This is a genomic window from Neobacillus bataviensis (genome assembly GCF_019969725.1).
On the sequence record NZ_JAHXYW010000001.1, the window covers coordinates 1 to 115,343 of the forward strand.

119 protein-coding genes, 4 pseudogenes and 1 riboswitch (1 of these 124 running past the window's edge) are annotated in these 115,343 nt (G+C 37.3%); of the genes and pseudogenes, 46 read left to right on the forward strand and 77 right to left on the reverse strand.

The features are described from left to right. Positions 1-510 precede the first annotated feature (510 nt). Both LC455_RS00005 and LC455_RS00010 read left to right on the forward strand, forming a co-directional pair. Positions 511-1,068 (forward strand): hypothetical protein, encoded by a 558-nt coding sequence (locus LC455_RS00005; protein WP_223587526.1) that lies wholly within the window; start codon positions 511-513, stop codon positions 1,066-1,068. Positions 1,069-1,260: 192 nt separating this feature from the next. After that, positions 1,261-1,710 carry a hypothetical protein gene (locus tag LC455_RS00010; protein ID WP_223587527.1) on the forward strand — a complete coding sequence of 150 codons (450 nt, stop codon included), beginning with the start codon at positions 1,261-1,263 and terminating at the stop codon, positions 1,708-1,710. 190 nt (positions 1,711-1,900) lie between these two features. On the opposite strand, the gene LC455_RS00015 is transcribed toward LC455_RS00010, so the two are convergent. The 3 genes and pseudogenes from LC455_RS00015 to LC455_RS00025 all read right to left on the reverse strand — a co-directional run bounded on the left by LC455_RS00015 (position 1,901) and on the right by LC455_RS00025 (position 4,534). Continuing rightward, positions 1,901-2,119: a hypothetical protein gene (locus LC455_RS00015; protein WP_223587528.1), complete on the reverse strand. Its 219-nt coding sequence runs from the start codon at positions 2,117-2,119 to the stop codon at positions 1,901-1,903. Positions 2,120-2,365: 246 nt separating this feature from the next. Next, a complete protein-coding gene (locus LC455_RS00020) occupies positions 2,366-3,625 on the reverse strand; it encodes an Nramp family divalent metal transporter (RefSeq protein ID WP_223587529.1) in 1,260 nt (419 codons plus the stop codon). Between the two features lie 452 nt (positions 3,626-4,077). Continuing rightward, positions 4,078-4,534: pseudogene (locus LC455_RS00025) on the reverse strand (DUF3231 family protein). Between the two features lie 332 nt (positions 4,535-4,866). Here LC455_RS00025 and LC455_RS00030 point away from each other — a divergent pair. After that, a complete protein-coding gene (locus tag LC455_RS00030) occupies positions 4,867-5,241 on the forward strand; it encodes a CBO0543 family protein (RefSeq protein WP_317851402.1) in 375 nt (124 codons plus the stop codon). Positions 5,242-5,573: 332 nt separating this feature from the next. Here the strand turns inward: LC455_RS00030 and LC455_RS00035 are convergent, their stop codons facing one another. From LC455_RS00035 to LC455_RS00045, 3 genes are all read right to left on the reverse strand, one after another. Next, the gene (locus tag LC455_RS00035; RefSeq protein ID WP_223587531.1) at positions 5,574-6,773 is read right to left on the reverse strand and encodes a GTP-binding protein; all 1,200 of its coding nucleotides are present in this window, start codon (positions 6,771-6,773) and stop codon (positions 5,574-5,576) included. A gap of 119 nt (positions 6,774-6,892) precedes the next feature. Continuing rightward, on the reverse strand, positions 6,893-7,042 hold the full coding sequence (gene rpmG, locus LC455_RS00040; RefSeq protein ID WP_168243666.1) for a 50S ribosomal protein L33: 150 nt from the start codon (positions 7,040-7,042) through the stop codon (positions 6,893-6,895). A gap of 202 nt (positions 7,043-7,244) precedes the next feature. Beyond that, positions 7,245-8,177: a metal ABC transporter substrate-binding protein gene (locus LC455_RS00045; protein WP_223587532.1), complete on the reverse strand. Its 933-nt coding sequence runs from the start codon at positions 8,175-8,177 to the stop codon at positions 7,245-7,247. A gap of 227 nt (positions 8,178-8,404) precedes the next feature. Between LC455_RS00045 and LC455_RS00050 the strand changes: the two genes are divergently transcribed. Beyond that, complete coding sequence (locus LC455_RS00050) at positions 8,405-9,406, forward strand: permease (protein ID WP_223587533.1); 1,002 nt, start codon at positions 8,405-8,407, stop codon at positions 9,404-9,406. Between the two features lie 15 nt (positions 9,407-9,421). After that, positions 9,422-10,348 carry a TIGR03943 family putative permease subunit gene (locus LC455_RS00055; protein WP_223588618.1) on the forward strand — a complete coding sequence of 309 codons (927 nt, stop codon included), beginning with the start codon at positions 9,422-9,424 and terminating at the stop codon, positions 10,346-10,348. Between the two features lie 679 nt (positions 10,349-11,027). Here LC455_RS00055 and LC455_RS00060 read toward each other — a convergent pair. Beyond that, complete coding sequence (locus LC455_RS00060; RefSeq protein WP_223587534.1) at positions 11,028-11,720, reverse strand: Na-translocating system protein MpsC family protein; 693 nt, start codon at positions 11,718-11,720, stop codon at positions 11,028-11,030. A gap of 446 nt (positions 11,721-12,166) precedes the next feature. On the opposite strand from LC455_RS00060, the gene spo0A reads away from it, so the two are divergent. Beyond that, entirely contained in the window at positions 12,167-12,955 is a 789-nt protein-coding gene (gene spo0A, locus LC455_RS00065; RefSeq protein ID WP_223587535.1) for a sporulation transcription factor Spo0A, read from the forward strand. 146 nt (positions 12,956-13,101) lie between these two features. On the opposite strand, the gene LC455_RS00070 is transcribed toward spo0A, so the two are convergent. Further along, a complete protein-coding gene (locus tag LC455_RS00070; protein WP_223587536.1) occupies positions 13,102-13,941 on the reverse strand; it encodes a DUF2935 domain-containing protein in 840 nt (279 codons plus the stop codon). A gap of 259 nt (positions 13,942-14,200) precedes the next feature. On the opposite strand from LC455_RS00070, the pseudogene LC455_RS00075 reads away from it, so the two are divergent. Continuing rightward, positions 14,201-14,750: pseudogene (locus tag LC455_RS00075) on the forward strand (NADPH-dependent FMN reductase). A 131-nt stretch (positions 14,751-14,881) separates the two neighbouring features. Here the strand turns inward: LC455_RS00075 and LC455_RS00080 are convergent. The 4 genes from LC455_RS00080 to LC455_RS00095 all read right to left on the reverse strand — a co-directional run bounded on the left by LC455_RS00080 (position 14,882) and on the right by LC455_RS00095 (position 17,234). Beyond that, complete coding sequence (locus tag LC455_RS00080; protein ID WP_223587537.1) at positions 14,882-15,238, reverse strand: VOC family protein; 357 nt, start codon at positions 15,236-15,238, stop codon at positions 14,882-14,884. Positions 15,239-15,338: 100 nt separating this feature from the next. Continuing rightward, positions 15,339-15,836 carry a GNAT family N-acetyltransferase gene (locus tag LC455_RS00085; RefSeq protein ID WP_223587538.1) on the reverse strand — a complete coding sequence of 166 codons (498 nt, stop codon included), beginning with the start codon at positions 15,834-15,836 and terminating at the stop codon, positions 15,339-15,341. Positions 15,837-16,015: 179 nt separating this feature from the next. Continuing rightward, positions 16,016-16,609 carry a dienelactone hydrolase family protein gene (locus tag LC455_RS00090; protein ID WP_223587539.1) on the reverse strand — a complete coding sequence of 198 codons (594 nt, stop codon included), beginning with the start codon at positions 16,607-16,609 and terminating at the stop codon, positions 16,016-16,018. Further along, entirely contained in the window at positions 16,581-17,234 is a 654-nt protein-coding gene (locus LC455_RS00095) for an FMN-binding negative transcriptional regulator (protein ID WP_223587540.1), read from the reverse strand. The genes LC455_RS00090 and LC455_RS00095 overlap by 29 nt, the downstream gene beginning before the upstream one ends. 199 nt (positions 17,235-17,433) lie before the next feature. On the opposite strand from LC455_RS00095, the gene LC455_RS00100 reads away from it, so the two are divergent. The 3 genes from LC455_RS00100 to LC455_RS00110 all read left to right on the forward strand — a co-directional run bounded on the left by LC455_RS00100 (position 17,434) and on the right by LC455_RS00110 (position 19,651). After that, complete coding sequence (locus LC455_RS00100; RefSeq protein WP_223587541.1) at positions 17,434-18,078, forward strand: YczE/YyaS/YitT family protein; 645 nt, start codon at positions 17,434-17,436, stop codon at positions 18,076-18,078. 254 nt (positions 18,079-18,332) lie between these two features. Continuing rightward, the gene (locus LC455_RS00105; protein WP_223587542.1) at positions 18,333-18,524 is read left to right on the forward strand and encodes a DUF2187 family protein; all 192 of its coding nucleotides are present in this window, start codon (positions 18,333-18,335) and stop codon (positions 18,522-18,524) included. 452 nt (positions 18,525-18,976) lie between these two features. Continuing rightward, positions 18,977-19,651, forward strand: coding sequence for a TerC family protein (locus LC455_RS00110; protein WP_223587543.1), 675 nt, complete (start codon positions 18,977-18,979; stop codon positions 19,649-19,651). A gap of 139 nt (positions 19,652-19,790) precedes the next feature. On the opposite strand, the gene LC455_RS00115 is transcribed toward LC455_RS00110, so the two are convergent. The 9 genes from LC455_RS00115 to LC455_RS00160 form a co-directional block, all read right to left on the reverse strand. After that, a complete protein-coding gene (locus LC455_RS00115; RefSeq protein WP_223587544.1) occupies positions 19,791-20,570 on the reverse strand; it encodes an NAD-dependent epimerase/dehydratase family protein in 780 nt (259 codons plus the stop codon). A 403-nt stretch (positions 20,571-20,973) separates the two neighbouring features. Beyond that, entirely contained in the window at positions 20,974-21,972 is a 999-nt protein-coding gene (locus LC455_RS00120) for an HAAS signaling domain-containing protein (protein WP_223588619.1), read from the reverse strand. After that, complete coding sequence (locus LC455_RS00125) at positions 21,959-22,306, reverse strand: PadR family transcriptional regulator (protein ID WP_223587545.1); 348 nt, start codon at positions 22,304-22,306, stop codon at positions 21,959-21,961. Before LC455_RS00125 ends, LC455_RS00120 begins: the two co-directional genes overlap by 14 nt. 440 nt (positions 22,307-22,746) lie before the next feature. Next, on the reverse strand, positions 22,747-23,016 hold the full coding sequence (locus LC455_RS00135; protein WP_223587546.1) for a hypothetical protein: 270 nt from the start codon (positions 23,014-23,016) through the stop codon (positions 22,747-22,749). A 92-nt stretch (positions 23,017-23,108) separates the two neighbouring features. After that, positions 23,109-23,405: a hypothetical protein gene (locus tag LC455_RS00140; protein WP_223587547.1), complete on the reverse strand. Its 297-nt coding sequence runs from the start codon at positions 23,403-23,405 to the stop codon at positions 23,109-23,111. Between the two features lie 375 nt (positions 23,406-23,780). Then, on the reverse strand, positions 23,781-23,966 hold the full coding sequence (locus LC455_RS00145; RefSeq protein ID WP_223587548.1) for a DUF2187 family protein: 186 nt from the start codon (positions 23,964-23,966) through the stop codon (positions 23,781-23,783). A gap of 361 nt (positions 23,967-24,327) precedes the next feature. Next, positions 24,328-24,729: a hypothetical protein gene (locus LC455_RS00150; protein WP_223587549.1), complete on the reverse strand. Its 402-nt coding sequence runs from the start codon at positions 24,727-24,729 to the stop codon at positions 24,328-24,330. Positions 24,730-24,803: 74 nt separating this feature from the next. After that, positions 24,804-25,151, reverse strand: a complete 348-nt coding sequence (locus tag LC455_RS00155; protein WP_223587550.1) for a short-chain dehydrogenase — start codon at positions 25,149-25,151, stop codon at positions 24,804-24,806. 278 nt (positions 25,152-25,429) lie between these two features. Beyond that, entirely contained in the window at positions 25,430-26,110 is a 681-nt protein-coding gene (locus tag LC455_RS00160; RefSeq protein WP_223587551.1) for a galactosyltransferase-related protein, read from the reverse strand. Between the two features lie 263 nt (positions 26,111-26,373). On the opposite strand from LC455_RS00160, the gene LC455_RS00165 reads away from it, so the two are divergent. Further along, positions 26,374-26,922 (forward strand): DUF3231 family protein, encoded by a 549-nt coding sequence (locus tag LC455_RS00165; RefSeq protein ID WP_223587552.1) that lies wholly within the window; start codon positions 26,374-26,376, stop codon positions 26,920-26,922. A 556-nt stretch (positions 26,923-27,478) separates the two neighbouring features. Here LC455_RS00165 and LC455_RS00170 read toward each other — a convergent pair. From LC455_RS00170 to LC455_RS00185, 4 genes are all read right to left on the reverse strand, one after another. Next, complete coding sequence (locus LC455_RS00170) at positions 27,479-27,907, reverse strand: hypothetical protein (RefSeq protein WP_223587553.1); 429 nt, start codon at positions 27,905-27,907, stop codon at positions 27,479-27,481. Between the two features lie 326 nt (positions 27,908-28,233). Continuing rightward, a complete protein-coding gene (locus tag LC455_RS00175; RefSeq protein ID WP_223587554.1) occupies positions 28,234-28,839 on the reverse strand; it encodes a dihydrofolate reductase family protein in 606 nt (201 codons plus the stop codon). A 548-nt stretch (positions 28,840-29,387) separates the two neighbouring features. Further along, the gene (locus tag LC455_RS00180; protein ID WP_223587555.1) at positions 29,388-30,398 is read right to left on the reverse strand and encodes a DUF3231 family protein; all 1,011 of its coding nucleotides are present in this window, start codon (positions 30,396-30,398) and stop codon (positions 29,388-29,390) included. Between the two features lie 119 nt (positions 30,399-30,517). Beyond that, positions 30,518-31,129 carry a LysE family translocator gene (locus tag LC455_RS00185; protein WP_223587556.1) on the reverse strand — a complete coding sequence of 204 codons (612 nt, stop codon included), beginning with the start codon at positions 31,127-31,129 and terminating at the stop codon, positions 30,518-30,520. Between the two features lie 442 nt (positions 31,130-31,571). On the opposite strand from LC455_RS00185, the gene LC455_RS00190 reads away from it, so the two are divergent. From LC455_RS00190 to LC455_RS00205, 4 genes are all read left to right on the forward strand, one after another. Beyond that, positions 31,572-31,682 (forward strand): YjcZ family sporulation protein, encoded by a 111-nt coding sequence (locus LC455_RS00190; protein ID WP_223587557.1) that lies wholly within the window; start codon positions 31,572-31,574, stop codon positions 31,680-31,682. A gap of 33 nt (positions 31,683-31,715) precedes the next feature. Continuing rightward, a complete protein-coding gene (locus LC455_RS00195; protein WP_223587558.1) occupies positions 31,716-31,856 on the forward strand; it encodes a YjcZ family sporulation protein in 141 nt (46 codons plus the stop codon). Positions 31,857-32,162: 306 nt separating this feature from the next. Beyond that, positions 32,163-32,525: a VOC family protein gene (locus LC455_RS00200; RefSeq protein ID WP_223588622.1), complete on the forward strand. Its 363-nt coding sequence runs from the start codon at positions 32,163-32,165 to the stop codon at positions 32,523-32,525. A 727-nt stretch (positions 32,526-33,252) separates the two neighbouring features. Continuing rightward, positions 33,253-33,831: a DUF6241 domain-containing protein gene (locus tag LC455_RS00205; RefSeq protein ID WP_223587559.1), complete on the forward strand. Its 579-nt coding sequence runs from the start codon at positions 33,253-33,255 to the stop codon at positions 33,829-33,831. A 313-nt stretch (positions 33,832-34,144) separates the two neighbouring features. Here LC455_RS00205 and LC455_RS00210 read toward each other — a convergent pair whose 3' ends face one another. Together LC455_RS00210 and LC455_RS00215 are read right to left on the reverse strand one after the other, a co-directional pair. Then, on the reverse strand, positions 34,145-34,603 hold the full coding sequence (locus tag LC455_RS00210) for a GNAT family N-acetyltransferase (RefSeq protein ID WP_223587560.1): 459 nt from the start codon (positions 34,601-34,603) through the stop codon (positions 34,145-34,147). Positions 34,604-34,805: 202 nt separating this feature from the next. Next, positions 34,806-35,156: a VOC family protein gene (locus LC455_RS00215; RefSeq protein ID WP_223587561.1), complete on the reverse strand. Its 351-nt coding sequence runs from the start codon at positions 35,154-35,156 to the stop codon at positions 34,806-34,808. A gap of 195 nt (positions 35,157-35,351) precedes the next feature. Further along, a riboswitch (SAM riboswitch) is annotated at positions 35,352-35,451 on the forward strand. Between the two features lie 81 nt (positions 35,452-35,532). Between LC455_RS00215 and LC455_RS00220 the strand changes: the two genes are divergently transcribed. Together LC455_RS00220 and LC455_RS00225 are read left to right on the forward strand one after the other, a co-directional pair. Continuing rightward, a complete protein-coding gene (locus LC455_RS00220; RefSeq protein WP_223587562.1) occupies positions 35,533-36,660 on the forward strand; it encodes a 5-methyltetrahydropteroyltriglutamate--homocysteine S-methyltransferase in 1,128 nt (375 codons plus the stop codon). A 204-nt stretch (positions 36,661-36,864) separates the two neighbouring features. Then, a complete protein-coding gene (locus LC455_RS00225; RefSeq protein WP_223587563.1) occupies positions 36,865-38,064 on the forward strand; it encodes an LGFP repeat-containing protein in 1,200 nt (399 codons plus the stop codon). Between the two features lie 113 nt (positions 38,065-38,177). Here the strand turns inward: LC455_RS00225 and LC455_RS00230 are convergent, their stop codons facing one another. Both LC455_RS00230 and LC455_RS00235 read right to left on the reverse strand, forming a co-directional pair. Further along, a complete protein-coding gene (locus tag LC455_RS00230) occupies positions 38,178-39,794 on the reverse strand; it encodes an ABC1 kinase family protein (RefSeq protein ID WP_223587564.1) in 1,617 nt (538 codons plus the stop codon). A 278-nt stretch (positions 39,795-40,072) separates the two neighbouring features. After that, positions 40,073-40,663, reverse strand: coding sequence for a molybdopterin-dependent oxidoreductase (locus LC455_RS00235; protein WP_223588624.1), 591 nt, complete (start codon positions 40,661-40,663; stop codon positions 40,073-40,075). A gap of 305 nt (positions 40,664-40,968) precedes the next feature. On the opposite strand from LC455_RS00235, the gene LC455_RS00240 reads away from it, so the two are divergent. Beyond that, positions 40,969-41,733, forward strand: a complete 765-nt coding sequence (locus tag LC455_RS00240) for a hypothetical protein (protein ID WP_223587565.1) — start codon at positions 40,969-40,971, stop codon at positions 41,731-41,733. A 16-nt stretch (positions 41,734-41,749) separates the two neighbouring features. Beyond that, entirely contained in the window at positions 41,750-42,205 is a 456-nt protein-coding gene (locus LC455_RS00245) for a hypothetical protein (RefSeq protein WP_223587566.1), read from the forward strand. Between the two features lie 158 nt (positions 42,206-42,363). Here the strand turns inward: LC455_RS00245 and LC455_RS00250 are convergent, their stop codons facing one another. The 4 genes from LC455_RS00250 to LC455_RS31235 all read right to left on the reverse strand — a co-directional run bounded on the left by LC455_RS00250 (position 42,364) and on the right by LC455_RS31235 (position 47,336). Next, positions 42,364-43,791: an aldehyde dehydrogenase family protein gene (locus LC455_RS00250; protein WP_223587567.1), complete on the reverse strand. Its 1,428-nt coding sequence runs from the start codon at positions 43,789-43,791 to the stop codon at positions 42,364-42,366. A 16-nt stretch (positions 43,792-43,807) separates the two neighbouring features. After that, a complete protein-coding gene (locus tag LC455_RS00255) occupies positions 43,808-45,439 on the reverse strand; it encodes an acetolactate synthase large subunit (protein WP_223587568.1) in 1,632 nt (543 codons plus the stop codon). A 2-nt stretch (positions 45,440-45,441) separates the two neighbouring features. After that, positions 45,442-47,034: an FMN-binding glutamate synthase family protein gene (locus tag LC455_RS00260; RefSeq protein ID WP_223587569.1), complete on the reverse strand. Its 1,593-nt coding sequence runs from the start codon at positions 47,032-47,034 to the stop codon at positions 45,442-45,444. Positions 47,035-47,213: 179 nt separating this feature from the next. Then, a complete protein-coding gene (locus LC455_RS31235; protein WP_263297638.1) occupies positions 47,214-47,336 on the reverse strand; it encodes a hypothetical protein in 123 nt (40 codons plus the stop codon). 215 nt (positions 47,337-47,551) lie between these two features. On the opposite strand from LC455_RS31235, the gene LC455_RS00265 reads away from it, so the two are divergent. Continuing rightward, on the forward strand, positions 47,552-48,202 hold the full coding sequence (locus LC455_RS00265) for a DsbA family oxidoreductase (protein ID WP_223588626.1): 651 nt from the start codon (positions 47,552-47,554) through the stop codon (positions 48,200-48,202). A 283-nt stretch (positions 48,203-48,485) separates the two neighbouring features. Here the strand turns inward: LC455_RS00265 and LC455_RS00270 are convergent, their stop codons facing one another. The 6 genes from LC455_RS00270 to LC455_RS00290 all read right to left on the reverse strand — a co-directional run bounded on the left by LC455_RS00270 (position 48,486) and on the right by LC455_RS00290 (position 53,599). After that, entirely contained in the window at positions 48,486-49,400 is a 915-nt protein-coding gene (locus LC455_RS00270; RefSeq protein ID WP_223587570.1) for a VOC family protein, read from the reverse strand. Positions 49,401-49,649: 249 nt separating this feature from the next. Beyond that, a complete protein-coding gene (locus tag LC455_RS31240; protein ID WP_263297639.1) occupies positions 49,650-49,778 on the reverse strand; it encodes a hypothetical protein in 129 nt (42 codons plus the stop codon). Positions 49,779-49,820: 42 nt separating this feature from the next. Then, on the reverse strand, positions 49,821-50,831 hold the full coding sequence (locus tag LC455_RS00275; protein ID WP_223587571.1) for a DUF3231 family protein: 1,011 nt from the start codon (positions 50,829-50,831) through the stop codon (positions 49,821-49,823). Between the two features lie 155 nt (positions 50,832-50,986). Continuing rightward, a complete protein-coding gene (locus tag LC455_RS00280; protein WP_223587572.1) occupies positions 50,987-51,652 on the reverse strand; it encodes an aquaporin in 666 nt (221 codons plus the stop codon). A 210-nt stretch (positions 51,653-51,862) separates the two neighbouring features. Next, positions 51,863-52,909 (reverse strand): ADP-ribosylglycohydrolase family protein, encoded by a 1,047-nt coding sequence (locus LC455_RS00285; protein WP_223587573.1) that lies wholly within the window; start codon positions 52,907-52,909, stop codon positions 51,863-51,865. Positions 52,910-53,158: 249 nt separating this feature from the next. After that, positions 53,159-53,599 (reverse strand): cell wall hydrolase, encoded by a 441-nt coding sequence (locus LC455_RS00290; protein ID WP_223587574.1) that lies wholly within the window; start codon positions 53,597-53,599, stop codon positions 53,159-53,161. A 157-nt stretch (positions 53,600-53,756) separates the two neighbouring features. On the opposite strand from LC455_RS00290, the gene LC455_RS00295 reads away from it, so the two are divergent. The 4 genes from LC455_RS00295 to LC455_RS00310 all read left to right on the forward strand — a co-directional run bounded on the left by LC455_RS00295 (position 53,757) and on the right by LC455_RS00310 (position 56,868). Next, the gene (locus tag LC455_RS00295) at positions 53,757-54,383 is read left to right on the forward strand and encodes a fumarylacetoacetate hydrolase family protein (RefSeq protein ID WP_223587575.1); all 627 of its coding nucleotides are present in this window, start codon (positions 53,757-53,759) and stop codon (positions 54,381-54,383) included. 143 nt (positions 54,384-54,526) lie between these two features. Further along, complete coding sequence (locus tag LC455_RS00300; RefSeq protein WP_223587576.1) at positions 54,527-55,678, forward strand: SLC13 family permease; 1,152 nt, start codon at positions 54,527-54,529, stop codon at positions 55,676-55,678. Between the two features lie 166 nt (positions 55,679-55,844). Continuing rightward, positions 55,845-56,705 carry an SPFH domain-containing protein gene (locus LC455_RS00305; protein WP_223587577.1) on the forward strand — a complete coding sequence of 287 codons (861 nt, stop codon included), beginning with the start codon at positions 55,845-55,847 and terminating at the stop codon, positions 56,703-56,705. 13 nt (positions 56,706-56,718) lie between these two features. Continuing rightward, positions 56,719-56,868: an Arc family DNA-binding protein gene (locus LC455_RS00310; RefSeq protein ID WP_223587578.1), complete on the forward strand. Its 150-nt coding sequence runs from the start codon at positions 56,719-56,721 to the stop codon at positions 56,866-56,868. A 69-nt stretch (positions 56,869-56,937) separates the two neighbouring features. On the opposite strand, the gene LC455_RS00315 is transcribed toward LC455_RS00310, so the two are convergent. From LC455_RS00315 to LC455_RS00325, 3 genes are read right to left on the reverse strand one after another with little or no spacing between them, the layout of a single operon-like run. Beyond that, entirely contained in the window at positions 56,938-57,147 is a 210-nt protein-coding gene (locus tag LC455_RS00315; RefSeq protein ID WP_317851403.1) for a helix-turn-helix domain-containing protein, read from the reverse strand. Next, positions 57,113-57,193 (reverse strand): hypothetical protein, encoded by an 81-nt coding sequence (locus LC455_RS31615; RefSeq protein WP_223588630.1) that lies wholly within the window; start codon positions 57,191-57,193, stop codon positions 57,113-57,115. Before LC455_RS31615 ends, LC455_RS00315 begins: the two co-directional genes overlap by 35 nt. Further along, positions 57,184-57,372 (reverse strand): hypothetical protein, encoded by a 189-nt coding sequence (locus LC455_RS00325; protein WP_223588724.1) that lies wholly within the window; start codon positions 57,370-57,372, stop codon positions 57,184-57,186. The genes LC455_RS31615 and LC455_RS00325 overlap by 10 nt, the downstream gene beginning before the upstream one ends. A gap of 275 nt (positions 57,373-57,647) precedes the next feature. On the opposite strand from LC455_RS00325, the gene infC reads away from it, so the two are divergent. Continuing rightward, positions 57,648-58,124, forward strand: coding sequence for a translation initiation factor IF-3 (gene infC, locus LC455_RS00330; RefSeq protein WP_223587579.1), 477 nt, complete (start codon positions 57,648-57,650; stop codon positions 58,122-58,124). A gap of 45 nt (positions 58,125-58,169) precedes the next feature. Here the strand turns inward: infC and LC455_RS00335 are convergent, their stop codons facing one another. The 8 genes from LC455_RS00335 to LC455_RS00370 form a co-directional block, all read right to left on the reverse strand. After that, on the reverse strand, positions 58,170-59,450 hold the full coding sequence (locus tag LC455_RS00335) for a glycosyl hydrolase family 18 protein (protein ID WP_223587580.1): 1,281 nt from the start codon (positions 59,448-59,450) through the stop codon (positions 58,170-58,172). A gap of 178 nt (positions 59,451-59,628) precedes the next feature. Next, positions 59,629-60,354, reverse strand: coding sequence for an aspartate/glutamate racemase family protein (locus LC455_RS00340; RefSeq protein WP_223587581.1), 726 nt, complete (start codon positions 60,352-60,354; stop codon positions 59,629-59,631). A gap of 62 nt (positions 60,355-60,416) precedes the next feature. Then, positions 60,417-61,997 (reverse strand): ROK family protein, encoded by a 1,581-nt coding sequence (locus tag LC455_RS00345; protein WP_223587582.1) that lies wholly within the window; start codon positions 61,995-61,997, stop codon positions 60,417-60,419. Beyond that, entirely contained in the window at positions 61,997-63,091 is a 1,095-nt protein-coding gene (locus LC455_RS00350) for a DUF917 domain-containing protein (protein WP_223587583.1), read from the reverse strand. Before LC455_RS00350 ends, LC455_RS00345 begins: the two co-directional genes overlap by 1 nt. Before the next feature lie 32 nt (positions 63,092-63,123). Further along, on the reverse strand, positions 63,124-64,440 hold the full coding sequence (locus LC455_RS00355; RefSeq protein WP_223587584.1) for a purine-cytosine permease family protein: 1,317 nt from the start codon (positions 64,438-64,440) through the stop codon (positions 63,124-63,126). A 15-nt stretch (positions 64,441-64,455) separates the two neighbouring features. Next, complete coding sequence (locus LC455_RS00360) at positions 64,456-66,036, reverse strand: hydantoinase/oxoprolinase N-terminal domain-containing protein (RefSeq protein WP_223587585.1); 1,581 nt, start codon at positions 66,034-66,036, stop codon at positions 64,456-64,458. Next, positions 66,017-67,123 (reverse strand): DUF917 domain-containing protein, encoded by a 1,107-nt coding sequence (locus LC455_RS00365; RefSeq protein WP_223587586.1) that lies wholly within the window; start codon positions 67,121-67,123, stop codon positions 66,017-66,019. The genes LC455_RS00360 and LC455_RS00365 overlap by 20 nt, the downstream gene beginning before the upstream one ends. A 204-nt stretch (positions 67,124-67,327) precedes the next feature. Then, entirely contained in the window at positions 67,328-69,025 is a 1,698-nt protein-coding gene (locus LC455_RS00370) for a sigma-54 interaction domain-containing protein (RefSeq protein ID WP_223587587.1), read from the reverse strand. Between the two features lie 357 nt (positions 69,026-69,382). On the opposite strand from LC455_RS00370, the gene LC455_RS00375 reads away from it, so the two are divergent. After that, positions 69,383-70,624, forward strand: a complete 1,242-nt coding sequence (locus LC455_RS00375; RefSeq protein ID WP_223587588.1) for an LOG family protein — start codon at positions 69,383-69,385, stop codon at positions 70,622-70,624. 73 nt (positions 70,625-70,697) lie between these two features. On the opposite strand, the gene LC455_RS00380 is transcribed toward LC455_RS00375, so the two are convergent. Then, positions 70,698-71,888, reverse strand: a complete 1,191-nt coding sequence (locus tag LC455_RS00380; protein ID WP_223587589.1) for an iron-containing alcohol dehydrogenase — start codon at positions 71,886-71,888, stop codon at positions 70,698-70,700. A gap of 199 nt (positions 71,889-72,087) precedes the next feature. Between LC455_RS00380 and LC455_RS00385 the strand changes: the two genes are divergently transcribed. Next, positions 72,088-72,462, forward strand: coding sequence for a hypothetical protein (locus LC455_RS00385; RefSeq protein WP_223587590.1), 375 nt, complete (start codon positions 72,088-72,090; stop codon positions 72,460-72,462). Positions 72,463-72,535: 73 nt separating this feature from the next. On the opposite strand, the gene LC455_RS00390 is transcribed toward LC455_RS00385, so the two are convergent. From LC455_RS00390 to helD, 7 genes are all read right to left on the reverse strand, one after another. Next, positions 72,536-73,552, reverse strand: a complete 1,017-nt coding sequence (locus tag LC455_RS00390) for a pirin family protein (protein WP_223587591.1) — start codon at positions 73,550-73,552, stop codon at positions 72,536-72,538. Between the two features lie 30 nt (positions 73,553-73,582). Next, positions 73,583-73,900, reverse strand: coding sequence for an IDEAL domain-containing protein (locus LC455_RS00395; RefSeq protein ID WP_223587592.1), 318 nt, complete (start codon positions 73,898-73,900; stop codon positions 73,583-73,585). A 75-nt stretch (positions 73,901-73,975) separates the two neighbouring features. Next, a complete protein-coding gene (locus tag LC455_RS00400) occupies positions 73,976-74,389 on the reverse strand; it encodes an RrF2 family transcriptional regulator (RefSeq protein ID WP_223587593.1) in 414 nt (137 codons plus the stop codon). Positions 74,390-74,500: 111 nt separating this feature from the next. Further along, positions 74,501-74,635: a BA3454 family stress response protein gene (locus tag LC455_RS00405; protein WP_223587594.1), complete on the reverse strand. Its 135-nt coding sequence runs from the start codon at positions 74,633-74,635 to the stop codon at positions 74,501-74,503. Between the two features lie 28 nt (positions 74,636-74,663). Then, a complete protein-coding gene (gene spxA, locus LC455_RS00410) occupies positions 74,664-75,059 on the reverse strand; it encodes a transcriptional regulator SpxA (protein ID WP_223587595.1) in 396 nt (131 codons plus the stop codon). 450 nt (positions 75,060-75,509) lie between these two features. Beyond that, the gene (locus LC455_RS00415) at positions 75,510-79,667 is read right to left on the reverse strand and encodes a S8 family serine peptidase (RefSeq protein ID WP_223587596.1); all 4,158 of its coding nucleotides are present in this window, start codon (positions 79,665-79,667) and stop codon (positions 75,510-75,512) included. Between the two features lie 323 nt (positions 79,668-79,990). Further along, the gene (gene helD, locus LC455_RS00420; RefSeq protein ID WP_223587597.1) at positions 79,991-82,315 is read right to left on the reverse strand and encodes an RNA polymerase recycling motor HelD; all 2,325 of its coding nucleotides are present in this window, start codon (positions 82,313-82,315) and stop codon (positions 79,991-79,993) included. Positions 82,316-82,506: 191 nt separating this feature from the next. Between helD and LC455_RS00425 the strand changes: the two genes are divergently transcribed. The 6 genes from LC455_RS00425 (at position 82,507) to LC455_RS00450 (ending at position 87,165) form a co-directional block, all read left to right on the forward strand. Further along, positions 82,507-83,013, forward strand: a complete 507-nt coding sequence (locus LC455_RS00425; RefSeq protein ID WP_223587598.1) for a CotY/CotZ family spore coat protein — start codon at positions 82,507-82,509, stop codon at positions 83,011-83,013. Positions 83,014-83,283: 270 nt separating this feature from the next. After that, complete coding sequence (locus LC455_RS00430; RefSeq protein ID WP_223587599.1) at positions 83,284-84,012, forward strand: amino acid ABC transporter ATP-binding protein; 729 nt, start codon at positions 83,284-83,286, stop codon at positions 84,010-84,012. 15 nt (positions 84,013-84,027) lie between these two features. Next, the gene (locus LC455_RS00435) at positions 84,028-84,834 is read left to right on the forward strand and encodes a transporter substrate-binding domain-containing protein (RefSeq protein ID WP_223587600.1); all 807 of its coding nucleotides are present in this window, start codon (positions 84,028-84,030) and stop codon (positions 84,832-84,834) included. 116 nt (positions 84,835-84,950) lie between these two features. Beyond that, the gene (locus LC455_RS00440) at positions 84,951-85,589 is read left to right on the forward strand and encodes an amino acid ABC transporter permease (RefSeq protein ID WP_223587601.1); all 639 of its coding nucleotides are present in this window, start codon (positions 84,951-84,953) and stop codon (positions 85,587-85,589) included. A gap of 12 nt (positions 85,590-85,601) precedes the next feature. Continuing rightward, positions 85,602-86,264, forward strand: a complete 663-nt coding sequence (locus LC455_RS00445) for an amino acid ABC transporter permease (RefSeq protein WP_223587602.1) — start codon at positions 85,602-85,604, stop codon at positions 86,262-86,264. Positions 86,265-86,385: 121 nt separating this feature from the next. Further along, positions 86,386-87,165, forward strand: a complete 780-nt coding sequence (locus LC455_RS00450; protein ID WP_223587603.1) for a DUF3891 family protein — start codon at positions 86,386-86,388, stop codon at positions 87,163-87,165. A gap of 11 nt (positions 87,166-87,176) precedes the next feature. Here the strand turns inward: LC455_RS00450 and LC455_RS00455 are convergent, their stop codons facing one another. Further along, positions 87,177-87,803, reverse strand: coding sequence for a DNA-3-methyladenine glycosylase (locus LC455_RS00455; RefSeq protein WP_223588632.1), 627 nt, complete (start codon positions 87,801-87,803; stop codon positions 87,177-87,179). A gap of 187 nt (positions 87,804-87,990) precedes the next feature. Here LC455_RS00455 and LC455_RS00460 point away from each other — a divergent pair, with 187 nt between their 5' ends. The 5 genes from LC455_RS00460 to LC455_RS00480 all read left to right on the forward strand — a co-directional run bounded on the left by LC455_RS00460 (position 87,991) and on the right by LC455_RS00480 (position 91,595). Further along, entirely contained in the window at positions 87,991-88,863 is an 873-nt protein-coding gene (locus tag LC455_RS00460) for a nuclease-related domain-containing protein (RefSeq protein ID WP_223587604.1), read from the forward strand. Positions 88,864-89,347: 484 nt separating this feature from the next. Then, on the forward strand, positions 89,348-89,578 hold the full coding sequence (gene acpP / locus LC455_RS00465) for an acyl carrier protein (protein ID WP_223587605.1): 231 nt from the start codon (positions 89,348-89,350) through the stop codon (positions 89,576-89,578). 166 nt (positions 89,579-89,744) lie between these two features. Beyond that, a complete protein-coding gene (locus LC455_RS00470) occupies positions 89,745-89,891 on the forward strand; it encodes a hypothetical protein (RefSeq protein WP_223587606.1) in 147 nt (48 codons plus the stop codon). A gap of 113 nt (positions 89,892-90,004) precedes the next feature. After that, positions 90,005-90,673 (forward strand): ribose-5-phosphate isomerase RpiA, encoded by a 669-nt coding sequence (gene rpiA / locus LC455_RS00475; RefSeq protein ID WP_263297640.1) that lies wholly within the window; start codon positions 90,005-90,007, stop codon positions 90,671-90,673. Between the two features lie 103 nt (positions 90,674-90,776). Further along, positions 90,777-91,595, forward strand: coding sequence for an EcsC family protein (locus LC455_RS00480; RefSeq protein ID WP_223587608.1), 819 nt, complete (start codon positions 90,777-90,779; stop codon positions 91,593-91,595). Between the two features lie 45 nt (positions 91,596-91,640). Here the strand turns inward: LC455_RS00480 and LC455_RS00485 are convergent, their stop codons facing one another. From LC455_RS00485 to LC455_RS00495, 3 genes and pseudogenes are all read right to left on the reverse strand, one after another. After that, positions 91,641-91,817 carry a hypothetical protein gene (locus LC455_RS00485; protein ID WP_223587609.1) on the reverse strand — a complete coding sequence of 59 codons (177 nt, stop codon included), beginning with the start codon at positions 91,815-91,817 and terminating at the stop codon, positions 91,641-91,643. Between the two features lie 237 nt (positions 91,818-92,054). Continuing rightward, positions 92,055-92,174: pseudogene (locus LC455_RS00490) on the reverse strand (MBL fold metallo-hydrolase); the annotation flags it as partial. 15 nt (positions 92,175-92,189) lie between these two features. Further along, positions 92,190-92,822 (reverse strand): hypothetical protein, encoded by a 633-nt coding sequence (locus tag LC455_RS00495; RefSeq protein ID WP_223587610.1) that lies wholly within the window; start codon positions 92,820-92,822, stop codon positions 92,190-92,192. 195 nt (positions 92,823-93,017) lie between these two features. Between LC455_RS00495 and LC455_RS00500 the strand changes: the two genes are divergently transcribed. Further along, positions 93,018-94,391 (forward strand): dipeptidase, encoded by a 1,374-nt coding sequence (locus LC455_RS00500; RefSeq protein WP_223587611.1) that lies wholly within the window; start codon positions 93,018-93,020, stop codon positions 94,389-94,391. A gap of 92 nt (positions 94,392-94,483) precedes the next feature. Here LC455_RS00500 and LC455_RS00505 read toward each other — a convergent pair whose 3' ends face one another. From LC455_RS00505 to LC455_RS00515, 3 genes are all read right to left on the reverse strand, one after another. Next, positions 94,484-95,119: an FMN-dependent NADH-azoreductase gene (locus LC455_RS00505; RefSeq protein WP_223587612.1), complete on the reverse strand. Its 636-nt coding sequence runs from the start codon at positions 95,117-95,119 to the stop codon at positions 94,484-94,486. Between the two features lie 88 nt (positions 95,120-95,207). Beyond that, a complete protein-coding gene (locus tag LC455_RS00510) occupies positions 95,208-95,654 on the reverse strand; it encodes a MarR family winged helix-turn-helix transcriptional regulator (RefSeq protein ID WP_223587613.1) in 447 nt (148 codons plus the stop codon). Between the two features lie 118 nt (positions 95,655-95,772). Then, positions 95,773-96,717, reverse strand: coding sequence for a Gfo/Idh/MocA family protein (locus LC455_RS00515; RefSeq protein WP_223587614.1), 945 nt, complete (start codon positions 96,715-96,717; stop codon positions 95,773-95,775). A gap of 170 nt (positions 96,718-96,887) precedes the next feature. On the opposite strand from LC455_RS00515, the gene LC455_RS00520 reads away from it, so the two are divergent. Both LC455_RS00520 and LC455_RS00525 read left to right on the forward strand, forming a co-directional pair. Beyond that, a complete protein-coding gene (locus tag LC455_RS00520) occupies positions 96,888-97,346 on the forward strand; it encodes a BclA C-terminal domain-containing protein (protein ID WP_223587615.1) in 459 nt (152 codons plus the stop codon). A 144-nt stretch (positions 97,347-97,490) separates the two neighbouring features. Beyond that, the gene (locus LC455_RS00525; RefSeq protein WP_263297642.1) at positions 97,491-98,441 is read left to right on the forward strand and encodes an LCP family protein; all 951 of its coding nucleotides are present in this window, start codon (positions 97,491-97,493) and stop codon (positions 98,439-98,441) included. Between the two features lie 57 nt (positions 98,442-98,498). Here the strand turns inward: LC455_RS00525 and LC455_RS00530 are convergent, their stop codons facing one another. From LC455_RS00530 to LC455_RS00550, 6 genes are all read right to left on the reverse strand, one after another. Continuing rightward, on the reverse strand, positions 98,499-99,053 hold the full coding sequence (locus LC455_RS00530) for a DUF4865 family protein (protein WP_223587617.1): 555 nt from the start codon (positions 99,051-99,053) through the stop codon (positions 98,499-98,501). A 119-nt stretch (positions 99,054-99,172) separates the two neighbouring features. Then, the gene (gene pssA, locus LC455_RS00535; RefSeq protein WP_223587618.1) at positions 99,173-99,664 is read right to left on the reverse strand and encodes a CDP-diacylglycerol--serine O-phosphatidyltransferase; all 492 of its coding nucleotides are present in this window, start codon (positions 99,662-99,664) and stop codon (positions 99,173-99,175) included. Positions 99,665-99,762: 98 nt separating this feature from the next. Then, positions 99,763-99,894 (reverse strand): hypothetical protein, encoded by a 132-nt coding sequence (locus LC455_RS31245; protein ID WP_263297643.1) that lies wholly within the window; start codon positions 99,892-99,894, stop codon positions 99,763-99,765. A gap of 94 nt (positions 99,895-99,988) precedes the next feature. Beyond that, positions 99,989-100,201 carry a DUF1540 domain-containing protein gene (locus tag LC455_RS00540; RefSeq protein WP_223587619.1) on the reverse strand — a complete coding sequence of 71 codons (213 nt, stop codon included), beginning with the start codon at positions 100,199-100,201 and terminating at the stop codon, positions 99,989-99,991. A gap of 127 nt (positions 100,202-100,328) precedes the next feature. Then, a complete protein-coding gene (gene glnA / locus LC455_RS00545; protein WP_223587620.1) occupies positions 100,329-101,693 on the reverse strand; it encodes a type I glutamate--ammonia ligase in 1,365 nt (454 codons plus the stop codon). 302 nt (positions 101,694-101,995) lie between these two features. Further along, positions 101,996-103,036 (reverse strand): NAD(P)-dependent alcohol dehydrogenase, encoded by a 1,041-nt coding sequence (locus LC455_RS00550; protein ID WP_223587621.1) that lies wholly within the window; start codon positions 103,034-103,036, stop codon positions 101,996-101,998. A 219-nt stretch (positions 103,037-103,255) separates the two neighbouring features. On the opposite strand from LC455_RS00550, the gene LC455_RS00555 reads away from it, so the two are divergent. The 3 genes from LC455_RS00555 (at position 103,256) to LC455_RS00565 (ending at position 106,000) form a co-directional block, all read left to right on the forward strand. Beyond that, entirely contained in the window at positions 103,256-103,672 is a 417-nt protein-coding gene (locus LC455_RS00555) for a MerR family transcriptional regulator (protein ID WP_223587622.1), read from the forward strand. Between the two features lie 323 nt (positions 103,673-103,995). After that, positions 103,996-105,165 carry an MFS transporter gene (locus LC455_RS00560; RefSeq protein WP_223587623.1) on the forward strand — a complete coding sequence of 390 codons (1,170 nt, stop codon included), beginning with the start codon at positions 103,996-103,998 and terminating at the stop codon, positions 105,163-105,165. A gap of 127 nt (positions 105,166-105,292) precedes the next feature. Beyond that, positions 105,293-106,000: an SDR family oxidoreductase gene (locus tag LC455_RS00565; protein WP_223587624.1), complete on the forward strand. Its 708-nt coding sequence runs from the start codon at positions 105,293-105,295 to the stop codon at positions 105,998-106,000. A gap of 350 nt (positions 106,001-106,350) precedes the next feature. Here the strand turns inward: LC455_RS00565 and LC455_RS00570 are convergent, their stop codons facing one another. From LC455_RS00570 to LC455_RS00580, 3 genes are all read right to left on the reverse strand, one after another. Beyond that, positions 106,351-106,737 carry a DUF192 domain-containing protein gene (locus LC455_RS00570; RefSeq protein WP_223587625.1) on the reverse strand — a complete coding sequence of 129 codons (387 nt, stop codon included), beginning with the start codon at positions 106,735-106,737 and terminating at the stop codon, positions 106,351-106,353. Between the two features lie 303 nt (positions 106,738-107,040). Beyond that, on the reverse strand, positions 107,041-107,202 hold the full coding sequence (locus tag LC455_RS00575) for a DUF3934 domain-containing protein (RefSeq protein ID WP_223587626.1): 162 nt from the start codon (positions 107,200-107,202) through the stop codon (positions 107,041-107,043). Between the two features lie 189 nt (positions 107,203-107,391). Beyond that, a complete protein-coding gene (locus LC455_RS00580; RefSeq protein WP_223587627.1) occupies positions 107,392-108,303 on the reverse strand; it encodes a DMT family transporter in 912 nt (303 codons plus the stop codon). 149 nt (positions 108,304-108,452) lie between these two features. Here LC455_RS00580 and LC455_RS00585 point away from each other — a divergent pair, with 149 nt between their 5' ends. Next, the gene (locus LC455_RS00585) at positions 108,453-109,826 is read left to right on the forward strand and encodes an aminotransferase-like domain-containing protein (RefSeq protein WP_223587628.1); all 1,374 of its coding nucleotides are present in this window, start codon (positions 108,453-108,455) and stop codon (positions 109,824-109,826) included. 82 nt (positions 109,827-109,908) lie between these two features. Here LC455_RS00585 and LC455_RS00590 read toward each other — a convergent pair whose 3' ends face one another. Further along, positions 109,909-110,925, reverse strand: a complete 1,017-nt coding sequence (locus LC455_RS00590; RefSeq protein ID WP_223587629.1) for a DUF3231 family protein — start codon at positions 110,923-110,925, stop codon at positions 109,909-109,911. A gap of 120 nt (positions 110,926-111,045) precedes the next feature. Between LC455_RS00590 and LC455_RS00595 the strand changes: the two are divergent. Further along, positions 111,046-111,873 (forward strand): annotated as a pseudogene (locus tag LC455_RS00595) (manganese catalase family protein). A 221-nt stretch (positions 111,874-112,094) separates the two neighbouring features. On the opposite strand, the gene LC455_RS00600 reads toward LC455_RS00595, so the two are convergent. Together LC455_RS00600 and LC455_RS00605 are read right to left on the reverse strand one after the other, a co-directional pair. After that, complete coding sequence (locus tag LC455_RS00600; protein ID WP_223587630.1) at positions 112,095-112,430, reverse strand: hypothetical protein; 336 nt, start codon at positions 112,428-112,430, stop codon at positions 112,095-112,097. A gap of 241 nt (positions 112,431-112,671) precedes the next feature. Continuing rightward, positions 112,672-115,343, reverse strand: partial view of a DUF4132 domain-containing protein gene (locus LC455_RS00605; protein WP_223587631.1) — the 3' portion only. The gene runs 2,245 nt beyond the window's last position; only the last 2,672 of its 4,917 coding nucleotides appear in the window; the start codon falls outside the window, past its right edge — the gene reads right to left on this strand; it ends in the stop codon at positions 112,672-112,674.

A 115,343-nucleotide genomic window follows, 5' to 3' on the forward strand; every position in this document is an offset into this window, starting at 1 on the left:
ATTCCTCATGCACAAAACGTTCCGTAAACAAATTTAATTAAACCATTTATACCTTTAGTCCATCGGAAAACTCTATTAAGTTTTATATCCAGATTATATTTTATGCAATTTTGGCTTATCCCCTCTTAAACTCCTCCTTTGTACCTAAAGGCAATAAAAATAGCGGGGTATAAACAAGTTTGCATAAAAACTTGCATATATCCAGCATTTTGTAATCGATCATAAATTAACAATCGCACCCGTTAGTATAAGTACAATTTTTCACAAATTTTCTTTAAGTCCACAGCATTAGCGGTGGTTTTTTATTTTTACCAATGGTTTTGGATATTAACCCAACGATGCCATTGTCAGGAATTGTAGGAGAGCTGTCTCCTTTTAGGTGTCCCGTATCAGAATGAAACAGGATAACATATTGTCGATAAGAAAATATTTACACTCATAATTTCTCATGATAAATTCTTAATAAGGAACGATTTATACCTTAATAAAAGGTGAGAGAGGAGCGGTTTTATGTTAAAGAAAAAATTAATCGCTGTTATTGGGGGGATGGCTTTAAGCCTTAGTATAGTCGGTACGGCTTTGGCAGCACCCAATTCCGACAATAGTAGTGAGACCAATAAACAATTGACACAAGTGCGACAAGCCACGGAGAAGTACCACGACTTTAAGGTGGCACTACAAAATGGTTATATCAATACTGAAGAAGTTGCAGTTAGTCCTGAAGGTGTAATGGGCATTCACTTTGTAAATCCAGCGTTGATGTTTGATGGTGGAGTTCTGAATCAAAACCAACCAGAAGTTCTCCTTTATAATCCGAGCAATGATGGCGGATACAAATTAGTGGGTGTGGAATATTATGTTCCTGCTTTTATGACAAATGAGCATCCAGCCTTATTTGGCCACCCATTTGATGGCAGTATGCTGAATCATGATCTAGACCCAACCAAATTAACTGGCGCAGAAATACAAAATCCACTTAATAGACACTATGATTTACATGTATGGTTATGGCATGCCAATCCAGCAGGAATATTTGCTCCCTGGAATCCATCTATTAAGATAAAATAGGGAACACAAGCCTAACGTGATAACCGTTAGGCTTGTGTTATAAGGAACTTTTTTTCATTCTTATTATATGAATTCTAATTTAGGAAAAACATACTTTATTTTGTAACGGAAATGTAATAATTTTAAAACAATTTCCATTAGAAACTAATGACATAATACAAAATGCCTAGAGCATAAATTTAGAAGGGGATTATGTTCCCATTTTTAATTTATGGAGGTGGTGTGTTTTGGCTAGGTTCAGTTTTATTTGTTGATTTTCTACTCATGCCTGTAATTTCAAGTCTTGAACCAAAATATCAAAGTGCAGTAATGAAGCCGTTAGGCAAACGTGCAAGTGGTGTAATGATTACTGTAAGCACTTTAACGATTTTATCGGGAATTGGTATTGGATTTAAAATTGGAATTTTTGATAGACTTTCAACAACTTATGGCACATATTATATTACTTCTTTATGTATTGCTATTGTACTTTGGTTTTGGGGATTATTTGTATTAACTCCGACAGAAAAAAAATTAAGACAGTATAAAGAAGGAACTCCAGAATTTTCAAAACAATTAGCTAAACTTAAAATGTTAATCATGACTGAATTAATTGGTATGCTAGTTTTATTTGTGTTTATGGTGCTTATGCGTTTTGCTTAATAATTTAAATTTGAATAAAACAAAAAAGAAAAGGTTGCGGAATACCATTTCTTTTTTGTTTGTTGCTATTTTGTACAAACATAGGAGAAATTGCCAAATGATTTCAATCTCAAGAAGAAAAAGCCGCCAAATTGGCAGCTAGATCTTCCACTCTTGCACCAGTAAGCTAAATAAGCATTTTAAGAAGCCATTAAAACTCCCCAGCGTCTGTTTCTCTTCTAATTGGAAAACTTTCCTTTGCAACATCCTCAAGATGGAGTGTTCCGTGAATACCATTAACTTTTTTCTTATCCACCATTTTTGAGTAAAATCTTTCGTAGAAATCAGTGTCGTCAAGGTTTGGGAAATCACTTGTAAATGCAATGTCATTACCATTTGAAAAAAAAATATCAAATAGTTCAATATCCACTTCATAAATTTAAAACGTACTGTTAATTGCACCGTCAATTACCTGAACATTTTTCTTCATAACATTCTCCTTTTTAAAGCTAATTCCATTTTAATTCACCTTTAAAAAAGTGATTTCCTTCTTAAACTAAACTGCCCCGTTAGCTGAATAAGAAAAAGCCACCAAGAATTTTTGGCAGCTGAATCGTCAACTCTTGACCCTTTGCTTAAAAAGAAACTTAGAATAAATAGGAGGTTAAAACGTTCTTTAGTCAATAAAAGTATGATATAACAAAAATAAATTAAGACTTATAATAAGTACGGCAATTATCCACGCGCAGATCGAAGTTACTAAATGGTTTACAAGTTTCCCCATTAGTTTTTTGTTACTTGTAAACATAATTAAAGGTATTAAAGCAAATGCAATTCCAAAAGAGAGAACGACTTGACTTAAAACAAGAGCTTTAGAAGGATTAATTCCCATTAGAATTATTCCTAACGGCGGTATCATTGTTATAAATCGTCTCAAATAAATAGGTATGCGTCGTTTAATAAAGCCTTGCATAATGATGTCACCTGACATAGTACCAACTGAAGAACTTGATAATCCTGCGGATAACAATCCAATTCCAAAACATATTGCCACAAAGGGTCCAAGTATTTTTCCAAATTCATTAAAAGCAAATTCTAAATCACTTACATTAAGTCCGTTCTTATTAAATAATGCCGCTGAGACGATTAACATACTCGCGTTTATCCCACCTGCAATAATCATCGCAATAATGACATCTACAAACTCATATTTAAAAATCTTTTTCCGTTCTTCTTCAGTTTCTCCGACAATTCTATTTTGTGTTAAGGCAGAATGCAGATAAATGGCATGTGGCATCACTGTTGCTCCCAGCATCCCAGCCCCTAATAAAACGCTATCAACATTCTGAAATTTGAGCGTGAAAAGACCAGAAAGAATTGCCGTTGCATCTGGTGCTGCATAGATAACTTGAACCCCAAAAACTATTACAACAATAAAAATCATAGCTGTAATAACAGCTTCTAACAGACGCATTCCTCGCCTTTGAATCTCCAAAATGACGAATGAACCAATGGCTGCAATAATAGCAGCGAAAACAAGTGGGATATCAAAGAGTAAATAGATTCCAAGCGATGCACCAATAAATTCTGCCAGATCTGTTGCCATAACGACAAGTTCAGCTTGTATCCATAAAAGTATTGAAGTCTTCTTTGAAAACTTTTCTCGGCAAACTTCAGGGAGGTTTTTACCTGTTGCAATCCCTAACTTGGCAGACATCGTTTGAATCAAAACAGCCATTAAATTAGAAACTAAAATGACCCATAATAATGTGTATCCATACTTAGACCCTGCCGAAATGTTTGTTGCATAATTACCTGGATCGATATATGCCACAGCAGCAATAAAGGCAGGACCTAAAAAAGGCAGCAATCTTTTAATTCCATTAGAATCTCCTTTTATAGGAGAATTAGAAGTTCTATTCAAAGAGTTAGACAATTTTTGGGTCCAACCTCCTTCTTTTATCCGAACTTATAGTTTATTTTTGGTAAACTTTTTTTCGCTAATGCTTTTTAGGGGTCTCAGGTTGTAAACCATGAAGTTATTGGGCTTTCTAAAAGATTAGATACCAACAATAATAAATACAGTATTTAAAGATATCGGAGTAGTATTTTTTCCAAATTTTTTTCGTTATCGGCACCACTATTTTAGTTTGCTTTCTTTTTAACAGGCTATGCTATTTGAGATTCTTCTTCAACAAACCTGCCCCGTTAGCATAACAAGCAAAAAAGACCGCCGCAGCGATCCATCTTGAACTCTTGCACCTGTTACTTTAAGTACATTCCTTCACAACTGTAAATTAAATTGATATGTTGCTTTTACGAATTAGCAATCCATGATTGTCGGGTAGGCATAATAAAAAACACGGTTAGAAATAACTGTGCCCAAAATTAACAATCACCATGTTTATTTAGATGCAGTGGAGGTGGGACAAGCCATCCTTTTTCTCTATTTAAACGAAGCACTTTTGCTCCAAGGGCTACCTTTTGGTTATGAAATTGAACGTACATCATAGCAACGTCTTCCCTGATGGATTTACCGATTACTTGGCTGCAAGTTACTAATCCAGCAGCAATAATAGCGGAAAGTGTAGCTGCAATTGCTGGATCTGGAATTCTTGCACCTACTGGAATCTCCTCCAAACATGCATCTGGGGGCTCTGGTGCAGCAGGTGGTAAGCCCACACCGTTTTCTTTTATAAACTCTTCAACCTGTTTTTTTCTTGCTGGCAAGTTTCAATTGCCTCTACTAATAACTTCTTTAAATCTTCATCACCTGCGTGGTTGATCATCGTTTGGTTTGATAACCTGCACTCAGACTATTTCCGACTAGTTGAGAAGCCCAAATATCAAAGACTTCCCCGTAATGTAAAGGCTCTTCCTTTGGATTTCCAGAAAGTACTCATATACGAGCTGCATTTATTACCAAATTTAAGGGTGTGCACTAATAAATGTATATTTTTATAATAGTATCTAAACCTAAAGTAATGCTATTGGATTGAAGCGGGTGATCATATGGCAAATAAAGACAGCATCATCTCGATGCAGGATAAAAATTATTATACGACCGAAGAATTAATTGACCACAAGATAGATATTTGGCAAGAACATGTTCTTTTTTCTGGCTAATGGTGGTTTGGGGTTGCCCTCTCAATTATCCCGTGGAATTAGAAAAAAAAAATTACAGATCGAATAATGTATGTCGGCTTTTATATAATGGCAATTTCAACCCTGCTTGATATTTTAGGAGACCAAATAGGTATTTGGCATTATCGGTTTCATGTAATCCTGACACTTCCTACCTATTTCCCATGGGATGTTACGCTCATGCCTGTATCGGTAATGATTCTCTTGCAATTCTTCCCAAAAATAAATCCATGGTTTAAAGCAATATTTTTCGCACTTTTAACTTCCTATATAGCAGAACCATTTTTTGACTGGCTGGGCATTTATGAGCCAAATGCCTGGCATTATAGTTATTCTGTCCCGATTCAGATTCTTCTTTTTATGAGTGCATTTTGGCTTACCCAACGGACTAAGTTTTCTCCATTGTAATAAAGGAACATGGATAATTTTTTCATTGGAAATACTCCTTTCTTGTAGCGAAGAGAGGAGTATTATTTTACAGGGAACTACCCTTATTCAATAAACTGCCCAGATAATTTAAGCACAACATTTCACAATCTTTCTTGTGCGAAAGGAAAAGGCGACCTCCGTCTTGAAGAATCGCCCCCGTTACTTTAAGTACAATTCTTTACAAAATTACTTTTTCTCACATAGAAAAGGACGAAGTGCTTCTGCATTACCCCTGCGTGGAATAAGTAAAAATATTATCACTAGATACCCTTAATTGTCAGGTCATTTGTTGGAAGAGCTAAATTTATATCTTATACTGCTGTCGTAATAGACCATACAAAAGGATCATTCATTTCATTCCAATTTTGTTTCATCTCCTCATCAGTCAACAAACATCTGTCTAAAGAGGCTTTTACAAGTTTTTTATCCATGTCGATTCCAATTAGGACAAGTTCATTTTTCCGATCTCCATACTTTTCATCCCAATCATTTCTTAATTCAGGATTTTCTTCAAAATACTGAGTTTGCTGTTCAGTAGGTAAAGAAGCAATCCAGTAAGAAACGGGCTCTAATTGTATCGATGGACCAGCTTGCGAGAATAATAAAGCTAAGTCATTTCTAGTTGCACACCATACAATTCCCTTTGCCCTCACTATCACTTCAGGCATTTCCTCTACCCAATGATTAAATCTTTCAGAATGAAATGGAACCGAGCTTCTATAAACAAAGGAGCTTATCCCATACTCTTCCGTTTCAGGGGTATGCTCAGGTGCCTCTAATTCTTTTAACCATCCTGCCGATTGGCTTGCAGTTTCAAAATTAAATAAGCCTGTATTTAATACCTCTTTAAGTGGAAGTTTTCCCTTAACGGTACGATGGAATTTTGCTTCAGGCTGGAGCTTTCTTAAAAATACCTCTAGTTGTCTTAATTGCTCCTCTTCTAGTAAATCACATTTATTTAGGACTAACACATCACAAAACTCAATTTGGTCTATTAATAAGTCCGCAACAGATCGATCGTCAGCTTCACCTAATGCCTGATTTCTTTCTAATAGAAGGTCGCCAGACGCAAAATCGTGCCAAAACCTATTTGCATCTACCACCGTGACCATGGTATCTAGCCGACAATACTTGGTCAGGTCAATCCCCAATTCTTCATCAATATAAGAAAATGTTTGAGCAACTGGGACTGGCTCGCTAATACCAGTTGATTCAATCACAATGTAATCAATGTTTCCTTTTTGGACGAGCCGTTCCACTTCCTTTAAAAGATCTTCTCTTAAAGTACAACAAATACATCCATTCGTTAGTTCTACCAGTTTTTCCTCCGTCCTATTAAGCCCGCCTCCTTGTTTAACCAATTCGGCATCTACATTAATTTCGCTCATGTCATTGACGATAACCGCAACTCTTAATCCCTCACGGTTTTGAAGAATATAATTTAATAATGTTGTCTTACCTGCACCTAAATAGCCACTTAAAACGGTTACTGGAATTTTACTCTCTTTCATTTTATCCTTCCTTTCCTTTTTTTAAATCAAAATCATTACGATTTAAATATTATACTTATCCATGAATCATTGGAACATTGTTAATGTCCGCAGATTTAACCATCAACTCTGCAAAATATCTACTTCGTTTCTCTATGTATTGTATAACGCTTCAATCTAGGAGAATATTTTCTTAATTCAAGCCTTTCAGGATTATTTCTTTTGTTCTTAGTAGTGATGTAATTTCGATCCCCTGTTTCTGTACATTGCAAAGTTATTTTTACTCTCATATACTTTCCTCCTTTTAATAAATCGAAATCATTACGATTTGAATTTTACATTAGCTCTTTATATTTTGTCAATCTCGATATGTAAATTATGTTATTTGAAGCATTGTCACTTTAAAAAATTGACAATTTTAGTTTGAAGTCCAACTAAACGCTGCCCTTTTAGATCCAAAAGAAAAAGCACTAAAAAGGCAGCGTGAACTAATTAATCTAAAATCGATAATTTCAACGCATCCAGATTTTTTTTCATAACACCAAAATAGTCTAATCCTTGTTGTTGCTCTTCTTTCGTTAATCCTTCTAACGGATTTAATACTTCCGTTTTAGCACCTATTTCTTTTGCTAACGTTTCCGCCACTTTTGAAGATGTCATTTCCTCAAAATAAACAACCTTCATATTTTTCTTCTTTGTTAATTCCGTTAATTCAGCTAATTTCCCTAATGTGGGTTCAACATCTGGCGATAATCCTGCGATAGCAATTTGAGTCAATCCATATTGTTTTGCCAAGTATCCAAATGCAGCATGTTGTGTAACAAATTCTTTCTTCTTGGCTTTATCAATAGTCTCTTTATATAAGTGATCCAAATCTGCTAACTCAGAATTTAAAGCCGTTGCATTTTTTTGAAATTGGTCTTTATTACTAGGATCTGCCTGTTCCAAAGCCTTAGCAATTGTGTTAACTTCTTGCTGAGCTAACACTGGAGAAAGCCAGACATGTGGATCTTTAGAAGCAGTATGCTCCTCCCCTTCCTCGGATTCCAGTGCATCCATCAATTTAATCCCACTGGAAGCTTCAACAACCTTTAATTTAGAATCATTAATACTTTTCAATACCTTTTCAGTCCAAAGTTCAAAGTATTGGCTATTGTAAATAAAAACATCTGCGTCTTGAATTTTTGCCATATCCTTTGCTGTCGGTTCCCAATCATGTGGTTCTACACCATTTGGTATTAAAAGTTCCACGTTTGCTGAGTCGCCTGCCACCTTTTTTGCAAAATAGTACATTGGATAAAAAGTAGTGACAATTTGCAGTTTTTTAGATCCTTCACTTGTTTTTTCACTTTTCGTTGAAGCTGTGTTTGAGCAACCACTTACCATTAATAGAAAAATAACTAATGGGACTAACAGTCTTTTCATGTTCATTTACCTCCAAAATTATCTTTAATTAGGAATTATTACGATTTAAAGTGAATAATTATTTTGTAGTATTGAAGATTCTTAGTAATGTACAAATCGTAATTATTACGAATTAAATCTTATAACGATTATTTATTTATGTCAATCATCAAATTTTAATGAAATGAATTAAGTATAAGTGCATATCCATATGATAGGCTTGATAGATTTGAGGAGGTAGACTTGTAATGACCTTTATAAATAAGATGGTAAAAGATAGCCTCGTTTTACTATTATTTTGTTTATTCCTTTTTCTATTTCTTTTTGCGGAAGAATTAAAAAACATTTCTTTTTTTACTAGAATCCCTAGTACGTTTTTTAATGTAAATACCATTTTTCTTAGTATTATTTTAGAAGCCATTCCATTTATTTTACTTGGTGTATTTGTATCAGCCATTATCCAATCATTTGTTTCCGAAAATGTAATCCGAAGGTTTTTGCCCCGTAATGCCTATTTAGCCCTGATACCTGCTGCATTACTTGGGATAATCTTTCCTATATGTGAGTGTGCCATCGTTCCTGTCGTTCGCAGGTTAATAAAAAAAGGCATGCCTTCACATGTAGGTGTTGTCTTTATGCTTAGTGCTCCAATCTTAAATCCTGTCGTTTATGCGTCTACTTATTTTGCATTTAAAAGCACACCTTATGTCGCCAATGCAAGGATGTTTATAGGATTTATAAGTTCCATTCTTATTGGCTTAATCATTTACAGACGTTTTAAAGGTGAAAATATTCTTAAAGTGCAGAAGGAAGACCATCATCACCACCACCACCACCAAAGAGGAAATAAACTATTAGAAACTCTCTATCATGCAAGTGATGAATTATTTGATACAGGGAAGTATTTGTTCATAGGTGCATTTCTTGCCAGTTTATTTCAAGCCTTCTTGGACAGAAATGTTCTCTTATCAATAGGGACAAGCACAACTTTTGCACCTATGGCTATGATGGGACTAGGATACGTCCTTTCTGTATGCTCTTCAGCAGATGCCTTTGTCGCTTCTTCATTTGGTTCCACTTTTACAGAAGGTTCCATCCTTGCATTTCTTGTTTTCGGTCCTATGATTGATATAAAAAACACCTTCATGTTATTCGGTTATTTTAAGAAAAAGTTTGTCATTTATCTACTATTGGTAACTCCTCTTGTCGTCTATTTTTCCGTATCTATTTTTCAACTGATTTTTTTATAAAAGGGGTGTCCTATGATGAGGCCTAATAAAGTCCAGGATTTTTCTTTTCATTATCTTATTAGGGGAATTATTTTGATTGGATTTATGCTACTTTTATTTAAATTACTTCTAACGAATAATATATCTCTTTTAATTGCACCAAAAATGATTCGATTTATTTATTTTACTCTCTTTATATGCCTTATTCTTGGAGTTCTTTTGATTATTAGAGGAACTTCAGGGAAGGATCATTCTTATCAATGTGATTGTGACGGGGATCATACCTATCCTTCCTCTTTCGTGAAAAGTGTGTTTCTTTATTTATTGTTTATTATTCCTATAACCACAGGATTTCTTTTCTCGAACAATGTTTTGGGCAGCTCTGTTGCAATGAATCGAACAATTAAATTGGGAGCCGCCTCTCAACCGCCTCAACAAAATAAAACTTTAAATACCATTTCAAAGGTACAATCATCATCTAATACCAATAAATCTAATACATCAACTAACACACAAAGTGTACTTGATAATCAACCTGAGCCTTTAACTCAAAAAGAATATGATGCATTAAAGAATAAAATATTAAAAGCTAATATCATTAATATTGACGATAGCCAGTATGTAAACATAATGAACATTATACAAGATAATCTAAATGCGATGATTGGAAAAACGGTAACCACAAAAGGATTTGTGTATCGGGAAAAAGAATTTATGCAAAACCAGATAATTGTTGCTCGATTTGGAATCACATGTTGTGTTGCCGATGCCTCTGTATATGGAATGATGGCAAAAGGAGAGGTAGCTGCATTGCCGAAGGATAAATGGGTTCAAGTAACAGGAAAAATTGAGCAAACCCAATTCAATGGGGAGACAATTCCCGTTATAAAAATTAACCAGCTTTCAAAAATTATTGCTCCTCAGCAGCCCTATGTGTTTGATTTAGGTATTAAAATTGAGTAGTCCTTTGCAAATTGTCATAGGAGACACTTTTCAGTAATAGTGTTTACTTGGGTTGGTTCAGCATCATTGGCATTTGTGCAGCTATTGTAGCCGCATTATCCTACTGTCGTGCTAATATGCTCTCAAAAGCACGATTAGTAATTGATATACTAAAAGGCGCCTTCTTATTCAAGAAAAGCGCCCTATAAATGGAATAACCCCTTAACTCCTAACAGCAAGTTTAGTTATTTTTAATCCCATTGGTATTCTAAAACCACGCCTTTTGTTTTATAAGGGGTACAAACAACATTACTTCTTCTAATATTTCTTTACCTCTTTTACATTACAACATAGATAAGCGATGAATCTTGATTTGTATTTTTAACTAAACCAAAACGTAATTCAGATCCGAAATAATTCATTTTTCTCCCCCTTTAAAAATATTTAACTCCATTATAATTTAAATCCTTCTTCCACTCCCGTTCGTCGAAAAAGAAAATGTTGCCGTAATAACAGCCCTGATCTTCAACTCCTGCATCCGTTAGCACACCAAGAAACTTAATTTGTTCTACGGTTAGATAAGGCAGAATCTTACTATCAGTTCCTTTCCACCTATTATATAAATAAAAAAGCCAAGATGAGTATGAATTCTCATCTTGGCTTGTCTTTAGCTCAAATATTGTCTAACTCACTTCCGCCTTTATGAAGTTGGTGATAGGATTAGCGCGATAGCACTCTTATCCAAGTTAAAATCCCAATCCACAAAAATATCATTTACTTTTGTTTTAAGAATAGTTTCAAATTGATTGCTATTATGTAATAATCTTTTCTCAAGATTTCGTTTTGCCAACTTCAATGTTTCGGAATTTCCTAATCGAATTAATTCTCTTTCGATGGGAACCAAAATTTCTTTTCGAATTACGACTAATGTTCTTGGGTTTAATTGAATGGAATGAATTTCTTCTGGCTCCTTTTCGACTTGAATACTGATTCTTTTTATTTCTGAGTGAATATTTTCTTTTCCTTCATAGTTTTCATCATTTAAATGATTAGTTTCGTTTGAAGAACCAAAACAAACAAAAATACCACTTTTATTATCAATTCCCCAATCGTAATAAAATTCACTGATTTCCATGCCAGTCAATATTTTAATATAGGCCTTAAACTCAGGAATAAGTGTTTTCATCAACATATCTCTCGTCCTTAATACCATGGCTTCTTGACCTTGGGTTAATAAGACACTTTCAGAGGGTGTGATAAAGTTTCGTAAATAAACAGTCACGGAAGATTGATAATTTGAAACAAAAACCGATTCAGGACCTTTTCCAAAGTATTCTCGAAGTGTTCTTCCGATGTAGCTTGCTAACTCCAAATTCACCTGATTTTTTTCCAAAGAAAATTCATCCTTTTAAAAGATAAAAGCTTTCTTTATTTTAACCCTTTTTTATTTTAAATATTTTCTCATATTATCATCGACCTTTACTTAATTTGTCCCAATAAATCGATATAGTATGCGTTTAAAACTGAATATATTAGTTATTGCGATATCTTCGAATAGGTTAAAATAACCCAATTTTTCTAGAAATAGACTGAAAAGATTGAAAAGTTAATTGTTTGAATATAAAATAATCAATGGATAGAAGAAAAAATGCTTTTATCTAAATGGATTGCATCTAATTATCTAATTACATATGTGTTTTTTACTATATAAAAAAAGGGCATATTGATGGTAATGAACTAGACAACATAGATTGAGCTAGACATAAGTCAAGGTGGGGATAATGATTCCTATCTTGACTTTTTTTTTTTTCCGATAAATAAAGAGGGAGAATCTTAAAAATGATAAAGATTGCAATTGTGGATGATAACATTCAATTTACGGAGTTACTTAAAAAATACTTATCTAGTCTTGATGATATGGAAGTAATGGGAGTTGCCTACAATGGCATAGACGGATTGGGGTTATTAAAAAGGGAACAACCAGACCTAGTTATATTAGATTTAATTATGCCTTATTCCGATGGACTCTTTTTATTAAAAAAACTTGATAAAGAAAAAATCGATACAAATGTTTTAATACTAACTTCTATCGGAAACGAGGATATCATAAAAAAAGCCAGCGAATTCGGGGCACGCTACTTTTTGTTAAAACCTGTTGAATTATCCCATTTATCCAATACAATTAGAAATATTTGCCCAAAACAGAAAGGGTCGTCCTTTGTATATACAAACACAGAGAAAAAAGAGTTACTCCATAATAAAAGAGGTCAAAATATAGAAAATCGAATAACAAATGTATTACGTTTGATGGGGATTCCAGCAAATCTAAAAGGATACTTTTATTTGAGAGAGGCTATTCAAATGGTATTCAGTAACTTTGAGATATTGATGGGATGGGGAGGTATAACAAAAGTAATATATCCCACCATTGCAAGTAAATATCATACCACCCCCAGCCGAGTTGAAAGAGGAATTCGACACTCAATTGAAGTTGGATGGAATCGTTCAAGTAATGAGGTACTAGAGTTGTTATTTGGTAACACACTAAACACATTTAAAGTCAAACCCACAAATGGCAAATTTATCGCTATGATTACCAATTATTTGAGAATACAACAGGATTGTTAAGGTAACACGAAAAAACTGTCTTCTTCAAAGACAAGCCACCTCCTAAAAAAGAAAGCCCGATATTAAGTTTTCTTTTAGGAGGTGGTCTTCTTCAGTTGCCTGCCCGTGCCTTATAACGGTATGAGTTTCTTTTGTCGTTATCTAGGTTATTGGGTACCGCCTGTAAGATGCGCATCAAACATATCAATGATTTCTAGGAACCTATCAGCTTCCCGGAAAACATGGTCTGCTAATAGAGGATGAATAATGCTCTTTATTTTACATTGCTCAATTAAATCACGGGCTGTTTTCTTGAAGTCCCTAAGAGATGCGACCGAAACCCTATTTTGATCAAGGAATTGATCTAAAAGAGGAATTGTTTGTGATTGTGGCTTCATAGATTCTAAATCCCTTGCTTGATACAGCAATTGATCAAAATCATTGCTGAAATTCTGTGCTACGTCAACTAGTTTCCTTTCTGATGGATCAAGGAGATGACCAATAAATTTGGCATGGTCTGCCATAATCCTTAAGAAGAAGACATTTTCTTTAATAATTGCATCTGGAAGTGCTTTTAATTTTCCTTCATTTAATTCAATTAATCGTTTTCTAAAATAATTTGCTTCCCTACTTGTATGGTCAACTAATAGCGGGAAATTATTTGCCCCTGGTAATTTGCATGTGAGAATTAGTTCTAATACCTTCCGTTTAAATACGAAAATATTAGTTGCAGCTTGTTGGACCTCTGAATTAAATCTTCTTATTTGTTCTGGATCCGTTTGATTATTAAAAGAATGTGCAGTTTGTTCGATGTGTTCAAATAATCGATAAAATTGATTAGCCTCTTGAATGAGTTGAGTATCCTCTGCTCTAAAACCTAATCGAAGAAATAAAGAATGCTCTTTCATAATCCTAGCCCAAAAACGTATTTCATTTAAAGAGCGCTCAACAAACATTCCAGATGTAACACCGGTATCAGCATGCAAAGGTGTATCTTCCCCGTTCATACTATAACCTCCCCTAAATACTTCCTTTGTTCTATTCATATTTACATGGTCATTTGAATATGCCTTAAAGCAAAATCTGCCTATAGCTATTGTTAAAAATATCCATTTTCCATATATCTTTAAATGCCAAAACAAATATCGTGTGAATTAGAATAAGTCGTTTAAAAGGATGAAATGGGGAAACGATATCAATAGAATGTTAAAACTTGGGGCTGGGTAGATGGGTTTACTAAGCAAATCACATTAGGAGGAAGAAGTTATGACAAATGAAAAACTAAAAATAGGAATTATATTGGGAATAACACGTTAAGGTCGTGTTAGCCCACAAGTTGGAGATTGGGTAAAGGGGGGAGCAGATAAACGTGGAGATGCAGAATATGAAATTATAGATATTGCAGAATTTAATTTACCTTTTGTTTTTACAACTGCGGGCAATGAACCAGGATTGAAAGCATGGTCGGATAAGCTAGCTAATTTAGACGGTTTTGTTTTTATTGTAGCGGAATATAACCACAGTATTACAGGGGCCTTGAAAAACGCCTTAGATTCTGCTCGTGATGAATGGAATAACAAAGCAGCTGGTATTGTAAGTTATGGCTCCACTGGGGGGAGCTAGCGCTGCTGAACATCTCCGTGGAATTTGTGGAGAATTACTAATTGCAGATGTTAGGGTACATCCAACATTATCTTTATTCACCGATTTTGAAAACGGAACAACATTTAAACCACAAGAACTACACTTAAATAATGTAAATGCGATGCTTGACCAAGTGATTGCATCGAGTGGTGCATTAAAAACGTTAAGATAAAACAATTTTTATGAATTGTAAAATACGAAAATAAACACCGATTTTGTTGAAAAAGTCGGTGTTTCTGATTTATTTAGTTTTTTTCCTCTAGTTCTTTCGAAAACAACCCGATACTCGAATAAGATGTTCATTCATGATGATTTCTCCCATAGTTCAATCCATCTTCCTTCAGGATCAGCTATCCAAATAAATGTTCCATACTCGCTTTTCTCAGGTTGTTTTAAAAGTGGTATTCCAATGTTATTGAAATGCTCCATCCAAGCTTCGATATTTTCTACTTGAAAATTTAGCATCACAGATTGATCTTCTGGAAAATAATCACTATCTTCTTTAAATAAAGAAAAGATGGTTTCGTTGTCAACATCTGGCTTGATGATCGTACCATTCCACTCTCCCATCGATAAACCAAAAGTTTCTTTATACCAATTATTTAATGAAACAACGTCTTTTGTTCTCCAAAAAACCCCACCGAAACCTTTAATTTTCATGGTCTTGTCCTCCAATTATATCGTTAAACGCTTCTTCCCTTTAGCCACCCATTCCCTTATTAGGATCAGGTTTGCCCATTATAACTTTACAGTAATTAAATTAAGAAACCTCGAAATACTGGTAAATTACCTTTATCCCATCCTCGATGTCTTCTTTTTCGATTACATCTATTCCTTTTGATTCATAGATATTTTTCCAGAATTTTATTGCTTTGATGTTAGTTACCATCTGACCAACCGCATACCTTCCTGGAAACATTTCGAATAACATATCACAAGCCAGCCTTCCAAACCCTTTTCTTCTGTATTTATTTATTATAAAGAAGGAATTAATAATATATTCGGCACGCTCTGGATTTGTAAATGGTCCACTTTGCAACAAAATAAATCCTATTAGTTTCTTATCAAACAAAAGAAAAAACGGTGTAAGTCCCACTTTTTCAAAAAACCAATCCAAAACATCAAATTCAAACAAACCGTTTTCAGGATTTAAATCAATTAGAGGATTAAATTCTGATAGATCGTGTAAGAATAATGTTAGTAAGTTTTTTAATACTTCTTTTCTATCAGAATCAACCCTTTCAATCAGTAATTTCATTCATTTCTCCACCTTTAGGCTAAAAATCTTAGAAACATTCACACATTTAAATTCTACTTCAATTACAATAACTCCTTTTTCACTAACCTGACCGATAGTACAAAAAGAAAAAAGGTTCGCCGCAGCAACCCTTTCTTAAACTCTCGCATCCGTAAATTGATAACAACCATATTTATAAATCAATGTTTCTTTAAGAAGTTTAGCATTTCATTGAAAGCGTTTTGGGATGATTTTTTATTATATTTTGTAGCGTATGGGTCACTAAATCCGTGTTGTCCAAAGTATTTATATATCTCTATATTCTTTTTATCTAAATTTGAAATTAACTCATCCACACTAAAGGAGTGTTCCTCTTGAGGAAAGAATAAAATTGTAGGACATAGTGGTACTATCTGCGTGAAATTCCTAATTCTCGAACCATAGTATCCCACAACCCCATCAAGGCACTCTTCCTCACTACACAACCAAGCAACAGTTGCCCCAACACTAAATCCAATAATATATATTTTTTGGTATTTATTTTTAACACCTAATAATAAATTCTTTATTTTATGTACAGCATCAGAGAACCCTACATTCTCCATAAAATTGAGATAGGCATTCTCCTCTTCAGAATAATCAAATGGTTGTTCTCGATCTAATAAGTTCGGACAGATCACATCAAAATCCTGTTTGGATAATAAATCACAAAAATTCTTTATATGTTGATTAATACCATAGATTTCGTGTATCACAATTAACAAATTACCTGATTTTTTCAGTATCTGAATCATTTTTATCCCCTCTTAAAAATCTCTTTTCCATCAGTCCCGCCATTTGTTTTGAATTTGGATTTCCTTCATTTCGTAATTTATTAATAATGTTAATATAATCCCTTTCATTTCGGTTCTGACTTAATTTATAGGCAGCCTGAATTTCTCCCACCTTAATCTTAAATCCAACTATCCCTTTCAGTTCACTATCTAAGAGCTGAGGTGAAAGTTTATCCCATAAAACTGGATTTTCACGATTTTCTTCATATTTTTCCAGCATGATTGTTAATTCTTCGATTAATTCGTCTCTTTCTAAAATGATTGCTTTACCATATACATGGACGGCTTGATAATTCCAAGTTGGAACCTCTTCATGCCCATACCAAGAAGAAGAAATGTAAGCGTTTGGTCCTTGAAACATTACCAGCACATCTTCACAGGTTTCAAATGTTCTCCACTGAGGATTACCATAAGCCATATGCCCAGTAAGATAGTAATCATCACCTTTCTGAATTAATCTCAAAGGCAAGTGAGTGGCAATTGGTTTCCCTTGTATTGTTGTTACTATCGTGCCAAAAGAGTTTTTTTGAACAAAATCCCAAATTTCCTCAACATCTGTCACCTTAAAATATTTAGGAATATACATCTTAATCCACCTTTCAAAAATTTATATAAAATCATTTTTTCGTTTAAAAAAGAGAAACCTTTTTCCCTTTCTCGGTTAGAATTTTCTTCATACTTAGCACAGATTATTGTTGCAAATGCAATAATAATAGTATATGTTAACTTTAACCTAACTTTGTTGCATTTGCAACAAAAATATAATGTTAAAGGGGTCGAATAAAGTGAAATATGTTATTTATGTAGTAGGAATTTTCATATTAACTCTTGGTATTTCTTTCACCATACAATCAAACCTTGGAACTTCACCTTTTGATGCGCTTTTGGTGGGACTGTCCCAAAATGTGGGGCTTACAGTGGGGAGCTGGGAAATCATCTTAGCATTTATATTGATCGGTTGTAATTCATTTTTAAAGAGACAAAGACCTGAAGTTTTGGGGTCGTTAACAGCCATTATAACCGGTATTGGTATTGATATGTGGCTGTTTTTATTGACCAATTTGATAACACCTAAACTATGGTACAGCAAAGTTGTTTGTTTTGGAATCGGCATAGTTGTTATAGGGTTGGGAACGGCAACCTATTTGCACACAAACTTTGCACCGATTCCCATTGACCGCTTAACATTAATCATACAAGAATTAACTAGAACCAATATATTTTTTTCAAGAACATTGATTTACCTTGTATTCTTGATCATGGCTTTGTTTTTAAATGGACCCATTGGTGTTGGAACTTTATTAACCGTTTGTTTAGGGGGGCTAATACTGAATTTCTTCATGCCAGTTACTAAAAAAGTTTTAGACCGCGTATTAACACCCTCAAGTATATCAACAGATAATGTTAAAGATAAAAACCATTCAATATAGGATGGTTTTTGGTTATTAAACTGCTTCGTCTTTTACTATCATTAATTTTTGGATCATTAAACATATGAACCCTTGTTAATGTAATTAGCTTAAGCAGGGTTCTTATTCGTGGGTGGTATATAAAAAGATTACCTTCTCAACTACTCATATTAATAATAGATTAGAATGTTTTAACCATTTTCTCTCTTCATTACAATAAAGGGTTGTAATATTAGAGAATTTTCTGTAAATTATAGTTAAAAAGGGTGAGCTTCATGAATATTGCAGAGGTAAATGATCAAATTAGATCTAAAAAAGGAATTATCGGGAATGTGGAAAAAGTTTATGAAAACTCCGTAATGATTAAAATACATATAAATCCTACGGATATTTTTTATGAAAATAATGTAACCGTTATCAATCATAAAAACTACGAAGTTATTAAAAAAGCAGCATTACAATTCTAAAAAAACCTGGACATTAGTTTAAATAAATTGAAGTGCCAAAAAGTATTAAATATAAAAGCCTCTATCGTTGATAATTACTATTATCAACGATAGAGGCTTCTCTTATTGAACTAAACCCCGTTAGCTAAATAAGAAAAAGCCACCAAAATGGCAGCTGGAAACTTTTAATCTAGCACTCGTTACTTTAAGTAAATAATTTTACAATCTTTTTTAAAAGTTAGCTTAAGGATTTAATTTTCTTTAAAGGAGTTGCATCGGTTCCTTTAAAACTTTTGCAACTTTTGAAAGTGAAATTTATGAACTTATTCGAAATGAAAAACCATTAGTTGGCATATTGTATTATCTAGGCAGCTCTTTTTTCGGCATCATTATGATTTATATTGCAGTAACATTTTTTCATACTTTTTCAAAAAAAAATAAATTAGTTTGTGGAATTTTGGAGGTTTTGGATTTTGGGTGATATTATAAAGGTATTTTTTATGAATAGTATTAACGATCTTGACAACCTTCTTATTATCTCAGCTGTTATCCGAAAATATGGGTATAAGATTGGAGATTTGTTAATTTACATTATTCTCAGTATAACCTTAAGCCGAACCATATATGTAATGGTTATTCATTCGTTAGCGGAATTACCGGGTTTGAGATTCATTACAGGAGTAATTATTCTATTTATTGCAATTCGGTTGGTATGGTCTATTGAAAATGATAACAAGGCAAGAACGATTCCAAGTATATCGATTTTCCGAATGATATTGATTGTGCTTGCTACAGATTTTTCAGTTTGTTTAGATAGTGTAATAATCACAGCGGAACTATCATCAACCCCCCTTTTTATAATAACAGGTATATTCTTAAGTGTATCGGCTGTTTTTTTCTTATATAATTCGTTTTCGGAGATTTTAGGAAACACATCTTGGATTCAAGTAATTGCAAGTGGATTAATAGCCCATATTGCTATTTTAAGCATAGTTAAAGACCCCATAACAAGAATACCAGTACTCTTTATTGAAAAATTTTTTGAAATACACATTAACAGTTGGATAAATATTTTTGCATTAGACATAGCCATTATTGTGATTATAATCGGGGTTATAAGGAGATTCCAAAATCGAACTATCCTTTAGGGAGATTGAAAGCTTGGTATGAACACCAAGCTTTTTAAGCTAATATAAATTTTGATCAATCTTACATATAAAGTAAAAAAGTGTTTTAGGTTCATCGAACTGCAGCCAGATATTACATACTGGCTGCTGTTTCGTTTCTTCATTGAAGATTTTCTTCATGATGACCCTTCTTTAATACATCAAGTGCATTTTCCTTTGAAACAAAGCCGAGCTCTTTCCAGGTTGATTCAGTTGACCATGGTTTTCCTGGATTGTCAGAAACACCATAATACGTTCCATATTTGACTGTGGATTCGAGGGCTAAATCAAACAACTGGACGGTATCTTTATGGGATAATAGAGTCCGGTGCAATCGCTTCTTTTCCATGACTGTCTTCTTTTCGTCTTTTGGCACACTGCCAATTCGTATATTGATGACAGATAGCGGATGATCAGGGTTACGAGCTAAGATATGTCCAATATTTTCTGAGGCCAGCTTCAGCACCCCATAAAGACTATTGGAGAATGGATAATCCCCGGTTGTGATTTCCCTCCCTAATTTTGAAATGCCTTCAGCTTCGTAGTAATCCGTTGTATGATTGCTGCTGGCAAAAATTACTTTTGGAATCTCTAATTGGAGTGCCGCATGCATGATGTAGAAAGAGGACATTAAGTGAATCTCAGTCATCTTATGAAATTCGGCTACATTTTTTAACTCATTTTTGGTTTTAATGTTGAGTAAATTGATAAGTACATCTGAATCCTTTGGAATGCTTTTTAGTAACTGTTCAAAATCCGTGGCATCGACCTGAATAAAATTCTTTTGTTCATTAGGTTTTATTTTATCAAGGATGACAATGTCATATTTAGTCCGTAATCCATTTCGTAAAATGGTTCCAATGGTTCCAGCCCCACCGATTATGGCAACTTTCTTCTTCATTTTGCTCCTCCATATTCATCAGAGATGCTTTAACGTCTCTTTCTTTCATTAATTAAACCAATAAAAAGAAAAAGAACTAAAAGGACCTGAAGACATATCTCTACAATACTGCATACTTTACCTGCAATAGCTAATCTTTTTTCTTGTTGGTTTGAACCTTTCAATCTCATTCAAACTTTTAGAGGAAATTACAATACCAATTTTTTCTCTTATTGATTATTATTCTTCTCACCTTCAAAACTTTCCTTATTCAGGTATCCTGCTTCGTTAGCTTAACAAGCAAAAATGACCGCCGCAGCGATCCATCTTGAAATTTTGCACCCGTAAGTTCAACAAGAAAAAGCTGACAATCATTAATTGATCATCCGCTCCAGCACCAGTTATTTTAATAAGCAAATACACATTAACGAATTCTTGCCTTGCGGAAGCCATCAAATACACTGATGGCCGCCGATAATATAAAGAAGAAAATTCCACCGCCAACGATCCTCGTTGTAAATTGATTAGGTGTTATAGTAAATAAATCTGTCATATACGTAATAAAATCTTTGCTTAGTACATTTGGATTTATTAATATGACAATAAATACAATGGTTGCAATTAGTTGAAGGACAGTATTGCATATTGCCATTTTTTTTGTCCATTGTCCCTTTATTAATTTGTAAAGGGATAATGCTATTTCGAATCCGATCACAATAACGACGATTGGCCAATACCGTAGTAAAACCTCTTGATTTAAGGATGGAGTAACGAAATCCAATCCGTCTCTACCTCCTTCATATACACCTACAAGATGATTCGCATAAAAATAAAGTGTTGCCCATATTGCAGTCCACATTAAACCTCCAAATACTTCGAACTTGGAAATGGCTTTTTTCTTAGGGATATTAGGGATATTTTTCAAATCATCAGGAGTCCATTTTTTAAGGCTTGCTGTTAGTGGCTGCTCATCTTTTCCTTTATCTGTTCTTTCTAAAATAGCAAACACTATAGTTAGCCAAAAGATTACTTGGATCCCTACTTCAATGATTCTCCATATTCCTTCGCCCAAAAGTCTCAAAACAACATTTATTACCGCTTCTTCAGCGCCATATCCGATAAAATATTCGGCAATCATCGAGATTAATGAAATGACAGCGGCAATCGGTAAAATCATTTTCAACAGCGTCATATATACATCAAAATAGCGAGGACCAATAAGATGCATGGGCCGATCTCGATAACCACTAGCCAAAGTAACTGGACTCCCTAATTTTTCAAGAACTATCTTTACATCTTTTTCACTGTAATCATCAGGCAGCATATCCTCTATAGATGACCGTAACTCGAGTGCAATATCCTCACGATTTTTTTCAGGAAGCCTCCGAGTAACTTCCTGAATATAAACATCAATTAGATTCATCATCTTCCTCCCCCTTTAATAAGCTATAAAGTTCTTTTGAATTCTTCATCCATTCCTTTTTTAACAGCAAAAATATCTCTAACCCATATTCACTTAAAACATAGTACTTACGGGGTCTACTCTCAGATGTATCCCAACTACTCGACACTAACTCCTGTTTCTCTAATCTGCGAAGCAATGGATATAAGGTACTTTGATCAATGGCAATACCTGATCCTTCCAATAATTGGACAAGTGAATATCCATATTGAGGGGTTCGTAACTGACTTAAAACCGCTAATGTCAACGTTCCTCTCCTTAGCTCTGTCGTTAAAGAATTCAATAAATTACTCATTCACCCACCTCATTTTTATTACTATATGTCATACAGTATTTAATTTATGCTATGCGTCATACACTATTGTTGTGACAAAATCAATTGAAATTAATAACTAATATAAAATATTAATAAGGTTAATAAGTAAGGAACATAAAAAAAAACACAAATTAGATGTGTCTAAAATGTGATTTCTCTTTTGTTTTTTATTCAACTAACTTGCTACGTTACTTCAATAAGGAAAAGCCGCCAGTATTCACTTATTAAGCTAAACTGCCCCGTTAATGTAATAAAAAAGATAGTATGAAAGATTTTTGGTTTATTATTTTTAAGAAACTCTATTATGTCGTTACCGAAAAACAGTAATTGTTTTCACCCAGGAATGAGATAATAGACCCCATTCAAAATGTTTATCGATAAAGAAATAATGCCATAAGTTGAACTTTGATAAAGGTTGTTTATTTTGCTGTAGAAGAGACAGGAGATTGTTGTTTTTCCCAATCAGTTGGTCCTTCCATTGGCAGAAGAAATTTTCTCCAAGATTCTCCGCTTTGTTTATCGAATAAAATGATGTTGTTTTGGCTTGAGATTAACTCATATCTAAATTTGTCACTCTGATTTACTAATTCCTTTTGTTTTGATTTTAAAGATTGTGAAATAATCCAAGCACTTAAAACAACACATAGACCCAAAAAGATAACAGAAAAAGACATTAGGCTTTTATTCATATTTACCCCCTTATTTTTCCTTGAACTTATTCCACAACATCAACAATTAATCTCTTTCAAAATGCAATACCCTTATTGAAACAAAGCCCCCGTTAATGAAAGAATGGTGCTAATAAGAGCAATATTAATGAACCAGAAATCAGAGACATACAGACTTTTTTAGGAAGTTTTACCTTCCCTCCCCCTTTGTAAAATCCAGAAAATTGAAGTTTATTTCTATACAATACAAAAAGCAAGTTAAGGATTGCTAAGCCTACTAACCAACCTCCGAAGGTATTATCTACATTTATTCTCAAACTAGCATAGATTAATTTCACAAAACCTCCTATTAATCCACCAAAAATGAAAAGTATCGCAGTAATACGAACTAATTCTAATATTAATCTCAACAGAAACCATTCCTTTCAGAAAAAAGGTGCAATAAATAACACATTATCTACACCAATTTCTTAAACTAAGCTGTCATGTTAGTACAACAAGAAAAAATAGTCTGCCGAGACAGGCTTCCTGTACCTTTTACTTACTAAACACTAGTAGAAAGAAAATAATACATAGATGATAATATAATTAAAACCGCCAATAATCCAAAAAGAAGACGTTTCATATAAATACCTCCTTTTATTACATAATCGACCTGCCCTCTCGAAAAGTATTCTATGCCGTATTTTATAACTCCTTCTTAATCTAACCTGCTTCTTAGTTTAAGAATAAAAAAGGACTGCCGAAAACAGTCCTTTTTGTTGCCCAATTCAAAGTATATTTTTTTATAAAGGTGCTTTAGTAATTTTATAATTTTTATGATTGACTATGGTTGTAATTGGTTCGTCTTTTTCTTTATTGTGTCCGTACTTAACAATAACAGAATTTTCTCTAACAACTGTAACAATTCCTTCATGGCTTTTCCCGTCACGCTTAAATAAAATATTGTCCCCGATTTTAGCTGTTGCCATTTTATCACCTCGAACTTATTATTTTCAGCAAAGAAAAAAAAATGCAGGATCAATTAATATACAAGCTGTAGTAATTTCGAAAAATAGAAGGCTGCCTGAGCAACCCTTTGTTAACTGCTATCTTTTTGATAGCATAACCATTCTCTGTTTCAATATAGGTAGTCCCTAGAATATATTCATCATCTTCTCACCTAAAATACCGTTTCATTTAACTTCTCACTCTAGTCATTTCCATAATAATACCATTACTTCTTCATCTAACCTGCCCCATTAGTGCAAAAAAAAAAGGGATCGCCGCAGCATCCCATTCTTACTCTTGCACCCAGTTTTGTTAAATAACAACCTTAAGAACAGCAGGTCACTAGTATTTAACAAATGTCGTTACACTTCGTTTTGAGGCAATAGTACGTCTAGAAAGCTCTTCTTTCCATTTCTTTGAGTCTAATTGGTATTCACCATATTGATCCTTGTAAGTTTTTTTCAGGAGATTAATCGTTCTAGCCTCTTCTGGATGATTATGTGATAAGGGGTAACCATGACGTCCTTCTTCAAAAATATATTGTTCTACGACATCCCCTATTTCCATAAACGAATCCAAATATGTAATAAATTCGATGTTACCTCCTCCAAGTTCATAAACATAAGGAAGTGTAAACGGTAAACTTTCCTTATACGCTTCGCCATTTAAAAATGCATAATTATTTTCACTTGAATGATGTTCAGGAATTGGCTTTAATGTAGCAATAAAAAAATGAGATGTCATTGCAAAAATTCCTTTCAGTAAAAAGCAATATTTTACTAAGCACCCGATAGCTTAAGTACATTCCTTCAAAAGGATTATATTCCAAAGTGTATCATGTATTTATTTTCCTCTTTAGCCTTTATTATTTTAGAAGCTAACTGATTAAGTTCAGTCAAATTTTTATATATCGTTGAAGATGTACTCACATCATAAAACATTAATAAAGATTCAGGTGGAATAATTGTAATTCCCCAGTAAGCTAACCCAAACTCTGGGCGTTCAAGTGAATGAAAGTAGGTTCTCATACTAGATAAATGCTCACTTAATTGAATAATAATTTCATCATCAACAGAAATACAATTATATTTTTGTGGTTCATAACCAATATTTCTTTTCACATTTTCAATATTATCAATTATTCCAAATTCATGAACAGGCATCATTATCGACCTCCTGATACACATAGTATAATGCTTATAACACTAAATTGGTCTTTAGTCTAATAATAAAAGCCGCCAATATGGCAGCTGGACCTTGAACTCTTGCACCCGTTAATTTAAGTACAATTCTTCACAAACTTACTTTAACAGAAAAAGGGCTGCGGTAGCAGCTCAATATTACCGTAACCTGTTGCAGGGATATTTGCTTTTCACACCATTGAAATAATTCCTCACTTTTAAGCACGAGATCGAGCACCAGCTAAAATAGAAAAGAAACTTAATTAGCGTTCTCTAATTATTTTTAACATTTCCTCTTTGTTTCCATTGGCGAACATGTACCGAGCAACTAGTGCATCGTTTCCACTACTATCTGGATTATACGCTGGTGGATGCCAAAGATGAAATACTTTAGCGTCGTAGTTCACAAATTTTCCGCACAGGGTATTCACTGACCATGCAAATGCATCATCTTCTCCTCCCCAGCCGACAAAACGTTCATCAAAACCACCGACTTTTTCAAATTTCCTTTTAGGAATAAGATTTACTTTACCGGCAAATCCATCGTACATCCAATTAACTTTCTGGCACTCTTCTAATTTTACATTTAGAGGCCAGCCCGGTTTATTTCTTATGACTCTTTCTGTAATTTCCATTGGAAGATCATATACTTCCGTAAATGGAATTACCCATGCTGCATCACGCAATAATTTTATTGATTCTAGAATAATGTGAGGGTCGAACACAGTATCAGCATCAACAATTAGAAGAATATCTCTTGTTGCTTCTCTTGCAGCAAGATTTACTGCCTTGCCTTTATTAAATCGACTACCTTTTGTTGTGCCAACAATCAATTCGGCGCTAGGCATTGTTGTTTGAAAGAATTTTTTTACCCATAAAAATGCATCAAGCCGAGGACCGAAATCATTTTGAAAAGGTATTATTATTGAAACATTCTCAAACATATAACTTCACCTTCCTAGGTAAAAGTACATTCCTTGTTATATTCATATTCCTTATCATATTCATTTGAAAAAACTTCGATATGGCAAAACGCATGTCCAAGATAATATTTCTTCAATGACTCATTTCAAATCTTGACCTCTTAAGTGGCACAAGTAAGTACCCTTCACTCCACAATAGGTTCGAACTGCGTAAAAAGATCAAAGTTTAATTTCCATTAAAATGGTTATCATGGTAATAAAAATAATAATAAGGATGTTAGGTAATGCAAAATATTTTTGAGGCAGCTTTCGATTACCTAAAAACAACATATGACTTTGAGCCAAAACCTCGTCCCCATATAGGCGAAGCGATGGGATGCTGGCTTTATTACACTGCCCTAGCAGAAGAAGTCCCTGTTCTTGAAGCTTCTTTAAACACAACAACTGATGATGATTTAATAACATTGATAAAAAAATCAAAAAATCTTGGAGAACATCAAAAGAATATCCTCAAAAATTTTATGATTAATGAAGGGATACCCTTGTCTCAAGAATCTGAATCTAAACCGAAATCTGACCCAAACAGTGTACCTTTAGGTGCGAAAATGACTGATGAGGAAATCGCCAATTTTATTTCTGTAAAAATTGCCACTAATATCATTATGTGTGCTACAAACATGAGTCAAAGTATTCGTAATGATATTGGTCTAATGTGGGCAAGATTCCAAGCAGAAAAAATGATATTTGGTATGGAAGTTAAAATTGCTATGCGTAAAAGGGGTTGGATTAAAGTTCCACCTTATTTTTATACACCTGGGGCACCGAGCAATTAATTACGGTGCCTTTTTCGATTCCTATTAATTGCACAATATCCCTCTTGAGCGGCATAAAAGCTGCTTTAATGAACACCTGAAATTTTTAAAAATCGAAACTTTGTAATTGGTTAATACCCAAAAACTTCCTTTTGATGTGTTACCGTTTTCAATGATATTTTAAATAACGGCTCTCAATCAGAAACAGGGGGCATCATTGTATTGGTTATTGGAAGCAAAGTAATTTTCGAATCAGAAATTTATGTTATTCATTGGATTTACGATAGTGGATATTGCGAAGTAAAAAAAGATAATGATATAAAGTTAGTTAAACTCTCCGACCTAACACCACTGGAATAAACATCAATCAGATTTCTGATTTGGGAGTCAATTAGCACTCGTGCATCGAGTGCTTTTATATTTGCATAAATATATTTTAGAGTCAGGGGACATCTAAGCCATATGATGCACCTTTTCTTCTTCAACTGTCCTGCCCCAATAGTCGAATGAGAAAAGGCTGCCGCAGCAGCCAATCTTCTTTAATTCAAGCACCCCTTAGCTCAAGAAGAAGCAAGTATTACAAAATTGTTCTTATATTATTTTTATAAATATCCACTTTGTTTGCTATAAAATTCAATGATTGAGTTTTTCCATTTATTTCAAGACCAATATTTATTGATAAAGGTAATTGAATTTTTGTAACAACTTCTTCTAAGGCATAGTATTCGTCTTTATTTTTATTATAAAAAACAACTGAACTAATAATTACTTCATCATCTTCAATATCAAGACTGCACATCATTGGAAACTTTTCACCATCATTTGTTGCTAATTCCCCTGATACTATTGAACCATTTAGATCTTCTGTGAAATTATTTGTTTCTGATGGTCTTACCCACGTTTCGTTTTGTTCTACATTTTCCTCTTCATCAATTGCCCATTCCCAAATCGTACTTTCTTTAAAGTCTTCTATGGTTAATTCATCGACTGGTTTACTTTTACTCATAATTACTATCTCCTTTATTGCCCGTCTAACGGATAAATTCCATTTAGTGACATATAAATCCTTCTTCAAGTAACCTGCCCCGTTAGCTGAACAAGCAAAAAGACCTCCGCAGCGATCTCATCTTTAACAAATGCACCCCTTTAGCTGAAGAACTAATATTATAAAGTGTTTAGTTATAATAAAATAATTACACCAATCTTCACCCCAAGTATCCGTTACAATTCTTCCATCTGGCAGGGCCTATCGTAAATTAATTAATTTTTTCCATAGTTTATTAGTTTGAACTAGAAGCATTTCAAAATGTCTAATATTCGTCCGTCGGCATCCTACTCCATGTTGCGGAAAATCGGTTTTCCCGCAGCCTCGTAGCGCAAAAGAACCGAACCGCTCCGGAACGTTCTGGATTCAAGCAATTGCAGGGCCGTCGGTATCGTTCCAGAATCGAAAAACCGTTTTCCCTTTCCGAGCAATACCGGAAACTGCCAGATGTTCATGCGGTCAATCAGCTCGTGACGCAGCAATGTCTGGATTAGGTCGCTGCTGCCGGCGACGTGCACCTCTCCATACCTCTCCTTCAGCAATGGCACACTTGTGGTCACATCCGCATCGAGAAGCTTTGAGTTGTTCCAATCGACGCTCGTTAATGTGCGGGATACGACATATTTAGGTTTCTCGTTCAACAGCTTGGTGAACGGGTTGCTGGCCGGAGCCTGCTGCCAGTACGGCGCGAAGATCTCGTACGTTTTTCGACCGAGCAACAGCGCATCGAGACTCGCATAATCAGCCGCGATCAGTTGTCCGGACTCTGCATCGACATACGGTGCCTGCCACCCGCCATAGCCGAAACCGCCCTCGAGATCTTCATCGAGCCCTCCCGGAGCTTGAATAACGCCATCCAACGTCATGAACATATGTACAATCAGTTTTCCCATGTTCCTTTTCATCCTTTCTAAATAATTACTTTAGGAAAATTAAAAAACCTTATTTAGTATTACAATTTCAACAAACAAAGTATAAATTCCTTGTTCAACTAATGCTGCTCCGTTACTTGAAAAAAGAAAAAGCGATCCCTCGTTATTGAAGAATCGCCCCGGATATTTTAAATGAAAACCTTCAAAATAATTAGCTGACCAAACGCCACTCAGAATCTCTTTCGAGCTGTTAAATTAGCCATTATTAAAAAGGCAAACACAAAATGTGCTCGCCTTTTTATAACAATGTGGAAATAGATATAATACTTCGGGATACTTAATGCTTATGTGACAGGTTGCATTCTTAACATTGAAGTCTTTCTTAATAGCAAAGAGTCTCTTAAATAATTCAACCTTTGGTTTATGTTATCCAATAAGAATGCTGCCTTAATTAATAATGTAATTAAAGCTGAAAATAAGCAAATAAGTTTTTTCAAAATATATCCTCCCACATTGAAGTTTAGTGTTAAAAAATAACACCAGTCTTATTATTCGCTTTAAAATAAAATTTAATGATTATTATTAATAATTTGAACCCGGTCCTCCATTTGTGGTGGTTCTTCAAACCATCCTTGTTTAATCTTAATTTTAATTCCTTCATCCGCGTAGAAATAAATATCCTTTGCAATTAATGCAGTTTTTAAAGAAATGTCATTTCTTAAAGTAAAAAAAGTCCCAAAACTACTCCCAACCATACAAAACCCGTTTAGAAGGAAAACACAATGCATCATGAGTTTTTCAGAAAATGGGGGAATGGTTGAAGTTGTTACCGTACTTCCCGAAGTAGCGGAAAACTGAACATTGCTATCTAAAAGAATTTCTTGAAAAGTTTTAATTTGCTTCTTACAAAGTTCTATTCCTTTTACAAAGAATTCTTTAACCTCTTTTGTCTTTGAACATTGAGCAAATCCTGTAATAAGCTGCAATCCAACATTATTTGACTCCACTGCGTGATGAAGTATACCCAGTTCTAGGTCATTCAAAGCCCTCTTAGGATCAAATAGGTTCAATCCACTCATATAACTTTTACTTTTAATAAACTCAGTTGACTTTGGCATGGTCGATTTTGGAGGAAGAGAAAGAATCCCTTTTTCTAGCAAATATTGAGTGGCTAACATATAAATTCTTTGAGTGGTAGAAGTAAGTCCCTCATAAAGCCTCATCACTTGGTTGTTGTAAGCCATATTCATATTCATGGTGTACATTCCCATACTAACTTCTTTTAAAATACGAACAAACATAATATCAAATCCATTGTCATACAACTTTGGTGCTTCTAAGTTCACATCTTCTTTTGTAAATCCAACAGGCTTCACCATTCCTTGGTCTAGAAATATCTTTTCCATCTCTAAAACATAAGAATTCAGTGATTCCCACAAACCGCCCGTAATATTTTTAGCCCGTGGGTCATCTGCCTTTTCAAAGAAATATTCTAACATCCTGAGAATCAGTGTTTTTTCTTGATAAGTTAACCAAAGTGTTCCCACTTCTGATGCACTTAAAGGATTTGTTAGGGCCAATAGAATTAACCTCCAAGCTTTTTTTTTATTTTTCACGACCAATTTACTTATTATGTAAAAAGAAGGAAATTAATACATGTGTAACGACGCCATGCAAACCATTCTTCTTCAACTTCCAGTTAGTGCAATAACCCCCAAAAGGAATATATTCCAAATAAAAAAATGATAAGACCTGATAATCGGTTAATCCATATTAAGGTTTGTTTTTTTAGAGCTTCCTTGAAAAGCCCTACAACAAAACAGAGTATAAGCCACCAAATTCCTGAACCAATAAATACACCCAAAACCAAAGTGACCACTGATCCTTCATTAACTTGAGTGAGTCCTAATCCGGAAAAGATGCCAATAAAAGATAATATCGTCATAGGGTTTGTCAAAGTAAGGAGAAAAACTGAGGCATAATCCCCAAGTAAATGCTGACGTTGGACTCGTGCAGGGATTTCTGATGCTTTAGATATTGCTGTTTTTATTCCTAAATAACAGAGGAATACTCCCCCTGCTAAATGAAACCAAAACTGGTATCCTATAAAAAAATTTGTAATAAAGGTCAAACCAAGCCCTGCAATAAGTCCATAAACGGCATCCGCACTTGCTGCCCCAACTCCCGACACAATTCCATATATTCTCCCCTGACTTAATGTTCTTTTAATTACCAGGACACCAATAGGTCCTACAGGTGCAGCAATAGAAAAACCAATAACTAAACCTTTCAAAAACACAAGAATCTCCATAGGTGGCTATCCTTCCAAATAAAATTTCTAAAATTTATTATAGTGTAATAATATGTTACGCTATCCTGCTTTGAAGCACAAAAAAAGCTGTCTTCAATTGCAGCTGGATCTTTAACATAAGCACCCGTTCAATAAAAAATAACTCATTTATAATATTCAATCAACCAACAATCCTGATATTCCCCCTCTTGGAGTCCATGATACGGGAGTATCTTAACTTTTTGTGTAAATCCTCCAAATCCATCTTAAACTAATATGCTTCGTTTGTAGACAAGAAAAAGGGCTGCCGAAGCACCCCAATCTCGATAAGTCTTTTTTTCACTATATCATGCAGTTTCTTGTAATGAATTTTAGAGATTGGGCTTTTGTTTTTCACAAAAGCCCTGACACCTTTTAAATTTAGTCATATTTTGTAAGGAATAGATGTAAAGGAGGTTATTAAATGGACGGTGTTGGAGCTGGTGGAGGTTTCGCATTAATCGTTGTATTGTTTATCCTTCTTATTATTATAGGAGCGTCCTTTATGGGCGGAGGATTCGGCGGCTTTTATTAATTAACTAATAATCATTAAAAGGAGGGGAAATTTATGTTCGGATATGGAGGATTCGGCGGCTGTGGCTGTGGTGGCTTCGGTTACGGTGGCGGCTTTGGTTATGGCGGAGGTTTTGCCTTAATCGTTGTCTTGTTCATTTTATTAATTATCATTGGAGCAACTATCTTTTATTAAGAAGAAGCATCCAACCTATTTTTTTCAAATAAAAAAGCCCTTTTTTTTAGGGCTTTTTTATCTGGCTTTCATGCACTGAACACAACACATAACACCTTTTTTGTTGAATCTGAACCAATAAATAATAGTACAGTAAGAAAAAAGACCGCCGCAGCGATCGCTTTCTTTTTCTCTAGCACATGTTCCTTGAAATAGAAATTTCTCGCATAAATAAATTGAATTTTTTCTATTAGAACAGTCAAGTATAGACTATTATATAAAAGTACGATACATATTATTTACCGTTTGGAGGAACGCATTGTGAAAATGGAGCATGTGGGGATTATGGTCAATGACATGGACGAGTCTTTAGAGTTCTATCAAAAGATCCTCGGTTTAGAATTAAGAAATAGAGAGTGGTTAAATGACACTGTTGAGCTTGCCTTTTTATTTTTTCCTGAGCAGCCGAGTGTAGAGGTTGAACTTGTCTACGGCGGCCCGGTTGAAAACGAAGGAATAGTTAACCACTTGGCCTTTACTGTTGAAAACATTGAAGCTGAACTCGTACGTTTTAAAAAAGCAGGCGTCAAATTAGTAGATGAAGAACCTCGAAGCATTTTAAATAATACTGTTAAAATTGCCTTTTTCCAAGGTCCAAATGGTGAGAAGCTAGAACTCGTAGAAAGATAAGTGTATATAGCAAAGTGAGTGGCTCGCCGCTCTCCTTTTTTGGAAAAAAATGTTTATTTACCTATATTATATAGGAGAAATAGAGGGGAAATTTTAAAAAGTGTCCCTCTTTCCCCTATTAGTCGTCTTTAGTTAAACTTTTTAATAACTTGTGGTGTTTATGCAGTTTATGGATAATATAGCTGAATTGGAATACTGAGAATACTTGAATGTAGTTGGCTAGGTCGCTTAAGCCAATGACATTAAGCATGATAGCTGTAACTACTATGGTAATCCAAAACTCTAGTGACCTTATATAGCCTAGCACAGAATCTCCCCTTTCCGTAATTTATACTAGAATCCTCTGAAAAAAATTTCAGTCCATTGCGGGTAAAGTTCTATTATTAGAGTCGTGAAAGTGAGAAATAATCCACTTCATGTCCTCGTTAAAGTTAAGAATTGACCTGAACGAAAGTGCCATTAATACACTTCTTTTCAATAAGGAATTTATCTATCAATATAGTTAATGAAATAAATTCTATTATTGAAAGGGACAAATTATTTAGTTAATCCGCAAATTTTTTCTTATTGATATTCATTCCTTCTTCCACTAAATTGCCCATTAATTTAAGTGTATTTCTTCACAAACCTTTGGGCCAAAGATAAAAAAATTCTCATTTTATTTCAATTAAATCCTTTTATTGTAAATTTAATAGTGTGATAGAATTAATAATGGGGGGCTTTAATTATGACAAAAGAGATCGAGCCTAAATTTGTAGAAGAAATGGAAGTTGAAACAAACTATAAAATTAAAAAAATCAACAGATTAGCTTTAGGTGGTACTATCCTTGGGATTGCAGCGATGGTTGGAATTGCTTGGTATTACATAAGTGGAAACGTCCAAAAATACGAAGCTGAGAAGTTTACGCAGGAACATCCAAATGATGCTATAGCAATAGCTGCCAAATTGGAAGACACAAAAGCTAATGCAATCGGTCTCTTTAATGGTGAAGATAAGGTTCTAATGACTATGAATCAAATGACACATCAGAAAATAGCTGCTGAAGAGAAGAGTGGTGCTGTACCAATGACTAAAGCGAACATTGATGAAGTTACTGAATTCGTTGAAGACAGCGATTTTGAGCATAAAGATGAAATGCTAATGATTTTAGACAAATGGGCAGAAGGAGACTTCTCTACTGTTGACGGTGACCATGACTATATCTTGAAAATGCAAAAAGGTACTAAAGGCTGGTCTACTGGATTGTTCACACCTGAAGAAGAAGCTCAATTCGTTTTGGAAAACTGGGGTAGCAAATTAGACTAAAAAAGGAAGTTGAAAATGGACCATTAATGTGTTCATTGTAATGAGAAAAACGTCCCTGAAGAAGGTATTCTTTGCTTTGAGTGCCTTGATAAATTAATGGAAAAAATAAAAGTAGTTGATCCAAAAAGAGTCCTCCATTGAGGGCTTATTTTTTTGAATATATATTCATTTTATTATTAGGCTCTGTTAAACTTGGTTTTTGATAACTACCCGTTTTTCTTACATCCGCATTATGAAGGATAATTTTCTCATTTTCATGAAGGGATCGGGTATTTAAAACTAAGAAAAACCAATTTATACGAATAGTCTCCTTTTATATTATTTTTTTGGATTTCCATTCATATTGTATATCAGGTAAATTTTCCTCATTTTCGTGTCCTCTACTAATGATTTTAAATCCATTCTTTTCATAAAATCGTTGTGCGTTTTCATTAACTTCAAATGTATATAATGTTAAGCTCCCACTTGATTGTTCTTTTACCTTATCAAGTAATGTTTGACCTATACCGATTCCTTGATAATCGTAATGAATATATAGTTGGCTTATCTCCCTTTCATTATAGGCGATCATTCCAACTACTTTGTCATCCATTAACGCTAAATCTATTTGATACTGTCCTGGTAATATATTATTTAAAAAATTGATATGATTTTCAAAGCTATGAATTTCTTTCTGTCCAATAGCCCGTTCCTTACTATCTCGCCACATTTCCACGGTCTGTTTAGCATACTTAGGATGATACTGAGTTATTATGAATTTGTATTGTTTCACTACATTACCTCCTTATTATTTGTTTACTGATTTATATGTTGTTTCCTGTCTTTAAAATAGATGAATATTACACGATACGAGTATTTTATTTTGTAAAATTTCTTTCTATCTTTTTTATTATCCTGCCCCGTTCGTGGAACAAAAAAAGGATCGCCGAAGCAATCCCTGTTCTTCAACTCTTGCACTCTTAAGTGAAACAAGGTTAACACTTGCACACCATTAAATGATTTCCATCTGGATCTTTAAATTTAAACCAATGGTTATGCTCAACACCAGTTGTTAATTCGACATTTTTACCCCTCATAAACTCATATGCTTGTTCAATATTGTTAGTATTTAAATGAAAAGGCGGGGTTTTGAAAATATTATCCTCTGAATAAATTTTGCTATCTAAAACAATTCCAGTTCCATTCATAGGAATAATATATAAATGACCATATAATATCTCACCATCTGCTGGTAACCCTAATATGTCACAATACCAATTACGTGCTTCTTTTACATTACTTACAGGGATAAAAATGGTTCCAATTTGATTTAATATAGGGTTCATTAAATACCTCCAAAATGAATTTCTTATACATAGATTAATTCGCTCCAAGTCATTTATTCCCTTCTTGTTCGATAAAACGACCGATGTTACTCCCCTATTATTCTATTTGCTGTGTGTATTTAAGGGGAAAGGATAAAAATATTGACAGAATTGCTGAACAAGTGTAATTTTATTGTTAATTAAATATTACTACTATTCTTATATAGAGAGGTGGAGGGACTGGCCCTTTGAAGCCTCGGCAGCAGACATCTATTGTACTGTGCCAATTCCAGTAGCGAATGCTAGAAGATAAGAGGAGAACCCGTTATGTACATACGCCCTCTTCTTATTTGTGTGAAGAGGGTTTTTCATTTTAAAAGAAAGAAGGAAATCATTAATGACAAAAGTACTTATAAAAGCACCATTCAAAGCCGACCATGTTGGCAGTTTTCTTAGAACTGAACCGATTAAAGAAGCAAGAAAGTCTTTTTCAAATGGGACGATCGATGAAGAAGCTCTAAAGGCTGTAGAGGACCAAGAAATTGAGAAACTAGTACAAAAACAGATCGAAACAGGCCTAAAATCCATTACGGATGGCGAATTCCGGCGTTCATGGTGGCACTTGGATTTTTTAGCTGGTCTAAAAGGAGTCGAATTCTTTGAAAGTGAATATGTTAGTCACTTCCAAGGTGCAAAAACAAGAAATAATGCCATTAAAGTAGTTGGAAAAATAGATTTTGATCAGCATTATATGATCGATCACTTCAAGTTCTTAAAGCAAGCTGTTGACAAGTTTGGGGATGGCAGTCAAGTTGCGAAATTTTCCATTCCTAGCCCGAATATGTTATTTACAAGAATTCAAGGCGATGACTATTATCAAGAAAACCGTGAGCAGTTTTATCATGATACGGTAGCTGCTTACCAAAAGGCCATTCAGGCATTCTATGATGCTGGCTGCCGTTACTTGCAATTGGACGATACGTCCTGGATTGATTTTGTATCGGAAGAACGGATCGAAGCAGTCGTTGAAAAACTGGGTATGGACGTACGAGATATCATCAAAACAAGGGTAAATTGTATTAATGAGGTCATTTCCGGTAAGCCTGAGGATCTGTTGATTACGATGCATATCTGCCGTGGAAACTTCAGATCGACTTTTATTACAAGTGGTGGATATGAACATATTTCTGACGCGATTTTCGCTGATTTAAAAGTAGATGGTCTGTTCCTGGAATATGATGATCAACGTTCAGGGGATTTCGAACCATTAAAAAACTTTAAACGTGCAGATCAATATGTTGTACTGGGATTAATCACATCTAAACACCCGGAACTGGAAGACCAAGAAACCATTAAAGCGAGAATTAAAGAAGCAAGTCAATATATTCCTTTAGAAAACTTGGCATTAAGCCCCCAATGCGGATTTGCCAGCACAGAAGAAGGAAACCTTTTATCCGAAGACGAGCAATGGAATAAAATAAAACACATCATTGAACTAGCAAATAATGTTTGGGGCTCCATCTAACTTTTTGATATAATCATAATTTTATTGATATCCTCCTTCTATTCATTCACCGGAAGGAGGTATTTATCTTTCTAAAATCCGACTAAATCAAACATCAATAATAGAATGGCTATACAGAATAGCCTAATTTAGATATTGACAACCCTCATAACTTCGTTAAAGGAATATAGTATCAAGAAACGAAAGTGAATAAGGAGGGACAGTATGTATTATCATCAATCTTCATCATCAAGTCCATGTCCAACGTATCATCACTACTCGCTTCCTAGAACAATATCCGTTATCCCCTATCACTATCCTTATCCACCATGTACCCCTCGTTCCTTTGAAGAAATGTGGCTATGTAATTACAATAACCTACAAAGAGGATTCTACTCCACACCGCAAATTAGTTCTTACGAAAATAATGAAGCTTTTCAACCCCTTTGGGAATCGTTTAGGTGGTTCCCTTCCATGAATTATATGGGGGATCCGAAAGATACGGCAAAAACAACCATTGAAAATAAATGGAAATCGTTAAATGGTGCTCCGGGAGCTGCAATTTCTTATGTGGAAAAGATAGAGACAGGTTATCGAATACGCTATCAGAATGGTGCAATTTATACTAAGAAAGCAAATGGACCTGCTTATTGGGTTTATGGTGCAATTAATGAGAGGCATCATGCATTAGGTGGAGTCAAGAGCTGGCTGGGTTGGCCTGTTTCTGATGAATTACCAATAAAATATGACGAAGGCCAAGTCATGCGTTTTGAGCATGGTGAGATCTATTGGTGGCCCGAGACAGGTGCTATCGAAATCGATCAAGTGGTGTTGACTTATAAAGGGATTCATTGCTTTGGTCCGACAAGTGGACCTGGATCTGACGAGGTTTATGCAACCATTAGCGTAGCAGCTCCCACTGGAAGGGACAATGAACCAGTAAATGTTTCAACATCCCTGACTAAACTTTACACAGATGTTGACAAAGGGGAAAGTTTCCCGGATCATATAGAACTCTATCGTGGAAAACCTTATGGTTTAAACCTAACATTTGTTTTAATGGAACACGATGAAGGGGATCCAAATAAGTATTATAAGACAGTCCATTCGACTGTCTCTACTGCTGCCGCAGCTGCAACTTCAGGAGTAGCAGCGTTAGGCGGTCCACTTGTAGGAGGAGCTGCAGCCCCTATTTTGAAAGCACTTGTAACACCTGTGGCAAAAGGGATAAACAGTTTACTTGGCACAGGAGACGACTTAATCGGACAGTCCACGATTGTTCTTACATTGAAGGACCTCGTTCAGCTTTCAGCAAGACCAAACGAAAACGTCCTTAAAAATCAAATTCCCTACAAGATCGAGACACCTCCACTCTCCGGTCAAGGTTCTTCGTATAAAGGATATTTTAGTTTAAGCCGCGCCTAACCTTATTCGATTTAAGAAATCCTCTAGAAAAATTCTTTTAATAAAAATGCAGCCCTCCCTTTATTACTGGGAAGGCTGCGAACGGAATGAAAACCGTTAAGTGTATTTATCTATTATCTACGTTTCTCATGCATATACTTCATCCACTTTTTCTGTTTATAACTGCTGATAAAATACCCTACAACCGTGACTGCGGTTACTCCAATCGACAAGTTAAAAATAAGAGTGTTAGGTACAAAGCATCCTCCTGCAATTCCTATAACCCCTAGTAATATACCAGCAAATAATCTGCTTTTCGTATTTTCATAGATGGTAAATTGAAATTGTCTCCTTTGTTCGATTTTCTTCAACTCTTCTAATTTTTGTGGTGCATTTAAAAATTCTGTAACAGAATGAACTATTTTAAAGATTGGGTGGGATTGAACCCATTGCCAGACAAACGACCATCTATTCCCCTGTTTATTTATCCACTCTATGAAAACTGGTTTTCCTAATTCCATTAGTTCCGCTTCTGGTGCCAGATTGCGTATGATTCCTTCAATGGTTACGAAGGAACGGCCTAAAAAGACGAATCTGGTTGGAATTTGAATGGGCAGGGCTTGAATCATATCGTTCATCTCTAATTTTAAAGCCATCAGATCCATTTCTTTTAATTGGGCGGGGTGGAAGGACGTGAATTCAGCTAGCAGCCGTTCCATCGTTCTGGAATTTGCCTCTGGAAGCAAGAAACCTAAATGAAATAAGCAATCCACCGCTTTCGAATAATTTTTTGACAGAAAGCTTTCAATTAAGCTCTGAAAATACATGGCATCCTTTTTGGTGATTTCCCCGATCATTCCAAAGTCTAGTAAGATGATTTTTCCTTCCTTTGATATCAGCACATTTCCTGTATGCGGATCGGCATGGAACGTCCCAGGCTCCAACCATTGTGGAAGAAATACTTTCATCAGGTTTTGTGCGATCTCCTCGCAGCTTACTGGTAAATGCTTTATGGCATCGGCATCGGTCAGTCGTATTCCCTCTACCCATTCCATTACCAGTACGCTTGGGGTGCTAATTTCCTCATACACAGACGGAATTTGCACAATATCCATACCCTTAAATCTCTCATTAAAATAAAGAATGGTATTTAGTTCTTTTGCATAGTCAAGTTCCCTTTCAATCACTTGTCTTAATTCCTGAAAAAGCACTTTAAAATTGATGAATCCTTTCGGAATAGGTACTAGGTGATCGGCAAACCAAATAATGATACTTAAAATTCGAAAATCCGTCTGGACAATTGAATCTATATGGGGGCGCTTTACTTTAATCGCCACCTTTTTTCCATTCTGTAGCACTCCTTGATAGACTTCACCAATCGATGCCGAAGCAATGGCTGTTTTTTCAATCGATTTAAAATGATGATGAAGAGCGCTTCCCCATCCATTTTCAAGTATTTTCTGAATTTCATTCCAGTCAGATGGTGGAACTTTATCTGTGAGATCATCGATTTGCCTGATAAAAGCTTGTGGTAGTAAATCGGCACGAGTGCTTAGAATCTGGCCGATTTTGATGAGCAAGCCTTCCAATTCAAACAGTGTTTTGCGAAATCGTGCTCCTATTCTCCCCCAAAGACCTTCCCATTCCGCTTTCGGTTTTCGCAGGATCTTATACCAATATATTTGCAGGAAGATGACAAGGGCCATAGACAACACCTTGTACATTCGAACAAGCTTACTTCTAGTTTTCATATAAATCCACTCGCTTTTTTGGCGTTTTTATTTATGACGATTTTCATAAAATAAAGTTTCATTTATAAGACTGTAATTCTGATAGAATAATTTTCATGTGCAATTGTAGACCCATTGTCTCTTTACCAAGTTCCGTTTAGGAGTTTTTTCATATATATATACGAAATAACAAAACGTACAGACTTTGTTATAACATATAAAAATGCAAAAACCCGCTACAATTGAGCGAGTTCACTTTTGAATCATTTATTATATTTCATATTCGTAGGGTAAACTGGCTAACGGTAGCGTTCTTCTTTAAATGGATTGGCTGTCATCGAATAGCCACGCTCTTCCCAAAAACCGGCCTCGTCTACTTTCATAAACTCAATTCCTGAAACCCACTTAGAGCCTTTCCATAGATAAAATACTTCTGGTGGAATAAACCTTAGCGGATAACCATGTTTTGGATCAATATCCTGCCAATCATGATTTTTATCTTTCCATCGATATACAAACAAAGAATCGTCCCCTAATAAAGGCTCGAGCGGTAGATTTGCTGAATAACCAAACTTGTCTCCATTGTAATACCCGTAAATTTTAATGTATTTTACATCTTCATTCATTTCGACAAATTTCAATAACTCTCTAAGTGCAATTCCTTCAAACGTTGTATCAAATTTAGACCAGGTGGTAACACAATGCAAGTTAACGCTTGAAATAGTCTTTGGAAGCTCCATGATTTCTTTATAGGATAAGAACTTTTCTTCTTTTACCTCGCCAAAAAGTCTGAAATTCCATGTGGTTTCATTAAACTCGGGAACATCCCCTACGTGCAGGATTGGCCATTTTTCTGTTTCAAATTGGCCTGGCGGAAGCTGCTTTTCCATCATACACCATCCTTTTTTCCTCTTAAACGTTAATTAAATCACAGTGTTTTGTATAGTATGCCATCTCACTATTTAGTTATTTACATAATCCGGCTTCTGATGAATTTTTTGTAAAAGAAGTATTCATCAGATTCTTCTCCTTCCTGTTACATATGAAGGAAATGACTGGTTAAACTAAAGAAGACGTAAATAGGTCTTCTTTTGCTAATTCCACAATATTACCTAAATATATAATAGCAATTATATCCCACAATATCGACATTATTAAAAAGTATAAGGATTATTCTACAAAAGAGGTACGAATAATGAATCAAATTCCTCCCTATCGAAGACAAAGGGCTTATTTATCGCAATTTACAACTGGACAACTTCATTTGAAAAATCCGTGGGTCGTAGCCTTTTTTTCATTTTCATATCCGGGATTTGGACATCTTTTGCAGCATAGATACGCAGCAGGGTTTCTTTTAATTTTATGGGAAACCTTTATTAATGGAGTTGCACATGTGAACCTTGGGATTTTATATTCCTTATTGGGTGATTTTGATGCTGCAAAAGTAGTTTTGAATGAACGATGGTTAATTCTTTACGTGGCTATATATATGTTTGGAATATGGGACGGTTATCGATCCACGGTGGATTTGAACAAACAATATGTATTAGCAGATAGAGAGGACGCACCTATTTTGAATAAAAAAATGGGATCGTGGGACATGAACTACTTGGATAAACGTAAACCATTAGTAGCTTTAGCATGGTCCGTTTTATTTCCTGGTCTTGGTCACCTTTATATTCATAATGTTATATCGGGATTTTTTATATTTCTCTATACAGTAGCAATCTGTTATTATGGTAATATTTTGTCTGCCATTCACTTATCCATGTTAGGTGATTTTGTAAAAGCTAAAGAGGTTATAAATATGCAATGGGCACTTTATTTTCCATCCATATATTTTTTTATCATTTACGATGCCTATTCATCTACGGTTGAGCTCAACAAATTGTTTGAAAAAGAAATGTCAAAATACTTACGGAATAAATACCAAAATATTAATTTTAAAACTCCCATTTGAAAGGGGTGTAAACATTATGTTAGTCATCGCTTCCTTTGAAAACTCGATTTTTATTGAGCTGGCCCTTTCGGAACTGGAACAAAATGATTTTTCAAATGAAAGGATACTGGCTGCCCCTCTAGATAAAAGAAGTGAACAAAGGAAACTATTTGATACCATTCATAGGGCAGATGGCTTAAGTCTATTTGATTCAGCAGCAATACTTGGTACATGTTTGATGCTCTTAGGGGCCATTTATGGTTATATTTTAAAATGGGGTCCAATTATATGGGGTATAATTGGTGCTATTATTGGTTTGCTTTTAGGATTTCTTATAAAAATGATATTAGTTAAAAAAAATAAACATGGACTCAAAAATATTACATCAGAAATTGTTTTAATGATTCGCTGTGAAGAATATGAATGCAAAACCGTTGAAAAAATCTTATGGGAAAATCAGGCTCTCGGACTAACAAGAATAAAGAATATGTAGTTTTTGTTTAAATGAACCAGCCATTATTTTGGCTTTTGAAGATTATCATTCTAAACAGTATTTTACCAATAAAGGGGAAAGGGTATCGAGTTTATTGATACCCTTTTCTCTTTAATTCTAATTTTTATCTAAATATGAATGGAACCGTCCTCCCTGTCCTACTTTAATTTAATGCCAATAAATTTCAGTTCTGTCATTTCTTCTATGGCATATTTAATTCCTTCTCTGCCTACTCCACTTTGTTTTACTCCGCCGTAAGGCAGATTATCCTGCCGGTAGGTAGAGATATCATTAATCCAAACACCGCCAATTTCTAATTGGTCTGCAACCCTGATGGCTCGGTCAATATCCTGGGTGAAGACTCCCGCCTGCAAACCGTAAATAGAGTCATTGGCATATCCGATGACTTCCTCTTCAGTATCAAACGGAATCACGGATACGATCGGTGCAAAAACCTCTTCGGCGATGATTTTCATATTGCGATCAACATTGGTCATGATGGTCGGGGAAAGAATGGTTCCGTTTCGTTCACCGCCCACTTCTATTTTTGCACCATTTCGAACCGCGTCATCAATCCATAGCTTCGCCCGCTCGGCTTCTTTCTCGGTAATCATCGGTCCGATGTCTGTGGCTTCCTCTAGTGGATCGCCAATTTTCAATGCCCTTGTTTCATTGATAAACTGATCCAAAAATGACTGATAAACATTTTTTTGTACAAAGATTCGTTGAGCATGGATACAAACTTGTCCTGAAAAAGAAAATGCTCCTACCACTAATCTTTTTACAGCCGTTTCTATGTCCCCATCTTCGAAAATGATATTAGGGGAATTGGAGCCTAATTCTAGGGTTACTTTTTTAAAGCCGGCGGTTTCACGAATTTTCTTTCCGACTGCTAAGCTTCCTGTAAACGAAACTTTATGGACTTTTTCATGTGTGACAAGTGGTGCCCCTACCACTCCCGTTCCCATTAACAAATTTAATGCTCCATCCGGCAGGCCCGCTTCCTGAAATAACTTGACTAATTTATAACCCGATACTGGTGTTTTCTCGGCAGGTTTGAACACAATCGTATTACCTGCAGCAATCGCTGGTGCGATTTTATGCAAGGACAGATTCAGCGGAAAGTTAAAGGGAGTGATGGCCCCCACCACACCCAATGGGATTCGTTTCACAAGCCCCATTCGATTTTCCCCGCCAATGGCTGCATCCATTGCCAGAACTTCTCCTGTAATATTTTTAGCAAGTTCCGAAGCAAACCGGAGAACTTGAACAGAACGATTGATCTCATCTCGGCTATATTTGATTGGTTTTCCAGCCTCTTGGACAATGGTGTCTATAAAATCCTCCGGCTTTTCCTCTAATATGTCGGCAGCTTTTCGTAAAATATCACTCCGTTGATGTGCAGGCATCTTCTTCATCGTAGAATGAAAAGTTTCAAAGGCATTTTCTACTGCTTCATTCAGATCCGTTTCTGTCGCTAAAGCTAATTCCGCTACTATTTCTTGGTTGTAGGGATTTTTCACTTCAAGTGTTTCCCGATTAGGTTCATTTCGCTCTTGACCATTGATAATCGAACCGAGCCGCATGTTGACCCTCCCTTTCTTAGCATTGAAGATGACTTAATTTCTCCGTTAATTTCATGTTTTCACTATAATCAACTGGGCAATCAATAAAGACTGGTTTGTTCATGGCAATGGCTTTTTCTAGTGCAGGCTTAAGTTCCTCTGCTTTGCTAATTTGCAATGCTTCAAATCCGTAGGACGAGGCCAGCTGGACAAAGTCAGGATTTCCAAATTTAATATGGGAAGGACGGTTAAACTTTTTCATCTGATGCCATTCGATTAAGCCATACCCCTCATCTCTCCATAATAAAACAATAATGGGGAGATTCAGCCGCTTAGCTGTTTCTAACTCAGCGCCGGTCATTTGAAAAGATCCATCCCCGCAAACAGCGACAACCGTTCGATTCGGCTGGGCAAGTTTCGCTCCTATCGCTCCAGGGACCGCGATCCCCATTGATGCCAAGCCATTAGAAATTAAACAGGTATTCGGTTGATAGGTATGGAACATTCTCCCTATCCATACTTTATGTGCCCCCACATCCGAAACCACAATATCCTCTTCTTTTAAAACAGCTCTTAGATCGGAAATAATTTTCTGAGGTTTGAGCGGGAAGCTTGTATCGTCACTAAATTGCTGCAGCTCATTCAGAGCCTTATTCCGAACGTTCAATACCCATGAATTATTCCTTTCTCGTTGGGAAAGAACCTTATGTAACTTTTCTAAATTCCGTTTGATATCTCCTACTATGTTTAGTTTTACAGGATAATGTTGATCTGTCTCTGCTTCCTCTGTATCAATGTGTAAAATGGAGGTGGCACCATTAGGATTCCATTTAGATGGAGCATATTCTGCAATATCAAAACCAATTGCGATTATTAAGTCAGCATGATTAAATCCACAAGTAATGTAATCATTCCCGCCAATGCCTGCTGTCAGTAAATTTAAGTCATGGGTCCAGGGAAGAGCTCCTTTTCCCATGAAAGTATGGACGACTGGTATATTGATTTTTCCCACTAAAGCCCGTAATTGATCAGCAGCATTTCCTCTCGTTATTCCGTTACCAGCTAAAATGATTGGGTGCTCAGCATGTTCAATAAGCTGGGCTGCCTCTTTAATGACTTGATCCCCTGCTTCTGTTAAAGTATGGACTGTTCCTTTTAATGGAGTTCCTTCTACCTCCATTCCAGCAACATCATTGGGGAGATCGATGTGGACTGCCCCTGGTTTATCCTGAGTCGATACTTGAAATGCTTTACGAACTGCCTCAGGTATGATTTCTCCCTTTTTTATTTGTGCATTCCATTTTGTTACAGGTTCATAGATATGAATTAAATCATAATACTGATGACTAATTTTATGCTGCCGGTCTAAACTAGCTTGGCCGGTAATCGCCACAATGGGATTCAAATCCATGTTGGCATTTGCCACACCTGTTAAAAGATTTGTTGCGCCTGGCCCTAAGGTGGCTAAGCACACACCCGGTTTTCCCGTTAACCTCCCGTAGGTCCCTGCCATAAAAGCTGCGCTTGTTTCATGTCGGGTTACGATAAATTTAATCGTTGAATCCAGAAGAGCATCCATTAGATCGATATTTTCCTCTCCTGGTATCCCAAAGATATATTCTACATCCTCTTCCTCTAAACACTTAACTAATAATTCAGCTGACTTCACTATTACACACCCTTTACAATGGATTGATAAACTTCTTCTAATGAATAAACATGATTTCTTTCGTCTTTGTAAACGATATGTTCTGGTTTAAAATGCACGGGTGAATCCAAACCAGCTGCGGCAGCCAGACGGAACAACCCTTTCCGCATACTGATTAAATAATTGGCCGTACGATACTTTTTCTCATCAATGACAAGAGCCTTTTGTAAATCGGGATCGGTTGTGGCTACACCGACAGGGCAAGCATTTGATTGGCATTTTAAGGCTTGGATACAGCCTACTGTAATCATTAATGCCCGTGCAATATTGACGAGATCTGCCCCCATCGCAAGAGCAATAGCGATTCGATCTGGTGAAAAGAGTTTGCCAGAGGCAATGATTTTCACTCGATCACGGACGTCATATTTTATAAGGGCATTGTTTACTAATGGAAGAGCAGCTTTAATTGGTAATCCAACACTGTCAGCTAGTTCCTGATAAGAAGCACCCGTACCGCCTTCACCACCGTCTACGGTGATAAAATCGGGGCCTTTTCCGGTTTCTTTTATAGCTTTTGCCAATTCATCGGCTTCGTGCATACTTCCAATAACGCATTTCATACCAACCGGTTTTCCTGTTTCCTCACGAATCCGTTCCATAAAATTAAATAAGGACGGGAAATCACTAAATTCTTTAAACCTATTAGGGCTATCAATGGACTTAAAGGGTTCTACCATCCGAATTCTTGCGATTTCCTCTGTTACTTTTTCTCCATCAATATGGCCGCCGCGTGTCTTTGCCCCTTGAGCTAATTTAATCTCAAACGCTTTTATTTGAGGGATTTGACTTTTCTCCTTTAATGCTTCCCAGCTGAAATTTCCCTCTCTATCTCTTACTCCAAATAATCCGGGGCCAATTTGCATAATGATATCTACGCCGCCTCTTAAATGATATTCTGAAAGCCCGCCTTCGCCTGTATTCATCCATGCCCCCTTCGCGATAGCTAAGCCTTTGGAGAGTGCGGTAATGGCATGATCACCTAAAGAACCATAACTCATTGCGGACATCCCAATTTGCCCTTTTACAATGAAGGGGTGCTTTAAATTTTTTCCAATCACGATCGCATCCTTATCGTCTAATAAATAGGCGGATGATTCATTTTCCTCTAACACTTCTTTTTTCTGTGTAAATAAAGGTTCCTTTAACAAGAGGTAACGATTCGTCGTTACTTTTGTCTCTTGGTCCATTTTTAATTCCTCTGTTAATTTAGGAAACATGGAATTCCGAATATAAAAACCAGCTTCTTCAAAATCCCGTTGTGAACCATATCCAATCACATTACGTTTATACTTTGCTTGTTTTACAATATGTTGAAAATCGGTTCGAGAAAAAGGTTTTCCATCATTGTTACTATCAAATAAGTACTGACGAAGCTCTGGTCCAATTGTCTCCAAAAAGTATCTTGCACGTCCTAAAAGTGGATAATTGCGAAGAATTGGATGCTGTTTTTGCGTTCGGTCGATAAATAATAAATACAATCCTACCACTAGTAAGAACAATACAAACAAAACCAATAGAACAAAAACAATGATGATTAAAACGTCGGCAATATTCATTATCATTTCCTCCATAAGTAAACACTTTATTGATATTAAAAATGGAATTTATAATGATAAGATTCTCTTTATGGGGAAATTTATCCTTAACGAAAATATGAGTTAAATGTAAAGAGCCTGACCTCTGGTGAGGAAACTTATTACCCCACCGGAAGTCAGGCAGCCTAAGGCAGCCTTAATTAACTTACACTCCCTTCGAATTGAACATCCCAATCATCGGATTCATCGTCTGTTTCACAATCGTCAATATCTGAATAAAGAATTGAATCAACTGCTATTCTTTTTATTTTCATGGTCTCCAATCACTGTCCTCCCTAATTTATTTATGGTATTCGTATGCATGTCCAATCCATTTTGTAAGGGCAATGGTTTAGAAATTATTAAATGAGTGGAGCCAAACAATTCTTTATATCTTTAGAAATAGTATTGAATTGATATACTAAAGAAATCATCGATGAGGGAGGAATTTGTCATGTTAATAGAAATGTGGACTGATTTTGCTTGACCTTTTTGCTATATTGGCAAGAAGCGTCTGGATGACGCTATTCAGAAAATCGATTTTCCTGTTGAAATCGTGTATCGCTGCTTTGAATTAGATCCTTCAACAGAACGAAATGTTCCATATAATGTTTACGAAAGTTTATCAAAAAAATATGGGATGAGCCTCGATCAAGCTAAGGCGAGCTGCCGCAACACAGAGCGCATAGCTCGGGACGCTGGGTTGGAGTATCACTTTGATAAAGTCATTTTAACCAATACTTTTGATGCTCATCGATTAACAATGTATGCAAAAAAGTATGGGATGATGAAGGAAATGGCAGAACGACTCTTGCGTGCTTATTTCACCGAGGGTAAACATATAGGTGACCATGCCACACTTGTTCAGCTGGCTGAAGAAATTGGATTGGATGGTCCGGCCGCGAAAGAAATGCTCTCTGGTAAGGAAATGAGTGATGCTGTTTACGCAGACGAAGTTCAAGCCCAGCAATACGGGATTCGAAGCGTACCCTTCTTCCTAATTAACAAAAAATACTCGTTGACCGGGGCTCAGCCTCTCGAAACATTTGTCCAGGCTTTCAAGCAAGTCATGCAGCAGGATGGTCCCTTCACTAACCTAGGCGGGCAAACCGGTGCCACTTGTGATAATGAAGGTTGCGAGATTCCGTAGAAATAAAACATAAAATATGATGCCCTAACTCATCTGGGAAGTGTGAGAAATGTCCTTCATAGGGTAAATGAAAGACAAAACCCATCTTGGAAACAGGAGTACGGGCAATTAAAGGCCTTCATATTGCCCTAACTCATCCGGGAAGTAAGTGAAGTGTCCTTCATATGTTAAATGAAAGAAAAAACCCAACTAGTATACAGGGGAACAGGTAAAAAGCCGAAAATAAGCAAGCAGTGAATAAACACTTGCCTATTTTCGGCTCATTGATCATTTTGATTTCTCTTTATCCCTTGTATGCTTCCCGTAATTTTTCAAGATCAAATTTCTTCATTTCAAGAAATGCTTTGGTTACACGCGCACGTTGCTCCGGTGTGCCCTTGCTCATCATCTCGTCCATCGCAGTAGGCACAATCTGCCAGGATAGGCCATATTTATCTTTCAGCCAGCCGCATTGCTCGGCTTCAGGAACAGCAGAAAGCTTTTCCCAGTAGTGATCAATCTCTTCTTGTGTGTCGCAGTACACCATAAAGGAGAGTGCTTCGTTAAAACTGAATTTGTGTTCATGAGCGCTATCCATTGCAGAAAACCACTGGCTTTCAAGCATGAAATCAGAGAACATGATTGTTCCTTCTTTGTCAGGTTCCAAGCCTTTAGGGTAGCGGGCAATAAGTCCCTGCTTTGTGTTTTTAAATACTGATAAATAAAAATTAATAGCCTCTTCCGCGCTGCCGCATTTATCACCGACAAACAAGAGTGAAGGAACTATTGCAGGCCGCTCTTCACCTTCTGGGTTGGTAAGCATTAACTGCCAAGACAAACCATATTTATCCTGAATCCAGCCAAACTTCTCACTGAACGGATACTGACCAAACGGCATTAATGCTGTGCCGCCTTCGGACAATTTGTTCCAAACCTCAGTTATTTTTTCACTAGCGTCTTTTTCTCGCGATGGGTCAAAATTAACGATGAAAGACACGGACGGATTGAGCTTGAAATAAGGTCCTGCGCTGATGGCCATAAACTTCTGCCCCCAAAGCTCAAAAGTGACTATATCGGAGTCGCCAGATGGTGTGTCGTGGATTGTTGTTACATTCGTAATTTTGGAGTCCGGGAAAATGGAAGCATAGAACTCGGCAGCTTCTTTTGCCTCCTTGTCATACCATAAATGCGGAACGATTTTTTGATTTGTTTTCGACATGATATTCCTCCTTCATTTCAAGCCAAGAGGACGGTTCTTATGGGCTAAATTAATCTCATTTAAACCATTAGAACCGTCCCTGTAGCAAATAATGTCCCTTATTATTTTAGCACTTTTTTCCACTATTCTGCCAAGCTCAAGGAGCAAATCATTTCATTTTTACAAAAATGGATATAACGAAATCGAATATTTATGAGTCATTTAAAAAAGAAGGTACGAATTCATTAACCTTCTTTTTGTAATTAAGCTTTATTGTTTTTTCAATTCATTAACAATCTCATTAATGCGTTTTTCCACTTCATATAGGTTCTTCTGCATCCTTTCACGACGACCGGTCAAAACTTGCAATTCCTGTTTTAATTCCTCTGTTTTGCTCATGATATCCCCTCCTGAGAATTTCTCTACCTGCTTCTTATAACCTCATTTTTTCTTCATCGCTAATTCCCTTCTGTCTTCTGCTAAAGGAGGCTGTTCCAGCCAACCGTTCTCAATCACCATGTCCATCCAATCATTCCCAATTTTCACATCACCAGAAATGGCCATCATGTAATGTGGAGTCAAGTCCCTTCTGGGTGACGATGCCCATCCAGTTCCGTAATATACCATTGCGGTTGAGAATAAAAATCCGACTTGATACATCATTAGCTTTTCTGAAAACGGAGACGTGGTGGATTTCGTAACTTCCGCTTCTAAAGTGGGCGGTGCAGGTAAATTTTCCTTATTCAATAAGTCATGAAACATTTGGATGTGGCTGTCTTTTGTTTTCACGGCATCCAAAAAAAAGGCTCGAACCTTCTTGGATTGAGCGACTTGGCAAAAGGCAACTGTGACTGCTTTCGCCATGATGCTCTTTTTCAAATTAAAATAAATATCGGTAATCTCAATACAGCTTAACGGCCTTTTTTCACCAAACCAACCTGCTATAAAGTTTTCGTCTTTGACAAAATCAGGTTTTTCAGGTGGAAAAACCACTGGGGGGCGATAGTATAAACCTTTTTCCATCAAAATAGTCTTTGTCCGATTACATAATTCAATTACGGAAGCATTACAACTCGTAAAATAATCACGAACGTCATATCGAGCACTTGTGGTGAGCGCCCCGCTGTACCCATGACAGCCATGGATAGACATGATATTTAAAAAATGGAGACACAATACATCAGAAAAAAGACGTGGTGTGTTTGGAATCATGTCATGATTCGTAAATCCAATTGGAATTGGAAAACCTTCATTTAGAAAGAATTCTTTTATTTTCTCCAAATGTTCGGTACCGAGAGAGATCGCATATTCAAAAACATCTATGATATCCTTGTCCTCTAGGTGTTCGATCATATGTTTATGAAAGCAAAGCCCTGCTGTTTCGTTTAAATATTGTGTCCAGAGGGCAGCAATCTCTGCAGAAGTCAATTTGGTTTCATGAGTGGAATTCACACGAGACACCTCATTGTTTTTTCATAGATTGTCTTACATGGAATTTAAATATACCTTATCTTTATTTAACTAAACATAGATGATAAAAGATTAACAAAAAAGAGTGTACCAAAAAATGGTACACTCTTACGTTTAGAAATAGTTAAATTTCCATATTATTTTTCCGTGTCAAATATATATTTTCCTACCCAAGCTGCGATTACACCACCGACAATTGGGGAGATGATATATACCCATAATTGGGAAACGGCATCACCGCCAGCAAATACTGCTGGTGCAAGGCTTCGTGCAGGGTTTACGGACGATCCGGTCAATGGAATGCCCAATAGGTGAACTAATAACAGCGTTAATCCAATGACAAGCCCAGCGAAAGACGCATTTCCTTTTTTACCAGTTACGATCATAATCACTAAAATAAAGACGAAAGTTAAAACCGCTTCCACCAAAAAGGCTCCTGATGATTCAAGATTGGCAAAGCTATTTTGACCTAGATTTTCTATAGGCATGTTCGATATTTTTAAAAAGGTTTGTAATAGTGCTGTTCCTAATAACGCACCAATGACTTGTGCCACGATATACCCTGCAAGTTCCTTGGCATTTATTCGCTTATTGACAAACATAGCGATGGAAACAGCCGGGTTTAAGTGATATCCAGATATGGTTCCAACGCTGTACGCCATTGCTACTAAGGACAATCCGAAGGCGAGGCCAATACCAAAAATACCGATTCCATCCACTCCGCCGCCTAAAACAGCTGTTCCAGTTCCGAATAAAACCAATACACATGTGCCAATCAATTCAGCAATCCCCTTTTTCAACATAAAAAATTCCCTCCTCACAAGTGGTGAAAACCTGATTTTGCAAAGAATAGGGTCATTTTTGCAGGGTTTATTCATGGCTTATCGGTTCCTTATGCAGTTTGACACGTTAAGCTGTAAGCTATTGTTTTTTCCTTAGAGCTCTAAGTTAATATGAATATATGTAAAAAATGGTTCGATTAAGACTTTCTCATCAAGATTTAATCCTGATTTTTAATAACCGGGATAGCGATTCCACCATTCCTCTGTCCTTTGATGACCTGTAAGTAAATCATCTGCAACTTGGATGATGATATCATTCAATTCTACCTTCTCTACCCAGTCTACTGGGATTTTATTAAGTCCCAGATATGCTCCTAGAATATTCCCTGTGATGGCACCGGTACTATCACTGTCCCCATTGTGGTTAACGGCAGCTACAATTGCTTTCTTAAAATCACTCTCGTATTTCAAAGCACAATATACAGAAACCGCTAAGGCTTCTTCCCCCACCCAGCCTTCTCCAAGTTGAGTAATGGCCTCATAATCAGGAAGGTCACTTTTTACTAAGTCCAGTGCTTTCTCTAGAATCCTTGTGCATTCCTCATGGTGTTCTTTGGTTTTCAGTTCCATTATGGTTTGTTTGACGGCAGTTTGGATATCTGCTCCTTCTATAATGGAAGCGATTATGGAGGCAAGTGCGCCTGCTGATAAATAACCTGATGGGTGTCCATGAGTTAATGCGGCACAATCAGCTGCCATATCGAAGGCTCTTTCTTTTGGACAAAACAGTCCAATTGGAGCAACTCGCATGACACCTCCACAGCCTTTACTATTATTAATGGGTTCTTCAATCGTCCCATGCTTTCTGCTGGATAGAGCTGATAAACATGATTTACCTGGTGCTCTCCTTGCATGGAGTTCTTTAACACCAAGCAGCCAGCCATCATAAATCCATTCGTATTCATCAATCCTTGGGTATCCTTGTGTCAACAGCCACCTTTGATAAGCAAAGAAAACAACTGATGGGGGATGACAAATTCCTCTTCGAATGCCTCTGGTTTCTGCTCTTAAGATTCCTTCAGCAGTGAAAAGTGTCATTTGTGTATCATCCGTGATTTCGGCTTTCCCAGACGATACTAGTTGCAAGTCTTGAATCCCATTGGATCCATATCGATGAACAATTTGGTCATGTTTATTAAATTCAACTGGCCAGCCCAAAGCGTCACCAATCGCTCCGCCGATCAGACATCCTCTAAAAAATTCTTGCGCTCTTTGCATAAAAAATTCCTCGCTTTCAAACTTTCATTTTGCACCGAGTAAAATTTTGTAGTTAAATTTTGTAAGCTTGGGTAATACTCATAACCTATTATAAACAAATAAGGTGAACCAAAAATAACACACCCCTAAAATATAAGCATTTTTAAATAAAATTTTAGGCTGTTCTAAACTTACCTGTAGATTTCCGACTCTACATGTAAAAAGCAGGAAGGATTTTTCCTTCCTGCTTTTTTATTTATAAGAGCAGCTTTAGCCACTATAAACACTATCACATGTTGCAGGTTTTGGTTCATAAAAACAATGTTCTTTAAATTGTCCAGATTTTGGTTGACCATACCATGTTGCAGGACATGGAGCATGTGGATTGAAATACCATAATGCAAATTTTGCCGGGTGATCTCTCCAATAGTCCAAATTCTGTTTTGCTAATCTTTTTTCAGATGTTCTGGCTCTTTGATAAAATACATTCCCTTTTTGAACAGCTTCAAAAGAAAAGTTTCCTCCTTGTACTTGAAAAATAACTTGGTTAACTGATCTTAACCCTTTAAAGTCTAAACAATTTGCTACAAGACGATTTACAATGACATTACCAACATATAACATTCCCTGTTTTCCTTCACCTTCGGCTTCTGCTCTCATCATCCGTGCCATTAAGGCAACGTCCGAAGTCCGGTAATTAGCTCTTGGCATTTTATCACCCCAAAAATATAGTATGAAAAAAAGCCTACAATGTTGTCATTGTTTAAAAAATAAGAGCGCACAAGGACTTGCGCATTTTTTTAAGTAAAGATACACTTCTATTGTTTATTCAGTTATATCCATACAAATTTTGAAAGAGGGATTGATCATGAGGCAGATTAGAAACATTTATTGTGTTGGCAGAAATTACGCGGCCCATGCAAAAGAATTAAATAATGCGGTTCCCACTTCCCCATTTCTATTTTCAAAGCCCACTCATGCCTTTGTGGAAGCCAATGGCCAGGAGATTTATCTGCCTGGAAATCGCGGGTCTATCCATTATGAAACAGAACTTGTGATTTATATTGGAAGAAAACACGAGAAAGGCATGAAGGCAGATGAAGTGATCGACCTAATGGGAATTGGCATTGATTTTACTTTACGGGATATTCAAGCTGAATTAAAGAAAAAAGGCTATCCATGGCTGCTTGCAAAGGGATTCCCTCATTCAGCAGTTATGAGTCAATTCATTGAATTTCCTGGAATTAACCAATTAATGGACAAGGACTTTACGCTGATTAAAAATGGAGAAATGGTACAACAAGGAATTATTAAAAATATGATTTTTGATTTGCAAACGATAGTGGATTTCACCTCTGAACATTTTGGCCTGGGTGAAGGTGACATCATCTTTACAGGAACACCAGAAGGAGTCGGACAAGTTTTCGACGGAGATCATTTGTCATTAAAATGGGATAACCAAATTCTTGGAGATTGTGTGGTTAAATTAAAATAATGCCAGGGGGACGGTTCTCTTGGCTTTAACTAATCTAATTTAAGCCATGGGAACTGTCTCTGTGGCACCGAAATTTTTCTATCCATTCCGCTACGTTCATGGTAGAATCAAAACGTTGTGAAATTTTCCGGCGGTGATTTACCATGAAAGAATCTGTTGTTATTAAACAAAAATATAAATTATCTCTATCATTTCGCTTTTTAAAAAAAGACCTGGTCTTTTCCATTTCTATTATCCTTGCAGCTGCAAGCTGTTTCATTCAGGCTCCAAAACTGGAGTATATTAATTTTCATGTTTTGGTCTGTCTATTCAACTTAATGCTGGTGATTAAGGCGTTGGAAGAGCTTAAGATATTAGACAAATTGGCGATTAGTCTTTTAAATAAATGCAGGAATAGTAAATCCGTTTCAGCGATCCTGATTTTGCTGTGTTTTTTTAGTTCGATGATTGTGACAAATGATGTAGCATTACTGACTTTTGTGCCATTGACTCTTGTTATCAGCAAAAAGACACATTTGCCCATGATGGAGACGGTGATCCTCCAGACAGTCGCTGCCAATATCGGCAGCAGCCTGACACCAATGGGAAACCCTCAAAATTTGTTTATCTATTCCTATTTTGGCATTACGCCAATGCCCTTTTTCTCAACCGTCCTATTCATGGCTATTCTTGGGGTCAGTTCTCTTTATTTTTTCATTCACAGACTTCGGGGGAATGAATTAAAAGTAGATCTTACTCCCGTTACAATAGAGGATTGGAAAAAATCATTGGTTTGGGGACTGGTACTTGGCGTCATTATTGCGTCTATTTTTGGAGTCATCCCTTATCAAATCGCATTCATAATCACATTGATGATTTCATTTTTATTAAATGCAAAAGTATTACTAAAAATTGATTATTTGCTGCTTGTAACCTTTATTTGTTTTTTTATTTTTATAGGAAATATATCTCATTCAGAAGCCGTACAAACCTTTGCTGGAACAAGCTTAAAGAATCCTGCTTCTGTCTATTTCAGTTCAATAATTTTCAGCCAAATGATCAGTAATGTACCTGCCTCCATTCTGCTTGCAAACTTCACAATGGATTGGAAACCTTTGTTACTCGGTGTCAATATTGGCGGGCTAGGAACGATCATTGCATCTCTCGCTAGTGTCATTTCTTACAAACTGTTTATTCAGTCCAATCCAAGCGAGGCCAAGCAATATTTAATCAAATTTAGTATTTATAACTTCTCCTTTTTGGCGATTTTCGCACTTATTCAATATGTAATCTTAAAATTACTAAACATTATTTAACAAACGGTATCCCCGTTAAAATGAAGGGCCGCTATTCCTGATTTAGGATAGCGGCCCTTCATCATTATTGATTTTAAGATTATAAAAAATTCACTTTTTTTAATAAGTGTATTATGATATAAATGTGATATCACTTTCATATCACTTTACTTGGGGAGGGAAACGTATGAGAGAAAAATCCGTTTTTAAAATGAATGGTTTTGCCGCACTAATCCTGGCGCTATTGTGTATTATTTTCGGAGTTTATTTACTGGTAACGGGAACAGAAATTCCTGGAAAAGTTGCTGGAGTATTTGTCGTTCTTTTAGGTCTCATTATTGCGACAAGTTTAACCGTTGTTCAGCCAAACGAAGCCAAAGTATTAACTTTCTTTGGAACTTACCTGGGTGTTATCAGGGACCAAGGGTTATGGGCAACCATTCCATTCACCTTCAAACGAAGTGTTTCTTTACGGGTTACCAATTTCAACAGTGAGAAGCTTAAGGTCAATGATTTAGAAGGAAATCCAATTGAAATTGCTGCTGTTGTGGTTTATAAAGTGAGAGATGCCGCCAAAGCCCTGTTTGATGTGGAAAACTATAAAAATTTCATTCAAATCCAAAGCGAAACCGGTATTCGTCATATTGCCAGCACCTATGCCTATGATTCGTTCGGAACTACAGAGAACACGCTGACTCTTCGACAAAATAGTGATGAAGTCGCAGATGTACTCGTATCGGATTTACAAAAAAGACTAGAGGTTGCGGGTGTCGATGTGATTGAGGCACGGATCATGCATCTTGCGTATTCTTCGGAAATCGCCTCTGCCATGCTTCAAAGACAGCAGGCACAAGCTGTTTTATCAGCACGAAAAGTCATTGTTGACGGTGCCGTCGGTCTTGTCAAGGCTGCTATTGACCAGCTCGCGGAGCAGGAAATTGTGGAGTTGGATGAGGAGAAAAAAGCCCAGATGGTGAATAACCTAATGGTCGCCATCGTTTCTGAAAAAGGAACGCAGCCAATAATCAATACAGGAAGCATTTATTAAGGTTGTGTAATAAATGAGTAAAAGAAAATCATTTCCGCTCCGGATTGACCCCAAATTATATGAAGTGCTTGAGAAATGGGCGGAAGATGAAATCAGGAGTGTAAACGCCCAAATCGAAGTCATCTTAAAAGAGGCAGCCAAAAAAGCAGGAAGATTAAAATAAGCCAAGGGGACAGTTCTTGTGGTCTTAATTAATGAAATTTAAGCCATGAGAACCGTCCCCTTATCAGATTCAATTAACAAACGATTTACGAAATTCCGATGGTGAGCAACCCATGATTTTTTTAAAGTTATTGCTGAAATATGCTAAGTCGGAATACACTACTCTTTCGGCAATCTCAGACATTCTTAACGATGTATTTTGTAACAGCCGTTTACTTTCCTCAATACGAAGCTCGGTAATATAATCAACAAGTTTTAGGAAATAAATTCGTGAAAGAATTAATTCCTAAATGGATATACTCCCGAAAACCTACCGCTATTGCCATAAAAGCAAACCAGGCAAGCAATAAAAGCGTAATTTCCTCTGACCAAAAAATACAAAATTAAATAATTTCCTAGTCATAACTTGTGTGGTTACTACCAAAATCAAGGCAACCAACGATAGTAGAGTGAATTTTTCGAAAACAATATCAATGGCTAATCCTATTTTTTTGATGACATTCATTTGATCCCCCCCCAAATTGAAAACGTTTACTTGTTTTTTATTTTAAGAATCTAATGAATGTTTTTGAATGTTCTTTTTTTAGGATAATTTGTGATTTTTTTAGGTTGAATCTTTTTATTAGTTTGATAAACTAACAAAATTATAACATGGAGACGGTTCTGATATCACTAATCTAAAATCATTTAAACCAGGCGAACCGTCCCCGTGGATTAAACATAAAATATAATAATCTTATTTTTCCTAATTGGAGGGATTTTTTTATTAAAAAAATTATAATGAATGAAGCGATTCAATCAAAAGAAGTGAGACTCGTTTCAGAAAGCGGTCAACAAGTATTACCCACCGCTCAAGCACTTAACATGGCGAGTGAATTGGGATTGGACCTTATCCAAATCAGTGCGTCCGACCCGCCAGTTTGTAAGATATTAGATAGCGGTAAATACAAATTTGAGTTACAGAAAAAAGAAAAGCAGAGCAAACAGAATCAGCAGACAATCGAAACTAAAGAAATTCGTATGTCCATCGCTATTGGTGATAATGACTTTCAAACAAAGGTAAAAAGTGCGATTTCCTTCTTAACAAAAGGTTACCATGTAAAGGTAAGCGTCCGTTTTCGCGGAAGGGAAATCACGCATACAGAAATTGGCGAAGAACTACTCGCTAATTTTTGCCAACAGGTCAACCACCTAGTGAATTCTAAAACAAATGCTTCCTTACAAGGCCGAATATTATCGTTATTGTTAAAACCATAAAAAAATGCGGGAGCCTTTTGACTCTCGCATTTTTTTATGGTTTTTTTAAATAGGTTCAACCTCTATTTTTACCACATTTATATTATTACTTACATACGCCCAATTCTGGGGTGCCGGCAGACTGATTTGCCAAAAAGTTGTGCCAACTAATTGGTAAACATCAATAAGGGTATACTTTTCAATATAGCTTCGAATGTCTTCAAACCAAACTACATGTTCTTTCGTGCCGCTCCAATAACGATACCATGGAGATTTAGCCGAGTCATCAAATTGAATAGATGCTCGATTTAGGATCGCCTGATTTTGTGCGTCTAGTACGGAAAATCCCTTCGTTTCCTTTGTAATGACCTCTTTATCATATCCATATAATGCCATGGCGATTAGCATTTTCCCGGGATCTGTTTTGGTTAACGCGTAGTTAATCACTTGTTCTACCCATCTAATTGGTGAGATTGGATCGGGCGGACCGCCCGGATAGCCATAATCGAGCGTCATAACTGCCATAAGGTCGACTGTATTTCCAATCGCTGCATAATCATAAGCTCCGACAATCCGATTGGTCGGTAGATCCGCTGTTTTGGCATGAACGTTTACTTGTAAAATTAATTCGCCCAGTTGTTTCTTTAATTCTATTAAAAACAAATTAAAATCTTTACGATTTGCCGGTGGGATGAATTCAAGGTCAAGGCTTACCCCGCTAAACCCCCTCGTTATTGTGAGATTGACGATGCTTGCAACTAAATTCTGTCGATAGGTTGAATTTCCAAGTACCTTTCCTGCCAGCTCCGCACTAAACCCCTTGGCCGTAAAGTTACGAATCATCAATAATGGTGTAATGCTTACTTGATTGCATTTAGCAATAATGACAGAATCGTCGGTTTCCATAAAAGCAAAACCCTTATCTGTAAAGGAATAATTCACTACCGCTAAAAAGGTTAACTGACTGGATAAAGAATCTAATATCGAAAGGGTTGTCGTCTCTGCTGAAGGTACCAAAAATCCAAGTGTATTTATTTCCAAATGAATGGTTGAGGGTATGGAAATGATCTGACCGACCCGTAAGTGATTGAGATCTACTCCCGGATTAGCAGCACTTATCAATGAAAGGCTAGAGTTAAATTGTTGGGCTATTTTCCAAGGGTAATCGCCCGTCTTTATTCGATACGCACGGTTCGGCAGCGTATTGTCTGGAATATAAAGAGCAAGACCAGGAACAAGCGCTGTCGATGTTAATCCGTTTACACTAACAATTGAACGAATGGAAACATTATACAATTTGGAAATAGACCACAGATTTTCTCCAGTACCAACAACATGGACAGACATCCAGTCACCCCTTCCCTATATTAAAGAATTTATGCCATTTAATCGTTCTTCAGAATTTAGTATTCTAATATTTCTAAAGATGATAGTTCTCTCAACAAACCACAATGCCCGTCACCCTCTTATTGAAACCATCACAGGCGCTGTGAACCTAGCACACTGCCCGTGAAACATGATGTTATTAAACACTTTTTACTCTCTTTTTTGATGGTGGAGTCATATAGGTCAAACGACTTTGTTTTACCCCCATCGTAATTAAGCTTTCTATCATTCTTGTTGCTGCAAATGCAGGATCGATCACGGGAACATCATAGCCGTTTTCCTTTAAGCGCTGCTGAAGCTCCTCAGCTACCCCCATAAATCCAGTGCAGCCTAAGACAAGCACATGGGCGTTATCCAGTTCGATGGCCTTAATCATTTCTTCATACAATGCTTTTTTCAACTTATCCTTTTCGTGAACTTCTAATACGGGGATGTTAACGTATCGCACAGAAGCAAGATTTCCATTTACCCCTACTGTTTTACTAATGTTTTCAATCATTGGGACAACGTTTGGTAATACAGTTACGACCGAAAAAGATTTACCCAAAGCACTTGCAAATAACATGGAGGATTCACATGGACCAACGACTGGAATACTCAAAACTTCTCTTGCAGGCTTTACTCCGGGGTCTCCAAAACAATTACTAATGACCCCGTCGTAACCCTCTTTTTCTGCCTCGATTGCTTTTTCTAAAAAATTGGGAACACAAAGCGCTTCATCATATTCACTTTCTATAGATTCAGGCCCATATTCTAGGTTGACAACGCCGACTTCAGTGGATTCAGAAGCATAATAGGTAAATTCTTTATTAACTTCCACATTGAAAATATCCGATGTTACTGGCATAATTACCTTGATTTTCATCTATCTACACTCCTTTTTCGGCCAGCAGGAATTTACCCACTGGCCGCTTTCATTTATCAGGGCTACACTAATTGTTGTGATTGAAATTGCGCTAAATCACCAGCTGCTTTCACACGAATGCGTGTGGCATTTCCTGGCATGTAGGCAAGCGGAACATCTTCAACATCAACGATAACTAGCGATTCAGGATCGGCTCCCGCATTGATGGCCTCGCTTCTTGCGATAGACTTGGCATCCTCCAGCGCTTTTTCCCTGCCAATGGTCTCGAGGGTGTAGACCTTTTCGACTTGCCCGCTTACTTGGGAAATCGCGGACCCAATGGCATTCGCAACGCCGGAATGCTCCGGCCTGATTACCTCAGATGCTCCGTTTAACGTTTCCGGAAGTAATATGCTGCCTCCGCCAACGAGAATCACCGGTACTGGCGCCGCACTTGTTTTCATCTTATCTATCGCTTCCTCGACCAACTCTACCATTTTTTGATAGACTTTTTCTAATAGTGTTTTATCCAAATGATCAACCTTTGATGGATCTCCCAATTCTACCTTGCTGAGTGCGACCGCCACGTCCGTTGTGGTTAACGTATCTCCGCCAAAAATTAACCCCTTCTCTGGCAGACGGTAGCCAACACTATCTGGTCCAACCGTGAATTCACCGTTTTCTTGGATGCGGACAATGGTACCGCCGCCAAGGCCGATGGAAACAAGGTCCGGCATCCTGAAATTGGTCCGGGCTCCGCCGATTTCAACTGCTAATGACGATTCCCTTGGGAACGATTGGACTAACACTCCAACATCAGATGTCGTTCCGCCTACGTCCACCACAATCGCGTCACTAAGATCGCTTAAATAGGAAGCACCGCGCAAGGAGTTTGTCGGACCGCAGGCTACGGTGAAAATCGGATATTTTACCGCGTACTCGACTGACATCAATGTACCGTCATTTTGTCCAAAGAATACTCTCGCTTCAATACCTTCCGCTTTTAACGCATTGATGAAGCCATCTGCTGCGGTTTTCGCCACATTGACAACCGCCGCATTCAAAATCGTCGCATTTTCTCTTTCCAACAATCCAACTGAACCAATTTCGGATGATAAAGAAATCGCTACATCTTCGCCAAGAACCTCACGTAAAATTTCACTTGCCCGCTGTTCATGGGATTGAGTCACCGGAGAAAACACAGATGTAATCGCAACAGAATCGACTTTCCCTTTGATTTCATAAGCAATTTCATATAAACGCTCTTCATCTAAGTCAACAATCTCTCGGCCGTCAAATTCATGTCCGCCGCGGATCAGATAAACATGCTGCCCAAGTGCCGCACGGAGATCGTCCGGCACGCCAATCAGCGGCTTTACGGCTAATGTGGCCGGTGCGCCAATCCGGATTGCAGCAATGCTATTCAAGCGTTTCCGTTCCACGATAGCATTGGTACAATGTGTCGTTCCAAGCATGGCATATTTGATCTGTTCACGAGGTACATTGGCATCGTCAATGATTTTTTTCATGGCATTGTAAATACCAGTCGCGACATCTTCTGTCGTTGCCGCTTTCGTTTCAGAAACTACCTGATTATTTTGATCTAAAAGTACGGCGTCCGTATGGGTTCCGCCTACATCGATTCCAATTCGATAGATACTCATTATAAAGCCACTCCTTTTTTCACAAGCTCTTCTACAGGCACATAATCTACATTGTAGCCAAAGTATTTTGGACCTACCGTGTCAATCCCTTTCGCCGTTCTCCATTTCGGGTGACATGGAATACCAATGACAACGCATCTGGCTCCGTAACGAATTCCTTCTGTTGTAATCGGAAGTCCGGTTTCTGCGTCGAGAACAGCAATAAGGTCAGGTGTGACGCAAAGTAAACGCTGTTCGGTCTGTGCGATTAAATGTTCATTTTGGAAGCTTAAGGTGCATGTTTCACCTTTATACTCATTTAACCCCTCAATTTTCGCCTCGCCTCTGGCAAAACCTGTCTCTGTTTTCCGGTTTATATCACTAACTTTTCCACTGAAGAGTTCAAAGCCTCCGACTGTTATCAAGACTTGTTCAATTGGATTGACATTGTTTACTTTAGCGAGACGGATTGATTTTCCAATCTCCTCCTCGAGCTTTAGGATTCCATGAATCCCGCTCTGCTTCAATTCCTTTGCTGCCATCGGATAAATCGCACACATGACAGAACCGCCCATTTGAATGGTTGCGGCACGGGCAATCCGCTCTGTCCAAACATTATTAATCGTTGAAAGAAGCAAGGTGTTTCCTTTTTCATCGGCCAAAACACCAGGAGTGGCAGATATACCATCTAAATAAAAGGTCACCATTTGCAATTCTGGAAAGGCACGGCCCATTCCATCCGCATCAATGACAGGAAGACCTAATCTTGCCGCAGTGGCAAAAGGTAGCATGGAGTTCACACCGCCCGCTTCGATCGGGAAGGTTGCATAAATCTTTTTCCCTAAATATTCTTCAAGATTTTTAAAGGCCTCGATGGCTTCCTCTCCGCTAGGTGCTTTTTCGAGCATAACGGTTGGTGCACCCATCATTGAGGATGGAACTACTAATGCGTCCTCAGGGACTTCATCTGGATCCAAAAGAGTGACTTCGCCATATTCTTCTATCGCCTGCAGGGCCATCAGTTTGCCAATGTACGGGTCACCACCGCCGCCAGTTCCAAGCAGTGCAGCTCCCACCGCTATATCTTCGATTTGTTGTTTTCCGATTTTTCTCATATTCTAAAAACCTCCAATATTCAGATAATTTATTATGCAGCTTGCCCTTTTGAAGCATTTTTGTTAAAAACTGACTTCACGATTAGCATACCAAGGTAATAAACGACTGCACTTACTACAAGAGAATTGATCGATGGAATACCTGCTTTGACAAAATAACCGGCGGCAAAACCTGAACCCCAGGCAATCAACGTTATTGGACTCATTTTTTCCGCCTTTTCTGGCAATGTTCCAGAAAGTCTGCTTTCGTCTAATTCTTTGCGGTGCGTTTTTAAAACAAAATAATCAATGACCATTATTCCGGCAACTGGCGGAATAAAAACCCCTAAAAGAATCAAGAAGTCAACGAATTTATCGAGGATCCCCATGACTGAAAGAATGGTTCCAATTACACCAATGACAAGGGTGACCATCCCGCGATTTAATTTCAGATTAAAGACGGAATCAAAGATGTTCGTAAAACCTAATGATGATGAATATAAGTTCAAATTATTAATTTTAATGGTAGAAAATACAACTACGATCGCCCCAAGCCAGCCGGATGTTTGCATCATAATGCTGACAACGTCATTTGTCTTTGCTGCAAGTGCCATTAGCACCGCAATCATGTTAATCCCAAGTTCACCGACAAAGGTTCCAATCATCGTCATCCAAAATACATCCTTACCATTTTTCGCAAAACGGCTAAAGTCAGGCGTAATGACTGCCCCGATGATAAAGCCTCCAGCTACCATTGTCGCTGCCATACCTAGTGATAAAGGCTCCCCTGCAGGCTGGCTTTGTGTTAAATCGAAAATCGAATGTTTGCTAAGAACTTCATAGATTCCAACTCCGACTGCTAATAAAAAGGCAGGTACGGCAATGGATGCTGTTGCACTCAACAATTTAAAACCAAAAATAACAAGAATTGTAACACCTAAACCGGTAAGTGTTGCGGCAACAGGAAGAGTTAATTTACCATTTGAAGATTGAACCAATCCATTGGCAAACACGGAGTTTTGAACACCAAACCAGCCGATACAGGCAATCGCAATAATCGCCCCAATTATACTTGATCCATAGCGGCCAAATCCGGTCCATCGTGACAATAGACTCGTTGAAAGACCTTCTCGTGCACCTGCATACCCTAATAGAAAACTAATGACCTGTAGTATTACGCTGCCGAAAATCGTAGCCCAAAACGCCTGCCAAAAAGTCATTCCATAGCCTAATGCCGCACCCAAAATAAACTGGGAAATGGTCGCGAGAGCCCCGACCCTTACAATCGTAATGCTCCACAACGAATGACGTGCTGTTTGTGGTACCCTTGATAACGAGTAGTCATCACCTAAGCTAATTTTCTTTTCCATTTGGATCAACCCCTATTAAATTTTTAAATACGATCCATCGCCTGCAGGTGTAATCTGCAAATCTCCAATCGCCTTCATACGAATTCTCAATACTTCCCCCTTAAAATAATCAAAAGGAAATTCTTCAATCAAATCCACCTTTATGCTATCTTCTTTTGCTCCTTTACGTCGAAGCTGTTGAAAAAGCTTGCCTTTTTCTTGTTCAAGAATCTCTTCTTTCGTCTGATTCATTAACCAAAACACCTTATCGGTCTGAGCGCTCAGTGGTGCATAACAGGCACCGATGGCATTACTAATATGGTGGTAAAGAGGATGGTAAACCCTTTTGTATTTACCGAATAAACGGTTAACAAGTAATTTGCTGCCTCCGCCAACTAGAACAACGGGTAGTCCATCGCTGTTCACCTCTAGACGAGCAACCTTTTCCTTAATTTCCTGCGTTACTTTTTTAATGACCAATTGACAATCCTCATAGGATAACTTTCCCAAACCATTTAGTGTCATCTTTTCGTCTGCAAACATTTCTGGATTCACTTTTAAGAATGAGTCCGTTATAGTCCACGAATCTCCTCCCCAAGAAATACCTTGATGCTCGAGGTCATTGGCAATTGTTTCTTTTATTTGAACAACTCCGTTGTCCATCGAAATCAGGCTTCCGCCTCCAATAGGCAATGAATACATTTTGGGTACGCGCAAATTGACATCAATGTTTAAAAAAGAGGTTGAGCTCTCAGCTGATTCCGGCTGGCCATTGCGAATTTTCCCGATTTCAATGGTACTCCCGCCGAAATCTACGACAATACATTCTCGTAAACCACTTAAAATGCTTGCCCCTCTGAAACTATTCGTAGCTCCTGAACCAATCGTGAAAATTGGGTAATCTATTGATTCATGCAGCTCGATTAATGAACCATCATTTTGTGTAAGCCAGCATGGGCAGTTAAGTTTCAGCTTTCGAAATAAATCGGTTAATTCCATCATGGCTTGACGAATAACCTTTGATAATATGGCATTTAAAAGGGCAGCATTTTCTCTTTCAATGAAGCCAAAGCTTCCTAATTCGTGGGACATCGTAATTGGCATCTCTGGGAAAACATTCTTTAGTTGATCTCTTAAGTAAAACTCTTCTTGCGGATTTAATGGCGAATTTACTGCTGCAATACAAATCGCTTCAATGTTTTCCTCTATTAAATTCTGATAAAGGTTATCCAATTCCTGAGGCACAAGAGTTTGTTTTGAATCGTCATAAAAATGCTGAAGATGATAAACCTTGCCAATATAACGCTTCAGATGTTCGGGCCAAAATAAAGCTGGTTTCACGTGTGACGGACTTTTCATGATACGAATTACCGCGGTTTTCGATAGTTGTACAGGATGATAAAGGGCATTTTGTACGTGGGTGGTCCCGATAAAGATGCCTTCGATTTGTTCTGGAACTATCCGTGCTTCCTGGATGACAGCTCTCGTTGCTGTTTCTATTCCTGAAATAATATTTTTTGAGGTAAGTTGCTTTTTCCAGGAAAGCATCTTCCCTTCGTTCCCGACGATGACGACATCTGTATTCGTTCCACCTACGTCAATTCCAAGCTTCATCATGGTGTTCTCCTTGCAATGGTTGATAAGAAACAGCTAAATTAAAATTTTGGGGCCCTACATATTCAAGCATTTCCTTAGTCCGAAGGATGTTGGGAGCAGGAACAGCTAGTATGAAGACGGACAGACCACGTTGGATTTCGGAAACATTATAGGGACTTAGTTTTTCAGCATCTAAGACAAGAATTAAATCAGGCGTGGTGCAGATATAATTTTTTTCCTTAATGGAAATGAATTCATTTCTAAATTCGATCTCCACTCTTTTATTGGAAAAAGAAGATTGGCCATCCACGGCGAATTTCCCAATTAAGCTCTCAGATTCGAACCACCTGCTCACTTCCGATACAACACCTGAGATAATAGGAATGGGTTTTCCATAAAGGGAGTTTTCGAAAACAGCCATCATTTCTTCCATTTTTTCACTTCCCCTTGTTTCTTTTGTTAAAGCTTTTCCTAAGCGAAAAATCAAATGAAGGGAACCAGGAATCATGGAAGCTTTTACTTTACTCGCTTTTGCCCCAAAACCTGCAAAATGAACATTTCCCCCGTTTTTCATCATAAAATCCTTTGCTATTTCTGAAACGAGTTGAATATCTTCAACCCTTTGAATGATTGATCTTGTCTCTTCGGCTAGAAGGACAAGTGGTGAAATAGAATTTTGATTGAGATGAAAGGTTGTCATCGATATTTCAGGAAAGGCCCTGCCCATGTAATCCCCATCGACTACCGGCAAATTGTTTAGAAAGGCTGTCAGGATGGGGGCTAATCCATTCACTCCACCTATTTCGACGGAAATGACGGCTTCCGCCTTTTGCTGGGCATTATTCTCATACAGCTGTAAAGCCTGACTCTCCTCTTCGCCGGAAGGGATGCGTTCATTGTAAAAAACCGTTGATCCCATCATACCCGTTCCTACCACCCATTCATCTTCGAGATCTACTAGGGTCTTTACTGTTATCGTGTCTTCCTCTTTCATCATCGATAAAAGTAAGTTCTGAATGGTAAGGAGATTACCACCACCTCCACAGCCAATTAACTTTGCACCTATTGCTAATAATGGAATATCCTGCTTTTTAATTTGCCATGCCATAGAATGCTCCCCTTTCCTATTACTAACGCAAGTATCGTGCCAAAATAATAAAACCTCTGAAGCCAGAGGATAAAAGGATGTTACGAATTTAAATTTGAGAATTATGAGAAAAATTTGATAATGATAATTTTAATTTTACCTAATAAAAGCCCTTTTTCTCATATTTTTTCACATTTTCTCATTTTTTCTCACTTTTTAACAGATTTATTTGATTTTGTATTTATTAATCTTTCTATATAACGTAGGCAAACTTATGTTCAAATGGTTTGCCACCTTCTTTTTAGCGGAAGTGTCCCGGCCAAACTGATCTAATAATTCGATAATTCTTTCTTTCTCGTCCGATTCCCTATCCGTTCTGCGAGGCTGAGGATTTTCATCTTCTTTAACCGTCCCAATTTTAGCCGTCGTCCGCAAATAACCCGGCAGGCTTTCAACTGTTACCAAGTCGCCTATTTCCAATTGAACGAAATGATAAACCACGTTTTGCAATTCTCGAACATTGCCTGGCCACGAGTAGGCAAGCAGTCGTTCGAACACTTCGGCAGATATTCTTTTTGGCGATCGGAATTGCTCTTTAGAAAATTTATTCAAATAAAAATCGATAAGGATGGGAATATCTTCTTTCCGTTCCCTAATAGGCGGAATCAGGATGGGAATAACATTTAACCGGTAATACAAATCCTCGCGGAAATCCCCCCTTGCCACAAGATCCTCCAGATTTCGATGTGTGGCTGTAATGATGCGGACATTCACAGGTGTACTCTTTGTATCCCCCACTCTTTCGATTTTTCGTTCTTGAACCACACGGAGTAATTTTGCCTGCAAAGGAAACGGAAGATCGCCAATTTCGTCCAAGAAAATCGTTCCACCATCTGCTAGTTCAAATCTCCCCGCTTTATCGGCGGTTGCCCCGGTAAAAGCTCCTTTGACATGACCAAATAGTTCACTTTCTAGTAAGGATTCAGGAATAGCTGCACAATTTAAAGGGATAAACGGACCATCCTTTCTATAGCTTGCCTGGTGTATAGCCTGGGCAAACACTTCTTTTCCTGTCCCGCTTTCTCCCCTTACGATAACAGTTGTATCACTTGGAGCAATCCTTTTGGCCATGTCGACGACAGTTTGAATAGGGTCACTGGTACCTTTGATATCATGAAAGCTATAAAGGACGCGTTGTTCTGCAATCTTCTTTTTCAAATCTTTTATCGGAGTTAAACGGATAAGGTAAGAAATAAAGATTCCATCAGCAAGCAAAGGTTTCACCATTGCTGTAAATGCTTTTAACTTACCGCTTGGCAGCAAGCACGAAACTTTCCATTCCTGCTGCTTCTTACTTGTTTTCATTTTTTGCCAATCGTCTTGTGAGAGGATATCTGAAATATTCTCACCGATTAAGACCGTTCTCACTTTATTAAATTCTAAACAGACACGATTACTTACATTATGTATCGTCCCATCAGGGCCAACGATTAACACTGGTTCTTCGATAAACGAAAAAATCCCATTTACTTCTTCCAATATAGAGTGGTTCGTATGCCGCAATTGGTTATTCTCTAACGTTTTACAGATCCATTCCCTGCAAAAATCCAGCCGGACGTCTAGTTTGTTTTCGTTCTCAATCAGCCAAGATTCATACCCCTCTAAAGGTGCAGCCACCAGAACCCCTACTACCTTTCTCTCCTGAAAAATTGCCTTTATTATAAAGGTATTGGTTTGGAAACATTCTATAATGGAACAACTCTCGCATGTATGCTCCAATTTGTTTTTCACGAAGATATCCATACCTGTTTGAATCACTTTATTGAGAATGGGACAATATCTCTGTTTTATGTCATCAGGAAGAAGTTCAACTTTTACAGGATAAGCGTCAAATATTTTTTTATAATCAAGTTCTGTATCCATATGTATCACCTATGCCATTAAAGCAATTCTTTCTATATATAAAATCATTAAGAAAATTTTATCAAAACTGAAGCAAAAACAATAATGGAAATCACTAATTGAGTTTGCACAAAAACAAAATTTGATATAAAAAAGAGACAATAATTGCAAAAAACGGCCTTAAAAATGATTTTTTACCATTCGAATTACTAAAGAAACTATTAATCTTTTAAAAACTAAAAATGATCTTCGTTTAACTTTTAATGGCGAAATCCTCGAGTATGATTGGTTGAATCAATGACTTTTTGTAAAAAATAAGGTCAGAAGTCCATGGGGACGGTTCTCTGGACCCATGAATCGAAAGGTAGGTTATGCTTGATGATGCAAATTGAATTGCATGGTACGGTCTTTTATGATCCTGCTACAAATGAATGGACGGGATCAGGAACGGGTTGGTGGATTGAAAAAACGGAAAAAAATATTGCGAAGATCACGTTTGAGGAAGCGATTACGTTTGATCCTAGAAAACCGTCAAAAACGAATAATTACAGTTTGTCCATAAGTAATATCAATGATAATGGAAATGTAGATTCCTATAACGTCGATGAGGATGGGTTTATTCTATGCTGGGAGGATTACTCCAACGACACATGCATCGCTTCTTTTCAAGTCATAGGAACAAAAGTCAGTTTCGTCCCTAATGACAGAGCTCTTGGAACGGACGAAAGCGTTGCGGATATCTACGCTGCTGAGCTCCTTTTTAGTTATGAAGCAAAATATGGTGTCATTTCACTGATGGGTTCAGGGTCCATCTCCTCAAAGGAAATTGCAGAGAAGAAGTTAAATGTCTTGAACAGCCATGCAGGAAAATTGCAGACCGCCATTGAAAAGGACCAAGACCCCTTCAATATGATTCTGCTTCAGGGTAAATTGGAAAGAACAAAGATTAAAATGGAACGGCAACATCGAATCGTTGAGAAAAGTGCAAAATATTGGGATTCAGCACTAAAATTCGGAGAATTGTGGGGACATTATTCTGCTAATGAACAAGAAAAAGCACTTGGAGGCTGTTATGTTCCTCTTTGTACTGGGGGAGGTCCAGGTATCATGCGGGCAGGCGCACAAGGGGCACGAAGCCAGCATGCCCATGTGATCGGGATTGACTGTCAGTTTGGTGTCGACAATTTTTTCAATTTAAAGGATACCTATTCTGTCCATTCCAATCAACGTCTAAGGATGAATAATTTTTCGATTAGAGAAGGAGTTCTGATCAATTACTCTCATGTCATTCTGTTTTGGCCTGGAGGTTTTGGGACTGCCTGGGAAGTATATGAAACACTATCAAAAATACAAACCAATCACCTTAGAAGACACCGAACCAAGGCTATTTTTGTCCATCCCGAGTATTGGGAGCCTTTCTTTAAATGTATCGACCATATGCGTGAGTATGGTGCCATTAATAGCTATGGGGATAGGATAAAGATCCTTGGTGTAGATGACCAGCTGCCCGATGAAGCCTATTTGGCCGAAGTGGCATCCGGCCCGGAGGAAGCATTTGAAAAAACAAGAGCTTATGTCGAGCAACTATACCGGAAAAATCAATTAACATTAAAAGCCTGAATATCGAAAATTTCTCGAGGGAATCAGACACGGCTTCTATTCTGATTCCCTTTGGGGGACCTTCTGATATTGCTCATTTGGCAGACACATATCCAAAATCATAATCAAAACAAACCTGATAAAGCTCCTCTATTTCTTCCCTGCTAGGGACTTTAGGATTGTTCCCAGGGCTGCCGCTGGCAATAGCATCAGTAGCCATTTTACTAATGAAGCTATCAAATTTCTGTTTATCGATTCCCCATTCTTTCAGGTTAGGAATGTTCAATACCTTGCAAAGGTGCTTAACAGCGGCGACGGCCACCTCAGCAGCAGCTTCATCCGTCAGGCTCTTATCAGGTTCAAAAATCCTGCCTAAATCTGCTAATCTTTCAATACATGTGTCCTTGGAAAATTCTAATACAGCAGGCAGGAGCATGGCATTTGAAAAGCCATGAGGAACATGAAATAGTGCACCAATCGGCCTGGACATACCATGGACCAAACATACCGAAGCATTGGAAAAAGCTATACCTGCTTGAAGCGCCCCTAATGACAAGGCTTCCCTTGCATCAATATTTTCTCCATTCTCATAGGCAGCTACGAGATTATTGACGATTAATTTCATTGCGGATAAAGCCATTTCATCCGTCATTGGATGGGACTTCCTTGAAATATATGCCTCAATGGCATGACTAAGAGAATCTACACCCGTTGCAGCCGTTACATGCTGCGGCGACGGTACAGTTAGAATGGGATCTACAATGGCAACTGACGGCATAAAGGCTGGCTGTTTTATCATCATTTTGACATTATTTGAAGTATTTGTGATAACAGTTACATCTGTCGCCTCCGAACCCGTCCCTGCTGTCGTGGGAATGGCAATATGGGGAACTGGAGTAACGTCCGCTGCCTTTCCACCGTTCATATAGTCACCAATGTAACCATAATTAGTGGCCAAGACCGCAACGGCTTTTGCTGTGTCAATGCAGCTTCCCCCACCAAGGGAAATCACCAAATCACAATTTTCCACTCGAAAAAGCTCCAATGATTCTTCTACAAATTTGTCCGTCGGTTCCGACTTCACACCGAGATAAACTACACTCTCAACTTCGTTCTCCGAAAGCATTTCCTGGCAAGTACGCACAAATCCAAGCTGATCGATAATCTCATCGCTGACAATCAGAGCCTTTTTTCCAAATTGTGATGCCTGTTTACCAATCTCTTCAAACGCGTTTCTACCATAAATAATCGCTTGTGGCGCTCTAAAGAATTTAAACGTTTCCAATCAAAGTCACCTCCCAAAGTCAGCCTATTCTATGTAGGCCGGGTTTATGTATGCTACATAGGAGAACATAGAAAAAGAAGTTTGAATATTGACCAATATTTACCGATATAGAATGTGCTATGAAAGGATTATCAGTAATATGATATTAATATTCTTGATTGACTAGCTTTATATTTTATAAGACTTGGAGATGATCCATATGAGTCACTTTTCACCCGTTAACGGATGGCTGCATTATACGAATCGTGCGAAACAATCTCCAGAAATTATGTCAAAAAGACGTGTCGATTTGAGTTATCAAAATGCTTCTGCAGAGGATCTTGGTCAAGGTTTCAAACGTTATACATGGAGATCTGGAGTTCTGATAAATAGTCGTGATTATTTAGAATTTCGATTAGAAGCACAAGAAAATGAAGGCGTTATCAGCGCGGGGTACTTATCTGATCCAATGGAAAATATCTATTCTTTACAAAATGGCCCTATCCAACCGAATGTCATGGTTTTAGTCCTCCACAATGCCTCAAATACCGAATCAGCAATTTTCCCTTGGCTCGTGGTTAAGGGGGAGATATAAATTAAACCTCGTTGAAAAAAGTTACACTTTTTCCAACGAGGTTTAATTTTGCTTATTACATATTCTTATGGAGTTATCTCTTTTCAATTTTCCCATCTTTATTCCGTGAAAATCTTCCAGAGTCAAGCTCATTGACAGGATCAAGACGGCCCCATGGCCAGCCCCCGAACTCTGTTCTGCGAAACTCACTAAATGCATTCCGAATCTCCTGTTCGGTTGTCATGACAAAGGGTCCATATTGCACAACGGGTTCTTTTATTGGCTCACCTTCAAGAACCAGCACATACCCTTCTTCGGCCCCATTGATAATCTCGGTTTCTTGGTCACCTGCCAGTTTAACACGGTGAGAAACTGGAATAACATTTCCATCTATTTTAATTTCATCACCTTGATAAAAATACAAATTTCTATTTAATGTATCTGAAACAGATGGCAGAGAGAAGGAAGCGTTTGGTTCCATATGAATAAGATAAATACCAACATGGTGGTTTGAGTCCTTGGCCCATGAGGCATTGGTTGGCTCTAAACTAGTTTTCTCCTGCAATCTTCCTGCAATCAGTTTCACCGTTGTTTTCTTCCCATTTGAACTAACTGACTGAATTTCAGGTATATCTTCATCCCACAGCATCTTATACTCTGGATCTGCTGATTTATTTTTTGCTGGGAGGTTCAGCCAAATTTGAAAGAGCTCAAGATGGTTCCCTTTATCTTGGTGAACTAGCGGGAACATTTCCGTATGCTGACAGCCCTTTCCGGTTGTCAGCCATTGCACATCGCCATTCCCATAGCGCCCCGATGCTCCCATGGAATCAAAATGATCAACAAACCCTTCTAAAACCACTGTTACCGTTTCAAACCCACAATGTGGATGCGCAGGGAATCCTGGTACCGTTTTTCCATGATACATCCGAAAGCCGTCACGTAACGTAAAATCTTCACCTAGGTTCCTGCCTTCTAAAGAGGTACTTGGCCCCTGCTTTTCATTTCCTGGTGGATAAGCATCTTTATGATACATCGTTGCGAGGAACGGATCCTCTGTTTGCCAGGGAAAGCCCAGCCTTTGTACTGTTAAAACTTTTTTGTCTGACATAATTTTCCTCCATTTTATTTCGTAAGAGTATTACTCCATAACATGCTGCATCATTGACTTTAATTCAGAAGAAAGCTTCATAAACCATTCCTTATCCCCTGTTGCTAATGCCAGGTCAATTAAGAATTGAATTTGCGTCTTATTACTAACATTAGAAACAGGTAGTGCTTTAACCTGTTTACTTAAAAAAGGAATTGTTTTGCCTATCTTTTTATCATTGTCACTTGTTACGACAGTCACCTTTACTGCCCCGTCCGGAATATCTGGTAACAGTGAATCAACGTACCCAATGATTAATTCACCATCCAGTGATTCTCCCTTGATCCAGTCACCCGGTTTTAAAAACATACCTTATCACCTTCACCTATCTGTAATTTTTTTTATTACATTTCTAATAAAAAAGTTTGCAGCCATAATATTCGGTCATAGCCGCTTTCTAACAAGTTCAACGACCTCTTTAATGGTATAATCCCTTAAATATTCACCCATATGTTCTTCGGCTCCTAAGAAAATGCTGCAGAGCACTCTTTGCATGTTCGCACCTACAATGCATCTTTCATTTGATTCAGGACATTTAGGCTGCAAAGCTCCTTCTGAGGTAATTTTATATATATCCCAAAGATTCACTTCACTTAGATCTAGCGCAAACAAAAATCCGCCGCCAGTTCCCTCTTTCGATTTAATGAATCCATGTTTTTTTAACAAACTTAACACTTTTCGAATACGCACCGGATGCACTCCGGCACTTTCGGAAATAGCATCACTTGTTGACATTCGGTCCGGCTGAAGCGCAAGATAAGTTAAACTGTGAATGGCAAGGGTATAATCACTATTCATGGCTTCCTCCTTAAAAACACTTAAATGTATTGTCTGCATCTTTATGAAATATTAATCAATGCACTGTAATACTAAACATTACAGATTAACTAGTCAAGCATTTTAGCTAGGTTATACATTCCATTGTTTTTTGACTTGTTCTTCTGCTAAGCGTTTAATTTTTTTCCAAGTTGTATCTTTTTCCACAATAACATTGGTTTGATAATTACGATCTTTATAATGAACTGTTACGAATACTTCAATCATTTCTTACTTCCTCCTTTTAAAAAACATATTAATTAGCGAGTCTTTGTAATTCCGTATTCAAAAATGTGCGAAGCTTACGGGGCAGAAAGCTGCGGATTTCGTCCTCGTTATACCCTACTTGTAATCGTTTTTCATCTAGGATAATAGGCCTGCGCAACATTTTTGGGTTCTCAATGATTAATTGATAAAATTCATTAAGCGGCATAGATTCAAGATTTACATTTAATTCCTGGAAAGCCTTTGAGTTAGTCGAAACAATTTCGCTCGTCCCCTCTTCAGTTAAACGGAGAATCGATTTAATCTCATCGACAGTAAGCGAATTAGATAAAATGTTTCGTTCAATATATTCAATTTGATGCTCTTCAAGCCAAGCTTTTGCTTTTCGGCAGGATCCACAGCTTGGTGTCGTATACAGAGTTACCATATTTTAATCACTCCTAATATATAATTTGGTAAGCACGCGAGACAAACTCTATTTTCATATAGAGTATATACCCGAAAATTTAGTGATAAAACCTGATGCTCAATGCCATATTTTATTAATTGTAATAAAAAACCTTACAGTTTCTATACTGTAAATTTAATCGTTACAGTTAATATTGTCAACTGTAAAGTTTTGGTTTGAATTTGTTTTATGTATTAATCACTTTTACTCCAGCTTAAAAAATTTGCCAAAGCTCTTCTATTCAGGCCACGATAGGAATGAAATATATTCCTAACTGATTACTTATTAACTGGCCCGTTTGTTTAATGAACTTCAGAAAACTGAATAAGAGATTAAGTAAAGCTTAACATGCACCATCTTTTATATAAGAAAAAGAAAACCTCACAAATAGGAGGTTTTCTCATCAACTTAAAATCGTCATTTCCTTTTTTACTTTATACCTAGTTCACTTAAAATACTGTCCAATGTAGCTCCCTTATAGAAGGTTCTGGCTTGTGGTGAATTTGCTACAGTTGGATTGGATAAACCATAGTTTTTCATAATATAATACATATCCTTACTATCAACAATCTTATCGAAGTTTAAATCAGAAGCTGCATTATTTGTACCCCAATTTTTTTGCATCTCGATGGCATCGAGAACATCAATAACGTCATCTTTATTCACATCCCCAGCCAGTGCAAGGTCCAAGCTATCGCGAACGTATTTTCCAATTAATTCACCACGAATGTTGTTAGATAAATAATCGAGCGATTTATACATCGTAAAATGTCCAGGAACATCAACCTTAATCGTGTATGGGTCTTGATCCACTTTAATGCCGCCAAACGTATATTCTCCTGCTTTTGTGAAATCTGACGGTTCGATTACAGTAGTTCCATCATTTGAAGTTAAAGTGATTTTCGTACCAAGTGTCCTGTGGTCAATCGATGAAATGGCTTGACCTGAAGCTGGATTTTTTGCTCCTTCTACGTTTACTGCACCAACTAATTTAGATATTTTTGCCTTTACATCAAAAAGTTCGTTAAAAGTATAAATATTTTCCGTTTCTACATTCGATTGGTCAGTAAAGGACGCATTTTCAGCATAGTATTGTGACATAGCAGTATAATCTTTATCCAACGATTTCATATCGAAATTAAATAGCTTTAAATCCTCTGGCAATGGTTGATTGCCTAAATAAGTAAACGTAAAGGTATATGCAGTCCCGTAACTATAGGGTGTTGGTGAAGCCGTAACCGTCACTTGTGCATCACCGTATTGTTTTACGGCATCATTCACCTTTACATTTTCGATCGCAGCCTGTGTATTAATAATTTGCAGCGTCATTTTCGCTGTTTTCAAATTCTTCATATTGTTGGAACGAACGGAATAGTTAATAGTTTCTCCCGTTTGAATAGAATCTTTATTGGCCTTCAAATAAAAATATGGAGTTGTATTTTTCGTAAATGCGATCCTTTTTTCAGAAGTGCCATTGTAAGCAGCATCCAATCCTATAAAACTGACTGGCAATACATCGAATTGACTAGAAACTAAAATTTTATCATTATAGTCTCCATTCTTATCAGTTTTAATCGCTCTGCTAGGGTAACCATTGTAAAAAGGTATGACAGAATAATTCGATGGGTTTACAGGGATACCGTAACTTTTCGTTTCTTCCATTTCAGGATCTTCTACATGTACTTTAAAGTCATACAAAAATTCGCCTTTAGAATTTAGATCACTATCACTATATTCAATGACCTTTTGCTCCAATGAATCAAAGCTTGTCGTTACATTTGGAATTCCAAACTCATGCATAAAATCTTGTGATGCTGTGAAGGTATCTCCCTTCTCATTTTTTCCTATAAGTTTTGCGATATAATGGCCGGGTTTTAAAATTTTCCAGTCCTTGCTGATTGGATTTTTCTTATCGCCGGTAAATGGATAGTAATAATTACTAATTAATCTCGGAATCTTATAAAGGAAATTTTCATCCATTGTAATGGTATTAAAGGATCCAACAACCCCTAAATCTTCACCTGTCTTTGGATCAGCAATGACAACATCCAACGTTTTCATATGTGATTTGATTGCGATTTCAGCATCCATAAACGGATAATAAGCCAAGGAAACTGTTTTGTTCGTGGAGTATATTGGATTAACTATTTTAAATGTATCGATTCCTTCATTCACTACACGGCCGCCGAAAGGAATTTGGTATTGCTCAGATGGATCATCATTGTTTGTAAATAATATATATCCTTCGTATGTTCCTCTTTCTGCGGTTTTAGGTATGTTTAAATCAAATTTGATGTCCCTGTCACTATTTCCGTCCACTTTTACAGTGTTTGGACCTTCTAATGTCACATTGTTTTGAGCGGCATCCTTTGATCCTCTTAACCCTGTTTGGAATTTTACATCGACGCTGAAGGTTTTATTTTGTTTTGTAAGACTTTTTACTGTAATGTGTCTGGAATCGGAAATATCTTCACCGGTATAACCAAATGTTCCAAAGCTAATTCCACCTGTTAAATTCTCAATTGATTTCTCTTTTCCACTTAGGTTCATAGGAGTTTTATCGTTGACGACAAACTCCATACTCGAGTGTATCGCTTCATACGCATCGACTCGGCCGCTTCCTGTTTCAAAGACACTATAGTCTTTTGATAATGGGTCAGCCGTATTCATTAGAATCGACTTAACGTCGGCTGGCTGCAGATCCTTATTCGCTTGTAGTAATAATGCTGATACACCTGCAACATAAGGTGTTGCCATTGAAGTCCCTGATAAGCGTTCATATGCATAGTTATAATCTTCTGGTTCCGATCCATCAGCCGTTTTATTATTCATATAAAATGGAACAGTAGAAAGAATGGAAACGCCTGGTGCCGCTACTTCCGGTTTTATTTCATAATTTACCCGGGAAGGACCTCTTGAACTAAAACCTGCCAGTTCATCTTCCGCTGTTTTTATTTTTGAATAGTCACCAAAAGTGAAATCTGTTTTACCAGCTTGGATGGCTGCTAAAATATCTTTGCCTTCTGCATTGGAAACTGAAAATGCCGGAATGGCATCTACCGATTCACCTAAAAATGATTGAATCGCACCCTCTGCTTGGTTCGCTTCATCATTATACATAATCACTGCAGCTGCACCATTTGCTTTAGCATTCTTGATTTTATCCAATAAACCGATTGATCCTCGCTTAATAAACGCAATGTTTCCGTTAACGCCTTTCCCAGTAAATTCACTTGGATTTCCTAGACCAACATTTACAAGTTTATAAGTTTTTCCCTTTAATTGTGTTAAATCATCACTATAGTTTCTTGCAAGCTGTCTTAATGAATAATCCTTTCCATTTTGAACACCTGCATATTTATAAATATCAATAGCAATGGATGATGCTCCAACCGTCAGCGCTAACGATGCAGCTCCCGGTGAGCCGAGTGTATACATCTTATCACCGGTATTCCCGGCAGCTATGACAGCGGTAACTCCATTTAAAACTGCATTATTAACAGCCATAGAAGTTGGATAGTTCGGGTCATTTATCGAGGCACCTAATGACATATTGATGACATCCATACCATCTTTTACAGCACGATCGATACCTGCGATTACTGCTTCACTTGTACCACTGCCGTATGGTCCAAGGACACGATAACCATAAATATCGGCCTCAGGTGCAGCTCCTGTCATTTTATATTCACTATTTGCTGTGCCACGGCCCGCAATGATCCCCGAAACATGCGTCCCATGTTCTGTATAGTAAGCACGGCCGCTATTTAATTCTGGCTTTCCTGATTTTTTCCAATTACTGTATGTTGTTTCCATCGGGTCGCTATCATTGTCGACGAAATCATATCCGCCTTTATATGCATTCTTTAAGTCAGGGTGGTTATAATCGATTCCTGTATCAATTACCCCAACCTTGATTCCCTTGCCCGTGAAACCTTCAGCATGTAAACGATCTAGTCCATCATATGGAGTATAATTCGCAACGCCGCTTTGCTCTTCTTTTGATTGATCGTTAACCACATCTTGAACAGGGTCAATTGTAAAGGTTTCATTACTCCAAACGCTTTTAACAGCATTTGATTTTAATAGATTCTTAATTTGGTTAGCAGGCAGACTTAAAGAAACACCATTGAAAGCATGTTTATATGAGTGATTTATTTTAACATCTACCTTTTTATTATTTTCATCAGTCAATTGTTGAACATCTTGGGTAAACATTTCATGATCTTGGTCAACCAAGTTTGCTGCTTCAGTCTCAGATAGTTGTTTACCTTGTGCACGGGCAATCGTTTGAGCAACCTTAGGAGGCTTATTCTTAAATTCAACGATAACAGTTGTTTCGTTTGTAGAGGTTAAATCAACCTCCGATGAAAGTTGTAACCCCGTTTCTTGATTCGTTGAAATTATTTGCAGTGCTGCTCTTTGTTCTGGTGTTAAGCTGGCAAGCACTTCCTCCGTCTTCGGATAATAACTCGCCGCTTTGGAAACAAAAGGTACTTGTCCAATAGAACCTAAAATAAAACTGGTTGATAGAGCAGCCACCGTTAAGCTTTTGGCAATTTTACCTTTTTTAGCTTTTTTCCCCATGTTTAGACCTCCATATCTCTATAATGCATATGTAAGTGTTGATGAAGTACGAAACTATAATTCTAAAAACAAATTAGTATGGTTTCTTCTTTAAAGAAATTACATATGCATTTACAATTATCAAAAATATTCCGTCTATTGTAAATTGGGGGAATTTTTAATCAACCATTAATTCATCACAGTAAATTTCTTGTCGATTTATATATTAAATTATCAATTTAAAGGAAAATCTGTAGAACTTTGTCGCAATTTCTTTTTTAAAAAAATAGAAATCTGTCTAAAGGTTGGGGGAATAATGAAAAAAATAAAAAGCCCCCTCATATTTAGCAGGGGTCCCCTAAAACAAAATCTACATTAAAAGCTTCCGCCCTATTTAATAAAAAATCTGACGGATCTCTCCCATATAAATATAATCGATGCATCGGTCTTGTCATTGACACGTATAGCAATTTGATGTCCAGGTCTATTTGTGAGTAGGGTTCTTCCAGGCATACGATTAAAACGGAATCAAACTCCAGACCTTTCGATAAATAAGAAGGCAAAATCACAATATGCCCTTTCTTCATTTCTTCTCTTTCTTCTAATAACTGAATCGGAAGCTGACTATTTTCAAACAGCTGATGGATTCTTTGGCACTCTCGATCCGTACGTCCAATAATCGCGATGGAGTGGAGCTCTTCCTCTTTGAGTGAGGCAATATCTTGTTCGAGCTTCAGCCTTATCTGGACTGGATTCGTTGGATCAATCGTTTTATACAATGGTTTTTGGCCATGCCGTATGACAGGTTCGACCTTCGGCAAATCTTGGTCGATCAATTTAAGGATATCATTTGCTAAATTCATAATTTCAACAGTTGTTCGGTAGCTTTTTTGTAAGGCTTGATAGTTGGCATTCGGGAAGATATCTTTCAGAACAGGTGTCCAGCTATTCATTCCCCGATAGGAATGGATTCCTTGAGCCAAGTCCCCAACAATGGTAAACAGGTCTGTTTCAAAGCCTTCTTTTAATGCAGCAAATTGAAAATAGCTGTAATCCTGCGCTTCATCAATGAAAATACTGCGCATCTTATATTTTTCATCAATTCCTTCCAATTTGGCCTTCATATAAAAGATCGGGGCTAAATCTTCAAGTTCGTAGGCTCCTCGATCAAAGATCCTCTGACAATATTTACTTAGCAGCTTGCATTCTTGTTCTTTTAGTGTAGTGGAATGCTTATTGATCAGTTGCGGAGAAGACATTAGTTCCCTATACAAAGTAAAAATATCTTTCGTGGCAAACGCTTCCATATATTTTTTGACCGCCACCTTTGACTCCTGCTCCACCCTTTTTATCCTTTGCTCTTTCTTATCCATCAAGTTAACCACTTTTTGTTGTCTAATTTCTGGATCCAGCTTCCGGCTATATACAAACTTCTCAAGTGTTTCTTCATATTTCTTGTTAAGGTTTGATAGCATGATGGATTTCTTCTTTTTTAAATCACTTTCTAATAGTGTTTTTATTTTTCCAATCCGTTTATAGATTGGTAAATACGTATATTCTTTTAAAAATAGTGTTTTGAGCTTTTTGCCCTTCATCAGAACGGATTTTTCAACGATGAAATCCTCGCTTGGGGCAAGATTTAATTCCAATTCATTCACATAATTTTGGATTAATTCCTTAAATTCGAGCGAACCCTTGAAGCTTGATACCCATTTGATTGACTTATTTTTTCCGGTATCTTCAAGGAGCTTCATCAGCTTGGAATTAGGAGAAAATAGTTTTATTTTCTGACCCAAACAGCTTCTCATAAAATCAATATAGGTGGTTTGATTAATCTTATTTACCCCTAGTTCCGGCAGGACGGCCGATATATAATCAATAAACAGTCGGTTTGGTGCTAGAATCATTAATTTTTCTGGAGGAAATTGATAACCTAAGGAATAGAGAAAGTAGGATATTCTATGGAGTGCGATTGTTGTTTTCCCGCTTCCAGCGGCCCCTTGGACGATAATCGGGTGTTTCAGTGATGCCCGGATTACTTCATTTTGCTCATTTTGAATGGTTGCTACGATTTCGGTTAATCGATTGTCAGCTTTGCCTGACAAGGATTTCTGCAAAAGTTCATCATGTGTAGTTAAATCAATGTCCCTGATTTCTTTTAATAATCCATGGACAATTTCATACTGCCTCTTTAAGGCTAAATAACCCGTTTGTGTCTCCCCATATGCTTCATAAGACACCTCTCCCAACCGTCCGTCATAGTAGACATTGGCAATTGGCGATCTCCAATCGACGATGATCGGCTGCTGTGTCACTCGGTCAAACAGGGATACCTTGCCTATGTACAACGATTCTTCCTTTTTCGTGCTATCGCTCGTAAAATCAATCCTTGAAAAATAAGGTTTGCCAATCACGCTTTCTAACCTTTTGAGTTCACTTTCCGCTAATCCAAGAAAACTGGCATTCGCGAGGAGATCGGTATAGCTCGTACTGCTATCCTTAGAATTTAGATCGGCAAAAGATTGTTTCATATTTTCAACGAAAAATTCCTTATTCCCCTTCGAAATATCTAAAACAGTTCGGATATATTCCTTCGTAAACTCTAACCGCTCTACTTCTGCTTGATAGTCTTTATGGTCACGGACAGACACTTGATCCTTGGCGCTCATCCTATTCACACCTCACCTCTCAATTCAATTTTCGAAGCATGGGATAATTAAGATTAAACAAAACTTTTATCCTAGTCAAGTTTAAAGGCCGTGGCCAAGCCTCTCTTGTTGAACCACGAGAACCGTCCCAGTGGAGCTAGCGTATGTTATTAATGTAAGCTAATTCAAAAAAAATGAAGGAGGAAAAATATATGGGGAAAAGAAAGGGCCATGATTTTGATGGTCACTGCGTGTGTGATGTAGTTCGGACAATAAAGGATATACAGGATAATGCTGTTAGTCCTATAGAATGTGAGGAGTGTACCAGTTGTTTTAATGAGCCGCTTGGTTCATTGGTATCACCAACAAACGAGGAACCGGTCGACACTCGTGTTTTCGTTTTATCAAATGCGGATGGTTCGCCGTTTCATGCATTCTTTAGTGGTCAAAACGAAGCATGTGTATCCATCTTCTTCCGTGTTGAGGAAGTATTTGATAACTGCTGCGCTACCCTTCGAGTATTGATCCCCGGTCATTGCCAAGACGGCGGGTTTTGTCCTGTCCAGCTTGTGTCCAGCAATGACCGATGCTGTATTGATCTTAGAAATGTCTGCCAAGTAGATCGATTCATGGCAAGCCACGACTGTATTACAGTCGATTTAAAATGCTTCTGCGCTGTTCAATGTATTGCCGATGTATTTTTAGGAATTTGTGACTAACATTAAACCATTAGAAATTTGCCTCTTCCTTTAGCCCGCATGTCTATACCCTATCGTTAAAAGGTGCGCCATTATTGGCACACCTTTACTCAAGACCTTCATCAGGAACATCTTCACTTACATAAATTTCATTTTAGTAAAAAACTCCTAGTAAAACGAGTATTTGGTCGCGTTTTGATTCGGACAAGGCCTGAATATACTCTAATTGATTCTAAAAATTTCCAAAGTGGAATTTCCACCACTTATAGGTTTTAGAACAGGAGGTCATAAATGATTGTATTTGAACGGGTAAATAAGTTTTATGGGGATTTTCACGTCTTAAAAGATATTAATCTCACCATCCATCAAGGTGAAGTTGTTGTCGTCATTGGTCCTTCCGGTTCCGGCAAAAGTACCTTGCTGCGTTGTATCAATCATTTGGAAACCATCTCGGACGGGACACTCACCGTAAATGGGATATCTGTAGGAGATAAAAAAACAGATATCAATCAGCTGAGGCGTAATATCGGCATGGTTTTTCAGCATTTTTATTTATATCCCCACAAAACGGTACTTGAAAATATTACTCTAGCTCCCAAAAAAGTATTGGGCCAAACGGAAATGGAAGCTAAGGACACAGCCAAACATTATCTTGATAAGGTCGGGATTTTAGATAAGGCTGAAGCCTACCCTTCCCAGCTTTCTGGCGGCCAGCAGCAGCGTGTAGCCATAGCCCGCGGTCTCGCCATGAAACCGCAAATCATGCTTTTCGATGAACCTACCTCTGCACTGGACCCTGAAATGATCGGTGAAGTCCTGGATGTGATGAAAACCCTCGCCAAGGAAGGCATGACGATGGTCGTCGTCACCCATGAAATGGGCTTTGCCCGCGAAGTTGCCGATCGAATCGTCTTTATGGATGAGGGGCGAATATTGGAAGAAGCAATTCCGGCTGAATTTTATAAGAATCCCCGTGAAGAACGGGCTCGCCTATTTCTCAGCCGTATTTTAAATCATTAATGGGAGGGAAATGAATTGTTCAAAACGAAACATATCGTAAAATTGGTGTTGGTAACCATCGTGGCTGCCCTTTTTCTTGCAGGCTGCGGGAAGGACAAGGCCTCTACTGGTTCCAGCAAGGATGTGCTTGCAAAGATCAAGGAAGATAAAAAAATTGTGTTTGGCGTTAAATATGACACGCGTTTGTTTGGATTGAAAAATCCTAAGACTGGTGAGGTCGAAGGATTTGACATCGATCTTTCTAAAGCACTTGCAGAAGAAATGTTTGGCAAGGATGTAAAGCCGTCGTACGTTGAAGTTACTTCGAAAACGAGGGTAGGCCTCCTGAATAACGGCAAGGTCGATGCGGTCGTTGCAACCATGACCATTACGGAAGAACGTAAAAAAGAAGTAGACTTCACAGATGTCTATTTTGACGCCGGGCAGTCCTTGCTTGTAAAAAAAGGCAGCAAGATTCAAGGCTTGCAAGACTTGAAAAAAGGCACGACGGTGCTGGCGGTAAAAGGCTCAACCTCTGCGATCAATATTCGTGAGAAGGCGCCTGAAACTACTGTCCTCGAATACGAAAACTATGCTGAAGCTTTCACCGCCTTAAAGGCTGGTAAAGGTGATGCCCTGACTACAGATGATTCCATCCTTTATGGTATGGCCGAAGAAGATCCGTCCTTTGAACTGGTTGGAGGAACATTTACCGAGGAGCCGTACGGGATTGCCGTTAAAAAAGGCAACCAAGAGCTTGTCGATGCATTGAATAAAGCATTAAAAAGCCTGAAGGACTCTGGAAAGTACGATGAAATTAAGAATAAATGGATTAAAAATTAAAACTATTTCTTTACGAAACAGCCAAAATCAATGATTTAAACCCGGTTTCTCGTCAGGATGGGGAGTCGTCTGTCTAAAACACACCTTCCCTTCCTGATTTATGAGGAGGAGATCGATTGCTGGATTTCACGATACTAACGAATCATCTAGATTCCTTTTTGGAAGGCTTAGAAATAACCCTTATTTCTAGTTTAATAGCTTTATTGTGCAGCTTTATTTTAGGAACCCTTCTGGCCATCATGCGAATTGCCCCCATTAAACATCTTAACTGGCTGGGGACGGCTTATATTGAATTTATTCGTAATATACCTGTACTGGTTATCGTGTTTTTCACCTATCTAGCAGGAAACTTTGGCGGAATGATAGCAGGAACCATCGGCTTAACCATCTACACTGCCGCTTTCATCGCCGAAGCCATCCGGGCAGGAATTCTATCCGTACCAAAGGGACAAATGGAGGCGGCCCGCTCGACAGGCTTGAGTTACGGACAGGCCATGAGATGGATTATACTCCCTCAGGCTATAAAAATCGTAATCCCTCCCCTTGGCAACCAATTTATTAATTTGGTAAAAAATTCATCGTTGTTAGCTGTTGTCGCAGGCGGCGATTTAATGTATCAGGGGGATTTAATATCGGCAAAAACATACGTCACTTTTGATACTTATATTTTTGTAGCCTTATTTTATTTAGTTTTAACTATCCCTTTAAGTCTTGGCGTCCGATTTTTAGAAAAGCGCCTTGCTAGAAGTAATTAAGGAGGTTAAGTGATGGATTTTCTAGCACCTTTCATGGAAGTCTACACATTCGACAATTTTAAATTTTTGCTAGAGGGTTTTGGGGTCACCTTGAAGGTCGCTGCCATTTCCATTGTGCTCAGCTTCCTTATTGGTGGTCTTATCGGCACGCTTAGGTATATGCAGATTCCCGTCATTACTCCTTTACTTGCTGTGATAGTCGAGACGATTCGGAACCTTCCTTTGCTGCTCATCATCTTCTTCACCTATTTTGCCTTGCCTGAAATCGGAATTGAAATGGAAATCTCGACGGCAGCGATTGCCGCCTTGACAGTCTTTGAATCAGCCATGCTGTCAGAAATAATCCGAAGCGGATTGAATTCCATCGAAAAAGGCCAGATTGAAGCAGGACGTGCTTCAGGGCTAAGCTACCTCCAGACATTACGTTACATCATTTTGCCCCAAGCTCTGAAAAGAATGGTCCCTCCGATTGTCAGCCAATTTATTTCACTGCTTAAAGATACATCGTTAGCCGTCGTCATTGCCTTGCCGGATTTATTGCATAACGGACAAATCATTTACGCCCAAAAAGGATCGTATGTAATACCTATATTCCTTCTGGTGGCATCCATGTACTTTATCGTAAATTATGCGCTGTCACTTCTTGCGAGAAGGTTAGAATTAAGACAAACATAACAAGTCCGGCTCCGTTCATTGAGCTGGACTTTTTCGTTTGTTACTATGGAAAAAATATATAATGCTTTGCAATTTATACTAATATAAATCTAATAACATAACCGCAGAAAGGACGAGAAAAATGATTATTCGCGAACGGGAACATAGCTTTATCTTGATTTCCCAGCATGACCATGCCAAAATATCAGGGGTAATTGCGCAAAATTGGAAGGATTCCTATTTTAATGGTGTGGAAAAAAAGGCGGAAGTCGTTCTTGGCATTTATGAGCATGATCGAGGCTGGATCGAACCAGATGCCGCTCCGTTATGGAATAGCAACAAGCAAAAACCGCACTCATTTACAGATTTCCCCCTTGATTTAAAGGTTGCCTATTACAAAAAAGGGATTGATGAAGTTGAAAAAATGAGCAAGTACGCCAGTCTTCTTTGCAGTTTACATTATGTCTCTTTTCTTCAATATGAAGAGGATCCCATCGGAGCAAAATTTGTAGAAGACGAAATCACCAGGCAGCTGCACCTATTAAAAGCGTGTGGGATATTAGGAAAAATGAGTAAGGAAAAACAGTTACAGTACCATCTCAACATCTTAAAATTCTGCGATAACCTCTCACTATATATTTGCCTAAACGAACCAGGAGCTAAAAAAGAAAGAGAGCATCCTTTTTATAAAAACGGCATCTCCCCTTCTTTCTCTTTTTCCAAAAATATGCCAATCCAGGTCAAATGGTCTGATCAAGAAACGGTCTCGCTCTCGGTGTCTCCTCTAGAAAAAGAAATACAGGTGCAATTACTGTATAAGGAAGTTAAAAAAGAAGATATCATCGCGAACGGGCTGCTATCAGTTTATTCAAAAACCCCCTTTTCCCATAAAAATGTGGCGTTGGCAGCTGGTATCAACTAAGAAATGCCCCATTAGTTTTGTTGAGTAATCACATACTCAGCCTTTTGATGTCTCGAAACATATTTATTATCGGTAACCCAGAAACGCCAAGGATAGTCCCTCGCTTCGCCAGAGTTGTCAATTCCAATCCGTTTCCCCGCGGATATGCTTTCCGGACGGAATCCTGCTGCAACAAATAATGGAGGTAGAGTCAATTGGTGTCCATAGTCCACCATGGTAATTGCCAATGATTTGGTCAGTTTTCCGGGTCCGTCCGTCAGTTTTGTCACATCATCTATCCCTCTCCTGGTTTTCATCAGCCCGATGCCGTATACAGGTTCCAGGGCCCGTATTAAAACCGCTTCAGGATTTTCTTCCCCTCCGCTGACTACATTGAAAAGGCAATGTGTATGCATTAAATAAGTATAAGCAAGGCCGGAACGATGAAACATGATCTCCGTTCTTGGCGTCCGTTTGTTATTAAAGCTGTGTGCAGCTCTGTCACCGGGACCAATGTAGGCTTCTGATTCTACAATATATCCAGCGGCTATCCCCTCATCCGTTTCTTTCACAAGGAGGCTTCCGAGCAATGCCTTTGCCAATTCAAGTGTAGGCTGTTCAAAAAACGACTGTGGTAATGGAACAAGTTCTTTAGCCAAATCTCCCAAAATGAATACCTCCAATAAAATGATTGAACATAGAGAAAAAAATCGTATGGTATGAATTTACCATTTTATTTTTAAATTTCAATTTCTTAGTCGATTGTCAAAAAAATTGTTATAATATAGCACATATGGAAGATGTTCGATGAACTTTATCGATTCCTGCAGAAGAAGGAGAAAAGCAATGATCTGGTTAATTATTTTGACACTATTACTTGCTGCATCAGCCGCCTGGTTAGGTTATACCGTAAAAAAAGAAAAAGCTAAACAAAAAGTATTGCGAAGCAACCATTTCGAAGAGCTTGCTGCTATGAAGGAAATCCAGAAAGCTTCTATGGAAACAGCAGCAGCCACCTATGATGAGAAAGTATTCCTTTTGTCTGAATCCTACCAACGTGAACTAGAAAAGCTGATGATTGAAAATGAAGCGATCCGAAAAAATTATCGAAACCCTGGGGAAATCAAAACCCATCAAATACTAGAAAATTTTAAAAATGATTTAATTCGAAAAAGAATTATTCCGCCAGATGAAATGATTATCATGCCGAATATTTTTATCCCGGAAGGAAACGGAAGTACTAGGCAGATTGATCATCTTGTACTTTTATCAACAGGTATCTATTTAATAGAGACCAAACACTGGAAAGGCCATATTGTCATGGGATTAAATAGAATGGGCAGCCACAAGTTTTCTTTCTTAACCGATTTAGTAGACCATGAAAAAGAGAAAACACTGATCTTTACTAAAGGTGATTCGGGAGAATTAACCGTAAAAACATTAGATAACCCCATTTGCCAGATTCAACAAACTGCCGTCCTCCTATCCAATTATTTACAGAGTCAAGATATTAAAACATGGATCAACACTTTGGTGTTTTTTAATCACGATGAAAAAGAAGTTCACGATTGGTCGGATAACAGCATCGTTAAACGGATTTCGACTCAAGACCAATTACAACAGTATTTTATTCATGAACTCACATCCCGAGATAGAATATACGGAGCTTTTCAGCTAAAAAATATCAAGCAGATTATCGATAATGCCAATTATTTTTAACTTTTAACCAACTAAAGTCTGGTCATAAAACTTGTTTTAAAGAATATCTATGTTAATAGGAAACGTAAGTCTTAACTTTTACATGGAGAAGCCAGAGGAATGAAACTCACTTAGGTCAGGAGGGGAGCTAGGATAAGCCTTCAGGTTATGATCCAGTTGCTTACACTTATAGTGATGATCATTGGGCTGGCTGTAAAAGACAACAATTAAGACTAGACACCGCAAAAAACGAACCCACCGAATGGTGAGTTCGTTTTTTGTTGATTATCCAATAAGAAAATAACAAATGATCAGAAATATTTGTTGAATTTTTTTCCTTAATGATGGTTGGGATATATATAAACTCTCAGCTGTTTTCGTGATATTCTTTTTTTCGGATAGCCCCTATTCTAATCCAATTTGTTAATTGGAAATAGATTTATGTTTTATGTACCAAATTAGCTTGTTATAATGGTGTCTATGATATACATAGGAGGATGCCGCAATGACGACATTTGAAAAGTTAAAACCCATTATCTCAGATCAACTGGGTGTCAATATGGAGGAAATCAAACTGGAATCATCATTCAAAGATGATTTCGTAGCTGATTCGCTTGATATGGTGGATCTGACAATGGAAATTGAAGATGAATTCGCGATTGAAATTAGTGACAAAGTTGCAAAGACGCTTCAAACGGTTGGAGATGTCGTAAACTTTATTAACAACCGCAAATAAACAGAGACCAAAATAAATAGCAAAAAAATTATGAAAGGCGTAATACCTTTCTCTTTTTTTTGCATAAAATAATATAAAATAAAAAACTATTAAAATATTTAATTGAAATTTTGGACAACCTCTTTTTCAACTTCTACTACAAATTTACCATTTTGGAGGTGTTAGGTTGGACGAGGAATGCAATCTCCCTTATGAAGACACCATTTTCTGTATACACTGTGGACTTCCGATTGACTTTGGTGAACCTTATTTCATCTATGTAGAAAAAGATTTAAAAGGTCATAAGGTTTATTGCTGCGATGAATGTGCTTAATGCAAATGCTTTACCTTAATAAAGTGGTGACTTTACGTCACTTTTTTTTTATTTGAGGCTGGAAATGTACAAAATATATTGCAGGGTATTTTTTTGAAAAGGAGGGAATGAATTTGAAAGAAAAAAAATTAGCTGCCGAAGAAGCCGTTCGCTACATCAAAGAAGGAATGACAGTAGGATTGGGTACCGGGTCGACTGTTTTTTATAGTTTGATGAAGTTGGGAGAACTAGTAAAGAATGGGTTAAAAATACAGGGTGTCTCTACCTCCAAATCGACAACAGCGTTGTGTGAACAGTTAGGAATTCCCTTGATATCGATTAATGAGGTCAACAGAATTGATGTAACAATCGATGGAGTAGATGAAGTAGACCACAAATTTAATGGAATTAAGGGCGGCGGCGGCGCATTGCTGTTTGAAAAAGTGGTTGCTTCTTTTTCCGATAAAGTTATTTGGGTTGCTGATTCAAGTAAGGTATCACAAAGTATCGGACATTTTCCTTTGCCTGTAGAAATCGTTCCCTTTGGCTATGTTCATGTAATAAGAACGTTGGAAAGTCATCAACTTCACCCCCAACTAAGGATGAAACAAAATGAAATCTACAAAACGGATAGCGGGAATTACATTGTCGATCTGCACTTGAAGGAAATCGAAAATGTGGAACAATTAAGTTCATTTTTAAAAAATATGACTGGTGTTGTTGAACACGGTTTGTTTCTAAATGTTGTTGATACGTTAATTGTCGGGGATCATGATCGTGTGAACATAACTAGTGTCAAATAGAAGTTTCGTTATAGCTTCAAAGAGTTTTGAAATATTTGAAACTCCTTTGTATTTTAAACGTATACTAATAAAATCTATTTTTTAAAAACATTTGGAGTTGGTTATGTTGGAAACGACTGATTTTTTAAAGTCTGAATTAAAAAAGATTGAGGATTGGGAGAACGAGCAAAAGGATTTATGGTTTTGGGAGAAAATTGGCCGTCTGCCCTTTAAACTGCTGGATAAAATTACGCCAAAATTCATCCAAGAAAAAATTGGATTGGCGATTGATGAATTAGGAAATTACATACAAACGGGAGGACAATATTTACTCAAGGAAGAAAGCATACTTAAGAAGTTTTCCCCGAAGGAACCTTTACCTGGGCATGAACTACTGCGAATAGAGGACCTGAATCAAGTTCCGATCGGTAAGATGGATGAGGTTGCAGATGAAATCAAAAATTCACGAACAAAATTTGCAACCATTCAGGGAGCAACAACAGGGATTGGCGGGCTGTTTACATTGGCGATTGATGTCCCTGTCCTTCTGGGATTATCCCTTAAAGTATTGCAAGAAATGGCCATTTGTTACGGATTTGATCCTAAGGAAAAGTCGGAAAGGATATTTATAGTAAAATGTTTGCAATTTTCGTCCTCTGATATTGTCGGGAAAAAGGCTATTTTAGAGGAGCTTTCTTCGTTTCAGCAAGAGAACCGGAACAATCAAATGATTTCACAATTACAAGGATGGCGTGAAGTTGTGACTACGTATCGCGATAATTTTGGCTGGAAAAAACTCTTTCAAATGATTCCGATTGCCGGGATGATTTTCGGTGCGTTTATTAATCGCTCCTCCATTGGAGATGTGGCCGAAGCTGGTCAAATGTTATTCCGAAAGCGAAGAATATTGGAACGAATTAACCAATTAGAAAATGCCAGATGATAAAAAGGGTCCAAATCTATTCAAATAGATTTGAACCCTTTTGCTTCATTCGGAGTTTTCGTTTGGATCCTCCTGATAATGCTCGTTTAAAAAGGAATTCTCTCCACTTGCAAAATTCACCGAAAGTAAACTCATTTCCGGATCAAGTCCATATAGTCCTTTAAACTCTTTATTGACCATGTCCCCACTTTGAAATTGGGGTTCTTTCTCATTTTCCTTCATTTTGTTCACCTCATTTGTTTATTTTTTTTACTATTGTCTGCGTTTAGTTGAATAAAATTCTTCTAAAACGATAATTGGGATTTTTTAAAGCCATTAACAAAATCTTCTACGGTTTCAATCTCGTCTTCAGAAAGCTTTCGTCCCACCTGATACCTATATGCTACCAATATTTTCTGTTTAACTCCTTTAAAATCCTCCGTGTACCTGGCAATAGTTCTGAGCATTTGGACTTCTTGTTCCAGAATCGATCATTAAATTTTTATGCTTTCCAACGACCATCCCTAATATCGGGCGGTCTGTCTCAGAAACTGGTGTCATATACCAAAATCTCTCACCAATTTTCTTCACTTCTTGCATGACAGGGTCCCTCCCTTATTTTTTCGTTCTTCGGAAGTAAAATATGATTACAATTGCTGCAAAAGGGAGGAATAGCCAGAGCCAATTAAAGGCCGGGTTATTCTCTTCTTCATATGTGTCGTCATCAATACCGGTAAAATCCTCATTAGACGAGGCTGTTTCGACTATATCTGGCGCATCGGTATTCGGTTCATCTTCATTATAAGAGACAGTTTCCGAATATGAATCTTCTTGAACTACCTCATCATCTGGTATTTGTACATCCATATCTTCTAAATCCGCAAGTGTATAAACGTTCCCTGCTTCATCTTGATATGTAGGTTCATCATCGTATATCTCGTTTAACAGTAATACAGCCGATCCGAAAAGAAGCGTTTTGGATAGCGCATCTCCGGAAAAATACCGTACAGCTTTAGGATATTTTGTCGTGAGTGAAGAATAGGATGGCGGATTTCTTGTTGTGTTCTTGGTACTGTTGCTTGAGCTCCGATTTGTCGGTGAAGAGGCCGGAGCAGACATTTTCGGTTTGGAAACACTTGAACCAGATCTACTTGTACCGCCTGAACGTGTTTTTGCTTCTGTGAAGGTATTGCCAAGGATAAAACTCATGGCAAAGACTGCAAGCACAGTAATTATTATTTTTTTCATCCATTTTCCCCCAGTTACTAATATTTACAACTTAATTAATACCTTATTTTAACATTTCATTAAATTAGTGGATATCTATTATCATTTATTTTGGAAACAATTTTCATAAATGGATGGATGCTCTTGATCTAAGAAGGAAAATTCCTATTTAGAAAGAAATAGATATAAAGATATATTAAAAAGGAGTGTTTTTCATTGGATCAAGCAATTATTACATATCTTGCAGAAAACAGAGATAAGCATTTAGCAGAATTGAAGGAGTTTTTGGCGTTTCCTAGTATTAGCTCGCTTCCTGAACATAAGGATGATGTTCAAAAAGCAGCCAATTGGGTTGCGAAGTCACTTCAAGAAATCGGGATGGAAAAGGTCGAAGTCTACCAAACGAAGGGCCACCCTGTTGTTTATGGTGAATGGTTAAAGGCTGAAGGAAAACCGACCGTTCTGATTTATGGCCACTACGATGTACAGCCCGTTGATCCGCTCCATTTATGGGACAGCCCGCCCTTTGAGGCGGAAGTTCGCGATGAGAAACTCTATGCGCGCGGGGCTAGTGATGACAAAGGCCAGGTGTTCATGCATCTCAAAGTATTACAAGCTATTTTTAAAACAACAGGAACCCTGCCAATCAATGTTAAATTCTTGATTGAGGGCGAAGAAGAAATCGGAAGCCCTAATCTTCCTCTATTTGTTGAGGAAAACAAGGAATTATTATCATCGGATGTGATTGTTATTTCTGATACGAGCATGATGGAACGCGGTAAACCAGCGATTTGCTATGGATTAAGAGGCCTATGTGGAATACAAATTGATGTAAAAGGTCCAAAAAGCGACCTTCATTCCGGATTATACGGGGGCACGATTCAAAATCCTATCCATGCTTTAGTGGCGATTGTGAATTCATTCCACAACGAAAAAGGACAAATCACAGTGGAAGGCTTTTACGATAAAGTGGCAGATTTAACTGGTGCTGAAAAAGCCGCCTATGAATCACTGGGGATTAGCAACCAGTCCTTTATTGATCAGACAGGTGTTCCTGAACTGTTCGGTGAAGAAGGCTATACCACCTTGGAAAGAAATTGGGTCCGGCCGACACTAGAAGTGAACGGCATTTATGGCGGCTTTCAAGGTGAAGGCATAAAAACCGTTCTCCCAGCGGAAGCACATGCTAAAATCACTTGCCGACTTGTACCAGATCAAGATCCGGATGAGATTGTCGAACTCCTGCAAAAGCATGTTCAATCCCATACCCCACCGGGAGTAACAGTCAATGTTTCACTCTTTGATAAAGGCGCCGCATATGTTACACCTTTTGACCATCCGGCTATCCAAGCTGCCGGAAGAGCTTATGAAAAGGTGTATAATATTCCAACCTCCTTTACACGTGGAGGCGGATCAATTCCAATTGTGGCCGCATTCGATCAAATTTTAGAAATACCAGTAGTTTTGATGGGATTTGGGCTGCCAGACGAAAATTTCCATGCCCCGAATGAGCATTTCAATCTGGAAAATTTCGATAAAGGGATGGAAACTCTAACTTTTTATTGGTATGAGCTTGAACAATCACTTTAAAAGGCAAAAGGGCTGCTCCATGGGAGAAAGCCCTTTTTTGAAACAATGCAAAAATAAAAAGAGTCAACACCTAAGTTGACCCTTCTGAAGAATTAAAAGGTATGCGCTAAATCCTTTGCCCGAGCAATCGCATTTTCTTTAATTTCTTGTGCTTTATCAGGCTTGGCATTATGTCCTTCTACAAAAAGTCCTTCAAGTGATGGAACTCCAAAGAATTGCATCATCACATTTAAATACCGGTGTCCCATTTCCATTTCAGCAGCGGGGCCTTCAGAATAAAAACCGCCACGAGCTTGGATATGCAACGCTTTTTTATCAGTCAATAAACCAACTGGACCTTGTTCTGTGTATTTAAAGGTTTTACCAGCAACAGCAACGGCATCAAGATACGCTTTCATAACTGGCGGGAATGAAAAATTCCAAAGCGGAGTTACAAATACATATTTATCAGCTGCAATAAATTGCTCCGATAATTCAGAGAGTCGGCCCACTTTTGCTTTCTCCTCTGAAAAAAGCTCCTTAAAGCCTTGCCCGGATCGTAGTTTCCCCCACCCGCTAAATACGTCAGCATCAATATGGGGAATATTTTCTTTAAAGAGGTCAATTTGCACAATTTCGTCAGTTGGATTTACTTCTTTATATGTCTCGATAAATGCATTGCCGACTGCCATACTATAAGATTGCGTATGATCATGCGGATGAGCCGTAATATATAATACTTTTGTCATTTCTGTCCAATCCCTTCATAATAAATATTGGTTGCTATAGCAACTATAAGACCTGCTCATTCTAACAAAAAAATAGTTGCATGTGCAACTATTTTGGCTCAATACATTTCATTTCCACATTTTGTCTCATTTTTAACAATACTTGTTTCACAATTTGTTGTTCTTCCTTTGAAATTCCAGCACACACCGTACGGTTGAATTCTTCCGCCAGCGGTTTGATGATTTCACCAATTTTTTTGCCTTTTTCAGTGAGAAATACATTAAACGAACGATTGTCAATTTCACTTATATGTCTGCTGATAAATCCCTTTTTTTCAAGATTGCATATCATACGGGCAATATTGGTTTTATCTTTTTCAAGCTTTTTAGCAATTTCAATTTGTGTCAGCCCGTCCTTTTCCCAGAGGAGCAGCAGAATTAAATTTTGTTCCGGTGCAATATTTAACGGTGCTAGCTTGGTTTTGATATAGCTGGTTAGGGTCAGGTCTGTTTGATGAATCATAATACTTAAAAAATCATTAATTACAACTTTCATGTAAAAGCCCCTATCATCTTCCATATGACCGAATTATATTGAAATTAAACCAACCTGTCAATAATTGGAACATAATAAAAAAACGCTCCTTACATCAAGTAAGAAACGTGTCGAAAACTTACATTTTCCTCAGTTCTTCAAGAATCTCCTGAGCTCTGTACCCCACTTCAAAATCATAAAGCTCTGCTTTTTGTCCATTTGCTGCTTTTACTAATTCATCAATTAAGCGATTGGGCTTTGTTTCATCAAACGAAATGACATTAAGTTCTTCACCATTTTTTCCGCCTTTTAATTCGCCCCAGTTTTCTAGTGAAAGAATACCTTCTGAACCATATGCAGTATAACCGATATGTTCTTTACCAGCGATTTGGCTTAAGCCTTCGATTAATACTGGTGTTCCATCTTCAAGCTCACCCGTTGCGATCACGCCAGTCTCACATTTTTGGGGATCATCAGGCAATTCTAAGCGCGTTTGGATATTTTTGATAGCGCCAAATACCTTTAAAGTTTGCTGGATAAAATGGACACCGACCTCTAGTACAAATCCCCCTTGCTCTCTTTCCCCTACCCAGTCATTTTTTTGCCAGAAACGCGGCCATTCTGGAAAATGCATAGTGAGTTGTAAACGACGGAGCTTGCCAACGTAATTTTGGCCAATCATTTCCGCAAATTTAGTGGCTCCTTGTTCATAATTAAGCGGGAAGTTCATCGCATGGATGACACCTGCTTCTTTTGCAGCTTGAGCCATCTCTTTTGCTTCATCCAATGAGTTTGCTAAAGGCTTCTCACATAGGACGTGCTTTTTTGCTTTTAGGACATCCATCACAATGGGATGATGAAATTTCGGAGGTACCGCAACATAAATAAGGTCCACTCTTTGATCAGCAATTAAGCCTTGGTAGTCAGTATAAGTATGAACTCCACCAAGCGCATTAGATGTTTCTCTAACTAGGGACTCTAACCGATCACAAACAGCTGTGATTTCAACGTCGGGATGTTCCTTGAATTTTTTTATTAAGCGTTGACCAATGGCTCCTAAGCCAATAATTCCGATATGTAACATGAAAAATTCCTCCCTTTTTATCCTACATTATACATTATTATCAATAATAAAATGGACCTCTCGTGAGTAATTGCTCTTTTTTAAACAGCCATTATTTTAATTCTATCGTACAAACATTTCTAGCATTCTCTAATATCATTTATTAATAATTTATAAAGGTGGTGATGAAAGTGTGGGATCGAAATTGGAAGAAATCAACAGGAGCATATGTATATGTTACACTCACAGGTTCTGAACCGATATTAGTAAGACCAGGTGAAAATATCCGCTTTAATCATCATGGCGCATTGGAAAATATAAGATTTTCCAAACAAAAAGGTTCCTTAACCGTTTTGAAATCCGGAGCCTATAAGATAGAGTATACTTTGTTAATAGATTGTCCCGCTTCCACTTCGGTTTATGGTATTTTCTTGAATCATTCATTGGTCCTAGAAAATCTGACTAACTTTGGCATTACAAGACAAGTGGATAATGCTACTCTTATGCTTGTAGGACAAGCAATTATCCATATTCCCCAAAATTCCACCATTCAGCTTAAAAATATAGGATCTACAACAGATACCCTATTACCTGTACAAGCTGGCAAAAGTATAAATGCAGCTTCCTTATCGATTGTGAAGCTAAGTTGAAGAGAAACCTCGCTACTTTCAGGATGCGAAGTTTTTAAATTAAGAAAAATGTAATCAGAATATCAAGGAAATGTAACCTAAATATGGGATAATCACTATTTCAAGGGGGTTTCTATCTTTAATTCAACCTAGGTGGTGCAAAGTTTGGAACGGACAAGAAAGAAAAGAAAAAGAGTTAAATGGGGTAGGGTGTTAGGTGCCCTGCTTTTATTAGGGATCCTTGCCGCTGGTTTTCATCAAGTATTTCAATACATTGAGGGAACCATACAGGTGATTAACCAACCACTTCAAAAAAAGGAGGGAAAACCTTCAGTTCAAGCAGAGAAAAAGAATTTAAGTTCCATAAATGTTCTTTTATTAGGAAGTGACTCACGGGGTGAAGATCATGCCCGAACGGATACAATTATGGTTGCCCATTATGATCCACAAACCCATAAAATGAAACTTATTTCTCTTATGCGTGATATGTTAGTCTCTGTTCCTGAACATGGGCAGCAAAAATTAAATGCCGCTTATGCTTTTGGCGGTGCTGAGTTATTAAGCGAAACCATTAAAGAAAACTTAGGGTTAGATATACAATATTATGCGATTGTCGACTTTAAAGGATTTGAAAAAGCTGTCGATCTCCTTGTTCCTGATGGAATTGAAGTAGACGTTCCACATGAGATGTCTTATGGTATAGGAATGACCTTAGAAGAAGGTAAACAACAACTACATGGTAAAGAGCTGCTGGGATATGTCCGTTTCCGACATGACGATTTAAGTGATTTCGGCCGGATTCAGAGACAGCAGGAAGTGGTCTCAAAATTGACTGAACAAGCTGTCGGCCTGCATAGTATCGTAAAACTTCCTGAACTTATAGGACTTTTGAATACATACATAGATACAAATATTGATAGCTCCACTCTCTTGTCGATGGGGAAAGATCTGTTCACGAAAAAAGGTAGAAATATAGAAACATTGCGTATCCCTGAAGAAGGCAGTTTCCAAAATAAAACTATTGATGGACTTGGTGAAGTATTAGACGTAGACTTCCAGCAAAATAAAGAAACGCTTAATAAATTCATAGAAGAAAAAAGTGTTGCTTCACAATAATTAAGACGGCACCTGAATCACGGGGTGCCGTCTTAAGCTTTGATTCGAGATGAAATCCTAATAAAAGTGTTCACCTTGGGATAAATGAAGAATGTTATATATTACTCCATCCATTTTTGTTAACCCGCTTAAATCGCTCAAAAAGTAAAACACATCATACTCCCATTTATCCGGATTATAGATAACTAAATATTCTGCATGATCAATTGTTGGGATACTTTCTTGGATCGTTTCTTTTAAGTTATTTAAACTTTCTTGTGGTTGGATTTTTCTTGTGATTTGAAATAGGTACTTATTTTCTATAATGTTAGACGTAATCGTATCAATTAGTGGAATTCCCACCTTTACGTGCTGCCAGCCAAAGGACCTTAAAATATTGTCGTAATAGCCATTAAACAAAAACTTGTTAAGCCCGTTGCTGTCTTTCCAAAGATATAAAGGACAATAACTATTTTGAATATTATTATTAGTCCCCTTTTCCGTTACCAAATACAGTTTAAATTTGAGGTCTTCAAATCCGTCTGTTTTATGGCCATTATCTCTTACTCTGTTTCTGATAATATTCATATCATAATCACTTGGCAATGTAATCTTGTATTGTGTTGCAATCATGTAATTTAAGCCTCCTTTTTTCATCTTTATTCTTATGCAATTTTACCAAATATTCTCAGATAAAAAACCCAAAAAAGCTAGTCCCTTTTTAAAAAGGCGACTAGCTTTTTTAACAAAGATTATATTTTTTTAACTTTAATGGGACTAACCATTAAAAGGGCCAGAATCATGGTTATCCAAGCATTGCTGTATAGAAATAATCCCATTCCGGCTAAGGGCAGACCCGCAGCGGGAATAGGCAGCCCCTTAAAATACCCTATCGTTGGTTTAATACTAAACCTAGCTAACCTTAATGCACCCATCGTTGGAAAAAGAATAAAGGCTAATGAGGTAAAAAATGATGGCGCCGCCAGCGAATGGAAAAGAAGGGCTGGAGCAACGCCAAAGCTAACAATATCTGCTAACGAATCCAATTCGACCCCAAATTCACTATTCACCTTTAATTTTCTCGCGATTCGCCCATCCAGGAGATCTAAGACTGCCGATAAGAAAATAAAAATGCAGGCCATTTTCAAATAACCGCTCATATTGAAGGTAATTGAAAATACCCCGCATAATAAATTTCCGATTGTAAACAAATTGGGAACAGATTTTACTAGAGGCTGCAACAAGGTAGAATCCCCCTGACTTTTAACAATCCTTCTACCCCTATAGCATTTTCTATCTCGTTTTCCATTATTCATCATTCAAAAGTAGGTGCGGCTTTTTCTTATTGCTTTTTAATGGGAGTAACGACGGCAAATAAGTTTTCGGATGGATCCGATACATTAATTTCAATGATCTTATATCCATTCTCTCCATCATTTAACTCGTTTTTCAAAATGAAATCATTGTTATTCATATCTCTTTCTTCCTCTCAAACAAAATACTCACAGAAGCTACTATATGTGAGAGGTTAAAATATGTGCATAATTTTTCGAAAAATAATTCTAATATTAGCTTTGTTTTGGTTTAAACGTTTTACAACAGGTTTCGGCTGAGTTGACAGCTGAATCTTGATGATTCTTTTCACCTAATTCGGAAGACATTTCCGTATCATATCTAGCATGGTTATCTAGTTCCACCATGATTTTTTCAGCTGTACAAACATTTCCTTCCCCATAATACGTACAGTTTGCAATTGCACAAGAAACTTCAACTTTTGGCATTGTATCACCTCCAAATTTAATGTCCATTTCTCTTACTATTTTTCGCAATAACGATTATTTCATTCAAGGGTGAAATCGTCTCCAAGCAACGAAAAGGAGCCCCAATAGGCTCCTTAACAGTTTTTTATTAAAATTTGGAATGATAGTTTTCAATTTCCCATGTATGAACAGCTGTACGGTAGCTATCCCATTCGGATTTCTTCAGGGAAACATATTCATTGTAAACGTGCTCGCCTAGTGTATTAGCGGCAATTTCTCCTGATTCTAGTTCCTTAATGGCTGCTGCCAGGCTGCCAGGCAGGTTATCGATTCCACGGAACGCTCTCTCTTCTTCATTCATGTGGAAGATATCTTCATTAATTGGCGCTGGTGCTTCAAGTCCCTTTTCAATTCCATCTAAGCCTGCAGAGGCAATAACTGCAAAGGTTAAGTATGGATTTGAAGATGGATCTGGACAACGTAATTCCACACGTGTCGCCAAACCTTTTTTTGCTGGAATCCGAATAAGAGCTGAACGATTGGAAGCAGACCACGCAATATAACAAGGCGCTTCATAACCTGGTACTAGACGCTTATAAGAATTGACTAGCGGGTTTGTTACGGCAGTAAAGCTCTTTACGTTTTCAAGAACACCTGCAATAAATTGGTAAGCTTTTTCTGATAATTGTAGTTCATCAGAAGGATCAAAGAAGGCATTTTCGCTTCCTTCAAAGAAGGACATATTAACATGCATACCAGAACCATTGATTCCGAATACTGGTTTTGGCATAAATGTAGCATGTAATCCGAATTTCTTAGCAACTGTCTTCACGACCCATTTATATGTAGTAGCAAGGTCTGCAGCAGTTAGGACATCTGCATATTTAAAGTTAATCTCGTGCTGTCCTTCTGCTACTTCGTGGTGTGACGCTTCAATTGTGAAGCCCATTGCCTTTAACGCACGGTAGATTTCTAAACGAACGCGCTCGCCAAGATCATGTGGAGATGGTTCGAAATAGCCTGCTTTATCGCCGAGTTCTTGAGTAGCATAGCCATTTTCATCCGTTTTAAAAAGGAAAAATTCTAATTCAGGACCAACTGAAATGGTGTAACCTTGATCGGCAGCACGATCTACAGTTTTCTTGAGAACGTTTCTAGTATCCCCTTCAAAAAGAGATCCATCAGGATTCTTAACAGAACATAAGAAACGAGCTTCTGAATAATTAGCCTCAACTGTCCAAGGAAGTACAGCAAATGTATTAAGATCAGGCTGAAGATAAAGGTCAGATTTATTAATTGGGGAAAAGCCTTTAATTGAAGAGCCATCAAACATCATTTTACCTTCGATTACATCTTCTAATTGTTCACTTGTTACCGTAACGTGCTTAAGAATCCCTTCAATATCGACAAATTGTAAGTGTAATAATTCAACACTTTTTTCTTTAATTGTTTCTTTGATTTGTTCCAGAAGTGCAGTATCTACAGGTACATTTGAAATAAGTGTTTCAGTCATGTTACATTACCTCTCTATCTCATGTTATGTTTTCTCACATCAAATTTATAAGTTGATTATAGTAAAAAAAAGTTCTTTTGACAATCATTTTTTGCATACTTTTTTGAATATTTATTCTAAATTTTCCGTAAGCGTTTTCATTTATTTGAATAGGACGCTGATTTTTTTCCCATAGATTGTAGTGTTCCTATTTATAAATATACAAATATATGTATTTAAGTTGCATATATAAAAAAATGTCCCAAAAGCTAGGCTTTTGGGACACCCTCGAAATAACCTTAAAAATTTATCATCTACTCAACTCACATTGTACTTGTATCAATTACGAAACGATACTTCACATCTGAAGCTAATACGCGTTCGTAGGCTTCGTCAATTTGGTCGGCTGAAATTACTTCAATCTTAGGAACAATGTTGTGTTTCGCACAGAACTCCAACATTTCCTGAGTTTCACGGATACCTCCAATCATGGAACCAGCAAATGAACGGCGATGACCGATAAGTGAAAACACATTTACTGACAATGGCTCTGCGGGCGCACCCACGTTTACTAGAGTACCATCCAAAGTTAACAGTGAGAAATAAGCATTAATATCAATTTTTGCACTTACCGTATTAATAATTAAGTCAAAGGTTCCGGCAAGTTTCTTGAAAGTTTCTGGCTCGCTTGTGGCATAGTAATGGTCTGCGCCGAATTGCAAGCCATCGTCCTTTTTACTCAATGATTGTGACAGAACGGTGACCTCGGCCCCCATCGCATGTGCGATTTTCACTGCCATATGACCAAGACCGCCCATACCAACAACTGCTACTTTCTTTCCTGGGCCGGCCCCCCAATGGTTAAGTGGAGAATAAGTCGTAATACCCGCACAAAGTAATGGTGCTGCGGCGTCAAGTTCAATGCTATCAGGAATTCTTACTACAAAGTCTTCCGTTACGACAATATGAGTAGAATAGCCACCTTGAGTAGGCTCTCCATATTTATCAACACCAGCGTATGTAGGGACATTTCCATTGAGACAGTATTGTTCTTCCCCTCGGCGACAGTTCTCACAATCACCGCAGGAGTCAACCATACATCCGACCCCTACTCGGTCACCGACCTTATATTTTGTGACTTCTGCTCCTACTTCCGTGACTATTCCCGCAATCTCGTGTCCAGGTACGAGCGGATAGTTCACGGCCCCCCATTCGCCGTGAGCTGTATGGATGTCAGAATGGCAAATACCAGCATATTTAATCTCAATTAGAACATCATGCAAATCAAGATCGCGCCGTTTAATTTCAGCTGCTCGAAAGGATTTGTCTGGACCATCTACAGCTCGTGCTTTTGCAGTTATCATAAAAAAACCTCCGATAATTTATATTTTCCAAGAGAATGCGGCTCTTCTTTCTCTTGCATAATTAATGTTAATCCTTATAGTTAACTCTAAGTCAAGCGATTAATTTATATTTCTTTTGATCTATCAGAGGACTTTGACATTCAGCAAATACCGTGATAAAATCTCACCAACCCATAGAGTTAACTCGAAGTCTAAATCAATGAGAATAGGAGATAAATGATGAAGACATATTCTATTAGCGAAGTTGCAAAAGAATTGAATCTTACACCATATACCTTGCGTTACTACGACAAAGAGGGTCTTTTACCTTTGGTAGAACGGACACCAAGCGGAACACGATTGTTTAAAGAATCCGATGTCGCCGCTTTAAAAATAATTGAATGTCTTAAATCCACCGGGATGCCTATCAAGGAAATTAAAAATTTTATTGATTGGTGTTCTGATGGGGATTCCACATTACAACAAAGATATGATATGTTTATGGAACGAAAAGCTACTGTAGAAGCACAGATGGAAGAATTAAAAAAAACAATGGAAGTCATCGAGCATAAATGCGTATACTACAAGACTGCATTAGATGCCGGAACGGAAGACATTCATAAAAAATCTAAAATAGGAATTTCCGTTACAAATTAACAGAGAGCCACCTGTATTTCATACTTTGTATATGAAATACAGGTGGCTCTATTTATATCATATAAAAGCAATTAACGACTTAGATTACTAATTTTGCCCCTGCACGAGTATGTTTCTTGGCGGTATTTCCCCCATTCCACTTGATTCCCCAATAAAAACATCAACAAAATCACCTAAATTATTATCTTTTATTTAATAAAATTTCCTCCTTGATTTAGAGATAACTCTAACCTTTATACTTAATCAAGTAGCGAGTACAGAGGCAAAAGCAAAAGAACCCCCATTGCTTCGGGGGCATTTTATTGAAGATAGGAGATGTTTTTTTGGTTAAACGAAATAATTTATTGATTTTCATATTAACCTTAGGAGTTTTCGGAATTCTAAATACCGAAATGGGAGTTATCGGGATATTACCTTCCCTTGCAGACCACTATGATGTCAGTGTAACTCGAGCAGGGTTGCTGGTGAGCCTTTTTGCGCTTGTCATTGCCATATCTGGTCCAATTTTGCCGTTATTATTTTCAGGAATAAATCGCAAGAAGGTCATGTTACTCGTCCTTGGTGTTTTCATTCTTGGGAACAGTGTATCCATATTTACCACGAACTTTACCATTGCATTGATTGCCCGTATCATCCCAGCATTTTTTCATCCAGTTTATTGTTCATTGGCATTCTCCGTTGCTGCTTCCGCAGTTCGGAAGGAAGAAGCTACAAAAGCCGTGTCCAAAGTTTTTATTGGAGTATCTGCGGGGATGGTAGTGGGTGTACCTATTGTAAGTTTTATAGCTAATGCCGTTTCAATTGAAATGGCGATCGCATTCTTTGCCATTGTCAATACCATTGTATTTATTGTTACATTACTATTTGTACCATCGGTACCTGTTAAAGAAAAACTTTCTTACGGATCTCAATTAAGCGTATTAACAAAATCAATAACTTGGCTATCCATTGCAGCTGTCATTTTCATGAATGCTGCAGTATTTGGAATTTATAGTTATCTTGCTGAATATCTGAAAACTGTAACGAATATGCCTTCAAATACGATAAGTTTAACGTTATTCATTTATGGTGGAGCTAATATTATTGGAAACATTGTAGCAGGAAAGTTACTTACCCATAATGCCAGCAAATTGGTAGTATCTTTTCCTTTTGTTTTGGGAGCTGTTTATATCATATTTTTCTTCGCAGGAAAGTTTACCGTACCTATGGCAATCATTACTTTGATATGGGGAATTTTGGCTGGCATTGGGGGTAATATCAATCAATATTGGATTTTGTCTTCAGCTCCCGAAGCCCCTGATTTCGCAAATGGTTTATTTATCACATCATGTAATATAGGAACAACCATTGGTGCGGCTGTAGGCGGGCTATTTATATCAGAAATGGGTACAAAATACGTCATATTTGTGGGAATCTTATCATTGATACTAAGTTTGGTAACCATTCTACTAAGAAACTATATGTATAGTCCTGCAAAACAACTTTCTGTATAAGAAATAAATTCAACTTTTTATAAAAGCATCCTGTTCATTTTGGATGTCTCCTGTCCTACTATCTTATTAGATTTTTGGCTATGAAAAAATCTGCCCTATCCCTCGGCAAAAAAATGGAGGAATAAAAATGTCAAACGATATAAAAGTTGCGCTTGTCACCGGTGGGAATCGAGGAATTGGATATGAGTTGGTCAAACAATTGGCTTTGGACGGTTTTCGTGTCATTTTAGCGAGCCGGGATCCAGAGATGGGTCATAAAGCTACACAGAAGCTAAAGGATTCAAATCTGGACGTTTCGTTTATGGTGATAGATGTAGATAATCAAGAAAGCATCCATCAAGCAGCATTTACAGTAAATGAGCGATTCGGAAGATTAGACGTGTTGATTAATAATGCTGGCGTGTATTTGGATAAGAATCAAAAGTTAGTGGCCATGGATCCTTCCATTCTGGAGAGGACGATGGCAACGAATTTCTTCGGCGCATACCATGTGATCCGATCCTTTATTCCCCTCATGGAAAAACAAGGTTATGGGAGAATTATTAATGTTTCCTCGGAATATGGAGCCATGAGCGAAATGCAATATCATGGAGTCGGCTCTTATAAATTGTCTAAACTTGCCCTAAATGGATTGACACGATTGGTAGCGGCAGAAATCCAAGGTGATATCAAAATAAATGCGGTCGATCCTGGATGGGTAAGTACAGATATGGGTGGGCCATCTGCTCCAAGAACTCCTAAGCAAGCTGCTGAGTCAATCCTCTGGTTAGCGACGATAGGACCCGAAGGACCTAACGGAAAATTTTTTAGAGATGGGAAACAAATCGATTGGTAACAGTTTATATTTACACAGATGTACGATAACGTAGCAGCATGCAATTTGCTTACGTATCAAATTTTACTCTCTTCAAAAAAAATGAGTTTCCGCTAGACCAAAATTTCTCCTGGGCTGTCAGTAGTGAATGATTAGAAACTACTACAGCTCCAAATATTAAAGCAGATATCAAACGTTCTAATTATAGATAAAATTAAAGACCACCTTTTTTTCAGCGGCCTTTAGTTTTCTTATTCAATTAACGACCCCGTTTGTTTAAGTACATTTCTTCACGACTTTTCAGTAATATTAGCATTAATATCTATTAAAAAATCACCTCACCTTTAAGAACTCATAAAGGTGAGATGATTTTAATCAAGCTTTACAAAATCCCCTTCTTTGATTTGATTCTTTTCAAACCATCCAAGATTCACTTCAATAGCATAATGATAAAAAAGTTCCGGATTATAACTAGGACATTCTTTCTCCTTACAAGGAACCATATCTAGTATTTTTAGAATTTTCCCATCTGTATCAAGAAAAGCAATAGATAAAGGAATTAATGTGTTTTTCATCCAAAAGCCACCATATCTTTTTTCTGAAAACACAAATAACATCCCCTCGTTTTCGGGTAATTTTTCAACAAACATTAAGCCCTTTTTTATTTTTCTTTTAGTATCTGCAACTTGAACGGTTAAGCTAGTTTCCCTGTTTCCACTGAGTATTTTTATCATTTTTGTTCTTATTCTATTTTTCATGTTCACTCACCTTTGAGTATTATTTAAGCAGGAAAGAAATTTGATATCTTTTAAAAAGAAATTATGAGATTGAAATTTCCTGTTTTCGAAATAAAGAAAACAAGAAGAAAAAATAAATAGGAAAGCTACTTTTCACTCCTAATACTTATTCTATGGTTTTAAATTAAATACATTGTTTTCATTAATTACAGCAACAATATATAAGCTGAAAAGAAAAAGCGAACTCCTTTAAAGGAGCTCGCACACGTTGGGTCATTAAATAATTGTATTTATTCAGTATTCGCTATTTTTCGGTTAAGTACTTTAACCATTGCTCGTGGGGTCATTTTCAACATCCGTTTTTTTTATACCTTTACTTATATAAGGTTTTGCACTCTTTTTTTTGTTTGCACTAGCTTGCCAACGATTCCAACCCTTCTTGTCTGTTCCTCTCCCTGTACCACCTTTTCCTTTAGCTTTACTCATAAAATCACCCCATTATTATTCTAGGTTGAGTTACCTATTTTCTGGTTAGTTTTAATCATTTTACTCGGTTATTAACCACTCATATTGCATTAAATAACATCCATCCAGTCTCCCATACTATTGTGTAGAAAATAAACTAACATTATTTCGGCAGGTGAATTATCATAAATTGCGGCCCTTATATAAAAATCATCTACTTCTAATTACACTATTTTTATGATGTGACTCACTCTTTATCACAGGTGCATTTTTTCCAATTATTACGCATATCACTACAACAATCGCTAAAACAATCGTTAGCCATGTAATCGATTCTCCTAAGAACAATACAGAAAATCCAATCATTAAAAAGGGCTGTAAATATTGAATCTGTCCAACTCTTGCAATCCCTCCTAAAGACATCCCACCGTACCAAGCGACATATGCTAAAAATTGGCTTACAACAGCTAAATAGATCAAACTTATCCAAGCTTCGATAGGCGCCTGTAACATATTTAATGATATGCTTAAGCCAACAGGAATAATAAAAAACGGGGCTCCAATTAATATAGCCCAAGCGATGACTTGCCAACTGCCAATCTCTTTTGATAGTTTTCCACCTTCTGCATAACTTAATCCAAGTATTAAGACAGCTACAATTAGTGCAACATCCCCATTTTGCAATTGACCTAAACCTAAATACACCGCATAAAGAAGCACTGCTATCGCACCAATAAAACTCGCAATCCAATAGCGCTTAGAAGGTCGCTCTCCTCCACGCCACATAGCAAAACCAGCTGTCGCTAGTGGCAGTAAAGCCAATTCAATTGCGCCATGTGAAACAGGCAGTGATTTCATTGCAAATGTTGTTAATAACGGAAAGGCGAGTACAGCACCAACTGCAACAATACCTAAGCTTTTCAATTGTTTTTTATTAGGTAATGATTCTTTTTTTATGATAAGAATGATACTTACGATTATTGCTGCAATAACTGTCCTACCCAACCCAACAATTGTCTCACCGAAATAAGGGACAGCAATACTTGTAGCTGGTAATGTAAGACTAAAACAAACTATGCCAATAAAGCCGATCAGCATTCCTCTTTTTATATTGTTTTCCATTCAAATTCCCCCTTCACAAACATACAAATGTATTCCATAATCATGGTTAAAAGGAATAGGCAATTAAACATGATTGTAATTGATATAAACTCTTTTTAATACAGTAAAAATCCACATCTGTCATGGGACAGATACTAAGGAGAATATATATGACAACAAAATATAAGGGTATTTTAGAATGGGTGATACAACAAATAGAGGATGAGCAGTTTAAAGCAGGAGATAAATTACCTTCTATCCGGCTGCTCGCTGAACAATTTCAATGTAGTAAAAATACGGTTGAAAAGGCATTACTGGAATTGGAACAACAACATATTGTCTATGCTAAACCCAAAAGTGGCTATTACGTTGTTGATTATTATCAAACACCCAGTCCGAATGAAAAAGATATTGATTTTTTATCTGCTGGGCCAGATAAACGTATTATGCCTTATGGGGACTTTCAGCATTGTATGAACCAGGCGATTGACCATTATAAAGAGCAATTATTTACTTATAGTGAGCAACAAGGACTTTTTTCTTTGCGAAAGGAGCTTGCGAAGTATCTACAACATTTACAAGTATTCACGAAACCTGAACGACTTGTTATAACTTCCGGCTCACAACAAGCGCTTCACATTTTGTCCGTCATGCCGTTTCCAAATGGGAAAAAGAATGTATTAATTGAGCAGCCTACTTACTTTGGAATGATAGATACCTTACAGTTAAATCACATTACAACATTAGGAATTGAATTAACAATGGAGGGGATTGATTTTGAAAGGCTTGAGAACTTATTTCGAACCAATGATATTAAATTCTTTTACATCATTCCAAGATGCCATAATCCACTTGGGCATCATTATACAAATGAAGAAAAGAAAAAAATTGTTGCTCTTGCAGAAAAATACGATGTATACATTGTAGAGGATGATTTCTTAGCAGAGTTAGATACGGATTTAAAAGCAGACCCTTTGTTTGCGTATGAACCTAACGGAAGAGTCATTTATGTAAAGAGTTTTTCGAAAGTATTTTTGCCAGGGCTACGTATTGCTACTGTTGTACTCCCTGAAAAAATGATTCCCACCTTCGTAAGCTATAAATTTAGCACTGATTTCACTTCATCGCCACTTTCACAAGGAGCATTAGAAATCTATTTAAAAAATGGCATGTTTCAATATCATTTAGAAAGCGTAAAAAAATTGTACATAAAAAAAATGAAAACATTATTAGAAGCCTGTTCATTGTATTTACCGAACTATATACAATTTACAAAGCCAAAAAGTGGTTTTTATCTCACCATCTTTTTGCCTTCACATATAGATGTCAATAAATTGATTTACCTATTACATGAAAAACATATTTATGTGGACAACGCTTCTAGAATGTACTTAGCTGAAAACAAACAGCAAGCAATTCGACTAAGCATTTCACAAGTAAATGAAGATAAGATAAATCTCGGAATTCAACAATTAGCAACTTATATAATCGATATGTGTGAAAAAAAGAAATACAATCCACTCTCGTTTAAATCTTATCATTAAAGTCAATAAGACATCTTTGTATCATAGGAAATGATAAAAGTCCTTATGCTTTTTACAGAAGGACTTTTAAATATGTTTATAATTAATTCTTATTCCTAACTAGTTCATCGCGATCCGATGCCATTGGAGGCTGTTCCAACCATCCATTTTTTATCATAATATTAGCTCCATCTTCAGCATACAACTGAACCTCTAAGGAGAGCCTGTTATACATTGCACTAATATCACCTCTAGGACTTTGACTGACAGCTGTACCGTAAAACCCTACGCTCAAAGTAACCAATCCAGATGTGTAGAACATCATAAGTTTATCAGAAAATGTATACGCAGTACTATTAGTTATTTCTGAATCCCATCCCATAGGTCCAGGGAGTTTACTTTCCTCTAACTTTCCTCTAAATAATTTAATATGTTTATTCCCAATTTCTAAACCTTTTAAAAAGAATTGTGTTACATCCTTATTTTGTGCAACCTGACTAAATCCAGTGAGTGTCGCAACTCCCAAAGCGTTTCGTTGGAGATTGGCAAATAAATTGTCAACTTCAGCAGCTGTTAATGGTCTTTTCTCTCCAAACACATCTAACATAAACCATTGCTTTTTCACAAATTCAACCTTTTCTAAATTAGGCATGCTTGGAGACCTGATAAATAATCCTTTTGACAATAATAATTCCGTTGAAATTTTATATAATTGCATTGTTTCGGCAAGGCATTCCATATAATAGTCTTTAATGTCATTTCTTACAGATGCTGCTACACTTCCAGCATATGATATGAGACCAATCTTAGACATTTGGTTTATAAAATTAAGTACAAAGCTGTCAGAATAAAGTCTAGGAGCAGATAAGTCTACATCCTCTTCTATACTAAAACCATATGGAACTACATTTTTTTCCTCTTTTAAAATAGCTGTAATCTTTTGAATATGTGACTGAGATAAATCTAAAGCATATTTAATTAGAGGCTTAATTTCTTCATCCTCAGCTTTTTCTAAAAAAAACGAAAGTACACATATGCTTGAACTATCATTTAAGTATTGTATCCAGATTTGAGCAATCTCACCTGCTGTTAGCCTAATCTGGTTTCCCTTTTCTTCCATAAGTAACCTCCAAAAAAGATATCCTAAAAAATACCTTCCCCATAAATTACGTATAGTATGTATTAGTTACCTTAATACCAACTGTGCAGAATATGAGCCCAGCAATTGAAAAAGCTCATCATGTACTTTTATAAAGGACTTAATTAATATGATTGTCCCTGATAAACCAGATCCTCATGCCGCAAAAGTGTTGCAAGAGGCACTAGGCGGTCAATTTGGTGAAATGAGAACAATGATGCAGTTTTCATTCCAAAGTGCGAATTTCAGAGGAAAAGCAAAACCTTATCGTGACTTAATTAGAGGGATATTTCTTGAAGAGCTTAGCCATGTTGAACTAGTTCAATCGACCATTAATCAACTATTAAATGATTCTGGTGAAAACTTGCCAGGTAACCAAGCTTCTGAAGGTGCTCCATTGGATGATGTTATACAATCTGGTGCCAATCCACACCATTATATTATGGAAGCCAAGTCTTCACTTCCAGTTGATGCAGGAGGTAATCCGTAGAATGGATCATGGGTATATGACCATGGGAATCTAGCTGCAAACCTTCTAAATAATGTTATCCTAGAATCCACTGTGTTCTTCAAAAGTCAAGAATTTACGAGATGAGTAACAATAAAACATTAAGGGAGACGATTGCGTTTCTATTTGTTCGTGATAATGCTCACCAAAATGCTTTTGCAAAAGCGTTAGAAACTTTATGTGTTAATTGGGGCAAACTATTTCCCATTCCCAATTATGATTTAAACAAATATCCAGAATGTCGTAAATACGTGGAAATGGGATTCCATAATGCACAATTCAATTTCCGCCTTGATAACACGCGCATTGGAGAAATCTTTCAAGGGACAACTCCAAGTAGGAATGGCGGAGATCTTTCAGTCGTTGAACCGCCAAGTGGCTATCCCTTTCCCGAATTCCCTGATATGCCAAATGAACCCTGAATTATGTTAATCGTAATTCCAGGACTGTTTTTGTTTTAAATTGTTCCTTACCATAGCGAGAAAGGCTAAATTGTCACTTCTGGTTTATCCCTCATAGTCTCCCCTTCCCCAAAAAGATTTTCGGGTTCTTTAAATAAGTTAGATAATATAAGCAACAAAAAGGATTGCCACAGCAATCCTTCCTGAACTTAAATCCCCATATTCTAATAACTATTTTAAGCTTATTTATCTTTTTTAAAAAAGAGGCCATGTCCATTTTCTTGCGGAACAAATCCTGATAAAGCCTTAGAGTTCTCTACCCTATTTTGTTCTGTAACTGTTATAACTGTGTATTGATTCCCATTTTCATTAGGACTGTTTTCTCGTATATCTTGTTCCTCTCTTGTTACAATTCTATATTGGTCCCCCTCTTCAATATCTGCTTGTCCTAAAAATACACTTTCTGAAATTGGTTGTTCTTTTGCCAATACTTCTGTGCTTCCCAAGTCTTTCATAAATCCAATACATAGTATGAGCACTCCTACAACTACAAAAATAAATACTGATTTCCTTTTCATAAGTAACCTCCTATTTATTTACCAAATTGTTACATTCTATTAAATCTAAACAAATAATATAACCTTCAACTAAACTGCATCGGTTAGTACAGTAAGAAATAAGACCGCCGCAGTGAACTACGGCAGTATGTTTTTTGAATGTAAAAAAGCCGAAAAAATGCAAGAAATGAGTAAAAACTTGCATATTTTCGGCTTATTGATAATTTCTATTATAAAACAAAAGGACACGTTAATTGAATTCTTATTGAATTTTCGCCCCCTTCGTATGTCTTAACTGCTCCAACACACTTGGGTCCTTGATTTTATTATCCTCCGCAAGTATCATGACCTTTGATAGGATCTCCGCTGTTTTTGGATCTTCATCTAGGAATGGCAGGAAGAGCTTTCCTCTATGCTGCGAGTGAACTGGTAGGATGTTCAGGTTTCCACTTGCTTGCTTGTAGGCCATGGCACTACCTAAGTGGACACCGTATTCCCCGAGATTTCCTTTGATCATTGCGAAGTTTCCTTCGATCCTTACATTGTTAATTTTCATCAATCTTAGAGATTCCTGTAGGATGGCTGCTCTCATTTCAATTGTTGTTAGGCTTGCTTCTGGGTCAACGCCGCCAACATGGGCGATACTTACGACTAGGTCTACATCTCTCATTGTTTCAGATAAGATGATTTTTGGTATTTTGCTTAACTCTATGCTTTTATAGGTGTTTCGGTCAAAGAATTCTACCGTTTCAAGGGTTGGGCTTTCGACGTCAGAAGGTGAGAACCAGTCTGCAATTGCATAGATTTTTGCAATGATGTTTTCCTTATGATAGACCTTTTGCAGTCCTTCTTCATAGTTAACGGTCCACAGGCGATTTCTTAACAAGGCAACAGCTTTCTTTGGCTGAATTTGGTATCCTGCATAACGTCTGGATTCTGTTCCCGCTGCTTCTTCGTCTGCATTTAGTTGGTATAGCTCACGGAATACCTGTTTGAATGGCTGCTTGATTTGCTGATCAAATAGATACCGCTGGTAGTCACTCCAGCTGCCGCTTTCATATAGGTGAACCGGGTGAGCGATTGTAACTTTATCGTCTGTTTGAAGCTGATAGCTTTCCCCTGTTGGAGTTTGAAGCTCTTCTCCAGTAAAGAAGCCTAATTTGTCACCAGCCTTGAACACAAGCTTTTTCACAAGTGGAGCAACAACTGGATTTTTCATCATGTTGACGAGTTCCTGTATTGTGAATGGTGTTTCTAGCTCCATAGAGCGTTCAAGTTCCGCTTTTGCTCGGCTATATTGCTCCTTCAGCCCTGTGTTTACTTCTTTTAGCTCTAAGATGTATTCATGCTTTTTGTATTTTGGTGGGACGGATTTCAGCTCTTTGTTGTTTTTGATGATCTTGATGGCACCCTTCCCATTTACATCAATCACTAGCTGAACCGTCATATCGTCAATCTCCACTGGCTCTAGGACGTGCAGGACCTCTTCCATTTTCCGCGCTTCCATCTCCCAGCGTAGTCTTGTTACATCCTTAAACCCTGCATTTCGAGCGAGGTTATCTAGTGCAATCGTAACAATCTTTGCTTCACTTGCACGTCGCTGTGCTCCAAATTGCTTGCTTTCTTTTAAAAATTTCTGTATGAACTCGTAGCGCTGTAAGACATCATTCGTGTTTGCTGATTCGATTGGGATCAAGCTGTAGCACAGCAAATGATCCTTGTTTCGCTTCGTTTCAACGGAGGTTTTTATATCCTCTAAGGTTAGCTTACCAAGTGTCGCATCAGCAAAAAGCTGGGCACGGCGATGGTTGGCACCTGCTGAAATATATTTTGCACAATCATATAAAATATTGAAGCGCTCCTCACCTAATTGCTTGTAAGCCTCTTTGAACCAATCAATATCAAAGGCACCATCATGGAATTCCTCTGGTGTGATCGGTGAATAGTGCGCAACTATCGTTTCCTTTTCAGCAGAGAAGGATTCGTTCGTATGCGCATGGAAATACCAGGATGCACTCTTTAGCCCATCCCATTTTAAATATGCTGCTACAATATCTAGCCATTGTGGTGCATACATCGCAGCCTCAAGTAAACGTTTGTCAGCGATCTTCTTTTCTTTTACAAGTTGTGCCAGTAGCTCCTCGTTCTCGCCCTCCTTCGGGTGACAAACTTGTAGTAAGTGGCTCAACGCTTCCTTCTTTGTTATATTCATATTGTCATAGTAATAGAAATAGCCACGGACGAACGATTCTTTATCGAGCCCTGATAATAACGTTATCAAATACTCCATTCCCTCGTAATACATGATACCTGTTGCATGTGGAGTGACCTCTGTTTGGAGGTCACCACGCTTCAGTTCAATATCAAGGATACGTGCGATGACCTTTTCTTTTATCGGCTCAATAGAAGGATGCTCTTTCGTGATGCCCTTCTTCGCATTTGTTAGATCTAAAATGTGATCTCTACTATTCTCTCTTCCTAATAACTCTTTTGTCAGTTCATTCTCGTCAATAAGCTGTAGATCATAGGCTCGGACTAGCTCTTCAAGGTCTGGACCAAATCTTTTAAAGTTATTAATAGTGTATAACTTATATAATAGAAGCAAGTAGGTTTTGTTGGATGCCTCATCATACACATTTGCCTTTGCCCAATCTAGCCACGGGAATGCAATAAGCTGATACATCTGGCGCTCTGACTTCCGCTTCTCCTCAGGGATAGCCTCAATCATCGTATGAAGCATCCCACTTGCTGTTTCGAATATGTCTTCTTTGTTAAGGTCCTGGAAATAAGACGATACAATTTCGTTCATCTGACTATAATAAAGAAGCTCAGGTGCAAAGGTATAGAATGCCTTTACCTTCTTTAATGGATAAACGCTATCGAGAAACTCCTTGCGCCAATCAGTTGGCTTCTTATAGTCATCCATTTCCCAGC

Excerpts from the sequence above, each read along its gene's own strand:
- LC455_RS00005 (WP_223587526.1), top strand. The coding sequence starts at position 511 with ATGTTAAAGAAAAAATTAATCGCTGTTATTGGGGGGATGGCTTTAAGC.
- LC455_RS00010 (WP_223587527.1), top strand. The coding sequence starts at position 1,261 with ATGTTCCCATTTTTAATTTATGGAGGTGGTGTGTTTTGGCTAGGTTCA.
- LC455_RS00035 (WP_223587531.1), bottom strand. The coding sequence starts at position 6,773 with ATGAAAGAGAGTAAAATTCCAGTAACCGTTTTAAGTGGCTATTTAGGT.
- rpmG (WP_168243666.1), bottom strand. The coding sequence starts at position 7,042 with ATGAGAGTAAAAATAACTTTGCAATGTACAGAAACAGGGGATCGAAAT.
- LC455_RS00045 (WP_223587532.1), bottom strand. The coding sequence starts at position 8,177 with ATGAAAAGACTGTTAGTCCCATTAGTTATTTTTCTATTAATGGTAAGT.
- LC455_RS00050 (WP_223587533.1), top strand. The coding sequence starts at position 8,405 with ATGACCTTTATAAATAAGATGGTAAAAGATAGCCTCGTTTTACTATTA.
- LC455_RS00055 (WP_223588618.1), top strand. The coding sequence starts at position 9,422 with ATGAGGCCTAATAAAGTCCAGGATTTTTCTTTTCATTATCTTATTAGG.
- spo0A (WP_223587535.1), top strand. The coding sequence starts at position 12,167 with ATGATAAAGATTGCAATTGTGGATGATAACATTCAATTTACGGAGTTA.
- LC455_RS00070 (WP_223587536.1), bottom strand. The coding sequence starts at position 13,941 with ATGAACGGGGAAGATACACCTTTGCATGCTGATACCGGTGTTACATCT.
- LC455_RS00080 (WP_223587537.1), bottom strand. The coding sequence starts at position 15,238 with ATGAAAATTAAAGGTTTCGGTGGGGTTTTTTGGAGAACAAAAGACGTT.
- LC455_RS00085 (WP_223587538.1), bottom strand. The coding sequence starts at position 15,836 with ATGAAATTACTGATTGAAAGGGTTGATTCTGATAGAAAAGAAGTATTA.
- LC455_RS00090 (WP_223587539.1), bottom strand. The coding sequence starts at position 16,609 with ATGATTCAGATACTGAAAAAATCAGGTAATTTGTTAATTGTGATACAC.
- LC455_RS00095 (WP_223587540.1), bottom strand. The coding sequence starts at position 17,234 with ATGTATATTCCTAAATATTTTAAGGTGACAGATGTTGAGGAAATTTGG.
- LC455_RS00105 (WP_223587542.1), top strand. The coding sequence starts at position 18,333 with ATGAATATTGCAGAGGTAAATGATCAAATTAGATCTAAAAAAGGAATT.
- LC455_RS00115 (WP_223587544.1), bottom strand. The coding sequence starts at position 20,570 with ATGAAGAAGAAAGTTGCCATAATCGGTGGGGCTGGAACCATTGGAACC.
- LC455_RS00120 (WP_223588619.1), bottom strand. The coding sequence starts at position 21,972 with ATGAATCTAATTGATGTTTATATTCAGGAAGTTACTCGGAGGCTTCCT.
- LC455_RS00125 (WP_223587545.1), bottom strand. The coding sequence starts at position 22,306 with ATGAGTAATTTATTGAATTCTTTAACGACAGAGCTAAGGAGAGGAACG.
- LC455_RS00135 (WP_223587546.1), bottom strand. The coding sequence starts at position 23,016 with ATGAATAAAAGCCTAATGTCTTTTTCTGTTATCTTTTTGGGTCTATGT.
- LC455_RS00145 (WP_223587548.1), bottom strand. The coding sequence starts at position 23,966 with ATGGCAACAGCTAAAATCGGGGACAATATTTTATTTAAGCGTGACGGG.
- LC455_RS00150 (WP_223587549.1), bottom strand. The coding sequence starts at position 24,729 with ATGACATCTCATTTTTTTATTGCTACATTAAAGCCAATTCCTGAACAT.
- LC455_RS00155 (WP_223587550.1), bottom strand. The coding sequence starts at position 25,151 with ATGATGCCTGTTCATGAATTTGGAATAATTGATAATATTGAAAATGTG.
- LC455_RS00160 (WP_223587551.1), bottom strand. The coding sequence starts at position 26,110 with ATGTTTGAGAATGTTTCAATAATAATACCTTTTCAAAATGATTTCGGT.
- LC455_RS00165 (WP_223587552.1), top strand. The coding sequence starts at position 26,374 with ATGCAAAATATTTTTGAGGCAGCTTTCGATTACCTAAAAACAACATAT.
- LC455_RS00170 (WP_223587553.1), bottom strand. The coding sequence starts at position 27,907 with ATGAGTAAAAGTAAACCAGTCGATGAATTAACCATAGAAGACTTTAAA.
- LC455_RS00175 (WP_223587554.1), bottom strand. The coding sequence starts at position 28,839 with ATGGGAAAACTGATTGTACATATGTTCATGACGTTGGATGGCGTTATT.
- LC455_RS00185 (WP_223587556.1), bottom strand. The coding sequence starts at position 31,129 with ATGGAGATTCTTGTGTTTTTGAAAGGTTTAGTTATTGGTTTTTCTATT.
- LC455_RS00190 (WP_223587557.1), top strand. The coding sequence starts at position 31,572 with ATGGACGGTGTTGGAGCTGGTGGAGGTTTCGCATTAATCGTTGTATTG.
- LC455_RS00195 (WP_223587558.1), top strand. The coding sequence starts at position 31,716 with ATGTTCGGATATGGAGGATTCGGCGGCTGTGGCTGTGGTGGCTTCGGT.
- LC455_RS00200 (WP_223588622.1), top strand. The coding sequence starts at position 32,163 with ATGGAGCATGTGGGGATTATGGTCAATGACATGGACGAGTCTTTAGAG.
- LC455_RS00205 (WP_223587559.1), top strand. The coding sequence starts at position 33,253 with ATGACAAAAGAGATCGAGCCTAAATTTGTAGAAGAAATGGAAGTTGAA.
- LC455_RS00215 (WP_223587561.1), bottom strand. The coding sequence starts at position 35,156 with ATGAACCCTATATTAAATCAAATTGGAACCATTTTTATCCCTGTAAGT.
- LC455_RS00220 (WP_223587562.1), top strand. The coding sequence starts at position 35,533 with ATGACAAAAGTACTTATAAAAGCACCATTCAAAGCCGACCATGTTGGC.
- LC455_RS00225 (WP_223587563.1), top strand. The coding sequence starts at position 36,865 with ATGTATTATCATCAATCTTCATCATCAAGTCCATGTCCAACGTATCAT.
- LC455_RS00230 (WP_223587564.1), bottom strand. The coding sequence starts at position 39,794 with ATGAAAACTAGAAGTAAGCTTGTTCGAATGTACAAGGTGTTGTCTATG.
- LC455_RS00235 (WP_223588624.1), bottom strand. The coding sequence starts at position 40,663 with ATGGAAAAGCAGCTTCCGCCAGGCCAATTTGAAACAGAAAAATGGCCA.
- LC455_RS00240 (WP_223587565.1), top strand. The coding sequence starts at position 40,969 with ATGAATCAAATTCCTCCCTATCGAAGACAAAGGGCTTATTTATCGCAA.
- LC455_RS00245 (WP_223587566.1), top strand. The coding sequence starts at position 41,750 with ATGTTAGTCATCGCTTCCTTTGAAAACTCGATTTTTATTGAGCTGGCC.
- LC455_RS00250 (WP_223587567.1), bottom strand. The coding sequence starts at position 43,791 with ATGCGGCTCGGTTCGATTATCAATGGTCAAGAGCGAAATGAACCTAAT.
- LC455_RS00260 (WP_223587569.1), bottom strand. The coding sequence starts at position 47,034 with ATGAATATTGCCGACGTTTTAATCATCATTGTTTTTGTTCTATTGGTT.
- LC455_RS00270 (WP_223587570.1), bottom strand. The coding sequence starts at position 49,400 with ATGTCGAAAACAAATCAAAAAATCGTTCCGCATTTATGGTATGACAAG.
- LC455_RS31240 (WP_263297639.1), bottom strand. The coding sequence starts at position 49,778 with ATGAGCAAAACAGAGGAATTAAAACAGGAATTGCAAGTTTTGACCGGT.
- LC455_RS00280 (WP_223587572.1), bottom strand. The coding sequence starts at position 51,652 with ATGTTGAAAAAGGGGATTGCTGAATTGATTGGCACATGTGTATTGGTT.
- LC455_RS00285 (WP_223587573.1), bottom strand. The coding sequence starts at position 52,909 with ATGCAAAGAGCGCAAGAATTTTTTAGAGGATGTCTGATCGGCGGAGCG.
- LC455_RS00290 (WP_223587574.1), bottom strand. The coding sequence starts at position 53,599 with ATGCCAAGAGCTAATTACCGGACTTCGGACGTTGCCTTAATGGCACGG.
- LC455_RS00295 (WP_223587575.1), top strand. The coding sequence starts at position 53,757 with ATGAGGCAGATTAGAAACATTTATTGTGTTGGCAGAAATTACGCGGCC.
- LC455_RS00300 (WP_223587576.1), top strand. The coding sequence starts at position 54,527 with ATGAAAGAATCTGTTGTTATTAAACAAAAATATAAATTATCTCTATCA.
- LC455_RS00305 (WP_223587577.1), top strand. The coding sequence starts at position 55,845 with ATGAGAGAAAAATCCGTTTTTAAAATGAATGGTTTTGCCGCACTAATC.
- LC455_RS00310 (WP_223587578.1), top strand. The coding sequence starts at position 56,719 with ATGAGTAAAAGAAAATCATTTCCGCTCCGGATTGACCCCAAATTATAT.
- LC455_RS31615 (WP_223588630.1), bottom strand. The coding sequence starts at position 57,193 with ATGGCAATAGCGGTAGGTTTTCGGGAGTATATCCATTTAGGAATTAAT.
- LC455_RS00325 (WP_223588724.1), bottom strand. The coding sequence starts at position 57,372 with ATGAATGTCATCAAAAAAATAGGATTAGCCATTGATATTGTTTTCGAA.
- infC (WP_223587579.1), top strand. The coding sequence starts at position 57,648 with ATGAATGAAGCGATTCAATCAAAAGAAGTGAGACTCGTTTCAGAAAGC.
- LC455_RS00335 (WP_223587580.1), bottom strand. The coding sequence starts at position 59,450 with ATGTCTGTCCATGTTGTTGGTACTGGAGAAAATCTGTGGTCTATTTCC.
- LC455_RS00340 (WP_223587581.1), bottom strand. The coding sequence starts at position 60,354 with ATGAAAATCAAGGTAATTATGCCAGTAACATCGGATATTTTCAATGTG.
- LC455_RS00345 (WP_223587582.1), bottom strand. The coding sequence starts at position 61,997 with ATGAGTATCTATCGAATTGGAATCGATGTAGGCGGAACCCATACGGAC.
- LC455_RS00350 (WP_223587583.1), bottom strand. The coding sequence starts at position 63,091 with ATGAGAAAAATCGGAAAACAACAAATCGAAGATATAGCGGTGGGAGCT.
- LC455_RS00355 (WP_223587584.1), bottom strand. The coding sequence starts at position 64,440 with ATGGAAAAGAAAATTAGCTTAGGTGATGACTACTCGTTATCAAGGGTA.
- LC455_RS00360 (WP_223587585.1), bottom strand. The coding sequence starts at position 66,036 with ATGATGAAGCTTGGAATTGACGTAGGTGGAACGAATACAGATGTCGTC.
- LC455_RS00365 (WP_223587586.1), bottom strand. The coding sequence starts at position 67,123 with ATGGCATGGCAAATTAAAAAGCAGGATATTCCATTATTAGCAATAGGT.
- LC455_RS00370 (WP_223587587.1), bottom strand. The coding sequence starts at position 69,025 with ATGGATACAGAACTTGATTATAAAAAAATATTTGACGCTTATCCTGTA.
- LC455_RS00375 (WP_223587588.1), top strand. The coding sequence starts at position 69,383 with ATGATGCAAATTGAATTGCATGGTACGGTCTTTTATGATCCTGCTACA.
- LC455_RS00385 (WP_223587590.1), top strand. The coding sequence starts at position 72,088 with ATGAGTCACTTTTCACCCGTTAACGGATGGCTGCATTATACGAATCGT.
- LC455_RS00390 (WP_223587591.1), bottom strand. The coding sequence starts at position 73,552 with ATGTCAGACAAAAAAGTTTTAACAGTACAAAGGCTGGGCTTTCCCTGG.
- LC455_RS00395 (WP_223587592.1), bottom strand. The coding sequence starts at position 73,900 with ATGTTTTTAAAACCGGGTGACTGGATCAAGGGAGAATCACTGGATGGT.
- LC455_RS00400 (WP_223587593.1), bottom strand. The coding sequence starts at position 74,389 with ATGAATAGTGATTATACCCTTGCCATTCACAGTTTAACTTATCTTGCG.
- LC455_RS00405 (WP_223587594.1), bottom strand. The coding sequence starts at position 74,635 with ATGATTGAAGTATTCGTAACAGTTCATTATAAAGATCGTAATTATCAA.
- spxA (WP_223587595.1), bottom strand. The coding sequence starts at position 75,059 with ATGGTAACTCTGTATACGACACCAAGCTGTGGATCCTGCCGAAAAGCA.
- LC455_RS00415 (WP_223587596.1), bottom strand. The coding sequence starts at position 79,667 with ATGGGGAAAAAAGCTAAAAAAGGTAAAATTGCCAAAAGCTTAACGGTG.
- helD (WP_223587597.1), bottom strand. The coding sequence starts at position 82,315 with ATGAGCGCCAAGGATCAAGTGTCTGTCCGTGACCATAAAGACTATCAA.
- LC455_RS00425 (WP_223587598.1), top strand. The coding sequence starts at position 82,507 with ATGGGGAAAAGAAAGGGCCATGATTTTGATGGTCACTGCGTGTGTGAT.
- LC455_RS00430 (WP_223587599.1), top strand. The coding sequence starts at position 83,284 with ATGATTGTATTTGAACGGGTAAATAAGTTTTATGGGGATTTTCACGTC.
- LC455_RS00445 (WP_223587602.1), top strand. The coding sequence starts at position 85,602 with ATGGATTTTCTAGCACCTTTCATGGAAGTCTACACATTCGACAATTTT.
- LC455_RS00450 (WP_223587603.1), top strand. The coding sequence starts at position 86,386 with ATGATTATTCGCGAACGGGAACATAGCTTTATCTTGATTTCCCAGCAT.
- LC455_RS00460 (WP_223587604.1), top strand. The coding sequence starts at position 87,991 with ATGATCTGGTTAATTATTTTGACACTATTACTTGCTGCATCAGCCGCC.
- acpP (WP_223587605.1), top strand. The coding sequence starts at position 89,348 with ATGACGACATTTGAAAAGTTAAAACCCATTATCTCAGATCAACTGGGT.
- LC455_RS00480 (WP_223587608.1), top strand. The coding sequence starts at position 90,777 with ATGTTGGAAACGACTGATTTTTTAAAGTCTGAATTAAAAAAGATTGAG.
- LC455_RS00485 (WP_223587609.1), bottom strand. The coding sequence starts at position 91,817 with ATGAAGGAAAATGAGAAAGAACCCCAATTTCAAAGTGGGGACATGGTC.
- LC455_RS00495 (WP_223587610.1), bottom strand. The coding sequence starts at position 92,822 with ATGAAAAAAATAATAATTACTGTGCTTGCAGTCTTTGCCATGAGTTTT.
- LC455_RS00505 (WP_223587612.1), bottom strand. The coding sequence starts at position 95,119 with ATGACAAAAGTATTATATATTACGGCTCATCCGCATGATCATACGCAA.
- LC455_RS00510 (WP_223587613.1), bottom strand. The coding sequence starts at position 95,654 with ATGAAAGTTGTAATTAATGATTTTTTAAGTATTATGATTCATCAAACA.
- LC455_RS00515 (WP_223587614.1), bottom strand. The coding sequence starts at position 96,717 with ATGTTACATATCGGAATTATTGGCTTAGGAGCCATTGGTCAACGCTTA.
- LC455_RS00530 (WP_223587617.1), bottom strand. The coding sequence starts at position 99,053 with ATGATTGCAACACAATACAAGATTACATTGCCAAGTGATTATGATATG.
- LC455_RS31245 (WP_263297643.1), bottom strand. The coding sequence starts at position 99,894 with ATGAATAACAATGATTTCATTTTGAAAAACGAGTTAAATGATGGAGAG.
- LC455_RS00540 (WP_223587619.1), bottom strand. The coding sequence starts at position 100,201 with ATGCCAAAAGTTGAAGTTTCTTGTGCAATTGCAAACTGTACGTATTAT.
- glnA (WP_223587620.1), bottom strand. The coding sequence starts at position 101,693 with ATGACTGAAACACTTATTTCAAATGTACCTGTAGATACTGCACTTCTG.
- LC455_RS00550 (WP_223587621.1), bottom strand. The coding sequence starts at position 103,036 with ATGATAACTGCAAAAGCACGAGCTGTAGATGGTCCAGACAAATCCTTT.
- LC455_RS00555 (WP_223587622.1), top strand. The coding sequence starts at position 103,256 with ATGAAGACATATTCTATTAGCGAAGTTGCAAAAGAATTGAATCTTACA.
- LC455_RS00565 (WP_223587624.1), top strand. The coding sequence starts at position 105,293 with ATGTCAAACGATATAAAAGTTGCGCTTGTCACCGGTGGGAATCGAGGA.
- LC455_RS00570 (WP_223587625.1), bottom strand. The coding sequence starts at position 106,737 with ATGAAAAATAGAATAAGAACAAAAATGATAAAAATACTCAGTGGAAAC.
- LC455_RS00575 (WP_223587626.1), bottom strand. The coding sequence starts at position 107,202 with ATGAGTAAAGCTAAAGGAAAAGGTGGTACAGGGAGAGGAACAGACAAG.
- LC455_RS00580 (WP_223587627.1), bottom strand. The coding sequence starts at position 108,303 with ATGGAAAACAATATAAAAAGAGGAATGCTGATCGGCTTTATTGGCATA.
- LC455_RS00585 (WP_223587628.1), top strand. The coding sequence starts at position 108,453 with ATGACAACAAAATATAAGGGTATTTTAGAATGGGTGATACAACAAATA.
- LC455_RS00590 (WP_223587629.1), bottom strand. The coding sequence starts at position 110,925 with ATGGAAGAAAAGGGAAACCAGATTAGGCTAACAGCAGGTGAGATTGCT.
- LC455_RS00600 (WP_223587630.1), bottom strand. The coding sequence starts at position 112,430 with ATGAAAAGGAAATCAGTATTTATTTTTGTAGTTGTAGGAGTGCTCATA.